Source organism: Nonomuraea sp. NPDC049625, assembly GCF_040675285.1.
GTDB classification, from domain to species: Bacteria; Actinomycetota; Actinomycetes; order Streptosporangiales; family Streptosporangiaceae; genus Nonomuraea; species Nonomuraea angiospora_A.
Genome location: NZ_JBFAOQ010000017.1, coordinates 115,343 through 230,685, shown reverse-complemented (window position 1 = coordinate 230,685; position 115,343 = coordinate 115,343). Strand labels below are relative to the sequence as shown.

At 69.0% G+C, this 115,343-nt stretch carries 91 protein-coding genes, 1 tRNA gene and 3 pseudogenes (2 of these 95 running past the window's edge); 38 read left to right on the top strand and 57 right to left on the bottom strand.

Translation table 11 applies throughout. The features are described 5' to 3' along the window. The 8 genes from AB0J87_RS50285 to AB0J87_RS50250 all read right to left on the bottom strand — a co-directional run. On the bottom strand, positions 1-285 hold the beginning of the coding sequence (locus AB0J87_RS50285; RefSeq protein WP_363979611.1) for an SDR family oxidoreductase. Its footprint begins 543 nt before the window's first position; only the first 285 of its 828 coding nucleotides appear in the window; its start codon is at positions 283-285; the stop codon falls past the left edge of the window. Then, positions 282-1,067, bottom strand: a complete 786-nt coding sequence (locus AB0J87_RS50280) for a hypothetical protein (RefSeq protein ID WP_363979608.1) — start codon at positions 1,065-1,067, stop codon at positions 282-284. The genes AB0J87_RS50285 and AB0J87_RS50280 overlap by 4 nt, the downstream gene beginning before the upstream one ends. Continuing rightward, a complete protein-coding gene (locus AB0J87_RS50275) occupies positions 1,043-2,212 on the bottom strand; it encodes a radical SAM/SPASM domain-containing protein (protein ID WP_363979606.1) in 1,170 nt (389 codons plus the stop codon). Before AB0J87_RS50275 ends, AB0J87_RS50280 begins: the two co-directional genes overlap by 25 nt. Further along, positions 2,199-3,287: an aminotransferase class I/II-fold pyridoxal phosphate-dependent enzyme gene (locus AB0J87_RS50270; protein WP_363979603.1), complete on the bottom strand. Its 1,089-nt coding sequence runs from the start codon at positions 3,285-3,287 to the stop codon at positions 2,199-2,201. The genes AB0J87_RS50275 and AB0J87_RS50270 overlap by 14 nt, the downstream gene beginning before the upstream one ends. Positions 3,288-3,347: 60 nt before the next feature. Next, the gene (locus AB0J87_RS50265; protein ID WP_363979600.1) at positions 3,348-4,286 is read right to left on the bottom strand and encodes an N-acetylneuraminate synthase family protein; all 939 of its coding nucleotides are present in this window, start codon (positions 4,284-4,286) and stop codon (positions 3,348-3,350) included. Between the two features lie 533 nt (positions 4,287-4,819). Further along, on the bottom strand, positions 4,820-5,425 hold the full coding sequence (locus AB0J87_RS50260; protein ID WP_363979597.1) for a transposase: 606 nt from the start codon (positions 5,423-5,425) through the stop codon (positions 4,820-4,822). After that, on the bottom strand, positions 5,350-5,868 hold the full coding sequence (locus AB0J87_RS50255) for a winged helix-turn-helix domain-containing protein (protein ID WP_363979595.1): 519 nt from the start codon (positions 5,866-5,868) through the stop codon (positions 5,350-5,352). Before AB0J87_RS50255 ends, AB0J87_RS50260 begins: the two co-directional genes overlap by 76 nt. Before the next feature lie 212 nt (positions 5,869-6,080). Next, on the bottom strand, positions 6,081-6,935 hold the full coding sequence (locus AB0J87_RS50250) for a phytanoyl-CoA dioxygenase family protein (protein ID WP_363979592.1): 855 nt from the start codon (positions 6,933-6,935) through the stop codon (positions 6,081-6,083). A 624-nt stretch (positions 6,936-7,559) separates the two neighbouring features. Between AB0J87_RS50250 and AB0J87_RS50245 the strand changes: the two genes are divergently transcribed. Together AB0J87_RS50245 and AB0J87_RS50240 are read left to right on the top strand one after the other, a co-directional pair. Further along, positions 7,560-9,119, top strand: a complete 1,560-nt coding sequence (locus tag AB0J87_RS50245; RefSeq protein ID WP_363979589.1) for a hypothetical protein — start codon at positions 7,560-7,562, stop codon at positions 9,117-9,119. Between the two features lie 49 nt (positions 9,120-9,168). Next, a complete protein-coding gene (locus AB0J87_RS50240) occupies positions 9,169-10,356 on the top strand; it encodes a glycosyltransferase (RefSeq protein ID WP_363979586.1) in 1,188 nt (395 codons plus the stop codon). A 13-nt stretch (positions 10,357-10,369) separates the two neighbouring features. Here AB0J87_RS50240 and wecB read toward each other — a convergent pair whose 3' ends face one another. The 4 genes from wecB to AB0J87_RS50220 form a co-directional block, all read right to left on the bottom strand. Further along, positions 10,370-11,452 carry a UDP-N-acetylglucosamine 2-epimerase (non-hydrolyzing) gene (gene wecB, locus AB0J87_RS50235; RefSeq protein ID WP_363979583.1) on the bottom strand — a complete coding sequence of 361 codons (1,083 nt, stop codon included), beginning with the start codon at positions 11,450-11,452 and terminating at the stop codon, positions 10,370-10,372. 89 nt (positions 11,453-11,541) lie between these two features. Then, entirely contained in the window at positions 11,542-12,825 is a 1,284-nt protein-coding gene (locus AB0J87_RS50230; protein WP_363979580.1) for a nucleotide sugar dehydrogenase, read from the bottom strand. A gap of 49 nt (positions 12,826-12,874) precedes the next feature. Then, positions 12,875-13,900, bottom strand: a complete 1,026-nt coding sequence (locus tag AB0J87_RS50225; protein ID WP_363979828.1) for a Gfo/Idh/MocA family oxidoreductase — start codon at positions 13,898-13,900, stop codon at positions 12,875-12,877. A 2-nt stretch (positions 13,901-13,902) separates the two neighbouring features. After that, the gene (locus AB0J87_RS50220; RefSeq protein ID WP_363979577.1) at positions 13,903-15,051 is read right to left on the bottom strand and encodes a DegT/DnrJ/EryC1/StrS family aminotransferase; all 1,149 of its coding nucleotides are present in this window, start codon (positions 15,049-15,051) and stop codon (positions 13,903-13,905) included. 850 nt (positions 15,052-15,901) lie between these two features. Here AB0J87_RS50220 and AB0J87_RS50215 point away from each other — a divergent pair. Continuing rightward, positions 15,902-16,483 (top strand): acyltransferase, encoded by a 582-nt coding sequence (locus tag AB0J87_RS50215; RefSeq protein WP_363979574.1) that lies wholly within the window; start codon positions 15,902-15,904, stop codon positions 16,481-16,483. Between the two features lie 14 nt (positions 16,484-16,497). On the opposite strand, the gene AB0J87_RS50210 is transcribed toward AB0J87_RS50215, so the two are convergent. The 3 genes from AB0J87_RS50210 to AB0J87_RS50200 all read right to left on the bottom strand — a co-directional run bounded on the left by AB0J87_RS50210 (position 16,498) and on the right by AB0J87_RS50200 (position 23,630). Continuing rightward, complete coding sequence (locus AB0J87_RS50210; RefSeq protein ID WP_363979572.1) at positions 16,498-20,121, bottom strand: ABC transporter ATP-binding protein; 3,624 nt, start codon at positions 20,119-20,121, stop codon at positions 16,498-16,500. Between the two features lie 45 nt (positions 20,122-20,166). Beyond that, positions 20,167-21,330 carry a glycosyltransferase gene (locus AB0J87_RS50205; RefSeq protein ID WP_363979569.1) on the bottom strand — a complete coding sequence of 388 codons (1,164 nt, stop codon included), beginning with the start codon at positions 21,328-21,330 and terminating at the stop codon, positions 20,167-20,169. Positions 21,331-22,274: 944 nt separating this feature from the next. Next, a complete protein-coding gene (locus AB0J87_RS50200) occupies positions 22,275-23,630 on the bottom strand; it encodes an IS1380 family transposase (protein WP_363979566.1) in 1,356 nt (451 codons plus the stop codon). Between the two features lie 445 nt (positions 23,631-24,075). Between AB0J87_RS50200 and AB0J87_RS50195 the strand changes: the two are divergent. Next, positions 24,076-24,852 (top strand): annotated as a pseudogene (locus AB0J87_RS50195) (transposase family protein). Positions 24,853-24,942: 90 nt separating this feature from the next. On the opposite strand, the gene AB0J87_RS50190 reads toward AB0J87_RS50195, so the two are convergent. Beyond that, positions 24,943-25,584 (bottom strand): hypothetical protein, encoded by a 642-nt coding sequence (locus tag AB0J87_RS50190; protein ID WP_363979563.1) that lies wholly within the window; start codon positions 25,582-25,584, stop codon positions 24,943-24,945. Positions 25,585-26,246: 662 nt separating this feature from the next. On the opposite strand from AB0J87_RS50190, the gene thrS reads away from it, so the two are divergent. The 3 genes from thrS (at position 26,247) to AB0J87_RS50175 (ending at position 29,651) form a co-directional block, all read left to right on the top strand. Then, positions 26,247-28,040 carry a threonine--tRNA ligase gene (gene thrS / locus AB0J87_RS50185; protein ID WP_363979560.1) on the top strand — a complete coding sequence of 598 codons (1,794 nt, stop codon included), beginning with the start codon at positions 26,247-26,249 and terminating at the stop codon, positions 28,038-28,040. A 77-nt stretch (positions 28,041-28,117) separates the two neighbouring features. Continuing rightward, the gene (locus AB0J87_RS50180; RefSeq protein WP_363979557.1) at positions 28,118-29,239 is read left to right on the top strand and encodes a hypothetical protein; all 1,122 of its coding nucleotides are present in this window, start codon (positions 28,118-28,120) and stop codon (positions 29,237-29,239) included. 256 nt (positions 29,240-29,495) lie between these two features. Beyond that, a complete protein-coding gene (locus AB0J87_RS50175) occupies positions 29,496-29,651 on the top strand; it encodes a hypothetical protein (protein ID WP_363979554.1) in 156 nt (51 codons plus the stop codon). Between the two features lie 246 nt (positions 29,652-29,897). Here the strand turns inward: AB0J87_RS50175 and AB0J87_RS50170 are convergent, their stop codons facing one another. Next, the gene (locus AB0J87_RS50170; RefSeq protein WP_363979551.1) at positions 29,898-30,959 is read right to left on the bottom strand and encodes an integrase core domain-containing protein; all 1,062 of its coding nucleotides are present in this window, start codon (positions 30,957-30,959) and stop codon (positions 29,898-29,900) included. Between the two features lie 593 nt (positions 30,960-31,552). Further along, a tRNA-Lys gene (locus AB0J87_RS50165) sits at positions 31,553-31,626 on the bottom strand. A gap of 118 nt (positions 31,627-31,744) precedes the next feature. Here AB0J87_RS50165 and AB0J87_RS50160 point away from each other — a divergent pair. Then, a complete protein-coding gene (locus tag AB0J87_RS50160) occupies positions 31,745-32,593 on the top strand; it encodes a MoxR family ATPase (protein ID WP_363979548.1) in 849 nt (282 codons plus the stop codon). Next, positions 32,577-33,941 (top strand): VWA domain-containing protein, encoded by a 1,365-nt coding sequence (locus tag AB0J87_RS50155; RefSeq protein ID WP_363979545.1) that lies wholly within the window; start codon positions 32,577-32,579, stop codon positions 33,939-33,941. Before AB0J87_RS50160 ends, AB0J87_RS50155 begins: the two co-directional genes overlap by 17 nt. A gap of 11 nt (positions 33,942-33,952) precedes the next feature. On the opposite strand, the gene AB0J87_RS50150 is transcribed toward AB0J87_RS50155, so the two are convergent. After that, positions 33,953-34,699 (bottom strand): nuclease-related domain-containing protein, encoded by a 747-nt coding sequence (locus tag AB0J87_RS50150; protein ID WP_363979542.1) that lies wholly within the window; start codon positions 34,697-34,699, stop codon positions 33,953-33,955. 200 nt (positions 34,700-34,899) lie between these two features. Between AB0J87_RS50150 and AB0J87_RS50145 the strand changes: the two genes are divergently transcribed. Further along, positions 34,900-35,490, top strand: a complete 591-nt coding sequence (locus tag AB0J87_RS50145; RefSeq protein ID WP_363979539.1) for a TetR/AcrR family transcriptional regulator — start codon at positions 34,900-34,902, stop codon at positions 35,488-35,490. Here the strand turns inward: AB0J87_RS50145 and AB0J87_RS50140 are convergent. Genes AB0J87_RS50140 through AB0J87_RS50130 form a run of 3 tightly spaced genes read right to left on the bottom strand, consistent with a single transcriptional unit; the run spans position 35,461 to position 38,905 of the window. Further along, positions 35,461-36,546 carry an acyl-CoA dehydrogenase family protein gene (locus AB0J87_RS50140; protein WP_363979536.1) on the bottom strand — a complete coding sequence of 362 codons (1,086 nt, stop codon included), beginning with the start codon at positions 36,544-36,546 and terminating at the stop codon, positions 35,461-35,463. The genes AB0J87_RS50145 and AB0J87_RS50140 overlap by 30 nt on opposite strands. Continuing rightward, positions 36,543-37,706 (bottom strand): acyl-CoA dehydrogenase family protein, encoded by a 1,164-nt coding sequence (locus AB0J87_RS50135; RefSeq protein ID WP_363979533.1) that lies wholly within the window; start codon positions 37,704-37,706, stop codon positions 36,543-36,545. The genes AB0J87_RS50140 and AB0J87_RS50135 overlap by 4 nt, the downstream gene beginning before the upstream one ends. Beyond that, complete coding sequence (locus AB0J87_RS50130; protein WP_363979530.1) at positions 37,703-38,905, bottom strand: acyl-CoA dehydrogenase family protein; 1,203 nt, start codon at positions 38,903-38,905, stop codon at positions 37,703-37,705. The genes AB0J87_RS50135 and AB0J87_RS50130 overlap by 4 nt, the downstream gene beginning before the upstream one ends. A gap of 109 nt (positions 38,906-39,014) precedes the next feature. Here AB0J87_RS50130 and AB0J87_RS50125 point away from each other — a divergent pair, with 109 nt between their 5' ends. Both AB0J87_RS50125 and AB0J87_RS50120 read left to right on the top strand, forming a co-directional pair. Beyond that, positions 39,015-39,590 (top strand): GNAT family protein, encoded by a 576-nt coding sequence (locus tag AB0J87_RS50125; protein ID WP_363979527.1) that lies wholly within the window; start codon positions 39,015-39,017, stop codon positions 39,588-39,590. A gap of 7 nt (positions 39,591-39,597) precedes the next feature. Continuing rightward, entirely contained in the window at positions 39,598-42,000 is a 2,403-nt protein-coding gene (locus AB0J87_RS50120) for a protein kinase family protein (protein WP_363979524.1), read from the top strand. 14 nt (positions 42,001-42,014) lie between these two features. Here AB0J87_RS50120 and AB0J87_RS50115 read toward each other — a convergent pair whose 3' ends face one another. The 6 genes from AB0J87_RS50115 to AB0J87_RS50090 all read right to left on the bottom strand — a co-directional run bounded on the left by AB0J87_RS50115 (position 42,015) and on the right by AB0J87_RS50090 (position 48,805). Next, positions 42,015-42,899: a DMT family transporter gene (locus AB0J87_RS50115; protein WP_350728235.1), complete on the bottom strand. Its 885-nt coding sequence runs from the start codon at positions 42,897-42,899 to the stop codon at positions 42,015-42,017. A gap of 144 nt (positions 42,900-43,043) precedes the next feature. Next, entirely contained in the window at positions 43,044-43,418 is a 375-nt protein-coding gene (locus AB0J87_RS50110; RefSeq protein ID WP_363979521.1) for a VOC family protein, read from the bottom strand. 45 nt (positions 43,419-43,463) lie between these two features. Further along, positions 43,464-45,614, bottom strand: a complete 2,151-nt coding sequence (gene secA2 / locus AB0J87_RS50105; protein WP_363979518.1) for an accessory Sec system translocase SecA2 — start codon at positions 45,612-45,614, stop codon at positions 43,464-43,466. A 187-nt stretch (positions 45,615-45,801) separates the two neighbouring features. After that, positions 45,802-46,665, bottom strand: coding sequence for an EamA family transporter (locus tag AB0J87_RS50100; RefSeq protein ID WP_363979515.1), 864 nt, complete (start codon positions 46,663-46,665; stop codon positions 45,802-45,804). A gap of 171 nt (positions 46,666-46,836) precedes the next feature. After that, positions 46,837-47,652 (bottom strand): SAM-dependent methyltransferase, encoded by an 816-nt coding sequence (locus tag AB0J87_RS50095; protein WP_363979512.1) that lies wholly within the window; start codon positions 47,650-47,652, stop codon positions 46,837-46,839. Positions 47,653-47,719: 67 nt separating this feature from the next. Continuing rightward, entirely contained in the window at positions 47,720-48,805 is a 1,086-nt protein-coding gene (locus AB0J87_RS50090; RefSeq protein WP_355199560.1) for an acyltransferase, read from the bottom strand. Positions 48,806-48,955: 150 nt separating this feature from the next. Here AB0J87_RS50090 and AB0J87_RS50085 point away from each other — a divergent pair, with 150 nt between their 5' ends. Continuing rightward, complete coding sequence (locus tag AB0J87_RS50085) at positions 48,956-49,297, top strand: PRC-barrel domain containing protein (protein WP_192787477.1); 342 nt, start codon at positions 48,956-48,958, stop codon at positions 49,295-49,297. A gap of 56 nt (positions 49,298-49,353) precedes the next feature. Here the strand turns inward: AB0J87_RS50085 and AB0J87_RS50080 are convergent, their stop codons facing one another. Continuing rightward, the gene (locus AB0J87_RS50080) at positions 49,354-49,950 is read right to left on the bottom strand and encodes a nucleotidyltransferase (RefSeq protein WP_350728242.1); all 597 of its coding nucleotides are present in this window, start codon (positions 49,948-49,950) and stop codon (positions 49,354-49,356) included. 113 nt (positions 49,951-50,063) lie between these two features. On the opposite strand from AB0J87_RS50080, the gene AB0J87_RS50075 reads away from it, so the two are divergent. Beyond that, a complete protein-coding gene (locus AB0J87_RS50075; protein WP_165959640.1) occupies positions 50,064-50,213 on the top strand; it encodes a GPGG-motif small membrane protein in 150 nt (49 codons plus the stop codon). A 358-nt stretch (positions 50,214-50,571) separates the two neighbouring features. Here AB0J87_RS50075 and AB0J87_RS50070 read toward each other — a convergent pair whose 3' ends face one another. Genes AB0J87_RS50070 through AB0J87_RS50060 form a run of 3 tightly spaced genes read right to left on the bottom strand, consistent with a single transcriptional unit; the run spans position 50,572 to position 52,585 of the window. Next, positions 50,572-51,303, bottom strand: a complete 732-nt coding sequence (locus tag AB0J87_RS50070; RefSeq protein WP_221519178.1) for a metallophosphoesterase — start codon at positions 51,301-51,303, stop codon at positions 50,572-50,574. Continuing rightward, a complete protein-coding gene (locus AB0J87_RS50065; RefSeq protein ID WP_192787480.1) occupies positions 51,296-51,544 on the bottom strand; it encodes a BON domain-containing protein in 249 nt (82 codons plus the stop codon). The genes AB0J87_RS50070 and AB0J87_RS50065 overlap by 8 nt, the downstream gene beginning before the upstream one ends. A 45-nt stretch (positions 51,545-51,589) precedes the next feature. Next, on the bottom strand, positions 51,590-52,585 hold the full coding sequence (locus tag AB0J87_RS50060) for a DNA topoisomerase IB (RefSeq protein WP_363979504.1): 996 nt from the start codon (positions 52,583-52,585) through the stop codon (positions 51,590-51,592). Positions 52,586-52,639: 54 nt separating this feature from the next. Here AB0J87_RS50060 and AB0J87_RS50055 point away from each other — a divergent pair, with 54 nt between their 5' ends. The 3 genes from AB0J87_RS50055 to AB0J87_RS50045 all read left to right on the top strand — a co-directional run bounded on the left by AB0J87_RS50055 (position 52,640) and on the right by AB0J87_RS50045 (position 55,841). Continuing rightward, the gene (locus AB0J87_RS50055) at positions 52,640-52,915 is read left to right on the top strand and encodes a hypothetical protein (RefSeq protein WP_363979501.1); all 276 of its coding nucleotides are present in this window, start codon (positions 52,640-52,642) and stop codon (positions 52,913-52,915) included. 7 nt (positions 52,916-52,922) lie between these two features. Beyond that, complete coding sequence (locus tag AB0J87_RS50050) at positions 52,923-53,930, top strand: SDR family oxidoreductase (protein ID WP_363979498.1); 1,008 nt, start codon at positions 52,923-52,925, stop codon at positions 53,928-53,930. A gap of 81 nt (positions 53,931-54,011) precedes the next feature. Next, positions 54,012-55,841 carry a transketolase gene (locus AB0J87_RS50045; RefSeq protein ID WP_363979495.1) on the top strand — a complete coding sequence of 610 codons (1,830 nt, stop codon included), beginning with the start codon at positions 54,012-54,014 and terminating at the stop codon, positions 55,839-55,841. 87 nt (positions 55,842-55,928) lie between these two features. Here the strand turns inward: AB0J87_RS50045 and AB0J87_RS50040 are convergent, their stop codons facing one another. Together AB0J87_RS50040 and AB0J87_RS50035 are read right to left on the bottom strand one after the other, a co-directional pair. Further along, a complete protein-coding gene (locus AB0J87_RS50040) occupies positions 55,929-56,414 on the bottom strand; it encodes a ChaB family protein (protein WP_363979492.1) in 486 nt (161 codons plus the stop codon). Between the two features lie 13 nt (positions 56,415-56,427). Then, on the bottom strand, positions 56,428-56,709 hold the full coding sequence (locus AB0J87_RS50035; RefSeq protein WP_192787484.1) for a hypothetical protein: 282 nt from the start codon (positions 56,707-56,709) through the stop codon (positions 56,428-56,430). A 38-nt stretch (positions 56,710-56,747) separates the two neighbouring features. Here AB0J87_RS50035 and AB0J87_RS50030 point away from each other — a divergent pair, with 38 nt between their 5' ends. From AB0J87_RS50030 to AB0J87_RS50020, 3 genes are all read left to right on the top strand, one after another. Then, positions 56,748-57,257: a shikimate kinase gene (locus tag AB0J87_RS50030; RefSeq protein ID WP_363979488.1), complete on the top strand. Its 510-nt coding sequence runs from the start codon at positions 56,748-56,750 to the stop codon at positions 57,255-57,257. 12 nt (positions 57,258-57,269) lie between these two features. Beyond that, positions 57,270-57,824, top strand: a complete 555-nt coding sequence (locus AB0J87_RS50025; RefSeq protein WP_363979485.1) for a GNAT family protein — start codon at positions 57,270-57,272, stop codon at positions 57,822-57,824. Between the two features lie 96 nt (positions 57,825-57,920). After that, a complete protein-coding gene (locus tag AB0J87_RS50020; protein ID WP_363979482.1) occupies positions 57,921-61,229 on the top strand; it encodes a protein kinase in 3,309 nt (1,102 codons plus the stop codon). Here the strand turns inward: AB0J87_RS50020 and AB0J87_RS50015 are convergent. Then, the gene (locus tag AB0J87_RS50015; protein ID WP_363979479.1) at positions 61,226-61,750 is read right to left on the bottom strand and encodes a hypothetical protein; all 525 of its coding nucleotides are present in this window, start codon (positions 61,748-61,750) and stop codon (positions 61,226-61,228) included. The genes AB0J87_RS50020 and AB0J87_RS50015 overlap by 4 nt on opposite strands. 188 nt (positions 61,751-61,938) lie before the next feature. Here AB0J87_RS50015 and AB0J87_RS50010 point away from each other — a divergent pair, with 188 nt between their 5' ends. After that, positions 61,939-62,172, top strand: a complete 234-nt coding sequence (locus AB0J87_RS50010) for a hypothetical protein (protein WP_363979476.1) — start codon at positions 61,939-61,941, stop codon at positions 62,170-62,172. A 236-nt stretch (positions 62,173-62,408) separates the two neighbouring features. On the opposite strand, the pseudogene AB0J87_RS50005 reads toward AB0J87_RS50010, so the two are convergent. The 3 genes and pseudogenes from AB0J87_RS50005 to AB0J87_RS49995 all read right to left on the bottom strand — a co-directional run. Next, positions 62,409-63,089, bottom strand: a pseudogene (locus AB0J87_RS50005) (serine/threonine-protein kinase); the annotation flags it as partial. A gap of 118 nt (positions 63,090-63,207) precedes the next feature. Then, positions 63,208-64,209: a hydroxyacid dehydrogenase gene (locus AB0J87_RS50000; RefSeq protein WP_363979473.1), complete on the bottom strand. Its 1,002-nt coding sequence runs from the start codon at positions 64,207-64,209 to the stop codon at positions 63,208-63,210. A gap of 34 nt (positions 64,210-64,243) precedes the next feature. Beyond that, positions 64,244-65,278, bottom strand: coding sequence for a substrate-binding domain-containing protein (locus AB0J87_RS49995; protein WP_363979470.1), 1,035 nt, complete (start codon positions 65,276-65,278; stop codon positions 64,244-64,246). A gap of 98 nt (positions 65,279-65,376) precedes the next feature. Here AB0J87_RS49995 and AB0J87_RS49990 point away from each other — a divergent pair, with 98 nt between their 5' ends. Next, positions 65,377-66,477 carry a winged helix DNA-binding domain-containing protein gene (locus tag AB0J87_RS49990; RefSeq protein ID WP_363979467.1) on the top strand — a complete coding sequence of 367 codons (1,101 nt, stop codon included), beginning with the start codon at positions 65,377-65,379 and terminating at the stop codon, positions 66,475-66,477. Between the two features lie 291 nt (positions 66,478-66,768). Here the strand turns inward: AB0J87_RS49990 and AB0J87_RS49985 are convergent, their stop codons facing one another. Then, positions 66,769-67,905, bottom strand: coding sequence for a Fic family protein (locus AB0J87_RS49985; RefSeq protein WP_363979464.1), 1,137 nt, complete (start codon positions 67,903-67,905; stop codon positions 66,769-66,771). Positions 67,906-68,139: 234 nt separating this feature from the next. Here AB0J87_RS49985 and AB0J87_RS49980 point away from each other — a divergent pair, with 234 nt between their 5' ends. Beyond that, positions 68,140-68,397: a DUF1876 domain-containing protein gene (locus AB0J87_RS49980; protein WP_185067965.1), complete on the top strand. Its 258-nt coding sequence runs from the start codon at positions 68,140-68,142 to the stop codon at positions 68,395-68,397. 1 nt (position 68,398) lies between these two features. Here the strand turns inward: AB0J87_RS49980 and AB0J87_RS49975 are convergent, their stop codons facing one another. Genes AB0J87_RS49975 through AB0J87_RS49955 form a run of 5 tightly spaced genes read right to left on the bottom strand, consistent with a single transcriptional unit; the run spans position 68,399 to position 74,822 of the window. Beyond that, a complete protein-coding gene (locus AB0J87_RS49975; RefSeq protein ID WP_363979461.1) occupies positions 68,399-69,304 on the bottom strand; it encodes a dihydrodipicolinate synthase family protein in 906 nt (301 codons plus the stop codon). Next, positions 69,301-70,335 (bottom strand): ABC transporter ATP-binding protein, encoded by a 1,035-nt coding sequence (locus AB0J87_RS49970; protein WP_363979458.1) that lies wholly within the window; start codon positions 70,333-70,335, stop codon positions 69,301-69,303. Before AB0J87_RS49970 ends, AB0J87_RS49975 begins: the two co-directional genes overlap by 4 nt. Continuing rightward, positions 70,328-72,265: a dipeptide/oligopeptide/nickel ABC transporter permease/ATP-binding protein gene (locus AB0J87_RS49965; protein WP_363979455.1), complete on the bottom strand. Its 1,938-nt coding sequence runs from the start codon at positions 72,263-72,265 to the stop codon at positions 70,328-70,330. The genes AB0J87_RS49970 and AB0J87_RS49965 overlap by 8 nt, the downstream gene beginning before the upstream one ends. Then, on the bottom strand, positions 72,262-73,221 hold the full coding sequence (locus AB0J87_RS49960) for an ABC transporter permease (RefSeq protein WP_363979452.1): 960 nt from the start codon (positions 73,219-73,221) through the stop codon (positions 72,262-72,264). Before AB0J87_RS49960 ends, AB0J87_RS49965 begins: the two co-directional genes overlap by 4 nt. Then, positions 73,218-74,822, bottom strand: coding sequence for an ABC transporter substrate-binding protein (locus tag AB0J87_RS49955; protein WP_363979449.1), 1,605 nt, complete (start codon positions 74,820-74,822; stop codon positions 73,218-73,220). Before AB0J87_RS49955 ends, AB0J87_RS49960 begins: the two co-directional genes overlap by 4 nt. A 132-nt stretch (positions 74,823-74,954) precedes the next feature. On the opposite strand from AB0J87_RS49955, the gene AB0J87_RS49950 reads away from it, so the two are divergent. Then, positions 74,955-75,665 (top strand): FCD domain-containing protein, encoded by a 711-nt coding sequence (locus AB0J87_RS49950; protein WP_363979446.1) that lies wholly within the window; start codon positions 74,955-74,957, stop codon positions 75,663-75,665. Here AB0J87_RS49950 and AB0J87_RS49945 read toward each other — a convergent pair. After that, positions 75,662-76,249, bottom strand: a complete 588-nt coding sequence (locus tag AB0J87_RS49945; RefSeq protein ID WP_363979443.1) for an HD domain-containing protein — start codon at positions 76,247-76,249, stop codon at positions 75,662-75,664. The genes AB0J87_RS49950 and AB0J87_RS49945 overlap by 4 nt on opposite strands. A 37-nt stretch (positions 76,250-76,286) precedes the next feature. Here AB0J87_RS49945 and AB0J87_RS49940 point away from each other — a divergent pair, with 37 nt between their 5' ends. Together AB0J87_RS49940 and AB0J87_RS49935 are read left to right on the top strand one after the other, a co-directional pair. Further along, positions 76,287-77,144 (top strand): DUF4429 domain-containing protein, encoded by an 858-nt coding sequence (locus AB0J87_RS49940; RefSeq protein WP_363979440.1) that lies wholly within the window; start codon positions 76,287-76,289, stop codon positions 77,142-77,144. 54 nt (positions 77,145-77,198) lie between these two features. Further along, positions 77,199-77,627 carry a nucleoside deaminase gene (locus AB0J87_RS49935; RefSeq protein ID WP_350728266.1) on the top strand — a complete coding sequence of 143 codons (429 nt, stop codon included), beginning with the start codon at positions 77,199-77,201 and terminating at the stop codon, positions 77,625-77,627. A gap of 75 nt (positions 77,628-77,702) precedes the next feature. On the opposite strand, the gene AB0J87_RS49930 is transcribed toward AB0J87_RS49935, so the two are convergent. After that, on the bottom strand, positions 77,703-78,911 hold the full coding sequence (locus tag AB0J87_RS49930) for an NADP-dependent malic enzyme (protein ID WP_363979437.1): 1,209 nt from the start codon (positions 78,909-78,911) through the stop codon (positions 77,703-77,705). 320 nt (positions 78,912-79,231) lie between these two features. Here AB0J87_RS49930 and AB0J87_RS49925 point away from each other — a divergent pair, with 320 nt between their 5' ends. Both AB0J87_RS49925 and AB0J87_RS49920 read left to right on the top strand, forming a co-directional pair. Beyond that, positions 79,232-80,644, top strand: a complete 1,413-nt coding sequence (locus tag AB0J87_RS49925; protein WP_350728268.1) for a carboxyl transferase domain-containing protein — start codon at positions 79,232-79,234, stop codon at positions 80,642-80,644. 12 nt (positions 80,645-80,656) lie between these two features. Then, complete coding sequence (locus AB0J87_RS49920) at positions 80,657-80,866, top strand: DUF5988 family protein (protein WP_363979434.1); 210 nt, start codon at positions 80,657-80,659, stop codon at positions 80,864-80,866. A gap of 258 nt (positions 80,867-81,124) precedes the next feature. On the opposite strand, the gene AB0J87_RS49915 is transcribed toward AB0J87_RS49920, so the two are convergent. After that, a complete protein-coding gene (locus AB0J87_RS49915; RefSeq protein WP_350728270.1) occupies positions 81,125-82,792 on the bottom strand; it encodes a 2-isopropylmalate synthase in 1,668 nt (555 codons plus the stop codon). 209 nt (positions 82,793-83,001) lie between these two features. Here AB0J87_RS49915 and AB0J87_RS49910 point away from each other — a divergent pair, with 209 nt between their 5' ends. Then, a complete protein-coding gene (locus AB0J87_RS49910) occupies positions 83,002-83,880 on the top strand; it encodes a UbiA family prenyltransferase (protein ID WP_350728271.1) in 879 nt (292 codons plus the stop codon). Positions 83,881-83,896: 16 nt separating this feature from the next. Here the strand turns inward: AB0J87_RS49910 and AB0J87_RS49905 are convergent, their stop codons facing one another. Together AB0J87_RS49905 and AB0J87_RS49900 are read right to left on the bottom strand one after the other, a co-directional pair. Then, a complete protein-coding gene (locus tag AB0J87_RS49905; protein WP_363979430.1) occupies positions 83,897-84,826 on the bottom strand; it encodes an aldo/keto reductase in 930 nt (309 codons plus the stop codon). Between the two features lie 211 nt (positions 84,827-85,037). Then, positions 85,038-87,782, bottom strand: coding sequence for an AAA family ATPase (locus AB0J87_RS49900; protein WP_363979427.1), 2,745 nt, complete (start codon positions 87,780-87,782; stop codon positions 85,038-85,040). A 900-nt stretch (positions 87,783-88,682) separates the two neighbouring features. Here AB0J87_RS49900 and AB0J87_RS49895 point away from each other — a divergent pair. From AB0J87_RS49895 to AB0J87_RS49885, 3 genes are all read left to right on the top strand, one after another. After that, entirely contained in the window at positions 88,683-89,630 is a 948-nt protein-coding gene (locus AB0J87_RS49895) for a sensor histidine kinase (protein ID WP_355199580.1), read from the top strand. After that, complete coding sequence (locus tag AB0J87_RS49890; protein ID WP_355199581.1) at positions 89,617-90,279, top strand: response regulator transcription factor; 663 nt, start codon at positions 89,617-89,619, stop codon at positions 90,277-90,279. The genes AB0J87_RS49895 and AB0J87_RS49890 overlap by 14 nt, the downstream gene beginning before the upstream one ends. 133 nt (positions 90,280-90,412) lie before the next feature. Beyond that, positions 90,413-91,144 (top strand): 4'-phosphopantetheinyl transferase superfamily protein, encoded by a 732-nt coding sequence (locus AB0J87_RS49885; RefSeq protein WP_350728276.1) that lies wholly within the window; start codon positions 90,413-90,415, stop codon positions 91,142-91,144. A gap of 221 nt (positions 91,145-91,365) precedes the next feature. Here AB0J87_RS49885 and AB0J87_RS49880 read toward each other — a convergent pair whose 3' ends face one another. After that, entirely contained in the window at positions 91,366-92,217 is an 852-nt protein-coding gene (locus AB0J87_RS49880) for an ABC transporter permease (RefSeq protein ID WP_363979422.1), read from the bottom strand. Continuing rightward, positions 92,214-93,059, bottom strand: coding sequence for an ABC transporter ATP-binding protein (locus AB0J87_RS49875; protein ID WP_350728278.1), 846 nt, complete (start codon positions 93,057-93,059; stop codon positions 92,214-92,216). The genes AB0J87_RS49880 and AB0J87_RS49875 overlap by 4 nt, the downstream gene beginning before the upstream one ends. A gap of 161 nt (positions 93,060-93,220) precedes the next feature. On the opposite strand from AB0J87_RS49875, the gene AB0J87_RS49870 reads away from it, so the two are divergent. The 5 genes from AB0J87_RS49870 to AB0J87_RS49850 all read left to right on the top strand — a co-directional run bounded on the left by AB0J87_RS49870 (position 93,221) and on the right by AB0J87_RS49850 (position 99,317). Continuing rightward, a complete protein-coding gene (locus AB0J87_RS49870; RefSeq protein ID WP_350728279.1) occupies positions 93,221-93,937 on the top strand; it encodes an ABC transporter ATP-binding protein in 717 nt (238 codons plus the stop codon). Continuing rightward, positions 93,934-94,656, top strand: a complete 723-nt coding sequence (locus AB0J87_RS49865) for an ABC transporter permease (protein WP_363979418.1) — start codon at positions 93,934-93,936, stop codon at positions 94,654-94,656. The genes AB0J87_RS49870 and AB0J87_RS49865 overlap by 4 nt, the downstream gene beginning before the upstream one ends. Beyond that, positions 94,653-95,954, top strand: coding sequence for a sensor histidine kinase (locus AB0J87_RS49860; RefSeq protein WP_363979415.1), 1,302 nt, complete (start codon positions 94,653-94,655; stop codon positions 95,952-95,954). The genes AB0J87_RS49865 and AB0J87_RS49860 overlap by 4 nt, the downstream gene beginning before the upstream one ends. A 3-nt stretch (positions 95,955-95,957) precedes the next feature. Continuing rightward, positions 95,958-96,593: a response regulator transcription factor gene (locus AB0J87_RS49855; RefSeq protein ID WP_185067987.1), complete on the top strand. Its 636-nt coding sequence runs from the start codon at positions 95,958-95,960 to the stop codon at positions 96,591-96,593. A gap of 219 nt (positions 96,594-96,812) precedes the next feature. Next, a complete protein-coding gene (locus tag AB0J87_RS49850; protein ID WP_363979412.1) occupies positions 96,813-99,317 on the top strand; it encodes a PEP/pyruvate-binding domain-containing protein in 2,505 nt (834 codons plus the stop codon). Positions 99,318-99,379: 62 nt separating this feature from the next. Here the strand turns inward: AB0J87_RS49850 and AB0J87_RS49845 are convergent, their stop codons facing one another. Continuing rightward, positions 99,380-100,354 carry a methyltransferase gene (locus AB0J87_RS49845; protein ID WP_363979409.1) on the bottom strand — a complete coding sequence of 325 codons (975 nt, stop codon included), beginning with the start codon at positions 100,352-100,354 and terminating at the stop codon, positions 99,380-99,382. 11 nt (positions 100,355-100,365) lie between these two features. Beyond that, a complete protein-coding gene (locus AB0J87_RS49840) occupies positions 100,366-101,109 on the bottom strand; it encodes an alpha/beta fold hydrolase (protein ID WP_363979406.1) in 744 nt (247 codons plus the stop codon). A gap of 149 nt (positions 101,110-101,258) precedes the next feature. On the opposite strand from AB0J87_RS49840, the pseudogene AB0J87_RS49835 reads away from it, so the two are divergent. Then, positions 101,259-102,493, top strand: a pseudogene (locus AB0J87_RS49835) (RNA-guided endonuclease TnpB family protein). Here the strand turns inward: AB0J87_RS49835 and AB0J87_RS49830 are convergent. The 4 genes in view from AB0J87_RS49830 to AB0J87_RS49815 are tightly spaced (each overlapping or abutting the next) and all read right to left on the bottom strand, a layout consistent with a single transcriptional unit that may run on beyond the window. Further along, positions 102,486-103,520, bottom strand: a complete 1,035-nt coding sequence (locus AB0J87_RS49830) for a Gfo/Idh/MocA family oxidoreductase (RefSeq protein ID WP_363979403.1) — start codon at positions 103,518-103,520, stop codon at positions 102,486-102,488. The pseudogene AB0J87_RS49835 and the gene AB0J87_RS49830 overlap by 8 nt on opposite strands. Next, positions 103,517-104,587, bottom strand: a complete 1,071-nt coding sequence (locus AB0J87_RS49825; RefSeq protein WP_363979400.1) for a saccharopine dehydrogenase NADP-binding domain-containing protein — start codon at positions 104,585-104,587, stop codon at positions 103,517-103,519. Before AB0J87_RS49825 ends, AB0J87_RS49830 begins: the two co-directional genes overlap by 4 nt. Further along, positions 104,584-110,196: an amino acid adenylation domain-containing protein gene (locus AB0J87_RS49820; protein ID WP_363979397.1), complete on the bottom strand. Its 5,613-nt coding sequence runs from the start codon at positions 110,194-110,196 to the stop codon at positions 104,584-104,586. The genes AB0J87_RS49825 and AB0J87_RS49820 overlap by 4 nt, the downstream gene beginning before the upstream one ends. Further along, positions 110,193-115,343 carry the 3' portion of an amino acid adenylation domain-containing protein gene (locus AB0J87_RS49815; RefSeq protein ID WP_363979394.1) on the bottom strand. The gene runs 1,134 nt beyond the window's last position, so only the last 5,151 of its 6,285 coding nucleotides appear in the window; the start codon falls outside the window, past its right edge; its stop codon occupies positions 110,193-110,195. The genes AB0J87_RS49820 and AB0J87_RS49815 overlap by 4 nt, the downstream gene beginning before the upstream one ends.

Below are 115,343 nucleotides of genomic sequence, written 5' to 3'. Positions count from 1 at the left end.
GTTGTTGATCAGAACGTTCAATGGCCCCCAGTCTTGGTGGACTCGCCGCGCCAGCTCCCCGACCGCCGCGGGGTCGGTCAGATCCGCATGGACGGCGTGGACCGCGTCGAGGCCGCTGTCCCGCAGTTCGCGCACCCGGGTGTCGAGCGCGTCGCCCCGAATATCGGCAAGGATGAGCTGAGCGCCGCTCTCGAGCAGAGCCCGCGACCACGAGCCGGCCAGGAAGCCAGCGCCACCGGTCAGGAGGATCAGTTTGTCCTTCAGCGACGCCGCGCCACCGGTCACGCCGCCACCTCCGGGTGCGCGGCCACCCACTTCAGTGCCGCCCGTGCCGCCGCGCGGGCCTGCCCCCCGTGCTGTTCGGGCAGCCGCCGGACTGCCGGGCTGAACCGGCAAGCGAGTGCCCAGGAGCACCAGGCCCAGGAGTCAGCAGGAAGGCCCTTGGCGTCTTCGTTGAGCAGACACTCCAGAGCGCGCTTCTTGTCGACGACCTCACCGGTTCGCGCCGTGTACAGGAGTCTGGCCGGCAGCGCCAGGAGCGCGGCTAGGTCGTCAAGAGGACGGGTGTCCCACCACTGGAGGTCCATCTCCGCCAAGGCCGTCGCGATGCGGTGCGCCTCGGCACGCAGCACGTTGTGTGTTGGACGCGGTATCCGATCGCGGATATCCAGGCCGTGCAGGTGTACCGCTGAGTCCAGAAACATGACCTGGCGGTTGGCCACACCATAGAGGGTCGGAACCGGCGCCCCACCGAGCTCGTCGATATGGAAGCACTTGACGTCGATGTCTGGGTGGCCTGCCGTGTGCGCCGCCTCGGAAAGCTGTTCTCCCAGCCGCACCAGATCCTCGCGCGTCTCCGTGCGTGGCGATGTGATGACCACGTCGAGGTCGATATCGCTCCAACCGGCCAGGTAGTTGCCGTAACCTATGCTGCCGAGGGCGTACAGGGACCAGGCTCGGCCGTCGAGGCCGCGATCCAAGTCGAGGACAATCCCCGCTGCCCTGTACGCGGCTGCGGCGCCGTCGTCCGTCGCGCTCTCCATCAGAACCCCGGACAGCTGGCGCACGGCAGCAGGCTGGCCTTGCGGGACGCGGCGTGGGTCGCCCGGTACCGCCGCATCGCCTCGCCAGACCAGAGCTCCTCGATGGTAGGACCATTCTCGACTGCGAGCTTCCCGATCTGCAGCTTGCTGAGATAGTCCTCGTCACAGGTGTTCACCACGCCGTCCCACCAGATGTAGAGCCGCTCCCACAGCAGCGAGCATGGCCGCTGCCCCTCGTGGACGCCCTGGTCGTAGATGTTCAGTCGGGGGATAGCCCACCGGACCGCGAACTCGTCGACCATGCCGCGCCAGAACTCGACCGCCGTCTCGGTGTCCTGCTTTCGATCCAACAGCACCATCGAGATGCGGGTTCGAGTAGGCGCGTCCGGGAACTCGGCGGCCCGGATGGCGTGGAAGCGCTCGATGTTGTCTACGATGCGGTCGAACTTCGCGCCGACTCGAATCTGCTCGAACTGCTCCTTGACTGCGGAGTCGACGGAAAAGACCAGGGTGTCCAGACCGCTAGCGAGCAGGTCTCGGGACATTTGCTCGGTGAGCCGAGTCGCGTTGGTGTTGAGCTTTACGTCGATGATTCCGGCATCCTTGGCGATGCGGACAAACTGGACGATCTGCTTGTGCAGCAGCGGCTCGCCGCGGCTTGCCAGGACGATGCCGCCCACGCCCTTGTCCGCAGCCTCGGAGATAATGCGCTCGTACAGGGCTAGGTCCATGAACCCCTGCATCGAGCGGGTGCGGGATAGCGCGGGATCCTCTTGGAAGCACATCACGCACTTGATGTTGCAGACGCTCGTGGGCTCCACCGCGAGCATGATCGGCATTCGGGCCAGGTGTCGCTTCCGGGGGTACGCGTTGAAGCGGTACCGGTACAGTAAGTACGGCACGCGGCGCTCGGGTTCTAGCCGTGCCGCGACCCGGAGTTCGGTGGTGCTGAACGACGACTTGGCCACTCCGAGGTCACGTCCCTCGGAGTTGTGCGCAACACCGCTTCGCAGGTACCGGACGATCTCCTGAAGGTCGGCACGGTCTGCCTCGGCGGCGCCGCTGAGGGCCAAGCTCGCCTGGCGCTCCAGGCTAGCGACCGCGGCGCTGGACGTGTCGTCCGCAGCAAGCCGCTGGTTCTCGAAGAAATCGGTGTCAGGCTCTTCCATCCGGTGAACGCTCATCGATTCCCATCCCTTGTTTGGCGATCGCCACGACGCGCTGCATCTGTTCGGGGGAGCCGACGGTGATCCTGGTCCAGCCGTCCAGGATCCCCGCACCCGCCTGGTCCTTGACCAGGATGTCGGCTGATCGCAGGAGCTTGAGAATCCCTTCGCGTGCCCAGCCGAACTGCACCTGGACGAAGTTGGCGGCACCGGGATATACCTCACAGCCCAGCGCGGTCAGCTCCCGGACCAGCAGCTGCTTGCCAGCCTGCCCGAGCGCGACCTGATGGCGCACCACCTCCGGATGCCGCAGCAGATACCGGCCCGCGACAACAGCGACCTCATTGACCTCGACATTCGGACGAGTGCGACGCATCCAGTCCATTAGCTCGACCGGCCCGACCGCGTAGCCCAGCCGCAATCCAGCGAGCCCGCAGGCCTTGGAGAAGGTCCGGATGAGGATGAGGTTATTGTGGGCCGCGAGCCGCGCAGTGGACTCGTCCCCGGTGTACTCGACGTACGCTTCGTCGACGACGACCAGCGTGTCGTGCTTGGCCGCCTCGACCACGAGCTCGTGCAGCTCGTTCCACGGCAGGTAACAACCGAGCGCCCCGTTGGGGTTCGCCAACGCGAGGAGTTTGGGGTTGCGCTGAAGAGACTTCCGAATGCCCGCCACCGGCACGCCGAAACCGTCGAGGTGCTCCAGCGGGGTCAGCTCACCCCCGCGTAGTCCGGCGTACACGGGATACATTCCGTAGGTGGGCACCGGGATCACGACCTCGTCGCCTTCCTCGACAAATGTGTCAAAGCACGCACGGACGAGCCAGTCCGATCCAGCGCCCAGTAGGAGCTGGTTGGGAGCGACGCCCAGCGCTGCCGCGAGATCCTCGTACAGCGGCTGGACCGCAGGGTAGGCGCTGAAGGAGTCGGGCTCCAACTGGTCGATGACCGCCTGGAAGACCGAGTTGGCCACCGGCGGGACCAGTTCATTGCGATCGAGCTTGAGATATTGTCGGCGGCTCGCATCGGGCATCGCCGTCCGAACGGTTTCGGCCACCGCTCTACGCGGTTTGATCATAAGCAACCTCGTATTCCGTAAGTTGGGTTGTGTCGTCCTTCTCGTCGACTGTTGCGCGGCCTACCGCGCCGAGCTCGCCGGATTGGCCACCGGGTAGTCGCTTGTCCGCCTAAGCTTGACCAGTGCGGGCTCTTCGATCGGGAGCCGTCGGACATCGGACGATCCCAGGGACCGCTCGATCGCGCGGACCCCCGCCACCATTGCCGCGAGCTCCTCGGGCTCGGTGGACACACTCTGGTCGGAGCCCCACATCGTCCGGTCCAACGTGATGTGCCGCTCCAGGAACTCGGCGCCCAACGCAGTGGCGGCGAAGACGGCGTACGGTCCGGTCTCGTGCGAGGAGTAGCCGACCGGGACGCCGAGCTCGGAGCGCAGCGTGAGCATCTGGCGCACGTTGCTATGGTGGTCAGGACACGGATATGCGCTCACACAGTGCATGACGCCCGCGACGTCGCCGAGCGTACGCACAGCGGCCGCCACATCTTCCATGTCCGCCCCGCCGGTCGACATGAGGACAGGAACGCCAGCGGCGCGACAGGCTCGCAGGAGGCCATGATGCCCAAGCAGCGGACTTGGAACCTTCATGTAAGGGGGCTTGAACTGGGCCATGAATTCCACGGACGCCTCGTCCCAGACCGACGCGAAGCAATCGACGCCCGCCTCGCGGCTCGCCTCGAACAGTCGGCGGTATCCGTCTGTGTCGAACTCCAGTCCCCGCTTGAGGTCGCCGTTGGTGGCACCGAAGACGGACTCACGGGGACGGGCCAGTTCCTCTGGCGAATAAACTCTAGTCAGGTCCCGCCTCTGAAACTTCACTGCGTCGCAGCCAGCCGCGGCGGCGGCTCGGATTAGCTCCTGGGCCGTGTCGATGCTGCCGTTATGGTTGATGCCGATCTCGGCGATGAAATAGGTGTGGCGAACGTCCATCAATGTCCCCGAGTAGTCATCGTGGTGCCTGGTACCCGCGATGACCACGCTTCCGCCGACATGCTCTCCCATGTGTCGCCTGAGCGATCCAGGCCGGATACGGCCCGGACCGAATGATCATCGTTCATTGACCCTAGACCGGTTCCGAAACCCCTTTCAAGGCTTGACATCAGCATCCCGCTATGGCATAAACCATCAGGGCTTGGCCGTACGGAGAAATTCTGGGATCGGTTCGCGAAGGGAGCACAGGTGCGGTCCCAGCGTTGGATCTCATTTTCTGCGCCAAATGACAGCGGGATGCCCTATGCGCCATCGGCTGGTACGGGCATTATGCGGCCGGGCAGCGAACCGTACTGTTCAGCGAGAAACAGCCGAAGTGCGAGTACGAACGGTTCTACAACCAGCATCGAGCCCATCACGCCCTCGCCCAACGGGCTCGGCTGCGCGCCATGCCGGATCCGTCACAGATCCCGAGCGAATCGCCAACCTGAACATACGCCGACGAGACCGACTCGGAGGAATCCTCCACGAGTACGCGCATGCCGCTTGAACTGCATGGATGGAATTTTCGGCAGGCGCAATCTACTGAGCAAGAAAGCCGGGGGTTACGCCGGATCGGAGATCGCGAGTCCGGTCTTGACGATGAAACCGTTCAGCAGGTCGGGCCGGTACTGCAGGGGTTTGAGCCGGTTCTTGATCAGGATGGTGAGCTGGTCGATGCCGCCGACGGCGAAGTTGAGGACCTTGGCGCGCAGGTTGGACCAGACGCCTTCAACCGGGTTCAACTCAGGCGCGTACGCGGGCAGCCGGTAGACCAGCAGCCAGTCGGCATGGGCGTCGATCCATTGGCGCATCTCGGCGCTGATGTGTTCGGGCAGGCTGTCCCAGACCAGCGAGATCGGCCCGCCGAGTTGGGCGTGCGCGGCCTGCAGCAGGGCCGTGAACTGCTCGACGCCGAATCCCCTGGGCTCGTGTTTGCGCCGGTGGTAGGTGAGCGTGCGGTAGATCAGCCGGGTCCGCATCCCGGGCTTGGCGCAGATCAGCGCGGCGATCGAGGTCCGGCCGGATCCGCCAGCCGACACCATCAGGACCGGGGTGCGGCCCTGGGGCGCCCACGTTTTGCCCCTGGGCGGCCTCAGGCCCTGGCCGGACTCGTCGGCGAAGACGAGCCACGAGCCCCAGGCCGCCCGGGTGCTTTTATCGCCGGCCACACCCGCTTGATCCAGGTGGCGATCTGCGCCTCGTCGCGCCGGGCCGCACGATGCGCCGGCACCTGGAACGACCAGCCGAGCCGCTTCAGCAGGTAGGCCACCCCGCGCGGGGTGTGGGACAGGTGGAACCTGTCGGCGATCAGTACGGCGACGCGGGCGGCCGTCCAGCGCTGGTCGTCCCAGCCGTGCACGACGGCGCCCTCGCCCAGCAGGGCCTCCAGCCGCTCCAGTTGCGCATCGGTGAGCCTACAGCCGGTCCCGGCGGCGCCCTTGGAGGTCAGCGCGCTCTTGCCGCCTCGTTTCCACAGCGCGTGCCACTCGTAGGCGGATTTGCGGGTGATGCCCAGCAACCGGGCGACCCGCGGCGGTGTGATCTTTCCGGCGAACATGTCCGCGGCCTGGAACCGCACCGCCTCGCGCCGGTCCCGTTCCGGTGCGGACAATCCTCCGCTTCTGTCGGAGTACCTCATACTTCCAGGCTGCCACCTGGATAAACGGGCTCTATCGGGTACCCGTCCTGAGGTCACGCCCAGCTTTCAGGCTCAGTATGTCTTCCTTGGGACCGTCACCGTCGTCGCAGTCCTGGCCATCTAGCTTCGCACCTGATTCAAGGAACAGGCCTTAAGGCGCTCCGCGATCGCTGCGGTCGCGTCGTTCATGCCTGTGCACCGAATTTGTCGATCTTCCGATAGGTAAAGGTGCGCGCCTGCTCTCGCGAGATAACCCGCCCGCCCTGTCTATCCGCCGTACCGCGCACGCAAACAGCGGCCCACTGGCCCTCATTGAGCAGTTTGGTACTAGCGGATGTGTACCTCATTGCTAAGCCGCAGCGCCGACGTGAGCTAACATTTGCCTCGCTGCCATGGACCAAATTTCCGTCGAACACGGTCATGCAGCCGCCACGTAGCGGCAGCGATACGAGTGCGGCACGCTCCTCATCGGCCAAGGCCAGCTGCTGGTCCACCAGGTTAGCATCCGAAGGATCGGCGGCGGTGTGCGCCCGGGCTTCGGCGTGTTCAGCCGCAACTCGCGGAAGTACACGCAAGCACCCGTTATCGTCGTCAACTTCGTCCACAGCCAGCCAGACATTCACTTGGGAACACGGGTAGAGTCCGGCGTAGTCGGCGTCGCGGTGCCACGGTACGCCAAGCGTACTCTGAGGCGGCTTAACGATGAATCGCGATCCGAGCATCAGAATATTCGGACCGACGAGCGCGTCAATCACATCAAGTACGGATGGGCTGGTCGCCACCGACCATATGAAATCCCGATCGAGATGACGGTCGTGCAACTGAAAGCTAGGCGCCAAGAGGTCGATGCCTTCTCGCTCTACCAACGTGTCGAACTGGGCGGCGAACTCACGAGCGGCGTCGGGTGCGAGAACCTCGACCGAGTCGATAAAACCCCGGTGACGATAACTGTTCAGTGCGGTGATCGCTGACATTACCCCTCCACAGGTCAGTTTGAGGCGTACACGATGAATGATTTCCGTGATGATCGGAGCCAGCATTTCCGGTAGTGGTTGCTGCGGGCGCGGGTCCGGCGCTGCCACCAGGCGATCGCGCGGGTCGAAGGTTCAGGTGATGGTCGTGGTCAGGCGTGCAAGGAGTTGGCGGACCTCAGCGGATGTGAGGCGGACCAGGCCGCTTGGACTTTTAGGGCGTGAGCTAAGAAAGGCTCCTTCATGATCCTAATGTGTGGTAGCGTGAGTAAACATGTCAAGTGTTCCCACTACCTGCAGATTGGCGCGACATGTAGCTCGCGTGTAGGTCCAGCTTGCGCTCGTGCCCCCTCCGCAGCACCCGAAGGAACCTCAAGGACCATAGTGCGCCTCTCCTGCCGCAGCGTTCCCGTCGCGGGGGACGGTGGCGTAGCCCTTTCCTGGGGCGAGGACGCCACGACCGACTTGGGGCCCGCTGTGTTCGGTTCGCCGATCGCTGGCGCCGCGATCCTAGGGAGCCGGGGGTACGTCGTCACGCGGGGCCTGGCTCCGGCTCATGTCGGCGAGCTCGACCTGACTGGCGATCGGGTGTTGCGCAATGTCGAGCTGCCCACCGGTCACGGCGGCTGGGGGGCGGTGGCCTCGGACGATGCTGTGTATGTAGGCACGTATCCAATTGCTGCTGTGCACCGGGTGGATCTGGACACCGGAACAGTGACGTCCTTTCCGCCGCTCGGTGATGAGCTATATGTCTTCGATCTGGCCTTGTCACCTGACGGGCGAATCTACGCCGGTACCTATCCAGGCGGGAAGGTCTATGAGATCGACCCAATGACGGGCGGAGTCCATGACCTCGGTCCAGCCGAGGTCGGCCTGAAGTACGTCCGATCTGTCGCGGTCGGCCCAGACGGTACGGTGTATGCAGGGACCGGCAGCGCTGCTCGGCTCGTCGCGATCGACCCTAGCACCGGTGCTCGGCGCAACCTCCTGCCAGCCGAACTACTCGGAGAGTCATTCGTCTACGCTGTCGCCGTCTCACGAGACGTGGTCGTTGCTGGCACCGAACCAGGCGGCAAGCTCCTCGTGCACCAATTAGCCCATCCGGACCGCCAGACGGTGGTGGCCTCAGGCGAGCGCACCATCGACGCCGTTGCGATCGACGGCCGAAGAGCGTGGTTCACTGCGCGCCCCAGCGGGGCACTCTATGTATACGACATAGACACGGCAGCGCTGACCCGGGTGGGTGTCCCCTGCCCCGGGCAGGAGACGCGAGGGCTGTTTGTCCGGAGCGGCAGAGTGCAGGGCGCGGCTGCTGGCGGGCTGTGGTGGCGTTGGCCGCCGGGAAGCGACGGCGTTGTTGACCTGCACGGGGCAGGATTACGGGAAGGACCGGAGCCGCTACAGTCGATGTCCTACGCAGGCGCCGGCAGAGTAGTGGTTGGCGGAAATTTCGGCCTGGTCGTGCACGACCTCAACTGTGGCACAGCAACGCGCAGGCCTATGACCGGCGAGGCCAAGACGATGGTCTCGGTGTCCGGCAAGACGTACATGGGTGTCTATCCAGGCGCGGTCGTACAGCTGTATGACCACCGTACCGACGAGATCAAGATGGTCGGCCGTATCGGGGGCAGATCCAACCGGCCGCGGGACTCCTTCTATGATCCCCACTCACGCCTGCTGCTCCTAGGCACGCGCAATCAGTATGGCCACACAGGCGGCGCTCTCGCCGTAGTCGATCTCGAATCCTCTCGCATTGATACATATGACGACATCGTGCCGGACCAGGCGATTGCCGCAGTCATGGCCCACGAGGGTGTGGCGTACCTGGGAACCGAGATCTCGGCAGACGGCATCACGCCAACCGCCACCGAGGCCATCCTCGTAGCGTTCGACCTGGCTGGCCGGAGGGTGGATTGGGTGTGGAAGCCGCTGGCGGGCGCCGCCGGTTACGTCAGCCTTCAGTGGCACGAGGGGTTGCTCTACGGGGTCACGACCGACTCGCGGATCGTCGTCCTGGACGTGCCCGGTCGCAAGGTGCGTGCGACCGGCATGGTCGCGCAGGGCTGGCCGGGCGAGTTCGCGCTGTACGCCGGCGGTCTGTTTCTGGTAACGAGTGAGGCGCTCTTGCAGGTGGGTGCCGACGCGTCGGCCACGGCGGTCCTTGAATGCCTCGCTGACGAAGGGTGGGGTAAGCCGCTGCTGGCCGTGGATGAGAAAGAGGGGTATGTATTCACATGCAGCAACTCCTTCTGACGGGTTCGCAATTCGAACGTCCGTACCCGCCGGCGGGAATGAGTCTCAGATGACCCGGTCTCTGATGAGCCGAGGGTCAGGTGTGGACGCCCGTCCTCTGTCGGTCGCGGTCGTTACCCCGTGGTTTCCCACGGAATCAACTCCCTACAGAGGGTCGTTCGTAGCCACCGCCGCCGAAGCCGTCAGTGGCCTGGCGGAAGCGGTGACCGTCTATCACTTCCAACCGAGGGGCAGTGGGCGCCCAACCACCTCTGTGCCGGTTCAGTCGACCGCCAATGTGACAGTCGAGGATGTGTTTTTCACCGAGGCGCCCTTCACGACCTTGGGCCAGTCGGTGCGGAACCGTGCCCGAGCTTTCCGCGATCATACGAAGGGCAGCCTTCAGACGCCTGTGGTGCACGCACATGTTGGTCTGACCGGAGGGTGGCCGGCGGTGCAGGCTGCTGGAAGGCAGTCGAAGGTGTTCGTAACGGAGCATGCGAGCTTCCTCGAAGCGCAACTCGCCGACGACGACGCTAGGAAACTGTATGAGGAGGTTGTCCGGGAGTGCACCCGGTTCTTCTGCGTCAGCGGTGTTCTCAGGGGAAAGCTTGTTGCCGCTTTCCCGTATCTGGCGGACAAGATCGACGTGGCGCCCAATGCCGTGCCAATTGAGCGCATCACGCTGCGCCCGGAACCGGTGCGCGAGCTCCGACGCTGGCTTTACCTTGGAGGCTTTCTCAAGAGCAAGGGCATCGAACAGGTGCTTGATGCTTTCGCTCACTGCCGGGCGTCGCGACCGGAGCTATCCCTTACCATGGTCGGCGGCGGCGCGGACTGGCCCTGGCTTAGCCGCCGCGTAGCGGATATGAACCTGACCAGCGATGTCACTCTGCTGGACGCCGTCCCGCACCAGCAGGCGCTAGAGCTGCTCTACAGCCATGATCTCTTGGTACACGCGAGCCATTACGAGACATTCGGGATGACACCCATCGAAGCGATCTCGAGCGGCATGCCGGTCCTCGTCACCAGATGTGGCGGACCTGAGGAGACGCTGTCAGGTGTGATCGCCCACGCCGGAGAGCTGGTGCCTGTCGCGGACAATGGCACAGAGCTCGTCAGCGGGTACGAACGCCTCGCCAGCCGGCTCCCGCAACTAGACCTTCGGCGGGCACGTGCCACTCTGGAGCGCAAGTACGGGCTGAGGGCGGTGGCCGACTTCTATTCGGTGCACTATTTCGGCGATCATCTGGTATAGCCGGTCGGGCGGGTCATGCCACGTGCCGTTCGAGAGCATGGACCACCCGCCGGGCGGCGCAGCCGTCACCATAATGGGCGCCGGGCCGCGTAGCAGGCGCGGGACGTGTTGCGATGGCCGCCCATTCTGGGCCCTCAAGCTTGTCAGGGTCGGGTACCAGGACGTTCCAGCCGTTCGCGAGGGTCTCTGTCCACTCGGTCTCGGAGCGCAAGGTCGTGCAGGGACGTTCAAGGAGGTAAGCCTCCTTCTGGAGCCCCCCCGAATCGGTAATCACACCTGCGGAGCCTAGTACCGCGGCCACCATGGAGGAGTAGGAGAGAGGGCGCTCGACATGAATCGCTCCGAAGGCCAGCTGGACACCGTGTTCACTGGCCCTGGCCAGCAGCCGTGGGTGAGCGAGCAGCACGACCTGTACGGGTAGGCGCCCAAGAGCGGCCACGAGCCGGGCCAGCCGTTCAGGTGCGTCGGTGTTCTCCGCGCGGTGCAGAGTGGCCAGGAGGTAAGGCGACGTTGAGGTCACACCGTCCGGCAGTCCTGGCCCCTCATTCGCCAGGACCATCTCGCGGATCTGCATGCAGATGTCAGCCATCACGTCTCCGACGAGGACTGAGCGTGCTGCCAGCCCTTCGGCTGCGAGATGGCGTAGGGCCTTCCGGGTCGGTGCGAGAAGGAGGTCCGCACTGTGATCAGTGAGGACCCGGTTGTGCTCCTCGGCCATTCGCCGGTTAAACGAGCGTAGACCGGCCTCGAGGTGTGCCACAGGCACCTGCTGTTTGACCGCCGAGAGGGCGCCCGCCAAAGTGGAGTTTGTGTCACCGTACACGAGCACACAGTCGGGGCGCTCGCGAGACAGAATCGGGTCGAGGGCGGCAAGGATAGCTCCGGTCTGTACGCCGTGACTAGCGGATCCTACGCCGAGGTTCACCTTCGGTGCCGGGATCGCCAATCCGGTAAAGAAGGCATCAGACAAGCGGACGTCGTAGTGCTGACCCGTGTGGACGATGACATGCTCATGAATCGAGTCAGACAAGACCGCTGCGACAGGCGCGAGCTTGACGAACTGCGGGCGGGCGCCCACGATGCTGACGATCTTCAACTGCTCTCCTTTTGCCTTCGTGAGGAATCCGGCGACGAAGCCGTGCGGCACGCACCCGGACGTGCGATCTGCAGGGCCGCCCAGCTCCGTCAGCCGCCGAGGACGATGCGGCGGACGCCCGTCCAATGAGCTGGATCCGTGACACGTCGTCCGTCGACCAGTACCTGGACCCCCGGTAGGTCCCCTGCCGTCAACGACTGGTACTCAGGGTGGTCCGTCTGGACCACCGCCGCGGTGACGTACTCGCCGTTGTAGGGAGGCAGCCCTAGCTCGACGAGTTCCGCCGCGCTGAACATTGGGTCCGCGACCAGCGGCCGGGCGCCGCAGCGGCGGAGGGCTTCCACCGTAGGGAAAACTCCGGAGAATGCCGTCTCCTTGACACCACCCCGATAAGCGGCGCCGAGTATAAGGACATCTAGCCCGGCTAGGCCACCGACCTCGGCAGCGAGCAAGTCCACCGTGTATTGGGGCATTCCCGCATTTGTCTCCCGCGCCGCTCGCACCACGGTCGCCGCCGGGTCGTTCCACAGGTAGAGCTGGGGATAGACAGGAATGCAATGGCCGCCGACGGCTATTCCTGGATTGTGTATGTGACTGAACGGCTGTGTATTGCAAGCCTCGATAACCCTCATCACGTCGACGCCGATTCTGCCGGCGAACCGGGCGAACTGGTTGGCCAGGCCGATGTTGACGTCCCGGTAGGTGGTCTCGGCGAGCTTCGCGAACTCCGCAGCCTCGGTCGATCCGAGATCCCACACGCCGTTAGGGCGTGGGAGATCGCTACGTTCGTCGAAGGCCAGCACAGCTTCGTAGAACCGGACGCCGTGTCCGGTGGACTCCTCGTTTATACCGCCGACTAGCTTGGGATAACGGCGCAGATCTGCGAAGACCCGCCCAGTTAGCACCCGCTCCGGGCTGAATACAAGGGAAAAGTCTCTACCCGCCACCAGTCCCGAGCCCTGCTCCAGCATCGGCGCCAATCGTCCGCGGGTGGTTCCCACCGGCAGCGTCGTCTCGTAGGACACCAGAGTGCCGCGCCGGAGCCCGCGCGCAACCGCGTGAGTGGCGCTGTCCATAGCTCGGAAATCCGGCGTGCCTGCCCCATCGACGGCCAGGGGCACCACGATGACCACCGCGTCGCAGTTCGCGACCGCCTCCGTCGTATGCGTGGTGGCCGAAAGCCGGCACGCGTCTACTACGGCGCGTAGCCGGGCCTCAAGCCCGGCTTCCCCCGGAAAGGGGGGCGTCCCGTCGTTGACGAGCTGAACGGTCCGCTCTGAGATGTCAGCACCTATCACGTGATGCCCCCCGCCGGCAAACTGCACGGCGAGCGGCAGGCCGATCTTGCCCAGGGCGACGACGCAGATCCTCATGCTGCTCACTCCCCACCGGTTCGTGCTGCCAGCAGCCTGCACAACCGGCTCAACTCCCCTTCACCGCAGCCGGGAAGTCACTCGCTGGTCCGCACGGCACCGTACCGGCCTGTGCCGCCGATCGGACAACGGCGCTGGCGACCTCGACAGTGCGCAGTCCTTCGCGCAGAGCGACGATGTCGCTGCGTACGCCTCTGACCGCGTCGCGGAAGCACTCATGCTCCACCCACAGCGGTTCCCGCTTCGTGATCGCGTATCGGATCATGGACCCCTCCGTGATTCCGCGGAAATTACGCAGCACCTCCCACTCCGTACTGGCCGCGCCGTTCGCGTAGAAACTGAGATCGGCGGTGAGCGTATCGGCGACGAAGCAACCGTGCTCGCCCGTGACCACGGTGGAGCGCTCCTTGAGCGGGCTCAGCCAGTTGACGAGATGATTGACGATCGTGCCGTCGGCAAGCTCGCCCACGGCGGCCACCATGTCCTCATAAGGACGACCGCTGCGTCTGAGGGTGCGAGCCGACACCGAGGCATAAGGCTGGCCGGTCATCCAACTAGTAAGGTCGATGTCGTGGGTGGCCAGGTCCATGATGACACCGACGTCCATGATGCGGCGAGGGAATGGTCCCTGCCGACGGGTCGCGACTTGGAAGACCTCGCCTAGCTCGCCCGCCTCCAACCGTGTGCGCAGATTGCGTAGCGCTGGGTTGTACCGCTCGATGTGACCAACACTGGCAACCAGGCAATGCCTTTCGAATGCCTCGACGAGCCGGCGGGCGGCCTCGACGGACTGGGCAAGTGGCTTCTCGATGAGGGCGCAGACGCCATTCGCCGCCAGTTCGAGGCCGACAGCCTCGTGCATGGACGTCGGGCAGGCCACCACCGCGTAGTCGAGATCCAGGGCCAGCAGTTCGGGAAGGGAGCGCACCACCGGCACCGGTGTTGTCCCCTTCCGGGCACCCTGGGGATCGGCGATGCCGACCAGTTCCACGCCGTCAAGTTGAGAGAGCACCCGAGCATGCTGCTGGCCCATGGCCCCAAGCCCGATGAGGCCAGCGCGGAGATCCCGCCGCACGCTCACCGCAGGGTTCCCAAGCTGTTCACGGCGCTGGCGACCCGTTCCAGATCGGCCACTGTCAGCGACGGATAGATGGGCAGGGACAGCACCTCGGCGGCTGCCCGATCGGTCTCCGGCAGATGCCAGGGGGCCGGTTGTCCCGCCGGGGCGAGATAGGGCTTGAGTCGGTGGATCGGCGTCGGATAGTAGACAGCACTGCCGATGCCCAAGCTCGCCAGGACCTGACGTGCGTTATCCCTGCCTTCCTCGATGCGGATGGTGTACTGATGGTAGACGTGGTGCACTGTCTCCCTGACGGGAGGCGTGACTACCCCCTTGATCCGGGAGTCGAGGAAGCTCGCATTCGTCCTGCGCTGCTCCGTCCATTCGGGGAGCCGCGCCAGCTGTACACGGCCCACCGCAGCGGACACGTCGGTCATACGCATGTTGGCGCCAACGATCTCATTCGCGTACGGCTGCTGCATGCCCTGATTGCGCAGGAGCCGCACGCAGTGAGCTAGCTCGGAATCCGCAGTCACAACCATGCCGCCCTCCAAGGCGTGCATGTTCTTGGTGGGATAGAAGCTGAAGCAGCCCGCGATCCCAAAGCTCCCCGCAGGTTGCCCGTCCAGCGCCGCACCATGGGCTTGGCAGGCGTCTTCCACGACGGCTAGGCCATGTCGCTGCGCGAGCGGCATGATCTGGTCCATAGCCGCCGGATGTCCATAGAGGTGAACTGGCATTATGGCCGCTGTTCGCGGTGTGATCGCCGCTGCGGCGGCCCGCGCATCGAGGCAGAAAGTCTCCGGCTCAATATCCGCGAAGACCGGTTTCGCACCCGCCAACCGGACGACATTTGCGGTCGCCGCGAAGGAGAATGAGGGCACGATCACCTCGTCACCTCGACCAATTCTGAGCGCGAGAAGAGTTAGCAGCAGAGCCGAGGTGCCCGAGTTCACAGCCACGCATTCGCGGTCCCCCAACACCTGCTGGGCAAATTCTCGCTCGAACGCATCGACCTCTGGCCCCTGAACCACTCTGCCGGTACGCAGCACGCGAACGACTGCCTCAATTTCAGCCTCCCCGATGACCGGGAGGACCGGTGGGATTGCGGCTTGCTGAGGTGTGGACTTCAGCGCCATTCCGTCGAAAGGACGGGCCCCGCTCATGTCGGCTCCTTTGCGCAATATGGTCCGCCTCTCCCGGCACAGCGCAATTCCGTGCGCAGCGAATGAGCGCATGAATTACATGCCCTTACAAGGGGCAATTTACGGCTGGCGAGAGGCGCGGACGCGAGTGTGAATCACACTCCATATTAGATACGGAGTGCGACAAATATAATGAACTCCGTGACACCATTTTTCGATCTTGCTAGTATGCGACAACGAAACATTCCTCGACGGTTCGTGTTAGCTGAACCGACGGACCGTTGGCCGGGTTTCGGGTAGCAATCCTCGATGCACTCTGTTTGTTCGTATTGACGCGGAGCTCTATGGTAGATCACGAAAGTTGAGTAAGAACCAGGCATAACCAAAACATGATCGACGACTTGGATGTGTCATGTCAAGCAGCGAATAGGGAATCGTTTGATTAGGCGAGGAAGCCAGGCCTCTAGTCGCGCTCTCAGCATCTTCTGGCCAGATGGCTTGACCCTTCGGGGGCTTAGATGCCTGAGAGTCTCAGGAGGCGCGCACATAATTAATACGGTACCCTGATGTTCATATTGGCGCTTGAGCTCTGCGGGCAATGGAGGATGTGACCACATAGCCGAGGCGCCAAAGGCAGGGTGAACGTCTCGAATACGAAGCCGACCCTGATGAGCGACGAGACGATCATTCTCAGTCGCCGTTGCACGGACCCGCGCTAGGCTGACCGTGCACGCTAAGCTCTTCGTCACCTGTCCCTCCGACCTCCAGGCCATCGACGCCAGATTGACATGCAGTTGTTGCGTCGGCTCTCTTCCGCGCTACCGGAAGCGAGCTCTAGGTTTGACCTTGAATAATTTCGATGGCGGGCTGATTGCCCGGCCTGATCGAGCGAGCTGGACAACCATTTATGCAACCATCTGATTTCTTTGCGCACCCATCGGCCGAGATAGAGGAAGGCGCCCGTGTAGGAGCCGGCACAAAGGTCTGGCGGACGTCGCATATCCGTGCGTCGGCCTCCGTCGGCAGTAACTGCGTCATCGGGAGAAACGTCTACGTAGACGCCAACGTGGTGATCGGCGACTCCGTGAAGGTCCAGGACAACGTCTCGGTCTATCGAGGTGTGACCCTTGAGGATGGGGTTTTCGTCGGGCCGAGTGTGGTGTTCACCAACGATCTGCGACCACGGGCGCAGAACCCCGGCTGGCAGATTACCGAAACGGTTGTGCGCAAAGGTGCCTCGATCGGCGCCAACGCCACCATCGTGTGCGGGGTCGAGATCGGTCGCTATGCGATGGTCGCTGCCGGCTCGGTAGTGACGAGGGACGTCTCCCCGTACCAACTGGTCGCTGGCAATCCCGCCCGGCCGATGGGATGGGTCGACGCCGAAGGAGAGGTGGTATCTCGGGACGCCTCCAACTTCCATGCGGGCGACAGTGACGCAGGTGGCCCGTAACTGCCCAGCTGCTCTCATGCCTGGGCGCTCGCACAGAGCACAGCATATGGCCCCCCCGCCACGAGGAGGTCCTCGTGTGGCCCCCGTTGCACCACTCTGCCGCCAGCGAAGACAACTATTTCATCGGCCGTGGCCGCCGTGGCCATCCGGTGCGCGACGATGATCGCTGTGCGTCCGTGGGTTAGCCGCCGCAGCGCTTGTTGCAGCCGTGCGTCTGTTCCGGGGTCGATCGCCGACGTTGCCTCATCCAGGATCAGTAGGTCTGGGTCGGCGAGTAGGGCTCGGGCCAGGATGACAAATTGCCGTTCTCCTGCTGAAAAGTTCCCGCCCTGCTGACCTGCCATCGTGGCCATTCCCTCTGGCAGAGACTCCAGCCAGTCTTTCAGCCCTAACTCTGCGAATGCCACAGCGATCTCGTCGTCTATGGCGTTGGGCCGGGCGTAGCGCACATTCTCGGCTATAGAGGTGTCGAAGAGAAACCCGTCCTGCGGCACCATGAGGACCCGGTTATTCAGCGCATCCGAGCCTATATTGCGTGCATCTACACCGCTCAGGAGGACCCGACCATGCGTAGGCTCGATCAGACGAGCGAGCACCTTTACGAAGGTGCTCTTTCCGGAGCCGGTCTCGCCGACCACTGCAATGCGGGATCCTGCCGGGATTTCGAGATCAACTTCATGCAAGACTGGTTGGCCCCCCGGGTAGGCATATGTCACTTGATTAAGGCGTACGGAGAGCGGTCCGCAGGGCATCGTCCTGCCGGACTCCCCGGGATCCCCCACGTCCGGCACCACGTCCAGGACCGCCAATACCCGACGCCATCCCGCCACGGCGTTGTAGGCCTGATTCAGAACCTCCGTCCCTGCCTGAAACGGCATGACGAAGAGCTGCAGGAGGAAGAGGAATGCCAGTAGCTCCCCAAGCGTGATGCCACCGCCGACACCAAGAAACACTCCAAGGGTCATGACGGCCGCAGTCGCCAGCCCGGCGGTAGTCTCGGCGCTGACGAATCGCACGGAGCCGAGGAACTGTAGGCGCCTCAGGATGTGCTCGTGGTCGCCGATCGTGCGGACAATGTGGTCCAGTGTCCGCCGTTCTGCCCCATGGGCGCGCACCACGGCCAAGCCTGCCATTACCTCTGACACGCTGGCGAGGATCGCGGCGATCCCGTCGCGTGAGCGCTCGTACGCTCGCCTGAACGCTGTTTGTAGCCCCCGCAGGATAATCACGAGTGGGACGAAACAGGCCCAGGCCACCAAGGTGAGCTGCCACGAGTAGTACATCATCAGCGCGGTGGCGACGGCTATCTGTCCCGCACTGACGAGCAGGAGCAGACCGCCGCCCTGGATGAAGTGGCTGGCGGCGTCGACGTCGGTCGTCAGGTTCCCAACGAGGACTCCTCGTCGGTGGGCAGCCTGCTGCAGGATGGAGAGGCGATGGATGTGGCGGAAGGCCGCAAGCCGCAGGGACGACAGTGCTTCCGCGGTGGCCCGGCAGAGACGGGCACTCATGAGGTATCCAGCAACCGTCGTGACGAGGATTACAAGCGCTGCGATCCCTGCACCGTGCTGCACTTGTTCCAGGTCGGGACCATTCGGCACACGCACGCCATGATCGATTATGTTCTGCACGGCCGCCGGGATGGCCACGCGGCCGACGGTGGCAAGCACGGCGAGCAGGATGGTGAGAGGGACCGTCCGCCAGAAGCCGGGCGCGAATTGCAGGCCACGCAGGATCGTTGACCACATGCCACGTTCCGATCTCGCCCATGTGCCGGCCTCTCCGCCCTCCCTTGTGCTTCCTCCGTGCACGCTCTGACGTCCTACGTCCGCAGCCGGATAGTGGTGAGCCTGCACATTCTGGCTGGACTCGCCGACTGGGTCCGTTTCGGATTCTTCATGAGCCGTGACGAGCGTCCGATAGCGGCCAAACTCATCCCACAGCTGCTCATGGGTGCCAATGGCGATGACACGCCCCTGCTCAAGAAAGACGACCGTGTCGGCACGGGAAAGCGTGGCCCTATGGTGGGTTACTGCCACGATCGTGCACTCCGACAGGGTGTCGCACAGCCCATCGAGAACGCGGCTCTCGACAACCGGATCGAGGCTGGACGTCACATCATCGACTAACAACAGCCCAGGACGCCTGATCAAGGCCCGAGCAAGTGCTAGCCGCTGCCGCTGACCGCCCGAGAGGCGCGTGCCCCGCTCCCCGAGCCGCGTATCTAGGCCCTCCGGTAGGTCCCTCACGAACTGATCCGCCTGGGCCCCCCGGAGTGCCCGCCAGATCTCGGCGTCGTCCGCGTCCAGTCCCAGTGTCAGGTTCTCCCGAACGCTGTCCATGAAGAGGAACGGGTCTTGAGGAACAATCGCGACCGCTGTGACGAACTGCGCACGATTGATGCACCGCGCATTCACGCCGTTGAGGAGAACCTCTCCGTAAGCCGGTTCGTCGAGCTGAGCCAGTAGCGACAGGAGAGTGGACTTGCCAGCACCCGTTGGCCCTACGACGGCCACCGTGCTGCCTGCCGCGGCTTCGAACGACACATCATTGAGAATCTCCGAGCGCCCATGGCCGAACCGCAGCGCTTGGACTTCGAGCCGTAGCGGTCCACGCGTATCAATCGAGCTGCTGGCACACTCATCGTTTTCTGGCGGAGCGGCGGCGACAGGGAATGCGAGCACTTGACTCACCCGCCGCCACCCAGCCAAACTACGTGGCAGCGCGGCCAGGAATCCACCGATGGTGCGGGTGGGATAAGAGAGCAACGTGAACAGATAGGCCACCTCGACCAAGTCGCCAGCCCCCAGTGACGCCGACTCAATCCGAATGGAACCTACCAATAGGACGGCAATGACTCCGAGGGCGGGAAACAGGTCAAAGGCTGAATCGAACAGCGCCTGACCGCGCCCGAGCCGGATATGGGCGTCCCGCAGCCTCTCGCTCCTGCCCCGTAGCCGATATTCCTCGCGCTCGGCAGCATGCAGTGTCTTCACCGTCAGTGCGCCATCGATGCTCTCGTGTGCAACCGCGCTCACGTCTGCGGCAACGTTCTGTACGTCATCTGCCTCTCGGCGCTGTATGCGCTGGTAGACGACATTCATCGCGACGATCGCGGACACCATCAGGATGCAAACCAGCCCGAAGGCGACGTCCGTGGCGAACGCCGCGCCGACGGCGGTCGTCAGCATCACCAGCACACTTATGGCAGCGGGGAGTGGCGCTATCGGATTCCATGCCGTGTCGATGTCAGAGCCGACAGTGGACAGCAATGCGCCCGTGGAGTGGCGCTGGCGCCATGACAACGGCAGGTGTACGTATTGGTGCGAGACGCGGCGACGATATTCAGCCTGAAGACGGGCCTGCATGATGCCGGACCAGAAACGCCGGCCCACCAGAGCCAGGGCCCTGCCCAAGGTGACGGCGAACAACAACAACGCGCCTGTGACAACGGCAGCCAACGTGGTGTCGCCTTGATGAAACGCTGGCAGGATGGTCTGCTCGGTCACCGCGCCGATGACCTGCGCGGCAAGTACTGTCAGGATCCCGTGGGCCGTGCCCGTTGCGACCGCGGCCATGAAGCTACGAGGTTCGCATCGGATGGCGGTCCACAGCAATGACGCGGCCTCGGCGACCACCCTTGCCCTCCTCATGTGCACACGTCTGTTTAGTCGTCCAAGGGGCTACAGGGCATGGGCGAAGTCCTCCATAGCCTGGGCCCGTTCACGCCAGGTGTTGGCCTCGACGAACAACTCGGCCTCCCGCAATGCCGTCGGCGTAGGCGGTGCGGCTAGGGCCTCTCTAAGACGCTCTGACATCTCCTGCCATGTGGCCACGGCATAGACCAGCGGATAATCGGCGATCGCAGGCAGCGAGGAACTCACCACCGGTATTCCGGCAGCGATGTATTCAAAGACCTTCAGCGGGATGACGCCCGAAGTAACTGGACCTTCTGCGAACGGGATTATCGCAGCAGACGCCTGACGGATGAACTTCGGCAATTCCTGATGAGGCACCCACTCGACCAAGGTCGAGTTCGGCAGGGTACGCAGCCTCGCTTCCTGCTCCTGCACCTGAAGCCCTAGCTCATGATCGTGCCAGAAGCCACGCTTGCCGACCAGTACGAAATTGAATTCCGGACAGGACTTGATTACATTGTAGCAGATGTCCCAGTCAAAAAAAGACGGATTCATTAGTCCGGAGTAGAGGACCATTGGAGGATCTGAGGGGCGTGGCTTTGGGGTGGCAAGGAGCGCTCGCAGGAAGGGTCGGCTGATGGCGTTAGGAATCGTCCTTGTCGGAAGATCGGCCGTCCTCAGATCACGCGCGAGTTCCGGTGTCACGACAGTCAGACCGTTGGCGACTGTGGTGAACGCACGCTCGATTTCGATGTCACCCGTGTGCCACCCGGGCAAGGCGGGGAACTCGGCCCAGGCATCCATACGGTCGTAGACAACTTTTGTCCCCTGGTCGCGCAGTGCCCGGAGCAACGGCAAGAACGCAGTCACGGGAGTGTGGACCCTGGCGTAAGCTGGCCGCAACTCCGAGATCGCCAGATCGATGGCGGCCGAGGGCTCAGGGAAGACTTGTCGAAGCGACCCATCCTCGCTGTTCAGATGAACGACTTCGAGACGCTTGTACAGTGCTGCCGTTTCGGGATTCGCAGCGTGGATGTGCGCGATTGTCTTATCGATATCTATATCGCGATAATCCAAACCACCTTCCCCGGACCAGACATAGATCACGCGGTGTCCGCGCATCAGGTCCTCGATTAGCAAGTTGTAGGGCCGCCGAGACTCCCCCCCATTCCAGAATGGCCACAAGCAAAAACTTGCAATAGTGTCCACGAAAGCTCCTAAATTGTTATATCTTTAGCTGCCATTTGCCCCCCTATCCGCTGCGGTACCATCCCTTCGGCACCGCGGCAGGGAGCAGACGCCCAAGTCGGGTTTGCAGAAAGTCAATAGTCTGTGGGTATGTGGTTCGCATTGCCGAGTCGTGCCGAAGATCAATTAGACGCATTGTTGAACGCCTTGCTGCGCCAGAGTGCACTCCACGCGATTGCTGACCTCTGGGATATGTTTCAGCGGATGATGTCACCGTCGCCGATCCGCCCACAGGGTGGTGGACGACGGCGGGGCCCAGGGCCCCGGCAAAGTAGAGACTTGTCCGATTCGGCAGTTTGGGGGTTGAGACTGAGATCTGTGACGACCTGCATCGAAACCCCGGTCGAGCGTCGGAGCGAAACGGACACTCCGGCATGTTCTTCTACTATGCCGGAGCCCTGCGGCGGGGCCGATGACCGTCTGATCTTGGCAGCGATCGTATTCGTGGCCACTGCCGACTGCCCCTGGCAGCAGTTTCCGCCGATCTCGGCGATGAAATAGGTGTGGCGAACGTCCATCAATGTCCCCGAGTAGTCATCGTGGTGCGTGCCGCGATGACCACGCTTTCGGCCGACGTGCTCCCATGTGTCGTCTGAGCGATCCAGGCCGGATACGGCCCGGACCGAATGATCATCGTTCATCGACACTAGACTGGGCCCGAAACTCCTTTCAAGGCTTGACATCAAAATTCTGCTGTGGCATGTGTCCTGTCAGCCTCGATGACTCACGCCCTGACGGTGTCGGCTGAGTCAATCGGCATGGCGGAAGTTTCCGCCTGATCATCCTTTTCTGTGTGTCGGCTGGGTGGCGGAGCCGTCCGAAACGCTCGGCTGGGCGGCGGCTTCCACTGGGCCGCAGGGGTGTGGAGTGGCTCCTTTCGGGTCGCCGCGGCGGGTTGGTGCTGGTCAGGGTGGTGCAGGCAGAGCGCACAGCCGCTGCCAGCAGGTGAGGAAGGCGGTCTTCCACGGCCAGGTGACGCTGATCTTCAGGACTCGTTGGCGGGCGTGGGAGACCAGCCGGGCGGGCAGGTGCCACAGGCAGTAGCGCAGGGTTTGCGGTTCGGCGCGGGCCAGTACTGCATCGTCATGCAGGCCCAGCAGCCGAGTCCAGGCATCCAGGTCGGCGGCGAGGTTGGCCGCCAGCACCCAGCCGACGTTGACGTTCCACGTCTTGGAGGGCAGGTTGCGCAGCCCCATCGCCTTGTTGGTGCGCACTCGGTCCTCGACCTCGGCGTGATCGCGGTGGACGGCGTCGATGAAGGCGAGCTCGTGGCTGCCGGCGATGCCACGCAGGCCGCGGGGTCCGAGGTTGGTGGCGATGATGGCGTACTTCCAGCCGGTCTGCTTCTCCAGGTCGGTCAGTTGGCGGGCGTCGCGGGCCGAGGGCCGCACCCGGCGCACCAGCAGCCGCACCCCCCAGAGTGTGGCGCGTTCGTCCAGCCCCGTCAGCTCGGCGACCTGCGCGTGCTCGTGTGCCTCGCCGTCTTGACGGACGGCCGCCTGCCAGGCAGTCTCAGGCAGCTTGGCGATCGCCTTCTCGTCGACTTCAGTGATCTTCCAGCCAACGGTGAAGCGGACCGTGCGCCGGGTGGTGTTCAACCCTTGCATGTGTTCGACCAGGTCGTGGGTGGCGCCCGCGCCGTCGATCCGGATCCAGATCTTGGCCCGGAAGCCCTCGGGGATCTGAGCGATGGCGGCGGTGAGGACCCGCACGTGGTCGGTCACGGTGTTGGAGCCGGCTGATCCGGTGCGCAGCAGCATCGCCAGCGACTCGTGGGTATTGGCGCACCAGGCGGCCAGCGGGTGGAAACCCCAGCCATTCTTGAACGTGGCCGAGGCGCCCTGTTTGTTGGAGTGGGCAGTGATCAGCGTGGCGTCCAGATCGATCACGATCCAGCCGGTCAGCACCTTCCCGGCCACCTCCAGCCACGGGAATCCTGTCTCGGTGACAGAGACCAGGTCCCACACGTGCCGCCGCACCCGGGCACGAGCTCGGGCGAGTCTGGTCCGCAGCAGCTCGGACTCACCGATCGGCTCCAGCGCCCGGCGGATGGTGGAGTCTGAGGGAGGGGTGCCGAACAGCTGTTCGTGGTGAGCCAGCAGGGAGATCTGCCGCATGCTGGTCGCGCCCAGTGTGATCGCCACCGCGAGGTGCACCAGCACCACGCCCCGGTTCCATACCGGCGAGCCGCCCAGCCGGGCGAACACTCCGCCGAGTGCTCCGGTTAACCCCGTCTGATCAGCGCTTTTGCGCAGGAGCACGGCTCCCGCGTGCCCGATGAGCCCCTTGCCGTCCCCTGACAGACAAGCGGCAGTCCCATGCCGTACCGTTCACCCGGAAGGTGCGTCCGTTCTGTGCGATGTTCGTGATCTAAGCAGTCAGATCATCGCAGGTCGGAGGCACCTTCTTCAGTTATCGATCTTCAGAGTGAAATACCGGCTGAATAGCCGAGGTCAGGGCTTGGCCGTACGGAGCCGCCCGCTCCAGGAATCACAAAGCGGCGCTCCTGGAAGGTCCCAGGACGCCGGTACTGCGTCGACGACGGCCGAAATCTGAGGGAGCACCACTGATCATCATGGACCCCATTCCATCCTCCGTCGGAGGCTTGCTGGTCACAGCATGATCGCGAGCTGAGAGTTCGACCGGTGACGTAGAGAAACCCCTGGTAAACGGGTTGATCACCACAACCATCACCACCAGAGGTCTCTGCGTGCTGTTCTATCGGCCGCCGTCGATTTGTCGTGCTCAACGCTGAACTACGTGGCCGGGCTGATCCGCCGCCATCGCAAGCGGATCGGGTCGACGTGGCGGCGGCTGAACCCCGGCCTGCAGGCCCTGCTCGTGCAGGTCTACCTGCGCAAGGACGAGACGTTCGCCGAGATCAGCGCGGGCTTCGGAGTGTCGGCGACAACCGCCTGGCGGTATGTGGAGGAGACCGTGATGCTGCTGTCGGCCCGCTCGCCCAAGCTGAGCCAGGCATTACGCAAGGCCGCCAAGGACGGGCTGACCCACGTGACCCTCGATGCGACGCTCATCCACACCGACCGGGTGAAGGCCGACCGGCCCTACTTCTCCGGCAAGCACCGCGTGCACGGCGTGAACGTGCAGGTCATCGCAGGTCCGGACAGAACGATCCTGTGGACCTCCGGCGCGCTGCCGGGCAAGACCCACGACCTGACTGCGGCCCGGATCTGGGGCATCCTGCGAGCTGGAGAAGGCCGGCATCCTTACTCTGGCCGACAAGACATACCAGGGAGCTGAGGCCATCGTGGTGATCACGCTGTACAAGGGCAAGAACAAGCCTGACTCCCAGAAGCAGGCCAACCGCTCCCAAGCCAAGCTCCGCGGGCCCGGCGAACGCGCAAACGCGCAGCTCAAAGCTGGCGCATCCTCCGCAAGCTCCGCTGCTGCCCCAACAAGGCCGGCCACCTGGTCAAGGCCATCGCCGTCCTACAGAACCACCGCGCCGCTCAGCCCGACTGAGGATGAAATGAGTTCATGGATTCGTCAAGTCTACACTATAAGCAGAATGTTCGCGAATGCGTTTGGGTCGCAATTGTGGTTCGGGCACCTTCACGACAGGTTGACGATACGGACCCTCCCGAAACCGAGTCGCCTCGTGTCGGTGTCCAGAAACCTCCGCGAGTGCTCGCGCATCATCTCCAGCCGCGGACTCGCGTAGATGCGGGATAGGCCCTCGGGATCGTCCACGTACGCCTGGAAGACGAAGTCGAATTCCCCGTTGTCGAAGTGCTCCTGTCCGGTCGACACGTTGAAGTGGACCGCCGTGTAGTCGGATTCCTGTCGCTCTAGGTCAAAGTGATCCCACATATGTCGTTCCCGTTCGGGCGCGCTTGTCGACTCCTGCCAGGAATAGAGGCTGACGATGAGGTCCGCCCCGTCATGCTCCACGCCGAAGCCCGTCTGCCTGAGCCAGAGGAACCGTGGCGAACCGGACGCCAGCCATCCACAGTGCTCCATGATGTATTTGCGAAGCCCTCCTACCCGTTGGGATCGCACCTGTTCGTCGGCCTCGGGCGGCAGCCGGAATTCTAGAAGGAGAGGCCACAGGAACGAGCTGGTCTTGAACTCCTCGATGTGCAGCATGTGGAGCTCTCCGCATCCAGCCGACGCCATCATGTCGGTTAGCGACTCCATGGCGGCCGAGCCGTCCTCGCCATCGGGTAGCGGGTTCGGGGAGAGTACTAGCAGCACGTCGTGCAAGGGTCTATCGGGCACTGGGACTCCTGCCTTGCCGCGTCGAGTGGATCAAGTGATGCAGGGCGTACAAGGAGTGCGTACAAGGAGCAAAATGACTGTGCCATGTGCTCGCCTTCCGAACAACGGTGATAAGATCACCGCCATCGCAGCGCGCCGCAACCAAGTGGCCGACGACGTCGTCCAACGTCTCGTCGCACAGTCGACGACATCAACCTGGCTGAAGGCTATGGTTTCCCTTGTCTGGAACCAATCCGCACCCGGGCACACAACGACGAACACCTAGACACCAGGCGTATGTACGATTATTGCGATGCGATCTTAGATCGAGAGCGCGCCGCCATCAAGACTTGTACAAAGCCATGCATGATGCGGAGATCGACAGCCATTGACTCGGGCGGTCATGCACGCCGCATGCACGCCACGCCTGCGACCTGCGCTGATTCCCGGAGGTCAAGAGGTTTGGTTTGCTTCGGCAACCGTCTTGCTGTCGCCGTCGCGTGATCGTCATTTTTGGCTGAGCCCGTGAAGCAAGCCTATGATCGTGTACGCTGGCCGCCTAGTTGACCAACGATATACCATCATCCCGATGCAACCGTGTACCGTGCACGCGGCCGGTTGACGACATCCCGGAGAGATAGTCGATGCAGCAGCCTCCCGTGGCCGACAAAGACCACCTGATGCGTGTGCGCCATTCGCTCGCGCATATCATGGCCCAGGTCGTATGCCGGAAGTTCCCCGGCACGAAGCTCGCAACGGGTCCGGCGACCGACACTGGCTTCTTCTATGACTTTGACACTCTCGTCCCGATTTCACAGGCGGACCTCGCGGACATCGAGCTGGAGATGCGTGCGATCGTCTCCTCCGGCGTCAAGTTCGTCCGGGACACCGTCGATGCGGATCGGGCTCGGAGCCTGTTCGCGGACGAGCCCTACAAACTGGAGATCATCGACGGCATCGTCTCCGGGCGGGGCGACGAGCACGGGGACGGCCACGGCGCGGACGGCCGCGTGATCCCGGAGATCACGACCTATACCCATGACACATTCACCGACCTGTGCTCAGGTCCGCATGTGTCCGATACGAGCGAGATCGACCCGGAGGGTTTTCAACTGCTGTCCGTCGCGGGCGCCTACTGGCGCGGCGACTCCGAGCGCAGCCAGCTCAAGCGAATCTACGGCACCGCCTGGGCTAGCGCGGGGGACCTCGAGCGGCACCTGGAGTCGGTCGGGCACGCCAGGATGATCGACCACCGTCGGCTCGGACGGAAGTACGACCTGTTCTCGCACTCCTCCGAGGTCGGCCTCGGCCTAACCCTCTGGCACCCTAAGGGTGCGATGATCCGTTTTCTCGCCGAGCGCTTCAGCCAGGAGGCGCACGTCCTCAACGGCTACAGCTGGGCCTACACCCCACACATCGGGCGCGGTGACCTGTGGCGGACCTCGGGCCATCTGGACTTCTTCGCCGACGCCATGTACCCCCCGCTCTCAGTGGACGGCGAAGACTTCTACCTCAAGCCCATGAGCTGCCCATTCCACCTCCAGATCTTCAAGAGTCGGCCCCGGTCCTACCGCGAGCTGCCGATCCGGATGGCCGAATACGCGACTGTCTACCGGTACGAGCTCAGCGGAACGCTCCAGGGGCTGACCCGGGTGCGAGGCTTCACGCAGGACGACGCGCACGTGCTATGCCTTCCGGAGCAGGCGGCCGGAGAAGTCCGCCACGCCCTGCGCTTCTGCCTCTATGTACTCCGTACGTTCGGCCTGACCGACTTTAAGGCGTACGTGTCGACCCGCCCCGAGAAGAAGGCGATCGGCGAGGACGCCGACTGGCAGCGGTCCACCGACGCCCTGATCGAGGCTGTCGACGCGGAGGGCCTGGAGTGGGAGTTCGACCACGGCGGCGGTGCGTTCTATGGGCCCAAGATCGACCTAAAGGTCCGGGACTCGCTACAGCGGGAATGGCAGCTGAGCACCGTGCAGTTCGATTTCAACCTACCGAACCGCTTCGGGCTAACCTACGGCGGCGCCGACGGCGAGCGCCACGTTCCGGTCATGATCCACCGTGCGCTGTTCGGCAGCGCTGAGCGGTTCTTCGCAATGCTCATCGAGCACTACGCGGGCACGTTCCCGCTATGGTTGGCCCCTACTCAGGTCGTCATGATCCCGGTCTCCAACGACCAGGTCGAATACGCACGCCGGGTCGCCGACGACCTCGCCGCAGTCGGGATGCGGGTCCAGATAGACGACGGCCCGGCCCGGATGTCCGCGAAGATCCGGGACGCAGAGGTCGAGCGCGTCCCGTTCACCCTCGTGGTCGGCCGCCGCGAGGTACAGCAGGAGCAGGTCTCCGTGCGGTCCCGCGAGGAGGGCGACCTCGGCCCGATGAGCCTGACCGACTTCCTGGCGAAGATCGGCGACGATCACGTCCGCCGGCCCCAGCGCATCATCTGACCGGCGCGCTTCGATTCTGTCCGGTGCGCGCGCTCGCTACAGTCAGGCATCCAGGGGCCTTACACGTCCTGGTTGCAATGATCCGTTCTCTGCCCGACATCGATTGGCGGATTGCCGCGACCGGCGTCGCGCTGTCCGTCGCCGAGAGGGAGTATCGGGAACTGCTTCCCGCTGTCTCGGCTGTCCCGGCTGCAGAGACCTCCCAGGATGACTTAGAAGGCGCGCGCCGAATACTCGCCGACTGTGCGGATGTCCTCGAGGCATGGAAGCCGGACTTTGTGGTCCGGACGACACCCTCTACCGGGATCGGCTGCGACGAGTTGATCGCGACGGCGGTCGCGGGCCGGGTTCCCGTGCTGGGCCTGCAGGACTTCCCCGGCCTGGGACAGGCACTCGGCGAGGCGGAGCATCCGGTGGCATGGCGTCCGTGTGACGCAGTGGCCACCGTCGACGAGATCGCCGCTGACTGGGTCACCCGGTTCAAGGGCGTCGTCGCTCGGCCCATCGGGTGGTGCGCTCACGACAGATTTCGCAGCGCCGCACCCTACGCCGACACGCGTCGGCGCGTCAGGGGCCTGGCCGGATTGTCTACGGAATCTGCGATGCTGGTCATCGGCGCGTCTGCGGACGTGCCGGAAGATCAGGAGGCTGCGATCCTGCGCGAGGTCGCGAATCTGGTGCGGTGGGACGCCGTCGGCGGAGCTGGACCGATACGGCCGAACTATCGACCTCATCCGCGCCGTCCGGAGGATTCCGTCGAGCGACTGCGACAGCTGTTCGACAAAACAATGGGAGGCGTGGCTTTTGAGCTCTCGAGAGACATCGCCGATGCCGAACTCCGAGCGTGCGCGGACATCGTCATCTCGCATGCGTCCGTCGTCAATCTGGAGACCATGGCATACGCGAGTCTCTCTCGCGAGCTGATGCGTCGGCCGCTGAGCGTCTATTTCCGGCCGACGTCCGGCGAGCCGCTGTTCCACGGCTACTGGGGGCCCGAGGCACCGAGCACGCACATGCCGGGTCGCGGCAGTCTGATCGCGGATCCCAGCGCTTTCGCTGAACTGGTCGGCCAGGCCTGTGGTGACCCGGAACTATGGGACTCAACGGCCGACACCGGAAGCCGTCTCTACGGTCCCGGAACAGAACATGACGGCTTCCGCCCGATATTTCGCGAATTCCTCTGGGAATGGGTCTCCTGATCCCGTGACGGCGACGGTGTGGCCGGGAGGAATCTCACCTCTCAAGTCCCTGGCTATGTCGATATGTAGCGGCACTGCGCCTGCCGATAATGCCATCGGCACAGGTCATCCGGCTTGTACGGCTTCTCGCGCAAGGCGTCATGGAGGTGACGTTCGTTCCACAGCTCGCGACGGCACGACTGCACCCTGTGGGTGCCAAGAACTCTGCGCCTGCCGAAAATTACGTCCGTGCAGTTCAAGCAGCATGTGAGTATTCGTGGAGGATTCCTCCGAGCCGGTCGTGTCGGTGGATGTTCAGGTCGATGATGCGCGTCGGTTCGGGGACGGCGCGGAGTGGGGCCGCTTGGTCGAGGGCTTGATGAGCGCGATGCTCGTTGTAGAAGCGTTCATACTCGCCGAGGGCGTGGCGTAGATGGTGCTCGTTCCAGAGCAGGCAGCGCTCCAGGAGTTCGCGGCGGCAGGTCTGCACCCTGTACCGCTTCAAAACTCGTACACGTGGTTTGAGCTGGTGTTTCTTCGGGTTGGTTAGGCTGCTCGGTGGTACTCGTTGATCGCTCCGCTGAGCACCCTGCGGCGCTGAATCCGGCCGTCCAGCGGGACAACCTGTACCGCTTCAGAACTCGTACACGTGGTCTGAACTGGCGATTCGTCCGGCCTGCTATGCGGCCCGGTGGTACTCGTTGATGACTCCGCTGAGCACCTTTCGGCGCTGAATCTGGCCTTCCAGCGGCACCACGACGTGCTCGTCTTGACCGGGTGGGCGTTGTTGGCGGGACTGGTGCGGGCGGTGCGCGTTGTAGTGCTCGGCGTACTCGTTCAGGACCGATTGCAAGTGGCGTTCGTTGTAGATCAGCATCCGATCGGTGCCTTCGGCTCGGACGGTGCGTACCCAGCGTTCGGCGTAGCAGTTAGCGCGGGGTGTCCGCGGCGGAGTCTTCATCACCGTGACGCCTGCCCCGGCAAAGACTTCATCGAAGACGGCAGTGAACTTGGTATCCCGGTCCCGAATGAGGAACCGGAACGAGCCTGCCCTGTGCTCGAGGTCCATGAGCAAGTTGCGGGCCTGCTGAGCAGTCCAGGCGCCTGTTGGATGGGCGGTGACCCCCAGGACGTGCACGCGTCGTGTTTCCACCTCCATCATGAACAACACGTACAGGCGCTTCAGAAGAATCGTGTCAACGTGGAAGAAGTCGCAGGCGAGCAACCCTTTCGCCTGCAACCGTAGAAACGTCCGCCAAGAGGTGTCGAAGTTTCGTGGCGCCGGCCGGTGTCGACGCGAACGCAGGATTCGTCGCACGGTCGCCTCACTGACCTGCACGCCGAGGCTGACCAGTTCGCCGTGGATCCGACGATACCCCCACCTCGGGTTCTCGCGCGCCAGACGAAGGACCAGATCCCGGATCTCCTTGCTTGTCCCGGGACGGCCGGTGCGGTAGGGGTAGGTCCATGCGCATTTGATCAAACGCCGATGCCAGGCCAGCAGGGTGCTTGGGGTGACCAGCCGGTGAGCTCGCAGCACCGTCGGCAAGAAGTGGGCTAAGGCCGCCAAGAGCGCCCGATCGGCCCAGTCCGGCTTCGACCGGGCGACCTGGCGCTGCAATACGGCCACCTCATGGCGGAGCACCATGATCTCGACGTCCTTGGCCGCCTGTCCACGCCCCAGCAACACCAGCCAGCCGAACACCCGAATCAAGGTCAGATACAGCAGACGAACCGACACAAGCCCCGATCTTGCCCTACCGCCTTCGCCGGTCAAACCCGCAGATCAAGCACCACGCGATGAGTTTTGAAGCGGTACAGGCTCCACTGCGTCCCGTCCCGGACCCGATCACCGACCCCGGACGAATCATCGACCTGAACATACGCCGACGAGACCGGCTCGCCGGCGTCCTCCACGAGTACTCACATGCCGCTTGACCAGCACGGATGGAATTGTCGGCAGGCGCACACCGCCTGGTCAAGTGCGCCCGGCGACAAAGACCGCACCGCCAAGAGACCTGACCCGGCTCCACGCAATATCAGGAGCCCGCGCTACGACCGATTTGAAACCTGCCTTGAACTGGGAACAAAGGGAACCCGCCCTGATACGCAGCCAGAGCCTTCCAGCCTGCCCTTCCCTGGACGTTCGCATGGGCCGGTGTTGACCATCGGGTCCAGGCCGGGGGCTAGGACGTCCGATCATGTGCCGGAACCGTGCCGAAGAGCAACCATCGAGCAACCAACGGCGCGCCTCGGTCTATCCAGAGACAGCCGGAGGCCTTCCGAGAACCGAGAAACCCCAGCTCAGCGCCCTGAACTGGGGTTTCTGTGCGGTGCGCCGCCAGGGACTCGAACCCCGGACCCGCTGATTAAGAGTCAGCTGCTCTAACCAACTGAGCTAGCGGCGCTTGCAGAGAGGAATATACCGGTGATCCGCATCCTGGTCGAATCGGTAGCAGGCGGGCCTGTCGGGCGGTCAAGGCTAGAATAAAGTTCGGCCCCCGGCTCCGGCAGACAGGATCATCGATGTTCGACTCTCCCGCCGAGGTGGCGGAGCGGCTCGCCGCCGTCGACTACCTCTCCGACGACGCCATCTCCACCTCGGTGTTCCTGGCCGCGGCGCTGGGCAAGCCGCTGCTGGTCGAAGGCCCCGCGGGCGTGGGGAAGACGCAGCTGGCCAAGGCCGTGGCCCTGGCGACCGGGGCCGAGCTGATCAGGCTGCAGTGTTACGAGGGGCTCGACGAGGCCAGGGCCCTGTACGAGTGGAACTACAAGAAGCAGCTGCTCAGGATCCAGGCCACCAGCGCGGATGACGACATCTTCTCCGAGGACTTCCTGCTGGAGCGGCCGCTGCTGAAGGCGATCAGGGCCGCCGGCCCGACCGTGCTGCTCATCGACGAGACCGACAAGGCAGACGTCGAGGTCGAAGGGCTGCTGCTGGAGCTGCTGTCGGACTTCCAGATCACGATCCCGGAGCTGGGCACGATCGCCGCCACGCGCCGGCCGTACGTGGTGCTGACCTCCAACGCCACCCGCGAGCTGTCCGAGGCGCTCAAGCGGCGCTGCCTCTACCTGCACCTCGAATACCCCACGCCCGAGCGCGAGCGTGACATCGTGCTCAGCCAGGTGCCGGGCATCCGGGCCGACCTGGCCGAGCGGCTGGCCAGGACGGTGGCCACGCTGCGGGCGCTGGAGCTGAAGAAGGCGCCGTCGGTGGCCGAGACCGTCGACTGGGCCAACACGCTGCTGGCGCTCGGGCGGGACGACCTCGACGAGGCCACCGTGGCCGGGACGCTGGGCGTGGTGCTCAAGCACGCCTCCGACCAGGCGCGGGCGGTCAAGGAGCTGGGGTTGCCGGATGTCGCTGATCGATAGGCATGTCGGGTTCGTGCGGGCGCTGCGCGAGGCCGGGATCCCGGTGTCGGTGGCCGAGGGGCTGGACGCCGCGCACGCGCTGCGGGTGATCGAGCTCAGCGAGCGGGAGTCGCTGCGCGCCGCCTACGCGGCCACGCTGGTCAAGAAGCCCGCGTACCGGCCGGGGTTCGACGTGCTGTTCGACCTGTGGTTCCCGGCCTCGACGTCCGGCATGCACACCGAGCGCGCCGAGCGGCCGATCGACCTGGAGACGGCGCCCGTCGACGAGCTGCGCGACCATCTCGCCCGGCTCCTGACCGGCGGCACCGACCAGGAGCTGCGCGAGTTCGCCCAGGCCATGGTGGGGCGCTTCGGCCACCAGCCGGCCGCCACCCCCGGGCGGCAGAACTGGTTCTCCTACAGCGTCATGCGCGCCCTCTCCCCCGAGACGCTGATGGCCCGCATCCTCCAGAACGTCCTGCAGGGCCAGGAGCGCGGCGGCCTGGCCGAGAAGAACACCCGCAGGACGGTCTACGACAACACCCGGCGCTTCGAGGAGGCCGTGGCCACCGACGTGCGCCGCCGCATCGCCGAGGACTCGGGGATCGAGCGCATCGCCCGCTCCGCCGTCCGGCCTCCGCTCGACCAGATCGACTTCCTCCGCATCACCAAGGCGGATCTGGCCAGGCTGCGCCGCGAGGTCCATCCGCTGGCCAGACGCCTGGCCACCCGCCTGACGATCAAGCAGCGCAAGGGCAGGCGTGGCCGCCTCGACTTCCGCAGGACCGTGCGGGCCTCGCTGCAGAGCGGCGGCGTGCCGCTGACCACGCACTTCAGGCCGCCGCGGCCGCACAAGCCCGAGCTGGTCATCCTCTGCGACACCAGCGACTCGGTCTCGTCGTTCGCCCACTTCACGCTGCTGCTCACGTACGCGCTGAGGGAGCAGTTCACCAAGGTGCGGGCGTTCGGGTTCGTGGACACGGTGGACGAGATCACCCGGTTCTTCGTCCCCGGCGCCGACGTGGTCGAGGCCATGACCAGGCTGACGAACGAGGCCGACATGGTGCGCTTCGGGCGTACCAACTACGGGCACTCGCTGGAGCGCTTCGCCGAGCGGTACGGCGACGCCATCGGGCCCAGGACCTCACTGCTGATCCTGGGCGACGCCCGCTCCAACTACCAGCCGCCCGCCCTGGACGTGCTCAGGTCGCTCGTGGGCCGCTCGCGGCACGCGTACTGGCTCAACCCCGAGCCCGTGGCGCAGTGGGACACGGGAGACTCGGTCGCGAGCGAGTACGGAGCGGTCGTCCCCATGCACGAGTGCCGCAACGTCGCCCAGCTCACGGCCTTCATCGAGACGCTGGCCTGAAGCCTGAGGCCTCAGGCGCGGTGCAGCTCCCTGGCCGCGGTGCGGGTCAGCAGCTCGATCTGCTCGGCGTTGAGCGCGACGTGGTCGGCCGACTTGATCACCTTGGCCGCCAGCCGCGGCTTGAGCAGCGTCAGGCCCTCGGCGACCACGATGCCGCCCTTGGGCAGCAGCCCGCAGTGGACGGCGAGCAGCGGCGTGATCGTCACCGGGATGCGCGTCTCGCGGCTCAGCAGCTCGGCGAACGCCTCGGAGGCCTCCACCAGCGGCTTGGCCGTCTTGGTGCCGTACTTCTCGCCGAAGAACAGCCGGCCGGCGTAGCAGGCGATCTCGGTGTCGGGGCTCCAGGACTCGTTGTCGATGATCCACAAGCCGCCCGGGCCGATCACCAGGTGGTCGATCGACGCCTGGCCACGGATGGCGCGGCCGTCGAGCACGGTGTAGCCGAGGCGGCCGAGGGATCTGCGCAGCAGCTTCCCGGTGATCGCCTCACCCTTGCGCGCACCGCGCCACACGGCCGTCGCGTGGAAGGAACGCCAGTCGAGGAACCAGTCGCCCGCCGCCACCAGCCCGGCCAGGAGCAGGCCGAACAGCGGAGCGGCCCCGGACATGCCGAACCTCAGCGCGAGCGCTACCCCGATCACGAAGCCCACGGCAGCCTTGACATAGCGGGACTTGCGCCGGTTGGACGCGTCCTCACGCCAGAACTTCTCGTACCACCACTGCGGAGAAGACCCTGTGTACTTCTCGTCTGGTTGCACATAGATAGAGCCACCGGGCACGGCAAACCCCCAATGTAGATGTGATGCAGGATCTGCCACGCCGAAGATCCCTCGCCAGTCAAGGGATACCCGCCCCTCAACCAAGGCGAGCCTAAGGTGACGTAATTAGTACCCGCAAGACCAGCAAATGACCTCAACCGACCAGTCGGTATGCTAAAGCAGGTGACAAAGGGGGACATGTGAAAGAGGAACCGGTCAGACAGCGACTGCTCGCCGAGGCGACCCGTCTGTTCGCCGAGCGCGGCTTCGAGAGCACCTCCGTCCAGGAGATCGTCGTGGCGGCCGGCGTCACCAAGGGCGCCATGTACCACTACTTCGACTCCAAGGACGACCTGCTGCACGAGATCTACGGCCGGGTGCTGCGCATGCAGATGGACCGGCTGACGCGGATCGCCGACGGCCCCGGCGACGTGCGGCAGCGCCTGTACCGGGCCGCGGCCGACGTCGTGGAGACCACGGCCGCGAACCTGGACGACTCCAAGATCTTCTTCAGGTCGATGCATCTGCTCGCGCCCGAGACGCAGAAGACTGTACGCGCCGAGCGCCGCCGCTACCACGAGCGCTTCCGCGGCCTCGTGGCCGAGGGCCAGCGCGAGGGCGTCTTCAGCGACCGGGTCCCGGCGGAGCTGGTCGTCGACTACTTCTTCGGCTCGGTGCACCACCTGGGCTCGTGGTTCCACGTGGACGGGCCGCTGACCGGCGCCCAGGTGGGCAGGCACTTCGCCGACCTGCTGCTCACCTCACTCGGGGCCGGGCACGTCGACGAGTGAGGCCAGCGCCGCGCGGTGGTCGCCGGGCGTGCCCAGCGCGATCTCCGCGGCTTTGGCGCGCTTGAGGTAGAGATGCACGGGATGCTCCCACGTCATCCCGATCCCGCCGTGGAGCTGCAGGGCCTCTTCGGCGGCGTGCACGGCCACGCCCGCGTTCCACGACTGGGCCACGGCCACGGAGAGCGCGGAGCCGTCGGTCGCGGCGCTCCGGGCGGCGGCCCTGGCCCGTACGACGTCCAGCCACAGGTCCGCCAGCCGGTGCTTGATCGCCTGGAAGGAGCCGATCGGCCGGGCGAACTGGTGGCGTTCCCTGACGTAGGCGAGCGTCGTGTCGAGGCACCATTCAGCCACCCCGAGCTGCTCGGACGCCAGCAGCCCGGCCCCGAACCTGAGCACCTCGGCCAGGTCGCACTCCCCCACGTCCCTGGCCTCGGTCCCGTCGAAGGTGACGGTCGCGACGGGCCTGGTCTGGTCGAGCGACGGCACGACCTGGACGAGCGCGTCCCCTTCCACGGCGTGCAGCCTGCCGCCGACGGGCACCAGCAGCACGTCGGCCACGTCGGCCCCGGCCACCCCGGTGACGGTCCCGGTCAGCCGCCCGTCCTCGAGCCGCACGTCCGCGCCCGCCCGGTACGGGGAGGCCGCGAACGGCACGACGAGGGCCGCGGTCTTCCTGCCCTCGGCCAGCTCCTCCAGCAAGCCGTCACCGGTCGGCAGCAGCGCGCGGGTGGCCAGCACCGAGCTGGTGAAGAACGGCACCGGCGCCACTCCCCTGCCCAGCTCCTCCAGCACGACGGCCGCCTCGCTGGCCGACGCCCCGGCGCCGCCGTACTGCTCGGGGATGAGCAGCCCGGCCACCCCGATCTCGCCCGCCAGCGTCTTCCACAGGTCCAGATCGTAGGGCTCGGACTCGATCCGCTTGAGGACGGCGGCGGGCGGGCAGCGGTCGGCGAGCAGCCCGCGCACCGCGGCCCGCAACTCCTCCTCGACCTCGGAGTACAGCAGGGTCACCGGGTCGCTCACCACTCCCTCGCCGGGTTCGCTTCGTGTCGTCATCGCGGCAGGTCCTTCCAGGGCACGTCCTTGTCGACGCGGGGCTCTGAGGGCAGGCCGAGCACCCGCTCGGAGATGATGTTGCGCAGGATCTCGGACGTGCCGCCCTCGATCGAGTTGCCCTTGGCCCGCAGGTAGCGGTAGCCGGGGCCGCGGCCGTAGAAGTCGACGTCCTCGGAGCGGCGGAACGTCCAGTCGTCGTAGCCCAGGTCCCGCCCGAACTCCACCTCGAAGCCGGACAGCGCCTGGTTGAGCTTGGCGAACGACAGCTTCATGCCGGACCCCTCGGGCCCCGGCTGGCCGGCGGCGAGCTGCTCGCGCAGGCGTGCCCCGGACAGGCGGGTGACCTCAGACTCCACCCAGAGCGACAGCAGCCGCTGGTGCAGGTCGTGGGTGCGCAGCTCGGGGTGGGCGCGCCAGGAGTCGACCACGACGCCGACCATGCCGCCGCCGCGCCGCACGGGGGCGCCGCCGATGGCGACGCGCTCGTTCATCAGCGTGGTCTGCGCGACCCGCCAGCCGTCGCCGACCTCGCCGAGCCGCAGCTCGTCGGGGAGCCGCACGCCGGTCAGGAACACCTCGTTGAACTCGGCCTCACCGGTGACCTGCCGCAGCGGCCGCACCTCGACGCCCGGCGCGTGCATGTCGCAGATGAAGTACGTCATGCCGCGGTGTTTCGGCACGTCCGGGTCGGTACGGGTGACGAGGATGGCCCACCTGGAGTGATGGGCGCCGGACGTCCACACCTTCTGGCCATCGACGACCCATTCGTCCCCGTCCCTGACGGCGCGGGTCGCGAGCGTGGCCAGGTCGGATCCCGCGCCGGGCTCGCTGAAGAGCTGGCACCAGATCTCCTCGCCGGTCCACAGCGGCCGGAGGAAGCGGCGTTTCTGCTCCTCCGTCCCGAACGCCAGGACCGTCGGGGCCGCCATCCCGAGCCCGATGCCCTGGACGCCGACGTTGAGCTGCGGCGTGCCGGCCAGTTCCCGCTCCACGACCAGTTGCAGCTCCCGCGACGCGCCCAGCCCGCCGAGCCCTTCGGGGAACCACACCCAGGCCAGCCCCGCGTCGAACCTCGCCCGCAGGAACTCCAGCCGGTCCCCGTCCGGGTCGTGCTCCGCGAGGAACGCCGCGACCCGCTCCTTGATCTCCGCCTCGTTCACATGTACCTCTTCAGCTCGCGATAGGCCAGGGACCGCTTGTGCACCTCGTCGGGGCCGTCCGCCAGGCGCAGCGAGCGGGCGCCCGCCCAGAGCCCCGCCAGGGGGAAGTCCTGCGAGACGCCGCCCGCGCCGTGCACCTGGACGGCCTTGTCCAGGATCCACTCCACGGCGATCGGCGTGGAGATCTTGATGGCCTGGATCTCGGTGTGCGCGCCCTGGTTGCCCACCGTGTCCATGAGCCAGGCGGTCTTGAGCACGAGCAGGCGCAGCTGCTCGATCCTGATCCGCGACTCGGCGATCCACTCCTGGACCACGCCCTGCTGGGCGACGGGCTTGCCGAACGTCGTCCGGGCCAGGGCCCGCCGGCACATCAGCTCCACGGCGCGCTCGGCCATGCCGATCAGGCGCATGCAGTGGTGGATGCGGCCGGGGCCGAGCCGGGCCTGGGCGATGGCGAAGCCGCCGCCCTCCTCGCCGATCAGGTTCTCCACGGGCACGCGTACGTCCTCGAACACGATCTCGGCGTGGCCGCCGTGGTCGGCGTCGGTGTAGCCGAAGACGTGCATGCCGCGCTTGATGTGCAGCCCGGGTGTGTCACGGGGCACCAGGATCATGCTCTGCTGGCGGTGCTTGGGCGCGTCCGGGTTCGTCTTGCCCATGACGATGAAGATCTTGCAGTTGGGGTTCATCGCGCCGGAGATGAACCACTTCCGGCCGTTGATGACGTACTCGCCGCCATCCCGGACGATGGACGTGGCGATGTTCGTGGCGTCCGAGGAGGCCACGTCGGGCTCCGTCATCGCGAACGCGGAGCGGATCTCCCCGTCGAGCAGCGGCCGCAGCCACTCCTTGCGCTGCCACTCGCTGCCGAACATGGAAAGGACCTCCATGTTCCCGGTGTCGGGCGCGGCGCAGTTGGTGGCCGTCGGGGCGATGGTGGGGCTCCGGCCCATGATCTCCGCCAGCGGCGCGTACTGGAGGTTCGTCAGGCCGGCGCCGTGCTCGCCCGGGAGGAACAGGTTCCACAGGCCGCGCTTCCTGGCCTCGTCCTTCAGGTCCTCCATGAGGGGCGGCGGGCTCCAGCCGCTGGCCGCCGCCTGCTCCTCGAAGGGGGCCTCGGCGGGGTAGACGCATTCCTCCATGAATCGCAGCAGTCGTTCGCGCAGGTCCTCGGTGACGCTGTCAAAGGCGAAGTCCATGCCTGCGAGCCTACCGACCGGCCGGTATGAGTGTCGACAGGTGGTTCCCCACAAAAAGGTGCAGGTGGCCATAATCGGGACTTCACAGGCGCCCCTAGAGTTGCCTGCCATGACCGCGAAGCTGCCTGCCCCCGTGGTGCTCGAGAACGGCGTCGTCCGGCTCGAACCGCTCACCCTCGACCACGTTCCCGACCTGTTCGCCGCCTCCGGCGCCGACGAGGAGGTCTGGCGCTGGCTGCCCGCGCCCGCGCCGCGGTCCGAGGAGGAACTGGGGAAGGTCGCCCTCGGGCTGATGACCGACGACAACCACGTCCCCTTCGCGGTGGTGCTCAAGGAGAGCGGGCGGGCCGTGGGCTGGACCACGTACGCCGACGTGCCGGGCTTCGACGCCAGCATCGAGATCGGCTGGACGTGGTACGGCCGGTCGGTGTGGCGCACAGCGGTGAACACCGGCTGCAAGGTCCTGCTCATCGACCACGCCTTCGCGTTCGGCTACAACCGCGTCCTGCTCAAGACCGACCACCTCAACCTCCGGTCGCAGAACGCCATCAAGCGCATCGGCGGGGTGCACGAGGGAACGCTGCGGCGGCATCGCAAGCGGCCGGACGGCACCTGGCGCGACACGGTCTATTTCGGCATCCTCGAAGAGGAGTGGCCGCAGCACCGGGCCCGCTTGGACCGTTAAGGGGTGTATGACTGATCGGCTGGGAGGCTACTGGCTCGGCGCCCGGCTCGACGGCGGCGGGCATGTCATCGTCCGCGAGGCCTACGACGAGTCGGGCACGCGGCATGCGCTGGGAGTGCCCTGCCTGCCGGATGCCGAGGCCCGCGCCAGGCTCGCCACCGCCGCCTCGGCGGCCGGGCGCGTGCGGTCGCTGTCGGTCGCCGGGCTGACGGAGGCCTGCCTGGACGGCGAGCCACCCTACCTGGTCGGCGAGTACATCCCCGGCCCCACCCTGCGGCAGGTCGTGGACCGGCACGGCCCGTACACGGGCGACGCCCTCTACCGCCTGGCCACCGCCGTGGCCACCGCGCTGGCCGCGGCCCACGAGGCGGGCGCGGTGCACGGGTCCCTCACCCCCGACAAGGTCATCCTGGGCACCGAGGGACCGCGCCTGGTCGGCCTGGGCTGGTGTCTCCCCCGGGAGCCGGCGGTGCCGGCCGCGGACGTGCACGCCTGGGGGCGGCTGCTGATCTTCGCCGCCTACGGCCCGGACGAGCGATCAGGCCACGGCGAGCGGCTGGACCGCCCGTTACGCGGGCTGGTGGCCGCCGCCCTGCAGCGAGATCCCGAACGCCGCCCGAGCGCCCACCAGCTCCTCCTCTCCCTCCTCGACGCCCCGCAATCCCAGCAGGGCCGCCTGCTGCCCCCCGAGCCCGTCTCCGACCCGCCGCTGGGCGTCCGCGCCGAGACCGTGTACGCGCGACTCAGCCCGGCCGAGCAGGGCCTGGTGCCGGACGTCTTCCTCCGCTTGGTGGACCTGGACTCCGACGGCTCCGACATCATCGTCACCGCCTCCAGAACCGACCTGGTCGCCGGCCGCGCCACCGACGAGGTGACCTCGATCGACGGGGTGCTGGAGGCGTACGGCAAGGCCGGCCTCCTCACCGAGGGTGACGGCTCGCCGGCGATCACGTACGCGGCGCTCCTGCGAGCCTGGCCGCGGCTGCACGAATGGCTGGACGGCGAGCGCGACGGACTGGCCGTACACAGGGAGCTGGCGCGGGCGGCCCGGCGGTGGGAAGCGGGCGGGCGGCGGGAAGCGGCGCTGTTCCGTGGGGAGCCGCTGGACAGGGCACTGGCGTGGGCGGCCAGCGGCCGGAGGCGGGTGACGCTGAGCGCCGGCGAGCAGACGTTCCTGGACGCGGGGCTTGCCAGGGTACGCCGGAGGTCGCGCAGGCGGTGGACGGTCATGGCGGGGCTGCTGTCGGTGGTGGTGCTGCTCGCCCTGTGGCAGCGGGGCGCCGCCGACGGACGCCTGGACCAGGCGATGGCGAAGGTGGCGGCGTCCCGGGCGGAGGCGCTGCGGCTGGCGGACCCGGTGACGGCCCGCAAGCTCAGCCTGGCCGCGTGGCGCCTGGCCCCGATCCCCGAGGCGCGCCGGGCGTTGACGTCGGCGGATCCGGCGGTGGACGTGTTCGCCGACCCGTACGCGGGCCCCCGCTCCCTCCACGCCATCAGCGACGACGGCTCCCGCCTCGCCGCACTCGACGAGGGAACCCTGCGGGTGTACGACATCCCCTCCCGCCGCCTGCTCGCTCGAACGGCGGGCCCGGTCCAGACCGTACGCGCCATGGCCTGGTCCCCCGACGGCCACACGCTGGCCCTCGTCGGCGTCGACCGCTCGTACCTCTGGGACACCACGTCCGGCGACGGCGTCGGCCCGCCCTTCGGCCGCGGCCTCGGCGCACCCGGGGAACAGTCGGCATGGTTCAGCCCGGGCGGCGGTCTGCTGTTCGCGGCGGCCCGGCTGTCGGGCGAGCGCTGGGCGTGGGACCTGAGGGCGCGGCGAGCCGCGTTCGTGGGCGAGTACGCGGTGGTCGGCCCCGGGGATGGGGTGGCGCTGGTCTTCGCCGGCAATCGTTCGGAGCTCCGCCGCCCGTCCCGGGCGTCCCGCGCACCGTGGCTGGACCGGATGCCGTGGGAGTACACGACGTTCGCCCCGGACGGCGAGCGGGTGGCGATCGCCGAGGAGAGCGGGATCCAGATCTACGGCCTCGACGGAGTGCCCACCCGGTCCACCCGGCTGCGCCCCTCGCCGGGCCACCTTCGGTTCAGCCCGGACGGGCGGCTGCTCATCAGCACGGACAGCGATCGGGTACGGGTCTGGCGGCTCGATGACGGCACCGGCACGCCGGTGGCCGACAGGGCGGTGCCCACGGCCGGCGTCGACCGGGCGGCCCAGGCCACGATCACCGGGGACGGACGGCGGCTGCGGGTCCTGGCCGGACACGGAATCGTGCTGACCATCGATCTGGCACCCGGGCCCGTGCCCCGGGATCACGCCGCGTACATCTGCTCCCGGTACGGCGCGCTCTCCCCGCAGGAGTGGTCGCGGCACCTGCCCGAACTACCGCACCGCGACACCTGCTGACCACCGGCGAAGGGTCAGCCGGCCTGGGAGGTCGCGGACACCGGCTCGGGGGCCGGCTGGGGCTGCGTGGGGGTGGGGTGGGAGTGGTCGGGGGCGAGGCGGCCGAGGGTGATCGTGCCGCCGATGGTGAGCGCGCTGGCCAGGATGGCGGGGATCGCGGTGGAGGGGTTGGTCGGCAGGGGCTCGCCGAGGAGGATCACGCCGGCGAGGACCGAGGTGATGGGGTCGATGACCTGTACGCCGGCGTACGCGATGCCGAAGTAGCCGACCGCGTACGAGCGCTGCAACAGCACCACCGCGCAGACCAGCAGCACGGGCACGGCGAGCGTGAACCAGTGCACCAGCCGGCCCCAGTCCCCCTCCATGCCGCCCCCGACGACCCGGACGAACGTGGACACGCTCGCCGTCACCACGCCCGCGCCCACGGACAGCAGTAACGCCCTGCTCGGCCCGTGCACCCGGGCCGCGATCAGCTGCGTCACCAGGACGATCACGCCGATCACGGCCAGGAACACGAGCGCGGCGCCGTCACTCAGTCTCGGCGTCACGTTGTGGTGCGGCACCAGGAGCATGAGCCAGAGCAGACCCACCGCCACCGCGATCGAGCCGAAGATCTCCGCGCGGTACGGCTTGCGCCCGTACATGAACGCGGCCAGCGGCACGGCGAACACCAGCGTGGCGACGCTGATCGGCTGGACGGCCACCAGCGGGGCGAAACTCAGCGCCACGGCGTGCAGGCAGGCGCCGGTGAGACCGATCGCGCCGCCGATCAACCAGCGGGGGCGCCGGACCAGCTTGAGCGAGGCGCCCCCGGCGACGGCCTCGTACTGTTGCAGGGCCGCGCCGAGTGCGTATCCAAGCGCTCCTGCCAGGGCGATGATCAGGCCGACCCAGGTCATGGGCGCCCGCGCAGGGGCATGGATCCTTCCAAGAGCATTCCTCTAGCTTATGAGGGAAGCAAAGCTGGCGAATCATACTTTTGGTGGATCGTTCGGGCGGAGCTGATCCCGGCCAGGACACATGTGTGACCGGCTGGGAAGAGGTCAGGAGCGGTCGGGGCAGACGCAGAACAGGTGGCCTGCGGGGTCCTGGAGGACGATCCAGCCGACGCCGTCCTCCGTGATCCCCGGCTGGAACTCAGGCTTCGTGGCCCCCAGGGCGACGTACTCCTCCGCCGCCTTCTCCACGTCCGGCACCCGGAAGTCCAGGTGGAACTGCTTGTCCGGGCTCGGCCAGGTCACCGGCTTGCGGTCGGGGATCCGGCCGAAGTAGATGCTGGTGGCGCCGTTCCCCACGGCCGCGTACTCGTCCTCCGCGTACTGGATCTCCCACCCCGTGATCTCGTGGTAGAACTCGGCCAGCTTCTTGGGCTCCGCGCAGTCGAGGGTAACGGCCAGGAGCTTTGCTTTCGTCGTCATGACTCCATGGTTCCAGCCGTACCTGTCACCTTCTGTCAGGTACGGCTAGCCGCGGCGGGTGGCGGCCGTCACACGCTTGAGGATGCGGTCCCACTCCGTGCCGAACGGGTTGTCCTGCACCAGGTACGTCCAGGTGGCCGTCGGCCGCTTCAGGTCCGGCTCGGGCGCCTCGAAGGACTCCAGCGAGCGCCGCTCCACCTCCGCCAGCAGCGACTTGTACTCGGCCACCGCCTCCCGGTGGAACTCGTCGACCGGGCTCATCCGGCCCAGCGCGCGCAGGTGGATGCCCTCGCGCAGGTCCGTCAGGAACGCCAGATGCTCGGTCCAGCAGCGGTCGATGGCGTGCAGGACGATCTGGCGGGCGGTCTCGTCCCTGGAGTCCTCCGGCAGGGCCTCCCAGCGTTCGGGATCGGCCGTGGACAGGGCCTTGGAGGCGGAGTCGCCGTGCAGGACCTTGTCGCGCCACTCCAGGATGAGCTCGCGCTGGTGCTCCAGGAGGCGGGTGTAACGCCACGTGTTGCGGTGGATCTCCAGGTTGACGCCCTCGGCGACGCGCTGGGCGTGGCCGACGAGGTACGCGCCGCGCCGGTGGCGGACGATGCCGTCGGCGTCGGCGGCGGGCGGGCGCTCGTCGGGGACGAACTGGGTGATCAGATCGTCCTGCGTGCTGACGAAGAAGACCGAGCCGCCCGGGTCGCCCTGGCGACCGGCTCGCCCGCGGAGCTGGTCGTCGAGGCGGCTGCTGGCGTGGCGGCCCGAGCCGATCACGTACAGGCCGCCCAGCTCGGCGACGCCGTCCCCGAGGCGGATGTCGGTGCCGCGCCCGGCCATCTGGGTGGAGACGGTGATGGCGTCGCGCTCCCCCGCCCTGGCGATGATCGCGGCCTCTTCGGCGTCGTTCTTGGCGTTGAGGACGACCGGCTCCATGCCGCGGCGCTGGAGGAGCTTGGCGAGGTTCTCCGATTCGGCGACGTCGAGCGTGCCGATGAGGATCGGCCGGCCGGTGGCGTGGATCTCCTGGATCTCCTCGACCAGGGCGGCGTCCTTGTCGGGGACGGTCGGGTAGATGCGGTCCGGTTCGTCCTCGCGCACGCAGGGCCGGTTGGGCGGGATGACCGCGACCTTGAGGCCGTAGAACTCGCCGAGCTGCTCGCTGACCGCCACCGCCGTGCCCGTCATGCCGCAGATCTCCGGATAGCGGCGGATCAGGCCCTGAACGGTGATCGAGTCGAGGATCTCGCCCTTCTCGCTCGGCGGCAGCGCCTCCTTGGCCTCCACGGCCGCCTGGAGGCCGTCGGGCCAGCGCTGGAGCAGCGCCACCCGGCCGCGCGAGGGGTTGATCAGCTGGACCTTGCCGTCGCGCACGATGTAGTCGACGTCGCGGGCGAGCAGCGCGTGGGCGTGCAGGGCCAGGTTGAGCTCGATGAGCGTGCCGGGCTCGTGCTCGTCGTAGAGCTCGACGCCGAGGAGGTTCTCGACGCTGTCGGCGCCCTTGGGGGTGAGGTAGACGTTGCGGGCCTGCTCGTCGATCTCGTAGTGGTAGCCGCGTACGAGCTGCCTGACCAGCGCCGCCATCTCCGGCACCGCGCTGCCGGGGTCGGTGGACCCGGCCATCACGAGCGGCACGCGGGCCTCGTCGACCAGCACGGAGTCGGCCTCGTCGATCAGGGCCACCTCGGGCGCGGGCACGATGATCTCGCCGGCCACCGTGCGGAGGCGGTCGCGCAACACGTCGAACCCGATCTCGCTGACGGGCCCGTACGTGACGTCCTTCGCGTACGCCTCGCGCCGCTCCTCCGGCGTGGAGTTCTGGCCGATCCAGCCCACGGTGACGCCGAGCGCCTCGTAGAACGGGCCCATCCACTCGGCGTCGCGCCTGGCCAGATAGTCGTTCACCGAGATCACGTGGACATGCTTGCCCTGCAACGCGTAGCCGGCCGCCGCCATGGCGCCGGACAACGTCTTGCCCTCGCCGGTGGCCATCTCGGCGACCTTCCCGTCGAGGAGGGCCAAGGTGCCGAGCAACTGCACGTCGTACGGCCGCAGGCCCAGCGTCCTGTCGGCGGCCTCGCGTGCGATGGCGCAGAACTCGGCCAGATCGTCCATCTTCGGCTCGGGCAGCTCATCGAGCTTGCGCAACCGATCGGCGCGGCCCTCCGCCGCCTTGACGATCTTCTCATAGGGGGTCAGGGGCACCCCTCCTGGACGATCCAAGAGGTTCCTGATGATTCCCTTTATTGAGGCCACAGTTCCTCCAACGCACGCTTCGCCGACACCGTTCCCTCTTACAAGGGAGGGGAGCGGAGCGACGTTACGGCAAGCGCCGCCGTACCGGACATTAGCTCATCCGGGACGCTGCGCCGCCACATCGCTCATGTCCGAGTCACCCGGATTCAGCCCGTACGGCGAGAACTGTGACGGCGGCCAGCAGCAGCACGCACCCCGACCAGGCAAGAGGGGTGAGCCGCTCCCCGAACAGCACCACGCCGAGCACCGCCGCGCCCACGGCCTCCCCGAGGGTGATGATCGACACCGTGGTGGCGCGCAGCGCGGTCAGGGCTCGGAAGAACAGGCCGTACGCGAGCGCCGTCGGCACCGCGCCCAGGTAGAGCAGCAGCGCCACGGACGGCAGGCTCACGTTCGGCACGACCCCTTCCACCAGCGCGAACGGCGCCAGGCAGGCCGCCCCGACCACGAACCCGCCGATCGCCACACCCTGCGGATCGTCGCCCCCGTGCCTCCGGGACAGGATCGTGACCCCGGCGTACCCGGCGGCCGAGAGCAGGGCGAGGCCGATGCCCGCGATGGAGGACGTGCGGGCCTGCAGCGCGGTCTCCCCGGTGAGGAGGACGAGCCCGATCAGGGCGGTGGCGAGGGCGGTGAGCGCCACGCGGCCGAGCGGCTCGCGGAGGAGGAAGCGGCTGCCCAGGGCGGTGAAGACGGGGGTGGCGCCCATCGTCACCACGGTCGCGATCGCCACGCCGGAGTGGGCGATCGCGGCGAAGTACGCGGTCTGGTAGACGGCCATCCCGGCGCCGATCAGCAGGATCCGGCCGTCGACCACGACGGGGCGGCGGGTGAGGAGGAGCAGGAAGGCTGCGCCGAGGAGGTAGCGCCAGAGGGAGACGCCGACGGCGCCGAGGCCGCCGGACTCGAAGAGCAGCGAACCGGCGGCGCCGCCCGTGCCCCAGGCGGTCGCGGCCACGGACACGTAAAGGGCGCCCCGCCGGGCGGAGACATGGGTCATGACAGGAGTGCTCCGGATGGAGTGGTCGGAATGGGCCCGGTGTGCGGGCAGCAACCACCCCCGGATCGGTCAGACCCGGAATCTCAGGGAATGCCGCCCGCTAGAGGGCGGGCGGCGGGGAGCAGATCAAGCGTCGGTGCACTCGCTCACCCTAGCGCGGCGCGGCGGAGGCTAGGGTTTGCGGGCCACGCCGCCCAGCAGGAGCTGTTCCCAGGTGGCCAGCGGGCCGGGCAGGCGCTCGTCCGGATGCCATTCGGGAAAGTGCACCACCCCGGGCTCCACCAGCGCCAGCCCGTCGAAGTACGCGGCGATGGAGTCCCGGTCGCGGAAGTACCCGGTGCCCATGGTGACGTGGAGCATGGCCTCCAGCGCCTGGGCCTTGGGGTTGTCCGAGGCCATCATGTTGGAGGCGGCCAGGTAGCTGCCCTTCGGCAGCGCGGACATGTACCGCCGGACCAGCCCGTGCGGGTCGTCCTGGTCCGGCAGCAGGTGCAGCAGGCCGATGATGAGAATCGCCGTGGGCTGGGCCGGGTCGATCAGGCGGCGCAGCGAGGGGTGGCCGAGCACGGCGTCCACGTCGCGGACGTCGGCGGTGATGGCGTCGGCGTACGGATTGCCGTTCAGGATGGCGCGGGCGTGCGGCTCGACCATGGGGTCGTTGTCGACGTACACCACCCTGGCCCTGGGGTCGGCGAACTGGGCCACCTCATGCGTGTTCTCCACCGTGGGCAGCCCGGCGCCCAGGTCGATGATCTGCCTGATCCCGGCCTCGCGAACGAGGAAGTCCACGACCCTGCCGATGAAGGCGCGGTTGCACCAGACGAGGTTCACCACCTCGGGCACCGTGTCCTTCAGCTTGCGGGCCACCGAGCGGTCGGCGGCGAAGTTCTCCATGCCGCCGAGCAGCGCGTCGTGTACCCGGGCCACGCTGGGCCGCGTCGGGTCGACCCCGGGTGGAGCCCACTCGTACTCTCCGCTGAGACTCAACCCCGCCCCCTTTGCGTGCTTTGACCGGGATCGTAGTCGCACTTGGGGGCTTAACGGGAAGAACGCATCAGATTGTGGGACGCCCCGCGACGAACACGCCCAGTGACGGAACGGCCGGCCGGCCGGACAGCAGGCGCTTGAACGCCGGTGCCAGCGGCCGCTCCACGAACCTGTGCACCAGGTACGCGGCCCCGCACATGACCGCGACGAGCGCGACCAGCAGCACGTACTTGTTCACCGCGTCCCCCACCCGGTTGAACACGATGAACCCGATGTGCCCGTGCAGCAGGTAGAGCGGGTACGTGAGCGCGCCGGCCGTCACCAGCCACGGCCTGGCCAGCAGGCGGGTGGCCCGCAACGCCACGAGCGTCATGACGAGGAAGACGAGCACGACCACGGCGGTGATCACTGTGTGTGAGTACGACACCGCGTACCGCGAGCCGACGGCGTCGGCGTACCCGATGGCCCGGTAGACCGCGTTGCCCAGGCAGATCGGCACCAGCAGCGCGATCTGGCGGTTCAGCCCGAACTTGTAGAGCATGAACAGGGCCATCCCGGCGATGAAGTAGTGGGAGAACTCCGACTGCACGACCAGGTCGGCGAACCCGGGCAGCAGCCCCGTCTCCACCGCGAACGTCAGCCCCAGCCAGCCCCACAGCCCCGCCATGACCCGGCCGCGCGTCATCCCGATCCAGGTCAGGGCCAGGATGAGGAAGTAGAAGCGCATCTCGGCCCAGAGGGTCCAGTAGACGACGTCCACGTTCGCGATGTCCGGCACCGCCTGGAACATCGTCAGGTTCGCCAGCACCTGCGGCAGCGTCACCTGGAACAGCCCCTGCCCAAGCGTCACGGTGACCACGGCGGTGACCGCGATGCCCACCCAGTACGCGGGGTAGAGCCGTACGGCCCGCGACACCACGAACGAGCGCGGGCTCCTGCCCCACGCGCTCATCAGCACCACGAACCCGCTGATCAGGAAGAACAGGTCCACGCCCAGGTAGCCGTACTTGGACCAGGAGCTCTCGGCGGCGAAGGCCACCGGGCTGTTGCCGCCGGCCCAGCCGGAGAACGTGTAGTGGAAGAGCACGACGCAGAGCGCCGCCAGCAGCCGGAGGCCGTCGATCTCGTAGAGCCGGTCTGAGCTGGTTCGCATGGGTTCCACCCCCTCCTGTTCATGGAGAGGGTGCGCCCGGCCGCTTGCCGCTCGCCTGCATGCAAGTGCTTTGCAAGACGTTTACGCGGCCGTGGCCGGGTAGCAGGAGGCGTGCCCGAGAAGGACGGAAGAAGAGAGGGAGAGAGCCCCATGGAGCTCTGGAACTATCGCGCTGACGTCTACGACCGCGGCCAGCCCCTGGATCTCGTTGGATACCACGTCCAGGCGACCGATGGAAAGATCGGGTCCGTCGACGAGGCGACGTACGAGGTCGGCGAGAGCTACATCATCGTCGACACCGGCCCCTGGATCTTCGGTAAGAAGGTCATGCTCCCGGCACAGGTCGTCACGAGCATCGACCCTCAGGAGCGCAACGTGTACGTGGCGCGCACCAAGGCCGAGATCAAGGACGCGCCCGAGTTCGACGAGGGCACGTTCAAGGAACCCGAGTACCGGACGCGGCTAGGCGACTACTACGGCCGGCTCGTGTAACCGACATGCCGCAACAGAAGGGCCGCGCCCCAGGGGGCGCGGCCCTTCGCGGCGTTTCACGGCCACTTCGGGTCGCCCTTCGGCTCGATCGGGCCCTTCAGCACGTCCAGCCGCTCCAGGAGCGTGATGAACGTCATCGCGTACGGCGAGTCCTGGAGCACGGCGGCCACGCGCGGCCAGTCGACCTGCTCGCGCAGCGCGCGCACCTGGGCCAGCAGCGCCCCGTAGTCGCAGGCGTGCTCCGACAGCGGCAGCAGCCACGAGATGACCAGGTCGGTGGCCTCCAGCACGGGCACGATCACGGCGGACGCCTTCAGCGGCTCGGCCCGGTCCAGCAGCTCGTCGGTGATCGGCTGGTCGGACACCCGGAAGATCAGGTCCACCAGCCGCCCCTCGTCGTACGCCTTGACCAGCCAGTCCTCCGGCGGCTTGGCCGTCTGGAAGCCGATCCCGCGCAGCGCCTCCAGCGCGGTCGGCACGTCGTGCTCGGTCAGCATGAAGTCGACGTCGTGCAGCGACGGTGCGGCGCCTCTCGCGTAAGCCGCGCATCCGCCGGCCAGCGCGAATTTCACCCCGGCGTCCTTCAGCCCTGAGCTGGCACGCTTGAGCGTGTCGAGGATGGCGTCGGTGACAGCGTGACCGTGGCTCGTCATGTTTTCGGGCTACCCAAACGATCGTCAACTAGGCGTTGGATGCCGGGGTCTCTTGCCCATTAATGAGGGAAAAAACATGTTATGCGAACCCCCCTTAGGGCAGTGGCAGACCCATGGCTACTTTGCTCTGGATCATCGCGGTAATACTCGTCATCTCCGGGATCTACGTGATCCTGGCCAGGCGCGACCTCCTCTGGGGGATCGTGCTCATCGTCCTCGGATTCCTGGTCGGACCTGGCGGAGTCAGCATCTTCAACGTATAAGTTCCGCGCTCCCGGCTGCGGCACCGCGGGCGCCCCGAAGCCATACTCGACGAGGCCACGGCCCGGCTGGCGACCGAGCTCGACATCCGCCCAGGCCGTCCACGCCTCGGCCCTCGACTTCCGCATCCTGGGCGGCCGACCGCCACTCCAGGACCGTGCCCGGGCACCCCGCCGGCGGGGTGCCCGGGCCACGTTGAGCGACCCGAAGGAGCGCACCTACGCCTGGACGAACGCCGGGCGCCCCGCCCCGTGCTGATCAGGGGCGGGGCGCCGCGCAGGTCGAGGGGGTGTCGGGGATGATGCTGGGGGCGTTCGACGCGACCGAGGACGGCGTCTGTCTCCTGGCCGCGATGGTCCTCTAGAACCCGGTCTCGCAGTCGAGGCAGTAGACCGCGTAGGCCCGGCCCAGCACCGGCAGCGCCACGTTACGGACCCTGATGCCGCCCGGTGTCATGCCCTTCTCGCTGCCCTTGTGCGCGTGGCCGTGCAGGATCAGGTCGGCGCCCGCCGTGTCGACCGCCTCCGCCAGCAGGTAGCTGCCCAGGAACGGGTAGATCTCGTGCGGCTCCCCCTCCAGCGTCTCCTTGATCGGGGAGTAGTGCGACAGCACCACGCGCTTCTCGGCCACGATCTCCTTCAGCGCGACCTTCCAGGACTCGGCGATGTAGCGGGTGTGGGCGACGAAGTTCTTGATCTCCCGCTCGCCGAACTCGCTGGCGCACTTGCCCGCGAACCCGCCGCCGAACCCCTTGCCGCCGACCACGCCCAGCTTCCTGTCGCCGCACTGGACGACGGCGCCGTCGTCGTCGAGCACCACGACGCCCGCGTCGCGCAGCTCGCCGGCGATCTCGTACTGCAGGTCGGAGTGGTAGTCGTGGTTGCCGAGCACCGCGACGACGGGGATCGGCAGGCCGCGCAGCTCGTCGGCCACGACCCGCCCCTCCTCCAGCGTGCCGTGCCTGGTCAGGTCGCCGGCCAGCATCAGCACGTCCGCACGTTCCTCGATGCCCACCAGTCTCTTGCGGTACTGGCCTCTGTCGTCCTCCCCCAGGTGGATGTCTCCGACGGCCGCGATACGCAGGTCAGTCAAGACGCTCATCCTCCCCCGGCTCACTGGCCTCCACGACCCTGATCTCGTTGTGCAGGTGGAGCTCGGGCGCGGCCTCGTGCGCCACCTGGCCGAGCCGCTCGCGCTGCCCTGTCCCGCTGACCTCACCGCGCAGGAACAGCTGGTCGCCTCGTATGTCGACGCGGATTCCGAGCTCGTGCGTGCGTCCGTCCTCGGCCAGCGCCTGCTGGACACGGGCCGCGACGTACTGCGGAGCTTCCATCGCTCGCCTCCTTCTTCTGTCGCCGCATGCCCCTGGATTAACACCTCAAACGGCACGAATAAGGTCAATAACCGCCTGCTCGACCGGGCCCACCGTGGCCAGTTGCCCGAAATCGGTGTCCGCCCCCAGCTCGGTCAGCGCGGCCGCGATGGTCCTGTCCTGGTCGTACGCCTCGACCACCCTCGGATCCACGTACGAGGCCCTGGCCACCGTGGGCGTGTTGCCCAGATATTCGGCGACCTCCCGCATGACCCGGGCCACCGCACGTTTCTTCTGGCCGGCCGGCTTGGAGACCGCCAGGCCCACGGCGGCCAGAACGGTGGCGTGCCAGGTGCGGAAGTCCTTGGCGGTGACCTCGTACCCGATGATCTCGCGCAGGAAGTCGTTGATGTCCTCGCTCCTGACGTAGCCCCAGCCGCCGTCGCGCCGCCGGTAGCGCAGCAGCTCGCCCTCCACGCCGAGCGCCTTGAGCGACCTGAGCACCTTGCAGGCCCCGGGATCGGCCACCTCGACCTCGCGGGAGATGTCCCCCTTGGCCTGGTAGGAGCAGGTGACCATGCCGTTGGAGCAGGTGAGGTGCTCCATCCTGAGCGTGGCCAGCCCGTACGTGTCGTAGCTCTCGCCGCCGATGCGGAAGAAGCCGACGTCGAGCAGGCGGGCCGCGGCGGCCAGCACCCGCTTCCTGGTCAGGCCGCGGCCGCCGAGCCGGCCGTCCACGGCCTTCCTGAACTCGGGCAGCCGCTCGGCCACCTCCAGCACGCGGTCGAACTTGGCCTGGTCCTGCTGCTCGCGCCACAGGTCGTGGTAGCGGTACTGCCTGCGCCCGGCCGCATCCGTGCCCACGGCCTGCAGGTGGCCGTCGGGGGACGTGCAGATCCACACGTCGGTCCAGGCCGGGGGAATGGCCAGCGCCTTGATGCGGGCCAGCGTGGCCCGGTCGCGCACCGCACGCCCGTCAGGCCCCTGGTAGCCGAACCCGCGCCCGCGGCGCCTCCGTACGATCCCCGGCTCGCTCTGATCACTGGGACGCAGCTTGGGCACGGGCAGCGGCTACCCAGGAAGTTAAGGGACAAACAGAACGGGCAGGTGGGCGGCATGTCGGATAACAGGGACATACCGGATAACGGAAAGTGGCACGAGGAGCGGGACATCAGGGGCCATGCCATGGTGCCCGCGACGCCGCGCGACGTGGCGCACATCAGGATCGGGTCGTTCCTGCTGGTGTTCATGTTCGCGTTCGCGGTGCTCGGGATCATCGTCGGGGCGCCCGTCATGACGGGGATCGCGCTCGTTGTGGGCCTGGCCACGGTGGTCGACATCGCGCTGGCCGTGCGACGCCAGAAGCTGCGACAGGACGGAGAGGCGGGCTGATTGCGACATGACACCACTTGAAGGGCGCGTAGTGGTGGTGACGGGTGCCAGCGGCGGGGTCGGGCGAGCGGTCGTCCGGCAGCTCGGGCACCAGGGTGCGAAGGTGGCGCTCATCGCCCGGGGCACGACCGGGCTGGGCGCCGCCGCCGTGGACGTGGGGGTGGAAGGAGGCACCGGCGAGGTATTCGAGGCCGACATGGCCGACTACGACCAGGTGCGGAGGGCGGCCGAGCGTATAGAGGCGGAGATGGGGCCCATTTCCGTCTGGATCAACACCGCATTTTCATCCGTCTTCGCCAAATTCACCGATATTTCCCCAGATGAGTACGCCCGCACCACCGCGGTGACGTACCTGGGCTACGTCTGGGGCACGAAGGTGGCCCTGGACCTCATGGGCCCGCGCAACGCGGGTGCGATCGTCCAGACCGGCTCGGCGCTGTCGCAGCGCGGCATCCCGCTGCAGTCGGCGTACTGCGGCGCCAAGCACGCGGTCAAGGGGTTCACGGAGTCGGTCCGCACGGAGTTGCTGGCCGACCGCAGCGGCATCGACATCACGCTGGTGCAGCTGCCCGCGGTCAACACCCCCCAGTTCGACTGGGTGCTGTCCAAGCTGCGGCGCCACCCGCAGCCGGTCCCCCCGATCTACCAGCCGGAGGTGGCCGCCAGGGCCATCGTGTACGCGGCCGAGCACCCGGAGCGCAAGGAGTACTGGGTGGGGGCCAGCACGGCCGCCACCCTCCTGGCCCAGCGCGTGGCGCCGGCGCTGGTGGACCGCTATCTGGCCAGGACCGGCGCGCGGTCCCAGCAGACGGACGAGAAACCGCCGGAAGGCGTCGCCAACCTGTGGAAGCCGGCGGACGAGGACGTGGACTACGGCGCCCACGGCTCGTTCGACGCGCGCTCCCACGCCCACAGCCCCCAGCTCTGGCTGGCCCAGCACCGCGGCGCGGTCCTCCTCGCGCTGGCCGGCGGCGCGGCCGCCGCGTGGGCCGCCCTGCGACTGCGCGGGCGATGAACCGAGCCCCGTCCCCCCTGATCGGCCCGACTTAAGCGGGCCTGGCGGGGTAGGCGGCGGGAAACCGCTTCCGAGGAGGCCATGATGCCTGAGCGCGATCTTCAGTACCTGACCGAACTGGCCGCGCAACTGCGGGTCGATTCCGTGCGGGCGGCCGCTGAGGCCGGGTCCGGCCATCCGACCTCGTCGATGTCGGCGGCCGATCTGATGGCCGTGCTCTTCGCGTGCCACCTGCACTACGACTTCGAGAACCCGGACAACCCCGCCAACGACCACTTGATCTTCTCGAAGGGGCACGCGTCCCCGCTGCTCTATGCACTCTTCAAGGCAGCCGGGGTCGTCGACGACAAGGAGCTCCTGACGTTCCGCCGGCGGGGCAGCCGGTTGGAGGGGCATCCGACGCCGCGGCTGCCGTGGGTGGACGTGGCCACCGGGTCCCTCGGGCAGGGGTTGCCGGTCGGGGTCGGGGTGGCCATGGCCGGGCGGCTGGAGCGGATGCCGTATCGGGTGTGGGTGCTCTGCGGGGACAGCGAGCTCGCCGAGGGATCCATCTGGGAGGCGGCCGAGCACGCGGGCTGCGAGGGGCTGGCCAACCTGACCGCGATCGTGGACGTGAACCGCCTCGGCCAGCGCGGGCCCACCCGGCACGGATGGGACACGGGGGCCTACGCGCGCAGGTTCGGGGCGTTCGGGTGGCACACGATCGAGATCGACGGGCACGATCCCGGTCAGATCGACTACGCGCTCAGCGACGCCCGCAACACGCGCAGGCGGCCGACGGTGATCCTGGCCAAGACGCGCAAGGGCGAGGGAGCCCTGGAGGTCGAGAACCGCGAAGGGGCCCACGGCAAGCCGCTCAAGGACCCGGACAAGGCCGTCGAGGAGTTGGGCGGCCGGCGGGACCTGCGGGTCGAGGTGCACAAGCCCGAGGCCCCGGCGGCGCCGTACCGGTTCGAGACCAGGCCGATGAGCCTGCCCGCGTACAAGGTGGGCGACAAGGCGGCCACGCGGACGGCGTTCGGGGAGGCGCTGGCGGCGCTCGGCGCGGCCCGCGGGGACGTCCTGGCGCTGGACGGCGAGGTGGCGGACTCGACCAGGACGGAGGCGTTCGGGAAGGAGTTCCCCGAGCGGTTCTTCGAGATGTACATCGCCGAGCAGCAGCTCGTGGCCGCCGCCATCGGCCTGCAGGTGCGCGGGTGGAAGCCGTACGCGGTCACGTTCGCGGCGTTCCTGACCAGGGCGTACGACTTCATCAGGATGGCCGGCGTGAGCAGGGCCTCGATCCGGCTCGTGGGGTCGCACGCGGGGGTGGCGATCGGCGAGGACGGGCCCTCCCAGATGGGCCTGGAGGACCTGGCGATGCTGCGGGCGGTCTACGGCAGCACCGTGCTCTACCCGTGCGACGCCAACCAGGCGGCGGCGCTGACGGCCGAGCTGGCGGACGTCGAAGGCGTCTCCTACCTGCGCACCACGCGCGGGGAGACGCCGGTCATCTACCCGCCGGGCGAGCGCTTCCCCGTGGGCGGGTCGCGGGTGCTGCGGCACTCGCCCAACGACCGGGCCACCATCGTGGCCGCAGGGGTGACCGTGCACGAGGCGCTGGCGGCGGCCGACGAGCTGAGCGGGGCCGGGATCCCGGTGGGGGTGATCGACCTGTACTCGGTCAAGCCGGTCGACACGGCCGCGCTGGTCGAGGCGGCCACCACCACGGGCAACCTGATCACGGTGGAGGACCACCGGCTGGAGGGCGGGCTCGGCGACGCGGTGCTGGACGCGGTCAGCGAGCTGGGACCGCGGGTGGTGAAGCTGGCCGTGACGGGCCTGCCCGGCTCCGCGACGCCCGAGGAGCAACTGGCCGACGCCGGCATCGACCGCCAAGCGATCGCCGAGGCGGTCAAGCGGCTCCTGTGATGGATATGCCGGACATGAGTGAGGGCCGAGGGGCGACCTGCCCCCGGCCCTCCCTTTTGGCGTGGCCCCCTGAGCGGGAAGCCCCCGTCAACGGGCCTTCGCCGTCAGCCTCCTGTTGGCCCTCCTGATGGCGTTCACCAGCTCCTGCTTGGTCATCTTCGATCGGCCGCGCACGTCGAGCTTGGCGGCCATCTTCTGCAGGTACTCCCTGGTGGCGTTGAGGTTGACGCCCTCGACGACGCCCTCGGCCGTCTTGGCCGTCCGGGTCATCGCGGCCTTGGCGGTCCGGGTGGCGGCCTTGGCGGTCCGGGCCATCGTGGCCTTGCCACCGGTCCGGGTCGTGGTCGCCTTCCCGGTCCGGGTCATCGTCGCCTTGTCGGAGGGGCCCTTCTTGGGCTCCCAGTGGTCGCCGACCTTCTCGAAGGATCGCTTCAGCGCGGCGAACGCGGTCATGTGGGCGCGCCGGCCCTCGCCGTACTCCTTCACGGCGTTGTCGTGCGCCTTGATCCACGTGTTCTGCGCTCTCTTCGGCGAACGCTTGATGGTCGACGGCAGCTCTTCAACAGCTGGCATGTCGATTCACCTCCTACAGCGGTGGTTCGTCGTAGCGGCGGCGTTCCTCGTACACGGTGGTCCTGCGGGCTTCAGGCTCCTCGTAGACCTCGTGACGGTGAACCGGCTCGTCGATGGGTCCGACCGCTCTACGGGTGACGCTGATCCTGTAGATGCCGAACAGGAGTCCGACGAGGCCGCCGAGCATGAGGATGACCCCCACTACGTTGATGTCGAGACCGGCGAGGTCGAACTCGACGGCCCAGGTGAGGATCGCGCCGAGCATGATGAGGATGATGCTTCCGGCGATGGTCATCAGATTTACCTCCTTGACACGAAGGAACCTCTATCCACATGTCGAAAAACAAACCAGTCGTACTGGTCGGGCTCATGGGCTCAGGCAAGTCGAGCGCCGGCCGGTTGATCGCGCAGGCGCTCGGGCTGCCGTTCAGCGACAGCGATCCGTTCCTTCAGGGGCGCTACGGCGGCACCGCCGCGCAGATCGCCGAACGCGAGGGAGCGGACGCACTGCACCGGTACGAGGCCGACCACGTGCTGCACCAGTTGGCCGGCGAGCCGGAGGTCATCGCGGCGGCGGCCAGCACGGTCGAGTTCCCCGAGGTGCGCGCGGCGCTGGCCAAGGCGTTCGTGGTCTGGGTGGACGCCGCCGACGAGGTGCTGGCCCAGCGGATGAAGTCGAGCAGCCACCGCCCCGACTACGGCCCCGCCGTCATGCGGGCCCGCCGCGAGCCGTTCTTCCGGGAGGTCGCGGACCTGAGGTGCGACGTCGGCGAGCTGACCCCCGAGCAGGTGCGGGACGCGACGCTGCGGGAAATGGGTTTGCCCGAAGGCGATCGGCACTGATAGCCAAAGGGGATGTTCGCCGAGAAGCCCACCCTGACGGGTGACCGCGTGACCCTCTGCCCGGTCGGCCCGGAGCATGTCGACGGCCTCTTCGAGCTGGTCTCCGACCCCGAGGTGGGCCGCCTGACGGGCTCGCACGGCGAGATCGACCGCGGAGCCGCCCACCAGTGGTACGCCACCAGGAAGGACCACGCCGACCGGCTCGACCTGGCCATCATGGCCGCCGGCGAATACGTCGGCGAGATCGTGCTCAACGAGCTCGACCAGCACAACCTCGCCTGCAACCTCCGCATAGCCCTCATCGGCGAGCGCGCCTTCGGCAAGGGCTACGGCACCGAGGCCATCGAGCTGGTCCTCGACCACGCCTTCGCCACGACGCCGCTGCACCGCATTAGGCTGGGCGTCTACGCCTTCAACGAGCGGGCGCGGCACGTCTACAAGAAGGTCGGCTTCGTCGAGGAGGGCGTCGAACGCGACGCTCTGCTGTGGGACGGCGAATGGCACGACGCGGTGCTCATGTCGGTGCTCCGGCACGAATGGCCGGCAAGATCCGGAAGCCTGGCATAATGATCATGACGCATGGGTCCCCCGAGGCGCGCGGGGGACCTGTGGCGTCTTTGGGACAACCATTGGGCAGTGGCGTGCATCTAAGCATCAGTGACGATGCGCTTGGTGCCCGGTGACCCCGAGAGGCTCGGCGGCTTCTGGCCGGCGGCCAGACTCGGCGCGGGCGGGCGCGGCGTGGTTTACGACGCCTACGACGACGAGGGCCGCCGCTTCGCGGTGACGGTGCCGCGTGGCCAGGTCGGTCGCCGGTTCGAGCGGGTCACCTGCCCCCATCTGGCGGAGGTGGTCGCCGTCGGCGACGACGAGGGCGTGCCGTACGTGGTGAGCGAATACGTGGACGGACCTGACCTGCGGCGCGCGGTCGAGCTGCACGGGCCCTACGCGGGCGACGAGCTGGTCGCGCTGGCCGGCGCGCTGGCGTCGGCGCTGAGCGCGCTGCACGAGGCGGGTCTGACGCACCGGGGGCTCAATCCGGAGAGCGTGCTGCTGGCCGCCGACGGGCCCAAGGTGATCGAGCTGGGCGTGCCGGCCGGCGGCACGTACACGTACACGGCTCCCGAGGTCCTGACCGGGCGCGACTCGGGGACGGCGGCCGACGTGTTCGCGTGGGGCGCCGTGGTGCTGTTCGCGGCCACCGGGGACGATCCGTTCAGCGGGACGAGCCTGGGCGGGGTCATGCACCGGCTGCTGACCGTCGACCCCGACCTCGGCGTGCTGCCGGAGCCGCTGCGCGAGCTGGTCGGGCGCGCCCTGGCCAAGGATCCCGCCGACCGGCCCGCCGCGCCGGAGCTGTGGGTCGAGAGCCCGGCCGACGTGCGGCCGCCCGAGGGGCACGCCGGGCCGCGCTCGCTGGGCGAGGTGGCCGAGGAGGTCTACCTCGCGCTCACGCCGCGGCAGCAGGCGGAGGTGCCGGGGCTGCTGCTGCGCCTGCTCGACGGCGACAGCCCGCACGACGAGGGCGACGTGCTCGGCCCGCTCATGGAGGCGGGTCTCCTGGTACGCCGCAGCGTCCGCGTGGCCCCGACCGAGACGCCCGTGGGCAAGCTCGTCGCGGTCAGCGACCAGCGGGTGGCCCCGGCCAGCGCGGCCCTCTACCGGGCCTGGCCCCGGCTGCGCGCCTGGGTAGAGGACGAGCGCGAGAGCATGCACGTGCACCGGGAGATCCGCGACGCCGCCAGGAACTGGTCGGAGCACCGGCGCGGCAGGAGCCACCTCTTCCGCGGCCAGGCGCTCGACACGGCGCTCGCCTGGGCCGCGACCAAGCGCCGCCATCTACGCCTCAACCAGCTCGAACGCGACTTCGTCAACGACAGCGTGACCCTGTCCAAGCAGCGCAGGAGGCTGCTCACACCCGCGCTGGCGGCGCTGGCCGCCGTGCTGGCCATCGCCGTGACGCTGTCCGTGGTGTCCGTGCACGGGCAGAACCAGCTGCGCGGGCAGCTCGTCGAGGCCAACGCGCGGGCCGTGGCCGCCAGGGCGGAGGCGCTGCGGTCGTCCGATCCGCGTACGGCGATGCGGCTGAGCGTGGCGGCCTGGAAGCTGTCGCCGGTGTTCGAGGCGCGGGCGGCGCTGCAGGCCTCGCTGGTGCAGCCGGAGCTGGGGGTGTTCACCGACCCCGCCGCCGACCTGCGGGCGCGTTACGTGCTGCGCGGCGACCAACTGGTCAAGTGGGGCACGGGTACGGTCGCCGTCTGGGACCTGGCCGGCGGGCAGCGGCTCGGCTCGTACTCGCTGCCGGCGGGGAGCGTGCTGAGCGACGACGGGAGGTTCGCGGAGGCGGCCGACGGCCGGCCGTTCGAGGTGTCCACGGGGCGCGCGCCCTTAGAGCCGGTCACCTACGCGATCGGCCAGGGCAACAGGACCAGGGTCTACCGGGGCGGGCGGCTGCTGTTCGACGTCGCCGACCGCCAGGTGGCGCTCTCCGCCGACGGGACTAGGGCCGCCTTCTCCAGCCTGAGCGGGCGGGTCGATCTGTGGGAGCTGGCAGGGCGGACCAAGACCGGCACCGTCTCGGTCCAGCCGCCCACCGGCGCGGACGCGGCGGCGCCCGCCCTGGCGTTCAGCCCCGACGGGGCGACGCTGGCCGTGGCCGGACGCGACGGGATCACGCTCGTGGCGGCCAGACCCCCGAGCCCGGTCATCCCCAAGCGGGCGACCACGCCGAACCCCACGGCGTCCGGAACACCCGAGATGTTCCGGGCGGAGGGGCGCATGGCCCGGGAATCCGTGCGCGGCATCGAGGTGGTCGGGGCCGACGCCCTGGGGCACACCTCGGCCGACCCGCCCGCCTTCAGCCCCGACGGACGCCTGCTCGCGCTGCCGGGCGACGGCGAGGTCCGGGTCTGGAACGTCGCAGAACGCCGCCTCGCGGGCGCCTACCCCCTCCGAAACCCCGAGCGCGGCCTGGCCTTCTCCGCCGACGGCCGCTCGCTGCGCTACCTGAGCGGCACCGGCTCCGTGGTCTCGCTCGACGTCTCGGGGCTGCCCGTGCCGTCCGAGGACGCCCCCTCCGCCGCCTTCTCCGGCAACGGGCGGGTCGCCGCCAAGGAGGTCGGCGACTCCATCGAGCTCACCGACACCGTGGAGCGCAAGCAGCTCGGCCGCATCGCCGCCGCCGGCGACCTGGCCTTCGACGCCGACGGCCGGCTGCTCGCCGTCGCGGGCGACCCCGTGACCGTGTGGGAGGTGACCAGCAGCCGCCGGGTCGCCGCCATCGACGCGGGCGGCGACGTGCTCGCCGTGGCCCTCTCCCCCGCCGGCGACACGCTGGCCACCGCGCGGGGCAGGACCCTGGAGACGTGGGACGTGCGCAAGGGGCGGCGCATCAAGGCGTACGAGGGCGCGGGCGACCTGGCGATGGCCTTCAGCCCCGACGGCTCGACGCTGGCCGCCGGCGCCAAGCTCCTCGATCTGCGCACCGGCGCGATCACCCCGCTGGTCCTCGACCGGTCCGCCGACGCCGGCGAGGACCCGCCGGCGCCGACCGCGCTCGCCTTCTCGCCCGACGGGCGCACGCTGGCGTTCGGGCTGGAGGGCGGGCACGTGCTCCTCTGGGACCTGCGCAAGGGGAAGGCGCGGGGCACCATCCAGACGGGGACGGCCCCGGTGGACGAGCTCCGCTTCTCCCCCGGCGGCGACCTGCTGGCCATCGACGCCGCCCGTACCTCGCTCTGGGACGCGGGCACGATGCGGGAGGTCGGCCAGGCGGGCTCGTGGGCCGCCGGACCGGCCTTCACCCAGGACGGCAAGCGGCTGCGCGGCGTCGGGCCGGACGGCACCGTACGCGAGAGCCCGGTCGATCCCGGGCTGGCGGCGCAGGCGGTGTGCGCCAGGGCGGGCGGGTCGCTGAGCAAGGCGGAGTGGACCCGGCTGATCCCGGAGAGCGGATACCAGAAGATCTGCTAGTCGCTCGCGTAGGTCTTGACCACCTTGCCCTGGAGGTTGGCGACCAGGTAGCCCGAGCTGTACTCGTCGGACGCGTAGACGAGCAGCACCTGGCGCGGGGTGGCGAACGCGTAGTCGGGGTCCACGATCAGGTACCGCGAGGTCGGCTTGGCGACGCCGAGGTCCTTGTTCGCCTTTTTGAACAGGGCAGGGAGGGCATCCCAGTTGTACTTCTGCAGGTCCACGAAAGGCTTGCCGCTCATCTTGCCGCCGGCGCTCGAGCGGGTGATCTCGCCGTCGCGGTAGAAGTAGGTGTCGTAGACGGCCTTGTTGGCCTTGGTCGGTGCCTCGATCGAGGCGTACGTGGGGTACACCGTCATCCTGACGACCTTGGTGCCGCCGAGCTCGTTCTTGATCTTGGTGATCAGGGCCCGCATTCCCGCAGGGGTGTGCAGGTTGCCGGGTGTGGCGGGCGTGCTGTCGCGCGGGGACTCGGGATCGGTGCGCTCCACCTCGGAGGAGTCCTCCGAGGGGGTTCGCACCGACGGGTGCTTCCGCGGTGTGGGCCACGACGCGGAGGGGGGGGGGGGGGGGGGGGGGCGGCGGCGGCGGGGGGCGCCCCCCCCCCCCCCCCCCCCCCCCCCCCCCCCCCCCCCCCCCCGACGGGTCCTTCCTCGTAGTGCTCCTCGACGCGGAGGGGATCAGCTGCCACACCAGTACGCCTGCCACCGTGACCGCGACGGCCGACGTCACGATGCCCACGGTGAGGCCCCCGCCGCCGCGGCGGCGGCCGTGCACGGTGGTCGCCTTCGGGATCGGCGCCGGACCCCACGGGGGCTGCTGCGGCGCGTGCCCGTACCCGGGCGGCATGGTCTGCCCGCCCATCGGCGGCCCTGGGCGACCGGCCATGGGCGGCACCGTGTGGGCGGCGTGCGGCCCGGGCGTCCCGGGGCCCGTCGCGTGACCCATCCCAGGACCCGTCGCGTGACCCATCCCAGGACCCGTCGCGTGACCCATTCCGGGGCCCATCGCGGGGCCCGCCGGGGCGGGGCCCTGGGCGTGCGGGCCCGGCATCGCCGGGGCAGGGGTGGGGGGCATCGGGGGCGGTGCCGCGCCGGGGTCGGCGGCCGAGGCCAGCATGCGGTCGAGGGTCTCGGCGTCGGGGCGGCCCGCCGGGTCGCGCCTGAGCAGCGCGCTCAGCACGGGGGTGAGCGCCCCGGCGCGCTCCGGCGGCGGCACCTCCTGGTTGAGCACCGCGGCCAGGGTCGCCAGCGTGGTGCTCCTGCGCAGCGGGTGCCGCCCCTCCACCGCCACGTACAGCATCATGCCGAGCGACCAGAAGTCGGAGGCCGGGTCGCCCTCGACGCCGTTGATGCGCTCGGGCGCCATGTACTCGGGCGATCCGATGAACGACCCGGTGGCCGTCAGGCTCGTGGACTCGCGTACCGCCGCGATGCCGAAGTCGGTGAGCACCGACCGGCCGTCCTCGCGTAACAGGACGTTGGCCGGTTTGACGTCGCGGTGCTGGATGCCGACGGCGTGCGCGGCCCGCAGCGCGGACAGGACCTCCCTGCCCAGGCGCGCCACCTCCTGCGGCGACATGGGCCCGCGCTGGATGCGGTCCTGGAGGGAGCCGCCCGTGACCAGCTCCATGACGATCCACGGGTAGCCCTGCTCGCCGGGGTCGACGATGTGGTGGATGGTGGCCACGTGCGGGTGGTTCAGCCGGGCCAGGGCGCGGGCCTCGCGCAGCACCCTGGCCCGCAGCTCGCGGGCGCCCGCCGGGTCGTGCTCGTCCATGGAGGGGTCGGGCGGGCGTACCTCCTTGAGCGCGACCTCGCGGTGCAGGGCCACGTCCCAGGCCCGCCACACCAGGCCCATGCCCCCGCCGCCGAGCCGCTCGTTGAGCTCGAAACGGCCGTCGATCACCCGTTTGTGCATGCAGAGCAGCGTAGGGCCGACCCGCTGCCCGCGCCATCGGACCCCGGCAGTACGGGCATCACGCGCTTATCGCCAGCGACCCCGCTTCGACGCCGTACCGGAAGGGCAGGCCCTGGGCGTATCTGGACAGCTCGTCGAGCGCCTGGTGGGCCAGACGGGACAGCTCGCCGCCGAGCGACCCGGCGATGTGCGGGGTGAGCAGGACGTTCGGGAGGTCGAAGAGGGGCGAGTCGGCGGGCAGCGGGTCGGGCTCGGTCACGTCGATCACCGCGTACAGCCGTCCACTCGCCAGCTCGGCGACGAGCGCGTCCTGGTCGACGAGCGCGCCCCTGGCCGTGTTGATCAGCGTGGCGCCGTCGCGCATGCGGGCGAGGCGGGCCGCGTCGATGAGGTGCCTGGTCTCCGGGAGCGAGGGCGCGTGCAGGCTGACCACGTCGCACCGCTCGATCAGCTCGTCCAGCCCGACGTGCGGCACGCCCAGGTCCTCCGTCAGGTACGGGTCCGCCACGAGCACGTCGAGCTCGAACGGCCGCAGCAGCTCGATCACCCGGCGGCCGATCCTGGAGGCCCCGACGATGCCGACCGTGCGCCGGTAGTTGCCGAACCCGGGGAAGCGACTGTCCGCGTCGATCCGCGCCCGTTGCTCGCGGTAGAGCGCGGCGATGTCGAGCACGCGCTTGTTGGCGAACAGGATCGAGGCCAGCGTGAACTCGGCCACCGGCTCGGCGTTGGCCGCCGCGGCGGACGACACGACGATGCCGCGCTCCCAGCACGCCTCGGTGACGTGGTGCTTCACGGTGCCGGCGGCGTGCACGATCGCGCGCAGCCTGGGCGCCCTGGCCAGCACGTCCCCGGTGACGGGCGGGCACCACCAGCTCGTGTAGAGCACCTCCGCACCGGCCAGCGCCTCGGCCACGGCCGGATCGGCGAAGTCCTCGGCCACCAGGCCGGGGTCCACGTCGGCGATGCCGACCAGGCGGTCGCGCACCTCGCCGGTGAAGAGCCGGGCCGCCACCGGCCGACCCATGGCCAGCAGCGTCTTCGGCCGTGATTCGCTCATATCGCTCCCCCCGCAATCAATACGATCGAATCGATCATAACGAAGGGGGTGCGGACGACTCCCGGGGCCTGAGCTCGGGCAGCAGCGCCACGTGGCGGCCGACCGGGGCGGCGCCCGCGGTGAGTCGGGCGATCAGCAGGTCCACCGCGCAGCGCCCGACCTCCTCCTTGGGCGGCGCCACGGCGGTGAGCGAAGGCGAGCAGAACGCGGCCACCTCGTCGTCGTAGGCGACCAGCGACACCTCGCCCGGGATGTCCACACCCGCCGCGACCAGGTGCCTGACCAGCGTGAGCGCGTCCTCGTCGTTGTGCACGAGCAGGCCCGTCACGCCCCGGTCGCGCACCAGGCGCAGCACGCCCGCCACGAGCTCGTCGGTGCGGTCGCGGTCGATGACGATCTCCGCGGGGGTGTCCAGGCCCAGCGCCGAGGCGCCCGCCAGCAGGCCCGCCCGGATCCCCGGCGTGGTCGGGCTGGGGAAGGCGACGAGCGCGAGCCCGCGGTGGCCCAGCTCGGCCAGGTGGCGTACGGCGAGGTAGGCGCCATGGGCGTGGTCGGAGGCGACCGCGTCGAGCGTGGCGGCCGGGCCCGCCGGCTCGGCCCGGCGCTCCACGAGCACGGCCGGGACGCTCAGCCCGGCCAGCCACTCCACGTGGGAGCCGTCGGGCTGCCTGCTCGGGGTGAGCAGCAGGCCCTCCGCGCCGCCCTTGACGAGCTGGCGCACCTGGGCGCGGTCCTCGGCGTCCTCGTACCGGGAGATGCCGAGCACGAGCCGCGCCCCCGCCCTGGCCGCCTGCTCCTGGGCGCCCTTGATCACGGCCGGGTAGTAGTAGTGCGCGGTCGGGACCAGCATGCCGATGGTCAGCCCGCCGGCCCGCGGGGCGGGGGCCGCGGCGGGCAGCGTGACGCCGCCGTGCACCCTGGTGAGCAGGCCCTGGGCGGCCAGGTGCTCGACGTCCCTGCGCAGGGTGACGGCGGAGACGCCCAGCGCCTCGGCCAGCTCGGCCACCCGGGCCGAGCCGCGGTCGCGGACCTGACGGAGGATGAGCCTGTGGCGCTGCTCGACGGACATGCCTCGATCCTACGCCTTTCGAAATGATCGTTTTAGTTTCGTTCGATCAATTGCCATTGAGGACCGGAACAGACCTCATCAACCCCTACCTTTGACCCATGGACCCCCTCATCAGCCGCAGGGCGCTCAACCGGGCCACGCTCGACCGCCAGCACCTGCTGCGCCGCACCGACAACTCCGTGGTCGAGGTCGTGGAGCGCCTCGGCGGGCTCCAGGCGCAGACCCCGCACACCTGGTACACCGGCCTGTGGAACCGGGTGGAGGGCTTCAAACCCGCCGACGCCGCCGACCTGCTGCTCTCGCGCGAGCTCGTACGCATCGCGCTGCAGCGCGGCACGATCCATCTCGTCTCCGCCCGCGACTGCCTGGCCATCCGGCCGCTGCTGCAGCCCGCCATCGGGCGCATGACCACGTCGACGTTCGGCAAGCGGTGGCAAGGGGTCGACCTGGACGAGCTGGCCGCGGTCGGGCGGGAGCTGCTGGAGGAGCGGCCCATGACGTTCGCCGAGCTGGGCCGGAAACTGGCCGAGCGGTGGCCGGCGAACGATCCGCACGCGCTCGGCCAGGGCGTGCGGTGGCTGGTGCCGCTCGTACAGGTGCCGCCTCGGGGCGTGTGGGGCAAGAGCGGCCCCATCGCGCACACGAGCGCCGAGTCCTGGCTGGGCTTCGAGGTGCCGGCGATGACGCCGGCCGAGCTGGTGCGGCGCTATCTCGCCGCGTTCGGGCCGGCGTCAGTGATGGACGTGCAGACGTGGTCCGGGCTGACGCGGCTGGGCGAGGTGGTGGACTCGCTCGACCTGGTCCGCTTCAGGGACGAGGCCGGCCGGACCCTGTACGACCTGCCCGACGCCGTACGGCCCGGCGAGGACACCCCGGCGCCGGTGCGGCTGATGTACGACTTCGACAACCTGTTCCTGTCGTACGCCGACCGCTCCCGGGCCATCTCCGACACGGGAGCGACCGCCCTCCAGGGCTTCATGGGCACGAACGTGGTGCCGCGCGTCATCCTGGTGGACGGCTTCACCGCCGGGGACTGGACGGTGGCCCGCGCCAAGGGCACCTCCACGCTCACCATCCACCGGTGGATGCCGATCCCGGTCCTGGAGGAGGTCGAGGAGGAGGCACGGAGGCTGCTGGAGTTCCTGGCGCCGGGCGACAAACACGAAATCACGGTCTCCGACGGTCCTTCCAAACCCTGACACGGGCGTGCACCGGGGGGAACGGCATGGTCTTCGCCGGACAGCGCTTCGCGCATTGGAGCTCAGGCTGTGAGATCGGGGGTGCGGCCCCCCCAAACCCCCGCTCAAAGCCGCTTCGCCGATTCGTCAGGCGATCAAGTCTTGGTGAGTCGTCAGCCCGCATGCCAGGAGTGCGACCTTGTCGGCCGAGTCACGAGAGCCGATGCGAAGAGCGTCTTCTCGATCGCCTACGAACCCCAGGGAATTACGCTTGCCCCCAGGCGCGGAAGGCCTGGCGCACTGAGCCGCGGTCTAGGGACCGTACGGGTCCACCAGGGGTGACGGGGTCCGGGCGACCTCCAGCACCTCCTCGGGGAAGGCCGGCCCGGTGGTGTAGAAGCGGGTACGGGTCTTACCGACCGGGGTGAGCAGTTGGGCGGTGGCCAGGTCGCGTAGGTCGCGTTGGGCTTGTTGAACGCTGAGGCCTTCGGCGCTCTCGTAGCGAGTGCGGCGGACGCGTCCGGATATCGCAGCATCGTGCAGCGCGGTCACCACGCGTTCGTCGAGCCGCCGTTGCCGGGCGAACTCCTCCAACAGCACCCAAACCCGATTCGAGCGCTCAAGGCGCGCTTTTACCGTTTGTCCCTGCTGGTGGTAGGCGGTGAGGTTGAAACGGATCCAGTCGGAAACGTCCTGGTCCGGACGATAGGTCGCGCCGCGCCGGGCGAGCACAGCGTAGTACTCCCAGGTGTTGCCCGGCCTGCCCAGCCATGCCTCGATGGAGGAGAACTCCGGCGCGAGCACCCCGTCCCTGGCGATGATCAGGGTCTGCAGTGAGCGTGACATCCGTCCGTTGCCGTCGGCCCAGGGGTGGATCGAGACCAGGTGCAGGTGCGCCATGGCTGCTCTGATGAGCGGGTGATCGCCGTTGTCGGTGTTGAGCCAGTCGCAGAACTCGCGCATCAGGCTGGGTACGTCCAGCGCCTCAGGAGCCGTGTAGGCGGCGATGCTCGGATCACGGACGTCGGTGACGTAGACGGGACCCTTGCGCCACTGCCCGGCGGGTTTGCGCATGGTGTGGCGATGGCCCTGGAGCATCCAGTGGAGCGCGTTGAGGAAGCCCGCGCTGTAGCAAAAGTCCTCGACGTCGTGGAGAGTCTGGATGTAGGTCATCATTCGCTGGTAGGCGAGGGTCTCTTCGCGGTTCTCTTCCGAGACATCCACGTCCCTCTCACCCTCCATCAGGTCTTCCACGTCGATGGTGGAGACCTTGAAGCCTTCGATGGAGTTGGAGGCGGCAACTGCGTCGGCGGTCAGAAACTTCCGGAGCCCAGCGGTCCACTTGGCGGGTGTGGCGCGAACCTGATGATGCAACGCACGTCGGGCCGCCTCGATCTCCTCGAGGACCCGGCCGTCTTCCGCGGCGAGAGACGGCGTGGCATACAGCATGCTTCCATAATAGATTGACGCAATCATTGCGTCAATCTATTAGCCATACGGCAACGCCACGGCGGGCGGCGCGGCCACCAGGACGAGCAGAGCAGCCGGCCGGGAGGGCACCCGGGCGGGAAACCATCACCCCGGCGTAGGCCCCGCCGGGGTGACACCAGGGCCGTTCCGGGGGCCTGACCTTTACCTTTGGGCTCGTAAGAGAGACCCTCGAAGGTAGGGAGGTGTCTTCCCATGGAGTACAAACAGTGGAACATACAGATCTGGATCAGTGAGGACGACGAGGACGCCGTGACCACGGCCACGGCGGTGCTGTTCACCGCGGACGGAAAACGTCACGAGAGCGTGGCGCACGCCCGACGCAATCCCACCGACCGCCCGGTGCCCGGGATCGGGGACGAGCTGGCCGCTGGGCGGGCCCTGTCCAACCTGGCCTCGAAGTTGATCGAGGACGGCGCGGACGACGTGGCCCAGCTGGCCGGTACGGCATAGTTCAGAGCAGCCCGGCGGCAGCCAGGAGCTTGCCGATCCGGCCTACCTCGTCGTCATTGAGCGGAACCTGCGGGAGCGCGGTGATCGGGCAGTCGATGACACCGCGTAGGTGAAGCGCGGCTTTGAAGGCCCCGAGGCCCGACGAGCTGCCGCCCATGCGTGAGCCGCCTACACGGACTATCTCGAACAGCCTGACCAGGCGCTCCTGCTCCGCTCTTGCCGCCTGCCAGTCGCCCCGGGCGGCACATTGGTAGAGCTCGACGTATCCCTGCGGGTCCACGTTGCCCAGCCCGGGCACCACGCCGTCCGCGCCCATCCACAGCGCCGAGTCCACGGTCACCTCGGACCCCGTGAGCACGCGGAAGGGGGCCTCGCGGCCCAGGATGACCTGGCGCAGGCCGCCGTCGTCGCCGCTGGAGTCCTTCACTCCGGCCAGCGCGCCCTCGGCGGCCAGGCCGAGCAGGAGTTCGGCGCTCAGCTTCGTGTGCACGGAAACCGGCAGGTCGTACGCGTAGACCGGCAGCCCGCCCCGCGCGGCGATGGTCCGGAAGTGGGTGCGGATCTCGTCCGGATGGGTACGCGTGTAGAACGGCGCGGTCGCCACCAGCCCCGACACTCCCGCCTCGGCCGCGACCCGCACGTGTTCGAGCACGCGTGGCGTCGTCATGTCGATCACCCCGGCAAGCACCGGCACCTGCCCGCCCACGTGGCCGACCACGGTGTCCAGCACCACCCGGCGCTGCGCGTCCGTCAGGTACGCCACCTCCGACGACGACCCCAGCACGAACAGCGCGTCCACGCCCCCTGCCAGCAGGTGGTCGACCAACCGGACCAGCGAGGCGGCGTCCACCTCGTAGTCAGGGGTCAACGGGGTGCAAACCGGGGGAATGACGCCGGTCAAAGTCATGCGCGCTCCTGGATCAGCTCTACATCAGTTGCTCCCGCCGCCACCGGGTGGTGGCAATGGAAGAGGTGGTCGCCTTCGGTCTGCGCCGCGGACCGGTCCTCCGCACGGAGGTGGTCGCCTTCGGTCTGCGCCGCCGGCCAGTCCTCCGCACAAAGGTGGTCTGCCCGCCAGCACCGGGTGCGGAACGGGCAGCCGCTCGGCGGTCTGGTGGCGGAGGGCACCACGCCCACGAGCGGGATCGGGTTGATCGGCGAGATCAGGCCCGGGGTCGCGGAGAACAGGGCCCGCGTGTACGGGTGGCGGGCGCCCATCGGCACGGCCCGCGCGGGCGCCTGCTCGACGATCCTGCCGAGGTACATGGTGACCACGCGGTCGCTCATCCTGCGTACCGTCTGGATGTCGTGCGAGACGAACACCAGCGCGAGCCCGAGCCGTTCCTTCAGGTCGAGCAGCAGGTTGAGGATCTGCGCGCGGACCGACACGTCGAGCGCGCTGGTGGGCTCGTCGGCCACGACCAGGTCGGGTTCGAGCGCGAGCGCCCTGGCCACGGCCACGCGCTGGCGCTGCCCGCCGGAGAGCTGGCTGGGCAGCGCGTCGGCGGCGCTGGCGGGCAGGCCCACCAGGTCGAGCAGTTCGCGTACGCGGGCGTCGCGCTGGGCGGGGGTGCCGCGGCGGTGCACGTTGAGCGGGTCGCGCAGCACCTGCCTGACGGGCAGGCGCCGGTTGAGCGCCGTGGACGGGTCCTGGAAGATCATCCCGACGCTGGAGCCGATCAGCGCGCGCCGCTCGCCCTCCTTCAGCGCCCACAGGTCCTTGCCGCGGAAGGTCACGCTGCCCTGGGTGGGCTGTTGCAGGCCGACCAGCACTCTGGCCAGCGTGGACTTGCCGCAGCCCGACTCCCCCACGACCCCGACCGTCTCGCCGGCGCTCACCGTGAGGTCCGCCGCGGTCAGCGCGTGGACGCGGTCGCGCGAGAACAGGCCGCCCGAGCGGGCCTTGTGCACGACGTGCACGTCCTTCAGCTCAAGCATGCTGCTCACTTCCTACGAGCGCCGGATGATGGCAGGCCACCGCGTGCGTGGTGTCCCCCGTCAGCACCGGAGCCTCGGTACGGCACACGTCCGTGGCCATGGGGCACCGGTCGGCGAACCGGCAGCCGGGCGGGAAGTCGGCCGGGGCGGGCACCACGCCGGGGATCTGCGTGAGCCGCTCGGCGCCCGACTCCAGCGACAGCACCGAGCCCAGCAGGCCGCGGGCGTAGTGGTGGGCGGGCGCGCCGACCAGGGTCGCCGTGACGCCGGTCTCGACGATCTGGCCGCCGTACATGACGACCACGCGGTCGGTGACGTCGGCGACCAGCGCGAGGTCGTGCGAGACGAGAATCAGCGCGAACCCCAGCTCCTCGCGCAGCTTCAGCAGCAGCTCGATGACCTGCGCCTGGACGGTCACGTCGAGCGCGGTGGTGGGCTCGTCGGCGACGATCAGCTTCGGGTCGCGCGACAGCGCCATCGCGATCAGCACCCGCTGCCGCTGGCCGCCCGACAGCTCGTGCGGGTAGGCGGACAGGGTGCGGCGGGCGTCGAGGCCGACGAGTTCGAGCAGTTCGGTGGGGGTGCGCCGGCCGCCGCGGCGGGTGAGCTGCTTGATCTGGGCCTTGATGGTCATGGCCGGGTTCAGGGACGAGAGGGCGTCCTGGTAGATCATCGCCATCTCGTGGCCGAGCAGGCGGCGACGGGCGCGGCGCGACTCCGCGAGCAGTTCGCGCTGGTCGAAGCGGACGTGCCCGCTGACGCGGGCGTTGCGCGGCTGCAGGCCCATGATGGTCAGCGCGGTCAGCGACTTGCCGCAGCCCGACTCGCCGACCAGGCCGAGCACCTCGCCCGGGTGCACCTCGAAGCCGATGCCGTCCACGATGTCCACACCGTCCGCGAACCCGATCCGCAGCCGTTCCACCGAGAGGATCGGTGGCCCCTGCGGGAGCGGGCGGGCGCGTTCGGCCAGCCTGCGGGCGGCCTCGGCCAGCCCGGGGAGCTCGACGACCTCGCCGGAGCCGGGCCTGGCCCGCTCGAACGCGTCGTCCTTCCTCGGGACGGCCCTGCGGGTGGCGGGCGCGGCCCAGGCGTCGGAGATGCCCTCCGAGAGGATGTTGAGCGCGAGCACGGTCAGCAGGATCAGCAGGCCGGGGAAGACGGTGGCCCACCAGCCGCCGAGCAGCACCATGTTCTTGCCGTCGGCGATGACGCTGCCCCAGGAGGGGTTCGGCGGGCGCACGCCGGCGCCGATGAACGACAGCGACGCCTCGAACACGATCGCGTCGGCCACCATCACCGTGCAGAAGACCAGCACGGGCGCGGCGCAGTTGATCGCGACGTGCTTGACGACGATGTACGGCGTGCGCGCCCCGATGATCCGCTCGGCCGCCACGTAGTCCTCGCCGTACTGGGCGATCACGTTGGCCCGCACGACCCTGGCCACGGACGGCATGTAGAGGAAGGCCATGGCCATGACCAGCACCGGGATGCTGCCGCCGAACACCGCCACCAGCACGGCCGCCAGCGCGATGCCGGGGAAGGCCATGACGACGTCGAGCAGGCGCATGATGGTCTCGTCCACGGCCCGGCGCGAGGTGGCCGCGATCGCGCCGACGACCGCCCCGGCCACCAGAGCGAGCGCGGTCGCGCCGAGGCCGATGATCAGCGACCAGCGGGCCCCGTACAGGAGCCTGGACAGGATGTCGCGGTTGGCGCTGTCGAGGCCCATCCAGTGCACGGCCGACGGGCCGCCGCCGGTGGCCTCCTGGAAGTACGGCGAGTGCGGCGCGATCCACGGCGCCAGCAGCGCGGCCAGCACGACCACGGCCACGATGCCGACCGCCAGCCACGACAGGGGCTTGAGGCGGCGCAAGGCCACGCCCGGCCCCTTCTTCGGCACGGAGAGCCGTTCCGTCAGTCCACGTCTCATGCGGCGCTCCTGAGGCGGGGGTTGACCAGCAGGTAGAGGACGTCCACGACCAGGTTGACGACCATGAATCCGACCGCGATGGTCAGCACCACGCCCTGGACGACGGCCGGGTCGCCGTCGCGCACGGCGTTGATCATGAGCTGGCCCATGCCGGGCAGGCCGTAGATGGTCTCGATGACGACGGTGCCGCCGATCAGGTAGCCGATGCGCAGGCCGAGCACGGTGAGCGGGGTGATCAGGGCGTTGCGCAGCACGTTCCTGCCGACGACCACGATCGGCGGCAGGCCGCTGCCGATCGCGGTGCGCACGTAGTCGCGGTCCAGTTCCTCCACCATCGAGGTGCGGATGATGCGGGTGAGCTGGGCCGCGATCGGCAGCGACAGCGACAGCGCGGGCAGCGTCATCGACTGCAGCCAGCCCGCCGTGGAGTCGGCCGGGTTGATGTAGCCGCCCGTCGGGAACAGGCCCTCGCCGACGGCCAGGTACTGGATCATCAGCAGCGCCAGCCAGAACGACGGCGCCGCCACCCCGACCAGCGACACCACGCGGATCACCTGGTCCGGCCAGCGGTCGCGGTACAGCGCCGCGGTGACGCCGAACACCAGCGACAGCACCACCGCGGCGGCCAGGCCCAGGAACGTGAGCTGCAGCGTCAGCGGCAGCGCGGTCGAGATGGACTCCAGCACCGGCTTCTTGGTGAGCACGCTGGTGCCCATGTCGCCCTGGGCCAGGTCCGCGACGAAGCGGACATAGCGCAGGGGCAACGGGTCCAGCAGGCCGTTCTCGAGCTGGAACTGGTGGATCTGCTCGGGGGTCGGGTTCGCGCCCTGGAAGTACGCGTACTCCGGCTTGCTGTTGGAGAAGCGCATCACGATGAACACGAACGCGACCACGCCGAGCAGCAGCGGGATCAGCATGAGGAGCCGCCGGAGCAGCATCCTGGCGACGAGCGTCATGTCCTCTTGGCCTGCAGCAGGTTGATGCCGGGGTAGGGCTGGGCGCGGATGCCCGACAGCTTCTTCGGGTCCCAGGCGGTCATCAGCTCGTTGTGGACGACGGGGTAGAGGATGGCCTGCTCAGCCACAAAGTCCAGATATTTGTGGATAACTTCGGTCCTCTTGGCCTTGTCGGTTTCCTTGCTGGCCTCGTCCATCATCGCGAACAGCTTCTTGGCGTCCGCGGTGCCGTCCCAGTGGCTGTACTTCATCCACAGGCCGCCGGGCACGTAGTTGTAGTGCAGGATCAGGTCGGCGTCCATGCCGAACTGGTTGGGGTTCGAGGCGGCGGCGACCACCTGGTAGTCCTGGAACTGGTCCATCTTGGCGAACAGCGCGGCCGTGTCCTGCGGCTCCAGCGTGGTCTTGATGCCGATGGCCTCCCAGGAGGCGGCGATGGTGGGCAGGCAGTCCGCGATCCAGCTCACGTTCACGGCCATGAGGTTGATCGTGAGGTTCTTGACCCCGGCCTCGGCCAGCAGCGCCTTGGCCTTCTCGGGGTCGTAGTCGTAGACGACCGAGGCCCGCTTGTAGGCGGGGTTGCCCTCGTTGAGGAAGGAGCTGGAGGCCGTGCCGTGGCCCTTGAGCGCCACGTCGATCATCTTCTGCTTGTCGATCGCGTAGTGCAGGGCCTGGCGCACCCGTACGTCGTCGAAGGGCTTGGCGCCCGTGTTGAACATCAGGAACATGTGGTTCATGCCCTTGCCGCCCTCGACCGTCAGGCCCTGCTGCTTGAGCTGCTCGACGTTGGCGTACGGGATGTTGTCGGCGATCTGCGCCTCGGCCGAGCCGCCGGAGATCTTGGCCACGCGGGCGGCGGCGTCCACGATCGTCAGCCAGTTCATCTTCTTGGCCGTGGCCGGGCGCGGCCCGTTGTAGCCGTCGAACGCCTCGAAGGCGGTGTTGGACTTGGGGTTGTGCGCGGTCTGCTTGTACGGCCCCGAGCCCATCGTCATGCCGCTCTTGGCCTTGTCCCACGCGCCCGCCTGGCTGAACACGTGCTTCGGCATGATCTTGGCGATGGTCAGCCTGGGCGCGGCGTCGGGGAAGGGGAACTTGAAGACCAGCTCGACGTTCCTGTCATCGACCTTCTTCACCTCCTGGAGCCAGGACTTGAAGAAGTTGCCGGTCAGGACGTTGTCGGGGCCCAGGATCCGCTCGAAGGTGAAGACCACGTCGTCGGCCGTGACCGGCTGGCCGTCGTGCCACTTGGCGCCGTCCCTGAGCGTGAACTTCCAGGAGGTCGCGTTCAGGTCGGTGGGCAGGGCGGTGGCCAGGGCCGGGTACGGCTCGCGCGTGATCGGGTCGGTGTCGAGCAGGCCCTCGTAGATGTGGCTGATCCCCGCCATCGCGAACGCCGACGCGGTCTGCGTCGGATCCCAGCTCTGGTCGTTGCCGTACCCGATGACGGCGGTGATCAGATCCTTGTTGGATCCGGCGCCGACCGATCCGGTCGAGGCCGGACCGCCGGAACACGCGGAGAGCGTCGCCGCGACGAACGCTGCCGCACCCGTAGCCCCGCTGTAACGCAGAAAGTCGCGGCGGCTGAACTCAGAGCTCACGGAATCCTCCTGGGACGTAGCACGTGGGACATCCCATGTCCTATCTTTGCCGTAACGTGGACGCTAGATGGTGCCACCGCTTGAGGTCAACAGAAGATTTCCGGAATGTTACATAGGGCGAAAGGAATTTCCATGGCCACAGTCCCGCGTCCGGCGCGGCCGAGCCGTGCCGTCGAGGCCCAGGAGGGCGTCAAGGACCTGATCGTCCGGCGTGGACTGGTGGCCGGGGACCCCCTGCCGACCGAGTCGGAGCTCATGGAGGAGCTGCGGGTCAGCCGCAACTCGGTCAGGGAGGCGCTCAAGGCCCTGCAGGCGGTCGGCATCGTGGACATCCGCCACGGCTTCGGCATGTTCGTGGGCCGGATGTCGCTGGCGGGGCTGGTGGACGAGCTGACCTTCCACAGCCGCATCACGCTGCAGAACGGCAAGAACCACCTGGCCAACCTGATCGAGATCCGCGAGATCCTGGAGAGCGGCCTCGTCGAGCGCCTCATCGAGCTGGGCCCTGAGGCCGACCTGACGCCGGTCGCCGACGTCATCGCCAGGATGGAGGCCGAGGCGCCGATCGGGCCGGTCTCCCCCGAGACCGACCGCCTCTTCCACGACCTCCTCTACCGCCCGCTCGGCAACCCGCTGGTGAGCCAGCTCCTGGGGGCGTTCTGGGACGTCTACTACCAGCTGCGCGACGAGCTGGGCGCGCCCGACGAGCCGCCGGGCGACGTGGTCAGGCGCCATCGCGACATCTACACGGCCGTGCTGGCCGGCGATCGGGGCGCGGCCGTGGCCGCCGTACACGCCCATTTCGAGGGGGTGCGCAACCGCGTGGCCAGGATCGGCGGCTAGTACGCGCTGAGCCGCTCCACGCGGGGATGCCAGCGCGTGCGCCACTCCCCGAACCACCGGGCGAACCAGGGGTGGGCGCCGGCCAGCGGCATGATGTAGGCCACGGTCTCCAGGTAGTAGCGCCGCTGGAACCGCCACGGCATCCGCTGCAGCTCCTGCACGTTGCTCACCCGGTCGGCCAGCTTCACGAACACCGCGTGCAGCGGCGCCTGCACGAGGGTGCTCAGGTAGTCGACCTTCGCGACCCCGCGCGGCTTGGTCACCCACCGCACGAGCTCGGCCACGCCGGCGCCGTACCTGCGCGCGATGTCCACCTCGGTGCACGGCGTGTCCTCCAGCACGTCGTGCAGCACGATCGCCACGAGCACGTCCCGGTCGGTCAGCTCAGCGCCGACCACGGCCACCTCCAGCGCCTCGAGCAGATGCTCCACGTACGGGCGCCCGGTCGGCCGCTGCTGCACCCCGTGCTGCGCGCGGGCGAACGCCACCGCGTCACGCAGGGACTCCGTGGTCCCCGGCGGGAGCGCCTCGCTCAGGGGGCCTTCCGCCTGCGCCCAGGACGACCAGCTCGTGAAGATCTCCATCCCGCTCCTCTCGTCCCGCGTGTCCTAGGCTGAGAATATGGCCGAGATCGCCGTCGCCGACGGCTCGTGGACGTTCAACGGCGAGTTCCTGCGCATCGTCCCCGGAAGCGACAAGGGCGTGCACGAGCTGCGCAGGACGCTGGGCGAGATCGTGGTGCCGCTGGAGGCGATCGCGAGCATGGCGTTCGAGCCGTCGCGCAAGGGCGGCCACGTGCGGATGCGGCTGCGCAAAGGGGCCGACCCGCTCTCCGACGCGGTCGCGGGGCTGCTCGGCCCGCCCGCCGACCCGTACCGGCTGACCGTCCCCAAGAGCCGCGCCGGCGCGGCCGAATACTTCGCCGACGAGGTCCGCGACACTCTGCTCGTCTACCAGACGCCCACCGCCGCCTGCGAGGACTACCTCCTGGCCGGGCCCTCCGTGCCCATCTCGGCCACGGCGGGCGACGGCACCGCGCTCTTCGACGGCGAGCGGGTGCGGCTGGAGTGGACCGGGTTCGCGAGCACGGAGAAGGAGAAGGCCGGGCCGCAGGAGTTCCCGCTGACGGACGTGGCCGGCGTGGAGTGGAAGCCGCAGTCCGGCATGGGTTACGGCACGCTGCGGTTCCGCGTCAAGGGCGAGGGGGCCGCGCAGCCGCCGCAGAAGGACCTCCACTGCGTGTCGTGGGGCATCCAGCGCTTCGGCGGGACCACCGCCCTGGTCGCCGCGGCCGTGCTGGCCCGGCTCCCGAGGGAGGCCGAGCTCCCGCCGCCTCCCCCGCCCGTCTCCGACGACGTGCACGACGCGGTCCTGCGCCGCCTGGGGGAGCTCGGGGAGTTGCACCGGTCCGGGGTGCTGACCGACGAGGAGTTCGCGGCGGCCAAGCAGGCCATGATCCGCCGCCTCCAGGAGACGTGACCCCGCCCGAGCGGGGCAAGATGTGGCCAGATGCCCAATATCGGAGGACCTAGAGTGACCCACGACGAAGAGAAGCTCCTGCGCCGCGCCATCGAGCTGGCCGCGGAGGCCCGTGCCGGCGGCAACCCGCCGTTCGGCTCGCTGCTGGCGGGCCCGGACGGCTCGATCCTGGTCGAGGAGCGCAACAGCTCGCTCACCGACCGCGACATCACCGCGCACCCGGAGCTGAAGCTGGCCCGCTGGGCCGCCCGCGAGCTCGACCCCGCGGCCGCGGCCACGACCACCATGTACACCAGCTGCCAGCCGTGCGGGATGTGCGCGGGGGCCATCGCCCGTTCGGGCCTGGGCCGCGTCGTCTACGCGCTGTCCGGCGATCAGCTCAACGGCCTCAAGCCGCCGGGCAGCGCCTTCGTGGACCCGCCCGTCGAGGGCCCGGCCCTGTACGACGAGGCGCGCGTACCCGTCGAGGGCTACTACGTCTGACCCTTCACGGTTCATCCGGCCACTCCGCCTCCGTGTCGTCGGAGGCGGAGAGGCGGGCGCCCCGGCCGGTGCTCCTCAGAGGCCGCGCAGGCGGGCCACGCCGTCGCGGCGGGCCTGGTCGGCCACCGCCGCGGCGACCGCGGGCACCACCCGGGGGTCGAACGGCTCCGGGATGATCCGCTCCGCCGACAGCTCCTCCTCGATCACGCTGGACAGGGCGTGCGCGGCGGCCATCTTCATGTTCTCGGTGATCTCCACGGCCCGCGCCGACAGGGCGCCCCTGAACACGCCGGGGAAGGCGAGCACGTTGTTGATCTGGTTGGGGAAGTCGCTGCGCCCGGTGGCCACGATGGCGGCGTGCTCCAGCGCGATCCCCGGGTGGATCTCCGGCTCGGGGTTGGACAGGGCGAACACGATGGAGCCCGGCGCCATCGACGCGATGGCCCGCTCGCTGATCGTCGAGCCCGACAGGCCGATGAAGACGTCCGCCCCGGCCATGGCCTCCTCGGTCGTGCCGGTGTGGCCCGACTGGTTCGTGCAGGTCGCGATCAGGGCCTTGTACGTGTTGAGGTCGCCGCGGCCCTGGTGGATCACACCCTTGCTGTCGGACACGATGACCTCGGAGATGCCGGCCTTGAGCAGCATGCTCGTGACCGCGAGCCCGGAGGCGCCCGCGCCGGCCACGACGGCCCGCAGGTCCCACAGCCGCCGCCCGGTCAGCCGTGCCGCGTTACGCAGCGCGGCCAGCACCACGATCGCCGTGCCGTGCTGGTCGTCGTGGAAGACCGGGATGCCCAGCCGCTCCTTGAGCCGGCGCTCCACCTCGAAGCAGCGGGGGGCGCTGATGTCTTCGAGGTTGATGCCGCCGAAGGACGGGGCCATCCGGGCGATCGTCTCCACCAGCTCGTCGACGTCCGTGCAGTCGAGGCAGATGGGCACCGAGTCCACGCCCCCGAACTGCTTGAACAGCAGCGACTTGCCCTCCATGACCGGCATGGCCGCGGTGGGGCCGATGTCGCCGAGCCCGAGCACGGCGGTGCCGTCGGTGACCACGGCGACCACGTTGGACCGCCAGGTGTAGTCGTCGGCCAGCTCCGGCCGCTCGGCGATGGCCGTGCACACGCGGGCCACCCCCGGCGTGTACGCGAGCGACAGGTCGCCGGCGTCGCGCACCGGCACCGACGGGCGCGTCTCCAATTTGCCGCCCTCGTGCAGGCGGAAAGCCGGGTCCTGGTCGAGAAGCGTGGCGAGGCTGATGGCCGGCGCGGTGATTTCGGTCGTCATCCGGAGCTCCTAGAACCGCAGCATCCGGCCGGACGGGGTGCGTAAGTCAGGCACCTCGTTCCACACCGTGGTACGCGCCGGGCGCGCCTTTTTGAGCTGTGCACGTTTCATGACGTCCATGCCTTTCTGCGCGGCCCCGTCCGCTACGTCGATGTGATTAACAACACAACTCGAGTGTCACACGGGCGGCCATTCCCGGTTACCCCATGTCCCCCCTATATCGGCGCCACCCCCTGGTAAGAGGTACGAGGCAGTAGGGGTTGTCCGGGATAGGGGTCGGTCGGGAAATTCGAAGGACAGATACCTGCGAAAGGACAACGATGACGGTCCTGACCGCTTTTCCCACGGAAGCACCACTCGATCCGAGGACGCCATCGGCACGCCTCTCGCGGCTCCTGGACCCCGGCTCCATGGTGCCGATGCCCGGCGACGAAGAGAGCGGCGTGCAGGCCGTACACGGTCTGATCGACGGCTCGCCGGTCATCGCCTACTGCACGGACGCGACGCGCATGGGCGGCGCGCTGGGCTGGGCAGGCGCGAATCGCATCGTCGAGGCCATCCAGCTGGCCGTCCGCCGGCGCTGCCCGGTGATCGGCCTGTGGCATTCCGGCGGTGCCCGGCTGGCCGACGGCGTGGAGTCGATGGACGGCGTCGGCCGCATGTTCGCCGCCATGACCGCGGCCTCCGGCCTGATCCCGCAGATCTCGGTCGTCCTCGGACCGGCCGCGGGCGCGGCCGCCTACGGGCCCGCGCTGACCGACGTGATCATCATGTCGGACGTCGCGCGGGTCTTCATCACCGGGCCCGACGTCGTCCGCAGCGTCACCGGCGAGGAGATCGACATGGCGGGCCTCGGCGGCCCGGAGGCGCACGGCCCCAAATCGGGGGTCGCGCACATCACGGTCGACTCCGAGCAGGCGGCCTACGACCGGGCCCGCCTGCTGACGGGGTTCTTCACCCGGCCCGGCCGGTTCGACTTCGCCGCGCTGAGCGAGCCGCGCGACCTGCGGGCCCTCCTCCCCGAGCAGCCGCGCCGTGCCTACGACGTCCGGCCGGTCCTCCGCGAGCTCCTGGACCCGGAGTTCCTGGAGTTCCAGCCCCGCTGGGCCCCCAACATGGTGATCGGGCTCGGCCGGCTGGGCGGGCGGGCCGTGGGCGTGATCGCCAACAACCCGCTGCGCAAGGGCGGCTGCCTCGACTCGCTCTCGGCGGAGAAGGCCTCGCGTTTCGTGCGCATGTGCGACTCGCTCGGGGTCCCGCTCGTGGTCGTCGTCGATGTGCCCGGCTACCTGCCCGGCGTCCAGCAGGAGTGGGGCGGCGTGGTCAGGCGGGGCGCCAAGCTCCTGCACGCCTTCGCCGAGTCGGTCGTCCCCCGCGTCACGCTCATCACCCGCAAGTCGTACGGCGGCGCCTACATCGCCATGAACTCCAGGTCGCTGGGCGCGACCGCGGTGTACGCCTGGCCCGATGCGGAGGTGGCGGTCATGGGGGCCGAGGCGGCGGTCGGCATCCTGCACCGCAAGCGGCTGGCCGCGGTGCCCGAGTCCGAGCAGGCGGACCTGCACGCGCGACTGGTGGAAGAACATCGGCGGACGGCCGGCGGGGTCGAGCGGGCGATGTCGCTCGGCGTGGTCGACGCGGTCGTCTCGCCTCTCGAGACCCGGCTCCGGCTGGCGGAAGCACTGGCATCGGCACCGCAGGACCGCGGCTGCCACTCCAATATCCCGCTCTGAATCGAGGAGACCATGTCGAACATCAAGGTAATGCTCGTCGGCGGACCGAACCACCTCCCGGCCGAGCAGCGGATCGTGACCATCGCGAAGTTCTGCGAGAAGATCAAACTGCCTTTCGGCAGCGGGTACGAGCACTTTCTCCACAATGGCGAGCGCATGCGCGTGGACGGGCAGGAGGTGCCCGCCTACCACTGGATCATGCGGACGGCCATTGCCGAGTGACAGGTGACCGCCTAAGGGTTCGCTAGGGGTGGGAAAGCAGCCGGACCGGCGATTCAATATGAGTAGTCGGGTTTGACGGATGTTTATCCCGCCGGAGAGGTGAGGCATTGATCTAGACGGCACTTCCCCTTTTGCGAAGCCCCCAGCAGAACGAGAGCCACCGCCCTAAATAAAATGGACGGTGGCTCTCGTTCTTGCTTTTCACATAAAAACGCCGCGACGGCCGCCTTTCGGCGGCCGTCGGCGTGTCCTCCGGCATCAGCTGGCGTTCGCGAGCGTGACCCCCGTCCGGCCGCTCCGCCTGGCGGCCGAGCCGACCGCGGCCAGGGTCGCGTCGACCACGTTGGTGTCCACGCCCACGCCCCAGACCGTCGTGCCGTCCACCTTGCACTCGGCGTAGACCGTCGTCTTCATGCTCGTGACGCGCTCGGTGCCGTCGGCCCGGTGCACCGCCCGCACGTCGACGCCCCAGGGCGCCATCGTGGCGCCGATGGCCCGCACGGCCTGCTCCTGCTGGCCGTCCATGTGGAGCGTCGCGGTGATCCGGTCGCCCCGCCCCAGGGTGTCGGTCCGGGCCTGGCCGGTGAGGTACTCCTGCTCGAACAGCGCCCAGATCTCGTCGGGCGTCAGCTCACTGCCCCGTGCCTCCGCCCGGGCCTGGACCAGCCCGGCGAACTCCCGCTGCAGCTCGCGGGGCAGCCGCATTCCGTGCCAGGCGCTCATGACGTACGCGATGCCGCCCTTGCCCGACTGGCTGTTGATCCGCACGATCGCCTCGTACGTGCGCCCGACGTCCTTGGGGTCCACCGGCAGGTACGGCATGCTCCACGGCATCTCGTCGACCTCGACGCCGCTCTCGCCGGCGGCCCGCTCCAGGTCGTCGAAGCCCTTCTTGATCGCGTCCTGGTGCGAACCGGAGAAGGCGGTGTACACGAGCTCGCCGCCGTAAGGGTGCCGGGGGTGCACGGGGATCTCGTTGCAGAGCTCGACGGTGTCGCGGATCCGGTCGATGTCGGAGAAGTCGATCCCCGGGTCCACCCCGTGGGTGAACATGTTCATGCCGAGCGTCACCAGGCAGACGTTGCCCGCCCGCTCGCCGTTGCCGAACAGGCACCCCTCGATGCGCTCGGCCCCGGCCAGCAGCGCCAGCTCGGACGCGGCCACCCCCGTGCCGCGGTCGTTGTGCGGGTGGATGGACAGGCAGACGTGCTCCCTGCGGGAGAGGTTGCGGTCCAGCCATTCGATCTGGTCGGCGAACACCGAGGGCAGGGAGCGCTCGACGGTGGTGGGGAAGTTCAGGATGATCGGGCGGCCGGGGCCGGTCTCCCACACGTCCATGACCGCCTCGCAGACCTCGAGGGCGAAGTCCGCCTCGGTCTCGTTGAACAGCTCGGGCGAGTACTGGTAGCGCAGGTCGCAGTCCGCCAGGTCCCGCTCGGCGTACTTCATCATCAACCGGGTGCCCTGCACGGCCAGGTCCTTGCACTGGGCGCGGTCCATGTTGAACACCACGCGCCGGAACAACGGCGCGGTCGCGTTGTAGAGGTGGAACGTGGCGCGGGGGGCGCCGGCCAGCGCGGTGACCGAGCGCTCGATCAGCTCGTCCCGCGCCGGTACGAGCACCGAGATCCATACATCGTCCGGGATGCGGTCCTGCTCGATGAGCATCCGGACGAAGTCGTAGTCGTCCTGGCTGGCCACGGGGAATCCGACTTCGATCTCCTTGTAGCCGAGGTCGACGAGCAGCTCGAACATCCGCAGCTTCCGGGCCGGCGACATCGGGTTGGCCAGCGACTGGTTTCCGTCGCGGAGGTCCGTCGACAGCCAGCGGGGCGCCGCCACGATCCTCTTGTCCGGCCAGGTACGGTCGGGCAGGGCCAGCGGGGTGAAGTTCGAATAGCGCTCGACGGGACGGGTCGGGGCCATCGTGAATCTCCTTCGCAGGTCTCATGGTGTGGCTCTAGGAGATCTCCGCACTCAACGTACAAGCGGCGACGGGCCCGCGAACAGGTCGGGGATCATGAGAGTGCCGGTCCTGACCAAGGGATTCCGCAGGGGTATCGAGAGTGCGCGCCCCCGGTATCTTTCGACGCACCCCCCTTCTCCGGCCCTTGCCGGCCCTGCACACTCCGATCATGGCGACTATCGAACCGGCGATCCGGCGAGGCGGTCTGTGTTTCGCGGAGGCGCGGCCTACAGTGCAGTTCATCTTCCTGCTGCGCTTCCTCACCGGCACGGCGCTGTGCGCCTCGGTCGCCGGCGACGACGGCCACCTGGGCAGAACGGTCTGGGGCGCCGCGGCCTGGGTGATGATGATCTTCGCCGTCTACCTCTTCAACGGCGTCATGGACGTGCCGGAGGACCGGCTCAACGGCTCACGCAGGCCCATCGTCCGCGGCGACCTGCCGCCGGGCTTCGCCAGCGCGGTCGCGATCGGGGCGGCCCTGCTGTCGCTCGCGGCCGGCTTCGCGCTCGCGCCGCTGATGGGCGGCATGCTCGCCGTCGTGCTGACGCTCGGCTACCTCTACTCGGGCCCGCCGTTCCCGCTCAAGCGCAGCTCCGGCGGCACGGTCCTGACCGGAGGTGTGGCCACCCTGCTCACCTACTACGGGGGCGCCTTCTCCTACGCGAGCGAGATCAGGAGCTCGCTGATGCTGGTCGTCTTCGTGCTCGCCGCCTCGCTGTGGACCGCTCTCGTGGGCTCGACGACCAAGGACCTGCCCGACATCGAGGGCGACGCCCGCGCCGGGCGGATGACCTTCGCGGTCATGCACGGCGAGCGCGTCCTGCGGCTGACGATCTGCTGCACGGCGATCGGGCTGGCGCTGGCCTTCGCCGCGGCCGTCCTGCTGCTGAAGCTCCCGCTGTGGCCGTCCGCGCTCGCCATGATCGGCGGGGCGCTGGTCATCACGGTCCTGTGCTTCAAGGGCCGCCGCCGCGAGCCGTACGGCGCCTTCATGGCCACCCAGTACGCGCTGCACGGCCTGGCGATCCTGCCGCTCCTCCTCATCTGACAGGCGGACCGGCCGATCAGACCGCGCAGTCCGCGCCGGTCGAGCCGGGCGGGAAGGCCTCCTCCACCCGCCGGCACACCGTCTCGGTCAGCAGGAGCCTGACGGAACCCACGTTCATCTCCAGATGGACCGGGTCGCGCGTGCTGGGCACCGGCACCACGTCCGGCCCCCGCGACAGCAACCAGGCCAGGGCCAGGCGGCCCGTGCTGACGTCCATGTTCGCCGCCTCGGCCTGCAGCCGCCGGAGCATCGCACCGTTGCGCGGGAGGTTGTGCGGCGAGAACCGGGGATCCGCCCGGCGAGGGTCGGCCGGGCCGAGCCGCGAGGGCGACAGGCTGCGCCCGGTCAGGAAGCCGCGGCCCAGCGGCCGTCCGGCCAGCACGCCGATCCCGAGCTCGCGCGCCACCGGCAACTGGTCGAGCTCGACCGTACGGTGCCAAAGGGAGTATTCCATCGCCAGGGCGGCCATCGGATGGACCGCGTGCGCCCGGCGGAGCTCCTCCCCCGTCACCCCCGACAGGCCGACGTGGCGGGCCTTGCCCGCGGTCACCAGGTCCGCCAGCTGGTGGGCGGTCTCCTCGACCGGTACGGACGGCTCCTCGTGGCTCGCGATGTAGAGGTCGACGTAGTCGACGCCCAGGCGCTTCAGCGAGGCGTCGCACGACTGCGCCAGCTCGCCGCAGCCGGTACCGCGCCGGACGGTCCGCGTCGCCAGGAGCACGTCCTCGCGCCAGGGCCGGACGGCCTCGCCGACGAGCCGCTCGACCTCCCCGTCGGCCTGGTCGTCGGACATGTCGAGCAGCGTCACGCCCACGTCGAGAACGTAGTGGATCAACGCCAGGGACTCCGAGCGGTCCACGTCGCCGTACACGCCTGAGAGGGCCAGACACCCGAAGCCCAGACACGAGGTGATCAGCCCCGCATCGCCCAGCCTTCTGCTGTCCACGACACTCCCCTCCATTTGGCCGTCACGTTATACATACGATCTGCGGGCCGCGATTGTGCCACAACCCCTATCCCCCCTGTGGGCGGATGAATAAGGGGAGAATCTTTCCCGTTTAAGCCGCCTGACACAGAACGCAACGATCAGTTATACACCCAGTTAATGGAGCTGCCCACCGCGCGGACTCCGCGCGGTGGGCAGGATCTGGGAGGGGTTAGCGGACGGTCGGGCTCAGCTCCAGATCGGTGGGAAGATCCGATCTCTGAGTGATTCCGAGCTTGCGATAGATGCGCGTCAAGTGCTGTTCCACCGTACTCACCGTGATGAACAGCTTGGCCGCGATCTCCCGGTTGGTGTAGCCGACCGAGGCCAGGCCGGCGACCCGGCGCTCGGCGTCGCTGAGGATCGCCACGACCCTGCTGATCTCCGCGTTCTGCCCGTCGCCGGCGGAGGAGCCGTCACCGGCCAGCGCCTGGCTCAGCGGCTGGGCGCCGCACTCCTGCGCGAGGATGCGCGTACGGCTGGCGATGATGCCCGCCCTGCGGAACTCCCCGACGCTGTGGAACGCCTCGGTGAGCTCGAACAGCGACCGGGCCAGCTCGTAGCGGTCGCCGCAGGCCTGCAGCCGGTCCGTGGACTGCCGCAGCAGCATGGGCCGGTGCCGGAGCTCGCTCGTGGCGGCCAGCAGGCGCAGCGCGACCCCTTGCGTACGGGAGGCCATGGGGCCGCAGCGCGACAACTGCTCCTCGACCAGGGAACGGGCCTCGTCGTGCTCGCCCATCCGGATGAGCGCCTCGGCCGCGTCGGCACGCCAGGCGATGAAGCCCGGCGTGTCCATCTCCCACTCGCCCATGAGCTCGCCGCAGAAGCGGAAGTCCCGCAGCGCCGCCGCCGGATGGTCCACGGCCAGGTGGTAGCGCCCGCGGGCGTGCAGGTAGTGCAGCCCGAAGCGGGTGCGCAGCATGGCCTCCGGGACCGCGGTGTTGACCTGGGCGAGCGCCTGGTCGTACTGCCCCATGGCCGTGCTGGCCAGCATCAGGTTGGCCAACGGGGAACCCACGGTCACCCCCCAGCTGGCCGGCGGGATGAGCTCCAGGGCCAGGCGCGCGGACGAGGCCGCGGTCTCCAGATCGCCGCGCCGCATGGCGATCTCGGCACGGATCGCGGTGAGCCGGGCCCGGCGGGCCGGCGCGCTGCGGGACTGCGCCTCCTCGATGAAGGCGTCGCACCACGGCGCCGCCTTGTCCGGCCAGCCGCCGTAGGTGAGCGCGAGCAGCGAGCTCTCCACCGTGTCCATGGACATCTCGTCCAGGCGGGAGCTGTGCAGGATCCGCTCCACCGTGGCCAGGGTGCGCTCGCGGGGACCGCGGGTGAGCACCGAGGTCAGAGCGTTGATCGCCTCCAGCCGCCGGCTCACCCGCACCGGTAGGACGGCCTCCTTGTTCTGCTCGGTGGTCGCCCTGTTGACGTGGGCGAGCAACGGCGGCGCCGAGGCGCGCAGCCACAACCGGGTGCCGACGAGCTCGGCCACGGTCTGCGGCTCGGTGTCGCCGCTCTCCTTCAGGTGTTCGAGCACCTGGCAGGCGTCGTCCACCTTGCCGTGCCAGAGCAGCGCCCTGGCCAGGACGACCGCGTCGCTGCCGCGCAGGGTGCCGTTGTGCAGGGCGTCGGTCAGCTCGGCGATGTGCTCGGCCGGGGTGCTGGGGTTGATGCGCCACTCCGCGCGCATCAGGAGCGTGGCGATGGTCGTACGCCGCCGCTCGTCCGTGCAGCAGCGCCAGGCGAGCTTGAGATAGTCGACGGCCTCGTCCACGAACCCGTCGTCCAGCCGGTGCAGCGCCGCGGCCTCCAGCACGGGGACGGCCCACGGCAGGTCGGTGGCGTCGGCGCCGACCAGGTGCTCGGCTATCGCGACGTCGTCGGCCGCCTCCAGGTGCAGCAGCTCGGCGGCCCTGCGGTGCACGCTGCGCCGCATCTCGTCGCCCAGCTCGGCCAGCACCGTCTCCCTGGCGATCTCGGCCCGGTAGTGGCCCGACTCCAGCAGGCCGGCGGTCTCCAGCCAGCGGGTGGCCTGGGCGACCGTCGTGCCGTCCGCGTCGACCAGGCGCTGCAGGAGCTCCGGGTCGTCCAGCACCGCGAGCCAGCCGGCGACCTGCAGGAGCGCGGGGTCGGCCCGGTGCAGGCAGGACAGCACGGCCTCGCCGTAACGCTCGGCGGGGGCGCCGCCGCTCGTCCCGAAGTCCTCGATCAGGCCCCTGAGCAGGAGCGGGTTGCCGCCGCTCAGCGCGTACCAGTCCGGTGCGACGGCTTCGGCCGCCGCCTCGCCCAGGTGCTCGGCCGCCATGCTCACCACCGCGTCGTACGACAGCGGCGCCAGCCTTACGGCCGTGCAGTGCGGCTGGCGCAGCATCTCGGTGGCGAAGAAGCCGTGGGTGTGCGGCCGGTAGTCGGTCTGACCGAACACCGCCATGAGCGGGGAGTATCTGGCCCTGCGGACGAGGTAGGACAGGCAGAGCAGCGAGGCCCTGTCGGCGAGGTGGACGTCGTCGACGACGATCACCAGCGGGTGGCGCTCGGCGAGCGAGAGCAGCACCGCGGACAACGAGTGGACGATCTGGGCGTCCACCTGTTCAAAGCTCTCCCCCTTCGCGGGGGAGGCCATCTGCGCGCCCTCTCGCAGCAGGTCCGCCGCGAGCGCGCGTACGTCTTCCTGTAGCGGCGCGTTCTGGAAGAGCTGGCCGAGCACGCCCAGCGGCAGGTCGCTCTCCGCCCGGGTGGCCGAGGCCACCAGCGGCAGCGCGCCGTGCTCCAGAGCCTGCTCGGCGAAGGCGTGCAGGAGCTCGCTCTTGCCCGTCGCAACGACTCCCGTCACCATTGCGACCCGGCCCTTGCCGCCCACGGCCTCGGTGAGGAGACCTTGCATGGAGGCCATGGCGGTGTCTCTTTCGTACAGCCCCATGTTGGACACCCCTTTTAGAAAGGCAATTTCCGGCCGGAAGGGGTTCTGAGGTCCAAGGAGCCATTCAGCTCTTTTTTCGGCTTCGAATTCACGATCCGTCGGACTTGCCGCATGACCCTCAACCTCTTCCGTATCCGGTTATGGGTTGACGGTCATCACGTTAGGTGTCAGTTCGGGGTGCCCACAATATGGCTTATCCTTAATAACGCCCGCCGCTCCACACGGACCAGTCCGTCTCCAACTTTCGGACCAACGGGTGGTCCGAGTCGATCGGCCGGGCGGTCGCCTCGGTGGGGCGCCTCGGTGCGGCACCAGGCCCTGGGCCACCGTCCGCGGCCCCGCGGCCAGGGGTGGGCCGAGGCCCGGCCGTCCCGGCGAAGCGCTTGAATCATTTATTACCCACGCGTCAACATTGACCGAGCAGCGTCAATGTGAGCCGTGCTCATGTCGATCTGGGCCTTACCGACCGCGGCAGCTTCACATCTCACAAACGACCCCTATTGGACGGTGAGCACAAGATCGACCCCGCCTCCCCGGGCTCCGGAGGCCCCCGCCGAGCCGCCACGAGATAGGGCACCCTAAGTCACGAAATATTGACATTCCTACGTCGCAGGCATTCCCACTGGTCACAGGGCTCGCGAGCCCGGAGCGCAGCCCTGCGGCGCCTCGGGGCCTATGTTCATACAGTTGCCTACTCATCAGTGTTGACCCAAGATGTAAGCATTCGTGCATTTCCAAGGGGACATGGTGGGAGAAATTGCGCAAAGGGGCGAGCATGATGCCACGGGGACGGCGAATCTTATCGAGGAGTGTCGAGCCGACATACTGAGCAAGTACGAGCAGGGACTGGCCTCGATCGGCAGCGTGCTGATCAGGGATCAGCACACGAAAGCCCAGGTCATGGCTAACGCGGGCGAGATCCTGACAGAGATGGCCGGCACGCTGCGAGCAGGTCGCTTGCTCGACGACGAGACGTCCCGTTTCCTGTCCTGGGACATCGGCGTGTCCAGAGCGTCCGCCGGTATCCACCCGAGAGAGTCCCTCCTGGCCGCGTCGGTCTTCTTCCGCGCCGCATTCACTACTCTTAGTCACCGACTTCAGGACGACACCCAGGCCGCCAGGCTGCTCAGGCTTGTGGTGACGGCTCTGGAACAGAGCATCTCCCTGCGGATCAGAGAGGCTTCAAGCAGCTACACCGGGTTCTTGCTGAACCAGGTGACCGAGGCGCAGATGGCCGAGCGCCGCCGGATCGCCAGGGAGTTACACGACCGCATCGGCCACAGCCTCAGCGTCGCCCAGCGCCAGCTGGAGCTGTCGAACCTCTACCGGCCGTCCGAGCCGGCCAAGGCGCTGGCCAAGCTGGAAATGGCGCAGCAGGCCATCCAGGAGACGATGTGCAGCCTGCGCCAGGTGACCTCCGACCTCCACCCTCCCGACGGGAGGACCCTGGAGAAGGGACTGCTCGGCTACCTGGACGTGATCGGGACCGACGACGTACAGGTCGAGCTCGTCGTCAACGGCGACCAGAGCTGGGCTCCCCCGATCGTCAGCGAGGAGTGCCTGCTCATCCTGCGCGAAGCGGCCCGCAACGCGCTCACCCACGGAGACCCTTCGACCATCTTCATCAGGATCGACGTCGCGCCGCACGAGCTGATCGCCTCCGTGATCGACGACGGCTGCGGCTTCGACCCGAGCCAGCAGGCGCCCAAGGGCAGCCTGGGCCTGTCCTCCATCCGGGAACGCACCCAGCTGCTCGGCGGCACGGTCAACATCGTGAGCGAACCCGGCAAGGGGGCAAGGGTCGACCTCGCGGTGCCCATCCAGAGGCGACCCGATGATCAGGAGTGAACAACCGACCACAGTGGCCATCGTGGACGACCACGCGCTCTTCCGCGAGGGCCTCAGGGAGATCCTGGAGTCTCAGGAGGGGCTGGTCGTGGTGGGCGAGGCCGGCACCTCCAGCGGCGCGCTCAAGATGGTGGCCGACAAGAAGCCGGACATTCTCCTGCTCGACGTGGAGATCCCCGGCGACTCCGCCACCGACACCGTGACCCGCCTGCGCATCCAGTCACCGAACACGCAGATCATCATCCTGAGCATGTACGACGGACCGCAGCTGCTGCACCGGCTCCTGGCCGCCGGCATCCGCGGATACCTGCTGAAGAGCGTCCACTGGCACGAGCTGGTCTCGGCCATCCGCAGCGTGCACGACGAGCCGGAACGGGTCGTGCTCGCCGTCTCCCGCGAGAGCCTCGCCCAGATGGAGAGCACACCGTCCGAGGTGCTGACGAGCAAGGAGCGGGAGGTCCTCGAGCTGGCCGCGCAGGCGCTCAGCAACCGGCAGATCGCCGCCCGCATCAACACCACGGAAGCCACGGTGAAGCGCCACCTGCGCAACATCTTCGTCAAGCTCGGGGCCGCGTCGCGCATCGACGCCGTCAACCGGGCGATCGACGCCTCACTGATCACACCATCACGGACACGATCCGACAATTAACCCCAAATCGCCATATATCTGTATAAATCAGACCCCCTTCCCGGGGTAGGTTCACCCCGCAACCGTCTCCGGAGAGCCCGAGAAGAAGCGCCCGAACATTTTCTTCCGCGAAGGCCCTGCCTAGCGTGGAATTGTGAACACCAATGCATTCATCGGGAGCATCCTCCCGCCGTGGGTGGTGGCGGTCGACACGTTCGACGACCACGACGCGGTGCTCTTCCCTGCGGAAGAAGAGGTGATCAGCCGATCGGTGGAGAGCCGGCGCAAGGAGTTCGCCACGGCACGCATGTGCGCCAGGACCGCAATGGGGCTGCTCGGCCTGCCCGAGCAGCCCATCCTGCCGGGCGTGCGCGGCGAACCTCAGTGGCCGACGGGCTTCGTGGGCAGCATCACCCACTGCGCCGGTTACCGCGGCGCCGTCCTCAGCCCCGGCACCGACACCATCACGATCGGCATCGACGCCGAGCCCAACCAGCCGCTGTCCTACGGCGTCCTGGAAGCGGTCTCCCTGGCTGAGGAGCGCAAGTCGCTGAGCGCGCTTGCCGCCGACTACCCGGACGTCGCCTGGGACCGCCTGCTGTTCTCGGCGAAGGAGTCGGTCTACAAGGCCTGGTTCCCGCTGGCGAAGCGGTGGCTCGACTTCGAGGACGCGATCCTCACCTTCAACCCGGTGCAGGGCACGTTCTCCGCCCGGCTCCTGGTGACCGGGCCACACGTGGAGGGCCGGCAGCTGATGGGCTTCTCCGGCACGTGGAAGGCCCAGGACGGCCTCATCGTCACCGCCATCGTCAAGGCCTCCGGCCCCGCCACCCGCCGCCACCGCGCGGCGCACAGGCGCCCCGCCGCCCAGCCCGTCAAGGCCTGACCCGGCCGGACGGCGCGGCCCACTCCTGCCGCGCCCGATTCCCCATCTCCGGCCGGGTACCGGGCGTTTCGCGCGCCCTCCTCTCCCCGCGACCGCGAGGCGCGTGAACGGCTCCGGCGGCGGCACGTGAGGACCCACCGACGCGAAAGCCCGGCACAGAGGCCGGGCATGCGATTGACGGTGGCGTTCAGGCGACCCGCCACCGTCACGAGGATGCGAGGTCAGCTGTCCTTCGCCGTCCAGCGGAACGTCTTCAGGCACAGCAGCAGCGCGCCGACGCACCAGGCGCCGAGCACGAGGGCGGTCATCGGGAGCTGCCATGAGCCGGAGGGCTCCAGCGCCGCCGCGTGTTCCGGCAGGAACACCGAGCGCATGCCCTGGGTGATCCACTTGAGTGGGAACAGCGACGCGAAGAACTGGAGAATGCCCGGCACGTCGGAGAAGGGCATGAAGACGCCGGAGCAGAACTGCACGATGAGGAACGGCAGCGTGATCACCGCGTTGGCCCCGCGCGTCGACTTCGGCAGGCTGCCGGCCGCGATGCCCAGCAGCGCGCAGGCCGTACCACCCAACAGCAGGACCCAGGTGAACGTCAGCCACCGGTCGAAAGAGGTGGGCACCTGGATGCCGAACAGCAGCGCTCCCACCGTGACCAAGATGGCCACCTCGGCGACCATGCACACCAGGACCTGGATGACCTTCCCGCCGAAATACGCCATCCGTGGCAGCGGCATGCCGTAGAGCCTCTTCAGGGTCCCGTCATGGCGTTCCAGGGCGATGTTGATGCCCAGGTTCTGGAAGGACGTGCCCATCACGCCGGCGCCGATCATGCCGGCCGTGAGGATCTGGGCCCCCGTGATCCCGGCGATGGCCGGCTTGTTGATCTGCATCGCGCCGAGCAGCATCAGCATGATCGCCGGAAGCGAGAAGATGACGATGAACTGGCTCTTGGTGCGGAAGAAGCTTCTGAGCTCCAGCCCGCCGCGCTTGAGCGCCAGGCCCCAGGCGCCGGGCAGGCCCACCGAGCTCGCGGCGGGGATGCGAGTCGTCGGTCTCGACATCGTGGTTGTCACGGCTGGTCTCCGATCAGGCCGAGGTAGATGTCTTCGAGGGTCGGCCGGGTCACGGCCAGCTCCGGGATCTCCCCCTCGAACTGGCGGCCCAGCTCGGCGACGACCTGCGTGGGCGTCGCCGTCTTCACGCTGCGCTCCCCGTCCGGGCCGGCCCAGCTGACGGTGGCCATCGCCTGCGCGCGGCCGGCCAGCGTGGCCGGCTCCCCCAGCGCGACGACCTTGCCCCCCACGATCACTCCCACCCGGTCGGCCAGCGCCTCGGCCTCGTCCAGGTAGTGCGTGGTCAGCAGGATGGTGGTGCCCTCGTCGGCCAGCTGCGAGATCAGGTCCCAGAACTGGCGGCGCGCCACGGGGTCGAACCCGGTGGTGGGCTCGTCCAGGAAGACCAGCTCGGGATTGCCCACGACGCCGAGCGCCACGTCGACCCTGCGCCGCTGGCCGCCGGAGAGGTGGCGGGTGCGGACGTCGGCCTTGCCGGTGAGCCCGACGAGCTCGATCACGTGGTCGGGGTCGCGCGGGCTCGGGTAGTAGGTGGCGTAGTGGTGCACCATCTCCCGGACGGTCATCTCCGCGGCGTCGGTGGCCGACTGCAGCACGATGCCGAGTCTGGCGCGCCAGGCCCTGCCGGCCTGGCCGGGGTCCTCGCCGAGCACGCTGATGTCGCCGGCGTCGCGGCGGCGGTGCCCTTCGAGGATCTCAACAGTGGTCGTCTTGCCTGCGCCGTTGGGGCCGAGGAGCGCGAACACCTCACCCCTGGCGATGTCCAGGTCGACGCCGTCAATGGCGACCACGTCGCCATATCGCTTGCGCAGCTCACGTACCCGCACCGCTGTATCGCTCATACCCATCAGGGTTGGGGATCGGCTCCGCCACCGACACCCCTATTTAGGGTTTCACCTGGTCAAACGTCTAAGCCGCAGGTCGGACCCCAAATCAAGGAGCTGACCCCCTATCAACCGTTCGGAGGATGTCGGAAGTCGCGGCCACCGATGATTCTGTAAACATGACAGTCATCGAAATCGAGGGCATGAGTAAGAGCTACCGAGGCAAGCAGGTTCTCGAGAGCGTATCCCTGAAGGTGGAAAAGGGCGAGATCTTCGGGATCGCCGGCCCCAACGGCGCGGGCAAGACCACGACCGTGGAGTGCATGGCGGGCCTGCGGCAGCGCGACGGCGGTGTGCTGCGCGTGCTGGGCCTCGACCCGCAGACCGACCGGCGCCGGCTCCTTCCGCGCGTTGGCGTTCAGCTGCAGGAGGCGGCGCTGCCGGACGCGCTCAAGGTGGGCGAGGCGCTGAAGATGTATGCCTCCTTCTACGAGAAGCCCGCCGACTGGAGGGCGCTCATGGACGAGTGGGGGCTGACCGAGCGGCAGCGCTCCAGCTTCAGGAGCCTGTCGGGCGGTTGGAAGCAGCGCCTGTTCATCGCGCTGGCCCTGGTCGGCAACCCGGAGGTCGTCTTCCTCGACGAGCTCACCACCGGTCTGGACCCCTCGGCCCGCCGCATGACGTGGGGCCTGGTCCGCGAGATCCGCGACCGCGGGGTGACCGTCGTGCTGGTCACCCACTTCATGGACGAGGCCCAGGCGCTGTGCGACCGCATGGCGATCATCGACCAGGGCCGCGTCATCACCCACGGCACCCCGGGCGAGCTGAAGGCCCAGGGCCGTACCGAATCGCTCGAGGACGCGTACTTCGCTCTGACGGGAGGGCAGGCGGCATGAGAGGCATCACTCAGGTCATCGCGGTCGAGCTCAAGCTGATCGCACGGGACCCCATGTCGGCGTTCTTCGCGCTGGCCTTCCCCGCGATCATGCTCTGGGTCAAGCTGCGCAACGGCGGGTCCCTTCCCAGCGGGCTGTCGCTGGCGGACGCCAACGTGCCCATGCTGACCACGTTCGTCATCGGCATGGCCGCGCTGGTCATCCTGCCGGCCACGGTCGCCCAGTACCGGGAGCGCCTGGTGCTGAAGCGGCTGCGGGCCACGCCGGCCTCGCCCGGCATGCTGTTCGGCGCCCAGTGGGTCGCTCACATGCTGCTGGCCGTGTTCGGCACGGCGCTGCTGGTGGCCATCGGCTTCTTCGTCTACGGCGCGTCGGCCCCCGCCAACGTGGGCGGCGTGGTCGTGGCGTGGCTCCTCGCCGCGCTGAGCCTCAGCGCCATCGGCTTCCTGCTCGGCGCGGTGGTGCCCTCCGGCCGCGGCGCGACCGTGATCGGGCTGAGCCTGTTCTTCCCGATGGTCTTCATCTCCGGCGCCATCATCCCCCGCGAGAGCATGGGCGGTTCGATGCGGGCGATCGGTGACCTGACCCCCATGGCACCCGCCGTCCAGGCCATCCGCGCCGGCTGGGAGGGCCAGGCGCTGTCCCCGATCTCGCTGGCCGTCATGCTCGCGATCTGCCTCGTCGCCGGCGGCGTCGCCATCAAGGCCTTCCGGTGGTGAGCAGCGTCGACCGTGAAGGGCCGGGGCCGGTGGTCACCTCCACCGGCCCCGGCCCTTCACGATGGGACCGGGTCTGGCCCTATCTGCCCTACCTGTTCATCCTGCTCCCGGCAGGCTTCTCCCTGCTGCAGAACTGGCGGCCGGACACGCTGGTCCTGGCGCTGTTCGCGATGGCCTGGCACTGGTTCATGGTCGGCGCGCACCCGGAGTGGATCAAGCACCACCTCGTCGCGCTCGTCTACTTCGCCGTCCTGCTCGCCGCCATCGGGGCGCTGGTCAGCATCGACTCGGTGTTCACGGTGGCCGGCCCGGCGGTGTTCATCCAGTCCTTCGCGCTGCTGCCCCGCTGGTGGGCCTACGCCGGGGTGGTCGCGACCGCGGGGGTGCTGGTCTCGATGCGGCCGGAGGCCGGGCGGAGCCCGGGCCAGATGCTCTTCTCGTTCCTGGTGGCCGCGCTGGTCGCCTCCGCGGTCGGCCTGGTCGTCCAGACCATCTCCGACCAGAACGAGAGCCGCAGGGTGATGATCGCGCAGCTCCAGGAGACCGGCGCGAGGCTGGCCGCCCTCGCGGCCGAGAACGCGAACCTGCAGGCCCAGCTGCTGACCAAGGCCCGCGAGGCCGGAGTGGTCGGGGAGCGGCAGCGGCTGGCCAGGGAGATCCACGACACGATCGCGCAGGGTCTGACCGCCATCGTCACCCAGGTGGAGGCCGCCGAGGAGGCGCTCGACGACGTCAAGGCGGCTCGTGCCCGCCTTGACACGGTTCGCATGCTGGCCAGGGACAGCCTGAAGGAGGCCCGCCGGTCGGTGCAGGCCCTGCGCCCCGCGCCGCTGGCCGAGTCGCAGCTGCCGGCCGCGCTCCAGGACGTCTCCGGCAAATGGTCGCAGGCCAGCGGCGTGACCTCGTCCCTGGAGGTCACGGGCGAGGCCCGGCCGCTGCACGCGGAGGTGGAGATCACCCTGCTGCGGGTGGCGCAGGAGGCGCTGGCGAACGTCGCCAAGCACGCTTCCGCCGGACGAGTTGCCCTCACTCTGTCGTACATGGAAGATGTCGTGGTGCTGGACGTACGCGACGACGGAGCCGGTTTCGCCCCCGAGCCACCGGGCCTGCCGGCCGCGCACGCCTCCGAGGCGGGCGGTTTCGGCCTCCTGTCCATGCGCCAGCGCGTGACCAGGCTGGCGGGCGACTTCCAGATCGAGTCGGCCCCCGGCGAGGGCACCGGCATCTCCGCCGCCGTCCCCGCCATCCCCGCCGAAACGGGCCTCGAGCCATCCGACCGATCCAGAAACGCCGGGTGAGACATGCCGATTCGGCTGATCATCGTGGACGATCATCCGGTCGTCCGCGACGGGCTGCGCGGAATCTTCACCGACGACGAGTTCGAGGTGGTCGGGGAGGCGGGTGACGGGTTCGAGGCGCTGGCCGTGGTGGAGCGCACCAATCCCGACGTCGTGCTCACCGACCTGCGCATGCCGAGGATGAAGGGCGCGGAGCTCATCCGCCGGCTGCGCGAGCAGGCGCCCGACGTCCGCGTGCTCGTGCTGACCACGTTCGACGATGACGTGGACGTGCTGCCGGCCATCGAGGAGGGGGCGACCGGCTACCTGCTCAAGGACACCCCGCGCGCCGAGCTGCGCCGCGCCGTGCAGGCGGCGGCGCGCGGCGAGACCGTGCTGTCCCCCTCCGTGGCCGGCGTGCTGACGCAGAAGCTGCGCGCGCCGCGCCAGCAGCCTCTCAGCCGCCGCGAGCTGGAGGTCCTGTCGCTCATCTCCCGGGGCGCCACCAACCGCGACGTGGCCAAGCGGCTGTTCATCACCGAGGCCACCGTGAAGACGCACCTGCTGCACATCTTCGCCAAGCTCGAGGTCAACGACCGTGCGGCCGCCGTCGCCGCCGCCTACGAGACGGGCCTGCTCAGGCCGGGCGCCGACAGCTGATTAAGGGCGCCTAGGGGTGTGCCGCCCCTCCGGCCGCTTCGTACCGTGGAACAGGCGGCCGTTCCATCTCTACCCGAGGGCACCTTTCCTGCCCCGGACGCGACGAGTCAAGCGGTGTGTCAAATGTGACCACCGCATTTCCTTTTCCCCTGATGAATTCTTTCGCGTGCCGCCGAATCGGTTCCTGAAGATCGTCCGGAAGGATTTGGAGATGAACTCATGAACACGCTTGCCCTGGCCGACCCGAGGGCCGAGCTGGAGATCGTCGGCGGCAAGGGGGAGTCCCTGGCGCGCCTGGCCAGGGCTCGGCTGCCCGTGCCGGCGGGTTTCCACGTCACCACCGGCGCCTACCGCGACTTCGTGACCCGCCATGGTCTGCGCGAGGCGATCCTGTCCGGGGACGCCGAGGAGATCCAGGCGCTGTTCGCCGGGTGCGAGATCCCGCCGGAGATCGCCGAGGACATTCTGGCCTCGTACGCCGCGCTGGGCGAGGACGCCGCGGTGGCCGTCCGGTCGTCGGCGACCGCGGAGGACCTGCCGGGGATGTCGTTCGCCGGGCAGCAGGACAGCTATCTCAACATCCGCGGCGCCGAACAGCTCCTGGACGCGGTCAGGCGCTGCTGGGCCTCGCTCTGGACCGACCGCGCGATCGCCTACCGCGACCGCCACGACATCCCGCGGGACCAGGTGGCCATCGCCGTCGTCGTCCAGGAGCTGGTGCCCGCCGACGCCGCTGGCGTGCTGTTCACCGAGGACCGGGTCTCCCCCCACGACCGGCTGACCATCAACGCCGCATGGGGTCTGGGCGAGGCGGTCGTCGGCGGCCTCGTCACGCCCGACACGATCACCGTCGACCGCGCCGGCCTCACGGTCGTCGAGGAGCGCATCGCGTCCAAGGCCGTCATGACCGTGCGCACCCCGGACGGCACCCGGGAGGAGCCCGTCCCGCCCGCCAGGCGCGACGAGCCGGTCCTGACCTCGGCGCAGGCGACCCGGCTGGCCGAGCTGGGCCTGGCGATCGAGGAGCTGTACGGCCGCGCGATGGACATCGAGTGGGCCCTGCACGACGGGCGCCCGCACATCCTCCAGGCCAGGCCGATCACCGGCCAGCGCGAGGTGTGGAACGACTCGCTCCAGGGCGACTACCTGTGGACCAACGGCAACCTGGGCGAGGCCATCCCCAGCGTCATGACGCCGTGCACCTGGTCGCTCGTGCAGGCGTTCATCGCCGAGATCATGGTCGTCGGCGACCTCGGCGGCCACCCCATCTGCGGGAACATCGGCGGCCGCGTCTACATGAACATGAGCCTGACCGCCTCCCTCGGCAAGGCGCTCGGCATGACCAAGAAAATCAAGGACTCCCAGGAGCCGATCTACGGCAGGCTGCCGGAGGGAGTGGGGACCCCGCTGCTGCCGATGTCGCGCTGGCAGACCCTCAGGGCGGCCAGACCGATGGCGGGCGGCCGGCGCGAGATCCAGAAGCTCGTAGCGCGGATCCCCGAGTACATAGCGGACGCGCCCCGCCGCACGGAGGAGCTCCGCGCCATGATCGCCGAGAGCGACGACCTGGTCGCGCTCTGGCAGAGCGAGATCGAGCCCAGGTTCGACGAGTGCAACCGCATGCTGGCCGCCGCGGCCCGCCAGGACGCCGGCTCGCTGGTCTACCTCGGCGCCCGGCTGACGAAGCTGGTCGGGGAGGCGGACGCCACCGTGCTGATGTCCGGCATCCAGGCCAGGGACGGCCGGCTGGAGAGCCTCGGCCCGCTGCTCGGGCTGGCCCGGCTCAAGCGCGGCGAGATCTCCCGCGAGGAGTACGTCCGCAGGTACGGGCACCGCTGCCCGGACGAGTTCGAGGTCTCGGCCGCCCGGCCGGTGGAGGACCCGGCGTGGATCGACGAGCAGCTCGCCGCCCTCACCGTCGACCCCACCGAGCTGCTCGAACGCCAGGAGGCGGCGAGCGCGGCGGCCTGGCGGCGCTTCCGCGAGCGCCACCCGAGGCAGGCCGAGAAGTTCCGCCGCCAGATCGACCGCTGGGAGGCGATCGTCCGCTCCCGTGAGGAGACGCGGTCGGAGATGATGCGCGGCTTCTGGATGGTGCGCGATTTCGTCCTGCGTGCCGGCGAGGTGACCGGGCAGGGCGACGATCTGTTCTTCCTGACGGTCGAGGAGATCCTGGGCGTGCTGCGCGGCTGGAACCGGCCGCTGTCGTACGTCGCCAGGCGGCGGGCCACGTACGAGCTGTACAAGGCGCTGCCGCCGTACCCGGGCATCATCCGCGGCCGGTTCGACCCCGAGCGGTGGGCCGCGGACCCGCACCGGCGCGGCGACGTGTTCGACGCCGAGGACACGGCGGCGCCGCCGTCGCAGACCATCAGCGGCTTCCCCGGCGCGGCCGGCGTGGTCGAGGGGACCGCCCGGGTGCTGGCGTCGGTGGCGGAGGGCGACCGGCTGGGCGAGGGCGAGATCCTCGTGACGACCGTGACGAACGTGGGCTGGACGCTGCTCTTCCCGCGCGCGGCGGCGGTCGTCACCGACGTCGGCGCTCCCCTGTCGCACGCCGCGATCGTCGCCCGTGAGCTGGGGATCCCCGCCGTCGTCGGGACCAGGAACGCCACGATGCTGGTGCGGGACGGCGACCGGATCCGCGTCGACGGCAGCAAGGGCAGCGTCGAGGTGATCGGCGAGTCGGCGCGGGAACGGGAGGAGGCGCTCGTCCTGAGCTGAGGCCACGCGGAAGGCGCCGGGCTCTCCAGGAGCCCGGCGCCTTCGTGGTGTTCGGCCCGGTTTCAGCGGGTGGCGGTGAGCAGCCGCATCCCGAGCGGCAGGTCGAGCAGCCTGCCGGGGGTCAGGTCGGCCTCCTCCAGGAGCGCGCGGTACTCCGCCTCGGTGCGCTCCCGTCCCCCGGTCATCACCATCATGTGCAGGTCGTACGCGAGCGGCAGGTACGAGTCCTGGCCGACGACGCGTTCGACGACGAGCAGTTCGGCCCCCGGCTCCATCGCCTTGGCGCAGTTGGCCAGCAGGACGGCGCAGCGCTCGTCGTCCCAGTCGTGCAGGATGCGCGAGAGCACGTAGACGTCGCCGCCCTCCGGCACGGCGTCGAACAGGTCGCCGCCGACCAGCTCGCACCTGTCCAGCACGCCCATCCGCGCCAGGTGCGCGGGCGCGGCCTCGACCACGTCCGGCACGTCGAACAGCACGCCGCGCGCCGCGGGGCTGCTCCGCAGGACCGTGGCCAGCAGGGCGCCGGTGCCGCCGGCCAGGTCGACCACCCGGCGCGCGCCGGAGAAGTCGTAGGCGTCGGGGACGCCGCGGAAGAACGAGGCGCCCGCCGCCATTCCCCGGTTGAAGACGGCCGCCTTGCCCGGGTCACCGGCCAGGTGCGCGAAGACGGGCTCGCCGTGGACGTGCTCGAACGCCGGCTCCCCGGTGCGGACCGCGTGTGCCAGGCCGTCCCAGGCGGAGGCGAAATAGTCCTCGCCGTAGAGGGTTGCCAGCGGGCCCAGCGCGTCGCCGCGCAGCTGCGCCCCCATCGGAGTCAGCCCGTACCTGTTGTCGGCGTCGGCGTCGGCCAGGCCCACACCGGCCAGCAGCCGTAGCAGGCGGTGCAGCGCGTCCGGGTGCGCGCCGACCTCCTCGGCGATCTCCTCGGGGGCCAGGCGCCGCCCGTCGAGCGCGTCCGCGACGCCCAGGCGCACCGCGGCGAAGGTCGCCTGCGCCACCCATCCTCCGGTGAGGATGCGCATCAGATCCTGCTCCATCGAATCCTTCCTCAGGGTGTGGACGGCCACGCGGTGGCGACGGCGCGGGACAGCTCCGCGATCACGTCGCCCTGCCGCGGCACGAGGTAGAAGTGGTCGCCCTCCATCACGCGGACGGCGAATCGGTCCCTGGTGAGCTCGCCCCATCGCGCCGCCTGCCCGGCGGTCACCTCGGGGTCGTCGCTCCCGAGCAGCGCGGTGACGGGGCAGGCGAGCACGCCGCCCGGCCGGTGCCGGTAGGTCTCGTCGACCCGGTAGTCGTTGCGTACGGCGGGCAGGGTCAGCTCGCGGATGTCCGGATCGTCCATGAGCTCCCGGTCCACGCCGCCGAGCCGGACCAGCTCGTCCACCAGCTCGTCGTCGGAGCGGGCGTGCGTGTCGCCGGGGCGGTGCTCGTGAGGGGCGTGCCGGCCGGAGGCGAACAGGTGCGTCACGCCCCTGCCCCTGGCCTCCAGCGCGCGGGCCACCTCGTACGCGATCAGCGCCCCCATGCTGTGCCCGAACAGCGCGACCGGCCGGTCGAGCAGCGGCGCCATGGCGTCGGTGACCAGCTTGGCGAGGTGGACGGCGTCGTCCACGAGCGGGGCGGCGCGGTGATCGCCGTGTCCCGGGTACTGCACGGCGCGTACCTCGACGGAGTGCGGCGCGTCCCCGTGCCAGCTCCGGTAGAAGCTCGCGGAGCCGCCCGCGTGCGGGAAGCAGAACAGCCGCAGCCCGGCGTACGGCCTGGGCCGGTAACAGTGGAACCAGTTCATCTGTTACTTCCAAGGAGACCCCCGCTTTCAGGCGGGGAAGGAATGGGGCTCCTGCGGAGCAGGGCAGGAGCAGGTGATTCGCCGTCGAGCGGACCGCCGTCTACGACAACCGGGCAGTAATTAACTGATCGCTTTGTAGAATGTGAGGCGTGGTGCAGCTGGTGAAGCGGGCCTACAAGTACCGCTTCTACCCGACCCCCGAGCAGGCCGGCGAGCTTGCCCGGACGTTCGGTTGCGTGCGCCTGGTCTACAACAAGGCGCTGGAGGAGCGGACCCGCGCCTACACCCTGGAAGGCAGGCGGGTCTCCTATGTGGAGTCCTCCGCGGCGTTGACAGCGTGGAAGAAGACGCCCGAGCTGGCGTTCCTGGGTGAGGTGTCGTCGGTGCCGTTGCAGCAGGCACTGCGGCACCTGCAGGCGGCGTTCGCGAACTTTTTCGTGCGCCGGGCGAAGTACCCGACGTTCAAGAGCAAGAAGAAGGCGCGCGCGAGTGCGGAGTACACCCGTTCGGCGTTTCGCTGGCGCCAGGGCCGACTCTTTCTGGCGAAGATGGACGCGCCGTTGGACATCGTGTGGTCGCGTCCGCTGCCCGAGGGGGCCGAGCCGTCCACGGTCACGGTGTCGAGGGACGCGGCCGGGCGGTGGTTCGTGTCCATCCTGGTCGAGGAGAAGATCTCGCCGCTGCCGCCGGTCGAGGCGTCGGTGGGGGTGGACGCGGGCATCACGGCGCTGGCCACGCTCTCGACCGGTGAGAAGATCGTCAACCCGCGTCACGAGCGTGCCGACCGGCGCAAGCTGGCCCGTGCTCAGCGATCGCTTGCCCGTAAGGAGAAGGGATCGAACAACCGGGCCAAGGCCCGGCTGCGCGTGGCGAAGGTGTACGCCCGGATCGCCGACCGGCGCCGGGACCATCTGCACAAGGTGACCACACGGCTTGTTCGCGAGAATCAAGTGATCGCCGTGGAGGACCTGACGGTCCGCAACCTGGTCAAGAACCGCTCGCTGGCCCGCGCCATCTCGGATGCGGCCTGGCGCGAGTTGCGGATGATGCTGGAGTACAAGGCCGCCTGGTACGGGCGCACGCTGGTGGCGGTGGACCGCTGGTTCCCCTCCTCCAAGCTGTGCTCGGCCTGCGGGACCCTGCAAGAAGCGCTGCCGCTGAACATCCGGGGATGGACCTGCGGCTGCGGCGCGGTCCACGACCGGGACGTCAACGCCGCGCGCAACGTGCTCGCCGCCGGGCTGGCGGAGAGCTGAAACGCCTGTGGAGCTGGTGTAAGACCTCAACGAGAGTCCTCTCGGGCGGGCGACCGGCGGTGAAGCAGGAAGGCCAACCGGCAACGGTTGGAGTCCCCCTCGTTCGCGAGGGGGAGGAGGTCAAGTGAGCTCCGCGGCGGACAGGGGTCGTGGTGCCGTCTGGACCAGCAGTTCGGGCCGGCCGATCGCGGCGGTGGCGTCGAGCCAGAGGCGGCTGAGCGTCAGGTGGTACTGGCCCTGGCGCAGCGGATCCCGCCCCTCCTCGACGTCCTGGCGCAGCTCCGACAGCGCCCGCCGGACGCCGTCGGGCCACACGGACGTGACGATGTCGTGGAAGGTGGGCGCGTGCGCCGGTCCGATGGTGGTGGCGCTGGGCAGGCGCAGGTGGTCCGCGCCGGTGTCGAAGCGGTCGTCGGCGTCGCGGCCGACGTACATGCGGGGGCTCCACACGAGCGGGCCGTGCGTGTTGACGAGGGTGAGGCTGCCGCCCTCCGTCCCCACGGTGACGCGGTGGAGCAGGTGCAGGTGGGCGTCGGGGTCGTTGGGGGCGATCTGGTTCTGCACCCGGAGGGTCAGCGGCACGCCGCCGACCGTTCCGGTGAGGCAGGTGAACGGCGTGCCGGGGGCCGTGGCGGTGAACGTCCACGGGCGTAACGCGCCCAGAGCCCGGCCGAGGATGTCGAACAGGGCGTAGGCGACGTGGACGCTGCAGGCGGCGTCCACGTAGAGGGGCCGCTGAAGCTCGAACAGGCGGCGGGCGGTCTCGATGAACCGGCGTACCGGGTCGAGGTGGACGTACAGGGTGTTCACGTGGTGCACGGCGGAGGCGGCCCGGGCGGTGCGCAGGCAGCGGGCCAGCTCGTCGGCGTGCAGCGGATGCTCCTGCAGCACGTGCACGCCGCGGGCCAGCAGGGCGCCGGCCAGCTCGCTGCCCTCTCCCCCGACGACTCCCGACCTTACGACCACGCAGGCCAGGTCCGCGAGCTCGGGCACCTGGTCGGGGTCCGTGAGCAGCGGGACCCCGTACTCCTCGGCGTACGCGGCGGATCGGGCGCTGCCGCGGGCGAGGACGCCGGTCAGCTCGAAGGGGCCATCTCGCAGCGCGGAGAGGTAGATCTGGCCGAACTTGGTCCCGCACACCACCACCCGCTTCACAGCGCGCCCTCCTCGAACACCGGCGCGACCAGGTCGATCGGCGCCACCGCCTCGGTGATCTCGATCTTCGCCACGGGCTCCAGGTCCGCCAGCACCCGGGCCGGGTCGAGCACGGCGTCGGCCTGGTGGAGCCCCGCGGCGACCTCGCCGCGGAGCACCGCCATGGCCGCGTGCGCGGCGACCCCGGCGGTGAGCGCGTAGGAGTCGTGGGTGCGCAGTACCAGAGTGCGGGTGCCGTGCGGGCCGCTGAGCTGGAAGAGCAGGACGTAGTACGGGGTGCGCCCGGCCAGTTCGAGCTCGGCCGCGCGCGTCAGGTCCGCGGCCTGGCCGGCGGCGCTCGCGGCGGCGAGGACGCCGTCGCCGGTGATGACGTTGTACCAGCGGGCCTCCGCCAGCCCGAGCTCCCCGGCCACCCGCTCCGCCTCGGCGCTCAGGTAGGGGTAGGCGGTGACCGGCCCTGGGAAGTAAGGGAGCTGGACGTCGTGGACGGGGGTCAGGGCTCGGGAGACCCTGGCGCCGTCACGCCACGCGGCCAGCGCGGCGCCCCGCTCCTCCTGCCCGGCCAGCAGGAAGTCACCGGCGGCGGCGGGGGTGAGCCGGTCCAGCCCTCCGGTGTAGACGTCCAGCCGGAGACCGGCGTTCGGGGAGGCGAGGGCGGCCAGGTGGCGGGGCACGAGTCCGGTGAGGCCGGGGAGCATTCCCGCCGACAGCACCGCCGTACGTCCCCGCGTGCCCGTCCCGGCCAGTTGGGCGAAGGCGGCGGCGTCACCGGCGGCGTCCACGTAGTCGGCCCCGGCGGCGAACGCGGCCCGCGCCACCCGGTCCCGCAGGAGGTAGGAGGGGCCCGCGCAGTTCACGACGACCTGGCAGCCCGCGCAGAAGCGGGCGAGCTCGGCCGCGTCGAGCGCGTCCACCTGCCACGCCTCGCCGTGCCCGCCCAGCTCCGCGTCGACGAACCGCCGGGCCGCCGCCCCGTCCCGCCCGCCCACGCGCAGCCCCGGGTGATCGGCGAGCAGGCGGGCCGCGGTGCCGCCGACCGCGCCGTAGCCGCCGAGCACGCCGATCACGCGGTCACCTCGGTCACCAGCTTCGCCACGTCGGCCGCGTACGGCCCGCCGAGGCAGCTGAAGTGGTCGCCCTCGATGTCGAGCGCGGTGAGCCGGCCCAGGCAGAGGTTCTGCCAGAAGTCCGTCATGTCGTCCTGCAACGTCGGCACGAGGTTGGTGACGCCGCGCTGGCGGAGGAACGTGATGTCGCCCGCGTACGGCTCCGGGTCGTAGTGGGTGACGGCCGTGAAGCTCTGCCGGAAGACCCGGTAGGCCAGCTCCACCCGCTCCTGCGGATGGCCGAGGGCACGGGCGACGGCGGCCAGCCGGTCCGTGGGTGAGGTGGCGGCCAGTTCGGCGAAGTGGCGGCCGATCTGCGCGAGGCCGGGATCCGCGCTACCGGCGAGCGCGGCCAGGCTGCCCTCGGGCACGTGTCCGGGCGACGACCCCAGCACCACCCGCAGGACCCCGGCGAGGTCTCCGCCGGGGTGGCCGAGCCGCGCCGGGTCCAGGCCGCAGGCCTGCGCGAAGCCGTACTCCAGCATGAGCTCGTCGCTGACCCGGTAGGGGAAGCGGGAGCTGCTGATGACGGTGAGCCCGTCGACCACCGCGCCGCTCTCGGTGAGCCGGCGGGCGACCTCGGTGGCGATGAGGCCGCCCATGCAGTAACCCACGATGTGGTAGCCGGCCGCGCCCTCCTCGATCAGGAGCCGCGCGTACGATCCGGCCAGCGATTCCACCGTTTGCGCGGGGTCCAGCTCCAGGTAGCGCTCCGCGTCGTTGATCACGAGGCCGAGCAGCGGCGTCCCGGAGAGCTCGGGGACGAGCGCCCGGTACGGGGTCAGGGTGCCGGTGCCGTCGTGCAGCAGCACCCGCACCGAACCGCCCTTCGTCCCGTCCCCGGACAGGCGTACCAGCGGGCTGGCGTGCGTTCTCGGCAGCCCCTGCTCGCGGTCGTCGCGGGCCTGGCGGAGGTGGGCCGCCAGCGCGGCGACGGTCGGCTGGTTGACGAGCTGGCGGACCAGGCTGTCCCAGTAGAAGCCGCTCGCCTCTTCCAGCTCCTCGCGCACCCGCCCGGCCAGGCGGGTGACCAGCAGGGAGTCGCCGCCCAGCGCGAAGAAGTCCTGGTCGCGGTGGACGCGCGGGAGCCCGAGCAGCTCGGCCCAGAGGGCGGCCAGCCGCCGTTCGAGGTCGTCGCGCGGCTCCTCGCCGCCGGGCGCGCTCTCTCCTGTCGTGCTGGGCAGGAGGGTACGCAGCCGCGCCCGGTCGATCTTGCCGTTGTCCGTCAGCGGCAGCTCGTCGACCACCTGGACATGGGCCGGGAGCATGTAGTCGGGCAGCCGCTCGGCGAGGAACGCCCGCAGCTCCGCCAGGTCGATCCGCTCCCGGTCGTCGGGGAAGCGGGCCGCGAAGACGCACTGCCCGAGGGACGCCAGCGGGTCGCCCGGCCCGGGCAGGCAGGCGAGCGTACGGGCGCCCGCCCCGCGCAGCAGGTCGAGCCACTCGTCGCGGGTGACGAACGTCCGGTCGCGGCCCTGCCGCACGTCGGCGTAGTCGTGCGGGTTCATCAGGAACTCCATCGAGCTCATGATCTGGACGTGCTCGCGGGTGGTCTCGATGAACACCAGCCACCCGCCGGGCACCAGCAGCTCGCGGAACCTGGCCAGCACGGCGGCGGCGTCGTGGGAGTTGTGCAGGACGTTGGCGCAGAGGATGACCTCGAAGGAGTTCGGCTCGTAGCCCTGGGCGCGGTAGTCGGCGTTGATGTCGAACAGGCCGTAGCGCACCCACGGGTGGTCCGCGAACCGTTCGGCGGCCTGGGTGAGGAAGAACCGCGACAGGTCGGTGAAGACGTACTCGACCTGGTGTCCGGCCAGCTCGGGGATCAGCTCGGCGCTGGTGCCGCCCACGCCCGCGCCCGCTTCCAGGACGCGCAGCGGCCCGCCGGTGTGGTGCTCGGCCACGCGGCCGACCACCGCGCGCACGATGCGGTTGACGTACCTGCTGAGCACGTTGTCCTTGTACGCGCCCTCGGCCGTCCCCACGTCACCCTCGGGGAACAGCAGCTCGCGGGCGTCGAGCTCGCCGCGCATCAGCTCGGACAGGTGCGTGGTGCTGACCCGCAGGAACCTGATCAGCTCGGCCCCGTAGTCGAGCCCTTCGGCCAGGATCCCGACCCGGCGCCACAGCGGCTCCACGCCGGTGTCCCCGCGCAGGTTCCGGTACCGCCCGTCGGGGTCGCGGTCGAGCCGTCCGCGCTCGTGCAGCGCCGTGAGCCAGCGCCGGACGAGCCGGTGGTGGTCCGGCGCGACCCGCGCGGCGGCCAGGATCTCCTCGAGGCCGTGGCCGTCCTCGGTGGTGAACAGGCCGCCCGTACGGAGCGCCGCCGCCATCGACGCGAGCGCGATCTCGTCGAGCGTCTCGGCCACCGCCACGACGCGCGCCAGATCGACGCCCTCCAGGGCCGCGACCGCCGCGACCTCGGCCGCACCCGCGACATCGAGCCCGCCATCCCGCCCAGCCCCCGCGTCCGGAACGCCGCCCCGCCCAGCCCCTGCGTCCGGCGCGCCGCCCCGCTCAGCCCCTACGTCCGGCGCGTCGCCCCGCTCAGCCTCCGCGGCCGGTGCGCCGTCGTCCTTGCGGGCGGCGGCCTGGGCGAAGGCGATCAGGCGGCGTTCCAGCGCGCGGTCGCCGTCCACGATCACGGTCCCGGCCGCGACCGCGGGGTGTGCCTGCAGCGCGGTCTCCACCTCGGCCAGCTCGATCCGATGGCCGCGGATCTTGACCTGGGAGTCCTCCCTGCCGAGGAACTCGATGTTGCCGTCGGGCCGGTAGCGGCCGAGGTCGCCGGTCCGGTAAAGGCGCTCGCCACGGTGGCGCACGAAGCGCTCGGCGGTCCTGCCCTCATCGCCGAAGTAACCGATCGCCACGCCGGAGCCGCCGATGTACAGCTCTCCCGGCACCCAGTCCGGGCAGGGCCGCATGGCGGCGTCGAGCACGTGGAAGGTCTGGTTGGCCAGCGGCTTGCCGTACGGGACGCTCACCCAGCCGGGCAGCGGGTCGCCGACGGGGTGGTAGATGGACCAGATCGCGGCCTCCGTGGCCCCGCCCAGGCTGATCACGTCCAGTCCCGGCACGCGGCGGCGGATCTGGCCGGGCAGCGCCACCGGGATCCAGTCGCCCGACAGCATCGCCAGCCTCAGCGTGGGCAGCTCCACCGTGGGCTCGGCGTCCAGGTAGTGCTGGAGCATCTGGAGCTGCGCGGGCACCGAGTTCCACACGGTGACCCCGTGCCCGGCGGCGAGCTCGGCCCAATGGAGCGGGTCGCCCCGGCGTGACGGGTCCGGCAGCACGAGGGCCGCCCCGACGGCGAGCGGTCCGAAGATGTCGTAGACCGACAGGTCGAACCCCAGGCCGGCCAGCCCGAGCACGCGGTCGTCCGGGCCGACGCCGAAGCGGGCGCTGATGTCGTCGATGGTGTTGCGGGCGGCCCGATGGCTGATCATCACGCCCTTGGGCACGCCCGTCGAGCCCGAGGTGTAGATGACGTAGGCCAGATCGTCAGGGTGCCGCCGAGCGCCGTCCTCGGCGTGGGCCGGCGAGAAGGCGTGTTCGGCGCGGGCCGTTGGGAGGGCGTGGCCGGCGATCCAGTCATGCTCGGCGGGGGTCGGCGCGAGGGCGTCGACGACGATCCAGTCATGCTCGGCGGGGGTCGGCGGGAGGGTGTCGACGGCGATCCAGTCGTGCTCGGCGTGCCAGGACTGCGTGAGCACCAGGCGGGCCGAGGCGTCGGCGAGGATGCGGTCGCGCCTCGCCGGCGGCTGCCCGGTGTCGACCGGCAGGTAGGCGCCGCCGGCCAGCAGCGTGCCGAGCACGGCCACGACCTGCTCGGCCCCCTTGTCCATGACCACGGCGACGATCTCGCCGGGCCGGTGCCCCGCCTCGCGCAGCGCCCGCGCCACCCCGGCGGCCCGGCCCAGCAGCTCGCCGTACGTGATCGAACCGGCGCCCGTGACGACGGCGGTTCGTTCCGGCGTGCGGCGTGCCTGGGCCACGACCTCCTCGTGAAGCAGCCCGTCCGGGAGCGGCGCGGCGGTGGCGTTGGCCAGGGCCCGGCGGCGCGCCTGCGCTCCGGGCAGTTCGACGGGGTCCTGCGACGACCAGGCCTCGTCCGAGGACAGGCCGTCCAGGAGCGCGGTGAACGCGGCGAACATGTCGTCCACGAGCGCTTCGGGGAACACCCCCGCGCGCACGTCCCAGTTGACCAGCAGCGCGTCGCGGTGCTCCTTGACCTGGCAGTCGATCCACACCTGGGGCGTCTGGCTGATGCCGTACTCCGGCGTGCCGTGCTCGGCGTCGTCACGGCCGAGGCCGATGGCGCTGGTGAACACCACCGGCATCAGCGCGGCGTCCCGGCCGCGCCGGCGGGCCAGCTCCCGTATGACCTCGATGCCGCCGCAGCGGCGGTGCTCCATGTCGGCGAAGAGCTGCCGGCCGATGGCATGGGCGCGCTCGGCGAAGGACCGGCCGGGCGTGGTGTCGACGGCGAGCAGGTTGAGCGTGGTGAAGTCGCCGACGACCCGGTCGATGTCCGGGTGCAGCGGCGGGCGGTCGAGCAGCGTCAGGTTGAGCGTGAACCTGGGCCGCCGGCTCCACCTCCCGATGACCTCGGCGTAGGCGGCCAGCACGGCCTGCGACGGCGTGATGCCGGCCGCGGCGGCCCGGGTGCGTAACCGCGCCCATTCCGCCGGCTCCACCCTGCTCTCCCACCGCCCGAACCGGGCGTCCACGGCGGCCTGGTCGAGCGCGGGCAGTTCGGGCGCGGGCGGCAGGTCGTCCATCCGTTCCCACCAGTAGGCGCGATCCCGGTCGTAACGGGCGCTCTCGCGCTGCGCGCGCAGGGCCAGCAGGCAGTCGCGGAAGCTGACCGGGACGGGGGGCAGGTCGGCGTCGGGGTTCTCGTGCAGCAGGTGCAGCTCGCCGAGCAGCAGCTGGATGCTGACGTAGTCGGCGATGAGCAGGTCGATCGAGGCGTGCAGGAGGGCTCCGCGATCCGTGAGCGAGATCCGCAGCTCGAACAGGGGCCAGCTGCCCGCCGGATAGACCGTGTTCGCCATCTCCTCGCGGACGGCGGCGAGCCGCTCCTCCGGGTCTGTGCCGCGCAGGTCCGTCAGGCGGACCTCGTAGCCGGGGACCTCGGCGAGCACCTGCTGGTGGCCGTCGGGGTGGATCACGGCGCGGAGCATGTCGTGGCGGGCGATCAGGGCGCGCCACGCGGCCTGCACCCGTTCCGGGTCGAGCCGGGGGAAGGAGACCTCGACATAGCCGTGGCAGGCGACTCCGCCGTAGCCGAACGCGTCGTTGCGGCCGAGCAGGTAGGCCTGCTGCACGTCGGTCAGCGGGAAGGGGTCGAGGCGGCGTTCGGGCTCGGGCCGGACCGTCTCGGCCTCGGACTCGCGGCGCAGGTGCGCGATGATCTCGGGCTTCGCGCCGATCAGCGCCGCGCGCCGATCCTCGGTCAGCGCTCCCTTGGGCGCCCGGAAGCGGAGGCTGCCGTCGTCCTCCCACAGCCGAATCCCGGCGGCCTCCATGTCGGCGATGAGTTCGTGTACGGCCGGTGCCTGGGTCACAGCACGCCCTCTTCCGTCTCTTGGGTGTCGTCCGCCGTCAGGCCGATCGCCTCGGCGCAGTCGGCGATGGTGGGAGTGGCGAAGAAGCGGCGCAGGGACAGCTCCACGCCGAGCCGCCGCCGTACGATCTCGGCGAAACGGGTGGCGAGCAGGGAGTCGCCACCGAGGGCGAAGAAGCTCTGGCCCCGGCCCGGCGGCGGGATCTCCAGCAGCTCGGCCCACAGCTCGGCGAGCAGCACCTCCGTGCCCGGGCGTGGGGGGTCGTCATCCGGCAGAGGTTCCAGCCGGGTGGACAGAGCTCCCCTGTCGATCTTGCCGTTGGCGGTCAGCGGCAGCCGGTCCAGTACGGTGATCGTCGGCGGGACGGCATAGCCGGGCAGCCGATCGGACAGGAACGAACGCAGCTTGTCGAGATCGACGTCCTCAGGGGTGACGAAAGCGGCCAACCGGCGCTGCCGCCGATCCCCGACCGCGACCGCCACCGCACGGGCCACCTGCGAAGACGCCTCCAAGGCCGCCTCGATCTCCCCCAGCTCGATCCGATGCCCCCGGATCTTCACCTGATGATCGGCCCGCCCCAGGAACTCCAGCGTCCCGTCCGGCCAGTACCGGCCCAGATCTCCGGTCCGATACCACCGCTCGCCACCGCTCTCGACGAACTTGGCCGACGTCGTCTCCGGATCACCCCGATAACCGATGGCGACACCGGCGCCACCGATCCACAACTCCCCCGCCACCCAGTCCGGGCAGTCCCGGCCACGCCCATCCACCACCCGATAGCGCTGATTACGCAACGGCAACCCGTAAGGAATCGACGTCCAATGCGCCGGGACCCGATCCACCTCCCACGCGTTCGACCAGATCGCCGCTTCCGTCGCGCCGCCCAACGCCACCAATCGGCACTCGCTCTGGGCGGCCAGCCGCGCGTGCAGGTCCAGCCCCACCCAGTCACCCGACACCAACGCCAGGCGCAGACTCGGAGCTGTGGTGTGCAGGAGCATGTCGAGCAAGGTCGGGACGGTGTTCCAGATCGTCACCCCGTGCGCGGCGCACAATCGGGCCCAAGCCTGCGCATCCCGCCGCTCCTCCTCCTGCGGCAGGACGAGCGCACCGCCCGCCGACAGCAGGCCGAAGATGTCGAAGACGGACAGGTCGAAATCCAACGCCGAGACCGCCAGGACCCGATCGTCCGGACCCACACCAAAGCGCTCGTTGATGTCCTCGATCGTGTTGAGCGCCGCCCGATGAGAGACCTCCACCCCCTTCGGCTCACCCGTCGAACCCGACGTGAAGATCACATACGCCGACATATCCGGCGCGACCATCACCGGCTCGGCCAACCCTTGGGACTCCCCGGGCAGACCAGTCAGGACATGGCGCGCACCCGCTCGCGACAGGATGCGCTCCCGCCGGGCAACCGGCTGATCCACCCCCACCGGGACATACACCCCACCAGCGGCAAGAACACCCAAGACAGCGGCGATCTGGTCTGGTCCCTTGGGCAGCGCAACCCCCACCACATCGCCCGTCGAGACCCCAGCCGCCCGCAGATACCCCGCGACCTGCAACGCCTGATCCGCCAGCGCGCCATACGACACCACCCAGCCATCACCGATCAACGCCGCACGATCCGGCTCACGGCTGGCCCACCCGAAGAACCCCTCGTGCAAAACGCCTTCCGGCAACGGCCCCGAAGTGGCGTTCACCCGCTCCCGCACCACCGCCTGACCAGCAGGCAACCCCACCGGAGCGGCAACCGACCAATCCCCCTCCGCCAGCCACTCCAACAACTCCCCGTAGGCGGCGAACATCACATCCAGCACACCCGGCGCGAACAGCTCCTCCACCGCGTCCCACCGGACCAGCAGATCGCCCTCGACCTCCCCCACCTGGCTGTCCAGCCAGACCTGCGGGGTCTGCGACACTCCCCAGACCTGCTCGGCGAAGGAGGGGCCGAACGCGCCGCCGCCGGCGACGCCGAGCGTGCTGGTGAACACGACCGGCATGGTCATCTCGATCGAGTCGCTCCGCCTGGCCAGCTCCCGCATCACCCAGACCGCCGACACCTCGCCGTGTTCGAGCCCGCGCCACACCTCTTCCTGCAGCCCGCGTGCCCCGTCCAACCAGCCGGGTCCCGACCGGTAGCCGGCGAGGAGGAGGGAGGTGAAGTCGCCGAGCACGCGGTGGATGTCGGGGTGGACCTCCCGCCTGTCGAACAGCGTGAGGTTGAGCGTCAGCGCCTCCTGGCCGCTCCACCTGCCCAGGACCTCGCCGAAGGCGGCGGCCAGCACGGTGGCGGGGGTCAGCTCGTGCCGCCTGGCCAGATCCGTGATCGTACGCCACCGCTCGGCCGGTATCCGGAGCTCGCGGCGAGCGAACCGGGGCCGGTCGATCATCGCCGGGTCCACGCGCAGTGGCAATCTCGGGGCGGGCGGCAGTTCGGGCAGCCGGGCGGCCCAGTATTCCTTGGCCGTCTCGAAGACCGTGGGATCGGGCTCCTGCGCGAGCACGTAGTCGCGGAACGACACCTCGATCGGCGGCAGGACGGTGTCGGGGTCGTGGTAGAGCTGGTCGAGTTCGGCGAAGAAGACCATCATGCTGAGCGCGTCGACGATGATGTTGTCGAAGCTGACGCCGAGCCGTACCCCGCCGTCGTGGCGGGCGGCCCGCGCGTCGAACAGCGGCCAGCTGGACACGTCCAGCACCTGGTGCGACATCTGCTCGCGCAGCTGTTCGACGCTGTCGACGGCGGCGATGGCGAAGCGCGGCACCTCGGGCAGGATGCGCTGGAGCCCGTCCTGGTCGAAGACCGCGCGCAGCATCTCGTGCCGCTCGATCAGCAGGTTCCAGGCCGTTTCCAGCCGTTCGAGGTCGATGTCGCCGTCGAACTCGGTGTAGAAGTGGCAGCCGACGCCGCCGAGCGTGAAGTGCTCGGCCCGGCCGAGCCAGTAGGCCCGCTGCACCTCGGTGGGCGGGAACGGGTCGTGCCGGTGCTCGACGTCCGGGACCAGCACGGGAGCGGGCGCAACCGCCTCCCCCACGGTGAAGGTGGCCGCGAAGTCCGCCAGCACGGGCGTCTCGAACAGCAGGCTCAGCCTGGCGTCGGCGACGCCTTCCGCACGCAGGCGCGCGATCATGCGGGTGGCGAGCAGGGAGTCGCCGCCGAGGGCGAAGAAGCTGTCCGTGCGCTGTACGGCCGGGAGTTCGAGCAGGTCGGACCAGATCTTGGCGAGCACGGTCTCGGCTGGTCCTACGGGCGGCTCCTGGACGGTGCTCTCCGCTGTCTCGATGACCAGGGCGGTGAGTGCACTTCTGTCGATCTTGCCGTTGGCGGTCAGTGGCAGCCGGTCCAGCGCGGCGATCGTCGGCGGGACGGCATAGCCGGGCAGCCGATCGGACAGGAACGAACGCAGCTTGTCGAGATCGACGTCCTCAGGGGTGACGAATGCGGCCAGCCTGCGCTGCCGCCGATCCCCGACCGCGACCGCCACCGCACGGGCCACCTGCGAAGACGCCTCCAAGGCCGCCTCGATCTCCCCCAGCTCGATCCGATGCCCCCGGATCTTCACCTGATGATCAGCCCGCCCCAGGAACTCCAGCGTCCCGTCCGGCCAGTACCGGCCCAGGTCCCCGGTCCGATACCACCGCTCGCCACCGCTCTCGACGAACTTGGCCGACGTCGTCTCCGGATCACCCCGATAACCGATGGCGACACCGGCGCCACCGATCCACAACTCCCCCGCCACCCAGTCCGGGCAGTCCCGGCCACGCCCATCCACCACCCGGTACCGCTGATTACGCAACGGCAACCCGTAAGGAATCGACGTCCAATGCGCCGGGACCCGATCCACCTCCCACGCATTCGACCAGATCGCCGCCTCCGTCGCGCCGCCCAACGCCACCAGCCGGCACTCGCTCTGAGCGGCCAGCCGCGCATGCAGGTCAAGGCCCACCCAGTCACCCGACACCAACGCCAGCCGCAGACTCGGAGCCGTGGTGTGCAGAAGCATGTCGAGCAAGGTCGGGACGGTGTTCCAGATCGTCACCCCGTGCGCGGCGCACAGCTCCGCCCAGCGTTGGGCATCACGCCGTTCGCTCTCTTCGGGCATTACCAGCGCGCCACCCACCGACAGCAGGCCGAAGATGTCATACACCGACAGGTCGAAGTCCAACGCCGAGACCGCCAGGACCCGATCGTCCGGACCCACACCAAAGCGCTCGTTGATGTCCTCGATCGTGTTGAGCGCCGCCCGATGAGAGACCTCCACCCCCTTCGGCTCGCCCGTCGAACCCGACGTGAAAATCACATACGCCGACATATCCGGCGCGACCATCACCGGCTCGGCCAACCCTTGTGACTCCCCAGGCAGACCGGTCAGGACATGGCACGCACCCGCCCGCGACAAGATCCGCTCCCGCCGCGCGACCGGCTGATCCACCCCCACCGGCACATACACCCCACCAGCGGCAAGAACACCCAACACCGCCGCGATCTGATCGGGCCCCTTCGGCAGCACCACCCCCACCGCATCGCCCGTCGAGACCCCAGCCGCCCGTAGATGCCCCGCAACCTGCAACGCCTGATCCGCCAACGCGCCATACGACACCACCCGGCCATCACCGATCAACGCCACACGATCAGGCTCACGGGCAGCCCACCCGAAGAACCCCTCGTGCAAAACGCCTTCAGGCAACGGCCCCGAAGTAGCGTTCACCCGCTCCCGCACCACCGCCTGATCAACAGGCAACCCCACCGGAGCAGCAACCGACCAATCCCCCTCCGCCAACCACTCCAACAACCCCCCATAGGCGGCGAACATCGCATCCAACGCACCCGCCGCGAACAACTCCTCCACCGCGTCCCACGCCAGATGCAGCCCATGGTCGTACTCGTTGATCTGGTGATCGAGCCACACCTGCGGCGTCTGCGTGATCATCCAGCCGGGAGCGCCGAAGGCCTCGCGTACCTCCGGGACGATCAGCTCGGTGCCCAGGTTGCAGGCGAACACCACCGGAGCCCCGGTGTGCTCGCCGCCGCGGGCGAGGTCGCGGAGCACTTCGACGCCGGAGTACCCGGTGTGCCGCGCGTCGGCGCGGAAGCGGGCCTGCAGGGTTCTGGCGCGCTCGGCGAACGGCTGCGCCTCGGA

Excerpts from the sequence above, each read along its gene's own strand:
- AB0J87_RS50275 (WP_363979606.1), bottom strand. The coding sequence starts at position 2,212 with ATGGAAGAGCCTGACACCGATTTCTTCGAGAACCAGCGGCTTGCTGCG.
- AB0J87_RS50270 (WP_363979603.1), bottom strand. The coding sequence starts at position 3,287 with ATGATCAAACCGCGTAGAGCGGTGGCCGAAACCGTTCGGACGGCGATG.
- AB0J87_RS50265 (WP_363979600.1), bottom strand. The coding sequence starts at position 4,286 with ATGGGAGAGCATGTCGGCGGAAGCGTGGTCATCGCGGGTACCAGGCAC.
- AB0J87_RS50250 (WP_363979592.1), bottom strand. The coding sequence starts at position 6,935 with ATGCTGGCTCCGATCATCACGGAAATCATTCATCGTGTACGCCTCAAA.
- AB0J87_RS50240 (WP_363979586.1), top strand. The coding sequence starts at position 9,169 with ATGACCCGGTCTCTGATGAGCCGAGGGTCAGGTGTGGACGCCCGTCCT.
- AB0J87_RS50230 (WP_363979580.1), bottom strand. The coding sequence starts at position 12,825 with ATGAGGATCTGCGTCGTCGCCCTGGGCAAGATCGGCCTGCCGCTCGCC.
- AB0J87_RS50220 (WP_363979577.1), bottom strand. The coding sequence starts at position 15,051 with ATGAGCGGGGCCCGTCCTTTCGACGGAATGGCGCTGAAGTCCACACCT.
- AB0J87_RS50180 (WP_363979557.1), top strand. The coding sequence starts at position 28,118 with ATGATCCGTTCTCTGCCCGACATCGATTGGCGGATTGCCGCGACCGGC.
- AB0J87_RS50160 (WP_363979548.1), top strand. The coding sequence starts at position 31,745 with ATGTTCGACTCTCCCGCCGAGGTGGCGGAGCGGCTCGCCGCCGTCGAC.
- AB0J87_RS50155 (WP_363979545.1), top strand. The coding sequence starts at position 32,577 with ATGTCGCTGATCGATAGGCATGTCGGGTTCGTGCGGGCGCTGCGCGAG.
- AB0J87_RS50140 (WP_363979536.1), bottom strand. The coding sequence starts at position 36,546 with ATGACGACACGAAGCGAACCCGGCGAGGGAGTGGTGAGCGACCCGGTG.
- AB0J87_RS50130 (WP_363979530.1), bottom strand. The coding sequence starts at position 38,905 with ATGGACTTCGCCTTTGACAGCGTCACCGAGGACCTGCGCGAACGACTG.
- AB0J87_RS50125 (WP_363979527.1), top strand. The coding sequence starts at position 39,015 with ATGACCGCGAAGCTGCCTGCCCCCGTGGTGCTCGAGAACGGCGTCGTC.
- AB0J87_RS50120 (WP_363979524.1), top strand. The coding sequence starts at position 39,598 with ATGACTGATCGGCTGGGAGGCTACTGGCTCGGCGCCCGGCTCGACGGC.
- AB0J87_RS50115 (WP_350728235.1), bottom strand. The coding sequence starts at position 42,899 with ATGACCTGGGTCGGCCTGATCATCGCCCTGGCAGGAGCGCTTGGATAC.
- AB0J87_RS50110 (WP_363979521.1), bottom strand. The coding sequence starts at position 43,418 with ATGACGACGAAAGCAAAGCTCCTGGCCGTTACCCTCGACTGCGCGGAG.
- AB0J87_RS50100 (WP_363979515.1), bottom strand. The coding sequence starts at position 46,665 with ATGACCCATGTCTCCGCCCGGCGGGGCGCCCTTTACGTGTCCGTGGCC.
- AB0J87_RS50090 (WP_355199560.1), bottom strand. The coding sequence starts at position 48,805 with ATGCGAACCAGCTCAGACCGGCTCTACGAGATCGACGGCCTCCGGCTG.
- AB0J87_RS50085 (WP_192787477.1), top strand. The coding sequence starts at position 48,956 with ATGGAGCTCTGGAACTATCGCGCTGACGTCTACGACCGCGGCCAGCCC.
- AB0J87_RS50080 (WP_350728242.1), bottom strand. The coding sequence starts at position 49,950 with ATGACGAGCCACGGTCACGCTGTCACCGACGCCATCCTCGACACGCTC.
- AB0J87_RS50075 (WP_165959640.1), top strand. The coding sequence starts at position 50,064 with ATGGCTACTTTGCTCTGGATCATCGCGGTAATACTCGTCATCTCCGGG.
- AB0J87_RS50065 (WP_192787480.1), bottom strand. The coding sequence starts at position 51,544 with ATGGAAGCTCCGCAGTACGTCGCGGCCCGTGTCCAGCAGGCGCTGGCC.
- AB0J87_RS50055 (WP_363979501.1), top strand. The coding sequence starts at position 52,640 with ATGTCGGATAACAGGGACATACCGGATAACGGAAAGTGGCACGAGGAG.
- AB0J87_RS50050 (WP_363979498.1), top strand. The coding sequence starts at position 52,923 with ATGACACCACTTGAAGGGCGCGTAGTGGTGGTGACGGGTGCCAGCGGC.
- AB0J87_RS50045 (WP_363979495.1), top strand. The coding sequence starts at position 54,012 with ATGATGCCTGAGCGCGATCTTCAGTACCTGACCGAACTGGCCGCGCAA.
- AB0J87_RS50040 (WP_363979492.1), bottom strand. The coding sequence starts at position 56,414 with ATGCCAGCTGTTGAAGAGCTGCCGTCGACCATCAAGCGTTCGCCGAAG.
- AB0J87_RS50035 (WP_192787484.1), bottom strand. The coding sequence starts at position 56,709 with ATGACCATCGCCGGAAGCATCATCCTCATCATGCTCGGCGCGATCCTC.
- AB0J87_RS50030 (WP_363979488.1), top strand. The coding sequence starts at position 56,748 with ATGTCGAAAAACAAACCAGTCGTACTGGTCGGGCTCATGGGCTCAGGC.
- AB0J87_RS50025 (WP_363979485.1), top strand. The coding sequence starts at position 57,270 with ATGTTCGCCGAGAAGCCCACCCTGACGGGTGACCGCGTGACCCTCTGC.
- AB0J87_RS50020 (WP_363979482.1), top strand. The coding sequence starts at position 57,921 with ATGCGCTTGGTGCCCGGTGACCCCGAGAGGCTCGGCGGCTTCTGGCCG.
- AB0J87_RS50000 (WP_363979473.1), bottom strand. The coding sequence starts at position 64,209 with ATGAGCGAATCACGGCCGAAGACGCTGCTGGCCATGGGTCGGCCGGTG.
- AB0J87_RS49995 (WP_363979470.1), bottom strand. The coding sequence starts at position 65,278 with ATGTCCGTCGAGCAGCGCCACAGGCTCATCCTCCGTCAGGTCCGCGAC.
- AB0J87_RS49990 (WP_363979467.1), top strand. The coding sequence starts at position 65,377 with ATGGACCCCCTCATCAGCCGCAGGGCGCTCAACCGGGCCACGCTCGAC.
- AB0J87_RS49985 (WP_363979464.1), bottom strand. The coding sequence starts at position 67,905 with ATGCTGTATGCCACGCCGTCTCTCGCCGCGGAAGACGGCCGGGTCCTC.
- AB0J87_RS49980 (WP_185067965.1), top strand. The coding sequence starts at position 68,140 with ATGGAGTACAAACAGTGGAACATACAGATCTGGATCAGTGAGGACGAC.
- AB0J87_RS49975 (WP_363979461.1), bottom strand. The coding sequence starts at position 69,304 with ATGACTTTGACCGGCGTCATTCCCCCGGTTTGCACCCCGTTGACCCCT.
- AB0J87_RS49970 (WP_363979458.1), bottom strand. The coding sequence starts at position 70,335 with ATGCTTGAGCTGAAGGACGTGCACGTCGTGCACAAGGCCCGCTCGGGC.
- AB0J87_RS49965 (WP_363979455.1), bottom strand. The coding sequence starts at position 72,265 with ATGAGACGTGGACTGACGGAACGGCTCTCCGTGCCGAAGAAGGGGCCG.
- AB0J87_RS49960 (WP_363979452.1), bottom strand. The coding sequence starts at position 73,221 with ATGACGCTCGTCGCCAGGATGCTGCTCCGGCGGCTCCTCATGCTGATC.
- AB0J87_RS49950 (WP_363979446.1), top strand. The coding sequence starts at position 74,955 with ATGGCCACAGTCCCGCGTCCGGCGCGGCCGAGCCGTGCCGTCGAGGCC.
- AB0J87_RS49945 (WP_363979443.1), bottom strand. The coding sequence starts at position 76,249 with ATGGAGATCTTCACGAGCTGGTCGTCCTGGGCGCAGGCGGAAGGCCCC.
- AB0J87_RS49940 (WP_363979440.1), top strand. The coding sequence starts at position 76,287 with ATGGCCGAGATCGCCGTCGCCGACGGCTCGTGGACGTTCAACGGCGAG.
- AB0J87_RS49930 (WP_363979437.1), bottom strand. The coding sequence starts at position 78,911 with ATGACGACCGAAATCACCGCGCCGGCCATCAGCCTCGCCACGCTTCTC.
- AB0J87_RS49925 (WP_350728268.1), top strand. The coding sequence starts at position 79,232 with ATGACGGTCCTGACCGCTTTTCCCACGGAAGCACCACTCGATCCGAGG.
- AB0J87_RS49920 (WP_363979434.1), top strand. The coding sequence starts at position 80,657 with ATGTCGAACATCAAGGTAATGCTCGTCGGCGGACCGAACCACCTCCCG.
- AB0J87_RS49915 (WP_350728270.1), bottom strand. The coding sequence starts at position 82,792 with ATGGCCCCGACCCGTCCCGTCGAGCGCTATTCGAACTTCACCCCGCTG.
- AB0J87_RS49910 (WP_350728271.1), top strand. The coding sequence starts at position 83,002 with ATGGCGACTATCGAACCGGCGATCCGGCGAGGCGGTCTGTGTTTCGCG.
- AB0J87_RS49900 (WP_363979427.1), bottom strand. The coding sequence starts at position 87,782 with ATGGGGCTGTACGAAAGAGACACCGCCATGGCCTCCATGCAAGGTCTC.
- AB0J87_RS49895 (WP_355199580.1), top strand. The coding sequence starts at position 88,683 with ATGGCTAACGCGGGCGAGATCCTGACAGAGATGGCCGGCACGCTGCGA.
- AB0J87_RS49890 (WP_355199581.1), top strand. The coding sequence starts at position 89,617 with ATGATCAGGAGTGAACAACCGACCACAGTGGCCATCGTGGACGACCAC.
- AB0J87_RS49875 (WP_350728278.1), bottom strand. The coding sequence starts at position 93,059 with ATGAGCGATACAGCGGTGCGGGTACGTGAGCTGCGCAAGCGATATGGC.
- AB0J87_RS49870 (WP_350728279.1), top strand. The coding sequence starts at position 93,221 with ATGACAGTCATCGAAATCGAGGGCATGAGTAAGAGCTACCGAGGCAAG.
- AB0J87_RS49865 (WP_363979418.1), top strand. The coding sequence starts at position 93,934 with ATGAGAGGCATCACTCAGGTCATCGCGGTCGAGCTCAAGCTGATCGCA.
- AB0J87_RS49855 (WP_185067987.1), top strand. The coding sequence starts at position 95,958 with ATGCCGATTCGGCTGATCATCGTGGACGATCATCCGGTCGTCCGCGAC.
- AB0J87_RS49850 (WP_363979412.1), top strand. The coding sequence starts at position 96,813 with ATGAACACGCTTGCCCTGGCCGACCCGAGGGCCGAGCTGGAGATCGTC.
- AB0J87_RS49845 (WP_363979409.1), bottom strand. The coding sequence starts at position 100,354 with ATGGAGCAGGATCTGATGCGCATCCTCACCGGAGGATGGGTGGCGCAG.
- AB0J87_RS49840 (WP_363979406.1), bottom strand. The coding sequence starts at position 101,109 with ATGAACTGGTTCCACTGTTACCGGCCCAGGCCGTACGCCGGGCTGCGG.